Source organism: Halomonas salsilacus, assembly GCF_051216275.1.
Classification (GTDB): Bacteria; Pseudomonadota; Gammaproteobacteria; order Pseudomonadales; family Halomonadaceae; genus Halomonas.
Genome location: NZ_JBPKAQ010000001.1, coordinates 1 through 92,053 on the forward strand (window position 1 = coordinate 1; position 92,053 = coordinate 92,053).

The window sequence follows — 92,053 nt, forward strand, 5'->3', positions numbered from 1 at the left end:
AAGCGATTGGCCTGCCGGCGCCTACCGCATCGCGCTTGTAGTGCCAATTTTGAAAAGGCGTTTCCAGGTTAATCAGTAGCTTACGCTTCTATCTGTCGAACTCGGGGGCCATCTGTTCCATGCCTCGTCTCGGCAATTGGCGCTGAGCGAGTATGCCGAGGAGCAGAGTCTACCTCTGGCGGCGCTTCTGGCCTGGGAGCAGCGCCTGGTGGTGCAGGATGTACCGGTGCCACCGCGTCATCGGCCGCCACGCTTTGTCGCCGTGGAGGTCGTCCGATGATCCGGCCGGATACCGGACTGCGGGTCTATCTGTGCCGCGAACCGGTCGACATGCGCAAGCAGATCGACGGGTTGGCTCTGCTGGTCCAGGAGGCCATGGAGCTCAACCCCTTCGAGGAGGCGGTGTTCGTGTTCGGCAACCGCCAACGCGACAAGGTGAAGCTGCTGTTCTGGGAGCGCAATGGCTTCGTGGTCTGGTACAAACGCCTGGAACGGGAGCGATTCAAGTGGCCCGACCGCCTGGAAGCCGACACCGTCACCCTCTCGGGTCAGGAGTTGAACTGGCTCCTCGATGGCTATGATCTTAGCGCCATGCGGCCACACAAGACGCTGAATTTTCAGTCAATTGGGTGAGTTTTTGCTGCCACAATGGGCGCTGTTTGGTAAAATGACGGCATGGTTTCCCCAGCCCCCTTATCCCCAGACACGGTCTCCCAGCTGCAGCGCCAAGTACGCTCTCAGCAGGAGGAGATTGCGCGTCTTCATCATCTGATGGAGAAGAAAGAAGCTGAGTGGGAAGCCACCAAGGCCGCGCTGTTCGAGAAGTTCCGCCTGGCCATCGAACGTCAGTTCGGCCCCTCCACCGAGAAGTACCGCATCGAGCAGGGCGACCTGCTCATCAACGAGGCCGAAGTGGCTGTCGACGAGGAGGAGGCCGACGATGATGTGGACGCGACGACCGAGCCCCGTCAGCCGGCCAAGCGCCGTAGCCGTGGAGGACGGGTTGTCCTGCCGCCCGAACTCCCCCGTGTCGAGGTCTTCCACGAGCTTCCCGAGGACGCCCGTCACTGCCACGAGGACGGTGCCAAGCTCAAGGTCATCGGCAAGGACGTCAGCGAGGAGCTGCATGTCGTGCCGGCGCGTGTCGAGGTGATCCGCCATGTGCGCTACAAGTACGGCTGCCCAGCTTGCGAAGAGGGCGTGCAGATCGCCCCGGCGCCGGCCAAGCTGCTACCAGAGCAACGCCAGTCCGACGCTGCTCGCCTATGTGGCCACCGCCAAGTACCAGGATGCCTTGCCGCTCTACCGGCAAAGCCAGATCTTTGCTCGGCACGGTGCCGAGATCCCGCGCAACACCCTGGCACGTTGGATGGTTCAGGTCGGTGAGCGGCTAATGCCGCTGGTTAAGGTCCTGCGTGAGCACCTGCTGCAGAGCCCACTGATCCACATGGATGAGACCACGCTGCAGGTCAACACCGAAGCCGACCGGCCAGCGAGCGCCACGTCCTACATGTGGCTGCAGCGCGGTGGCCCACCGGGCCAACAGGTCGTGCTGTTCGACTATGACGCCAGCCGAGCCGGTCGGGTGCCCGTGCGCCTGCTGGGCGACTATGCCGGTCGCCTGGTCACCGATGGCTACGAAGGCTATGCCGAGGTGGTGCGGCAGAACGGCATCACCCATGCCGGCTGCTGGGCGCATGCGCGGCGCAGGTTCGTTGAGGCCCAGAAGGTGCAACCCAAGGGCAAGACCGGCAAGGCCGACTGGGCGCTCAACCAGATCCGCAAGCTCTACGCCGTGGAGAAGCAGTCCAAGGCACTGGAACCCGGGGCGCGCCAGGCGTTGCGCGAGCAAAAGAGCCGCCCGCTGATCACCCAGCTACGCACCTGGCTCGACAAGTCGTTGACACAGGTGCTGCCGAAGAGCGTGCTGGGCAAGGCCCTGCACTATCTGAACGGACAGTGGCAACGCCTGACCCGCTTCCTCGATGATGGGTTGATCCCGCTGGATAACAACCCGGCAGAGAACGCCATCCGCCCCTTCGTGGTCGGCCGCAAGAACTGGCTGTTCAGCCACACACCGAGCGGTGCCCAGGCCAGCGCGTCAATCTACAGCCTGATCGAGACGGCCAAGGCCAACGGCCTCTCACCCTACAACTACCTGCAGTTCGTGTTCGAGACACTGCCCACGCTCGGCGAGGATGACGATCTCGACACCTTGCTGCCCTGGCGCTGGAAAGACACTCTACCGGCCTGACTCAGGCTGGAACCTGGGGTTTGTGGACCGTTTACTCGGCGCGGGCGAGTGCCGGGGCGTCGTTGATGCCTTCGCCCACCATGCCGACCACTTCGCCGGCCTTCTGCAGGCGCTCGGGCTAATCGGGGTCAGACTTCCATTTTTCACTCAGCCTGAAGCGGTACAACCACCCAGCGGGGCAGCGATGCCGGCCGCAGGCGTTGTCAATTCTCCTCCCTTGACTCCCATTATGGGAGGTGCTAGTTTCTGTCGCAAAGGGAGAATCCAGTGAGAGTCATCGCCAAGCGCACATTGAGAGAGTTCTGGGAGCGGGGATTCGACGATGCCGAAACGCCGCTGACAGAGTGGTACAACATGTTGTCGAAATCGATATGGCAAACTCCTCAAGAGCTCAAGGCTGACATACGAACTGCCAGCATACTCAAGGGCGGGCGAGTCGACTTCAATATCGGCGGTAACAAGTACCAAGTCATCGTGGCGATTCGGTACAGCCAGCATATCGCTTGGGTGCGCTTCGTGGGCACCCATGCGCAGTACGACATAGTAGATGCGGAGACAATCTAATGAATATTCAACCCATCCATAACGATGCGGACCTCGACCGGGCCTTTTCCCGCATTGAAGAGCTGTGGACCGTTGAAGACGGAACCCAGCAGGCCGATGAGCTCGAAGTGCTTTCTATCCTGGTCGAGAAGTACGAGGATGAGCATTATCCTGTTGGCCCATCTGATCCTGTCGAAGCGATCAAATTTCGCATGGAGCAGCAGGGGCTCACTCAGCGAGATCTTGAACCTTTCATTGGTTCAAGTGGCCGAGTGTCCGAGGTGCTGAATCGTAAGCGTAAACTCAGTCTACGAATGATCAAGCGCCTACATGATGGTCTGAAAATCCCGTATGAGAGCTTGCTGGCAGGCTAGGACTCATCGGGGACAGACCCTCATTTCCCTGGCCCTGGTTACCCACCTATCCTGAAAAGTCACCAGCGGCCGGCATCTCTGCCGGCCGCTGGCGCTTTGGCCCTATGACGTCAGGCGGCCCGCTACTGAGTTTTCGCCATCCAGAACCACCAAACGATCAGCCCGATAACGGCGAACCCCGCCAGGTTGACGATCCAGCTCATGAGGTCACCTCCTTCTGGCCTTGCTCTGGAGGGCCTTTTTCGTTGTGGGGCTTGAACAGGCGCAGGCGGTTGGCGTTGCTCACCACCGTGATGGAGGAGAGCGACATGGCCGCGCCGGCGATCATCGGTGAGAGCAGCATGCCGGTGAAGGGGTAGAGCACCCCCGCGGCGATGGGAATGCAGAGGACGTTGTAGCCGAAGGCGCCCACCAGGTTCTGCTTGATGTTGGAAAGCGTCGCCCGGCTGATCTCGATGGCCGAGGCCACGCCGTGGAGCGAACCGCGCATCAGGGTGATGCCGGCGCTCTCGATGGCCACGTCGGTACCCTGGCCGATGGCGAAGCCCACGTCGGCGCGGGCGAGTGCCGGGGCGTCGTTGATGCCGTCGCCCACCATGCCGACGACTTCGCCGGCCTGCTGCAGGCGCTCGATCTCGGCGTGCTTGTCCTCGGGCAGCAGGCCTGCCCGGAACTCGTCGATGCCCACCTCCCGGGCGATGGCGGCGGCGGTGTGCTTGTTGTCGCCGGTCAGCATCACCACCTTGAGGCCGTCGGCCTGCAGGCGCTTGATCGCGGCAATGGTGTCGTGGCGCAGCGGGTCGCTGATGCCGAACAGCGCAGCGAGCCTGCCGTCCACCGCCAGGTAGACCACGGTGCGCGCCTGGGCCTCTAGTTCGCCGGCCTTCTCCTTGCCGGCGGCCAGGTCGACGCCGGCCTCTTCCAGCAGGCGGGCGTTGCCCAGCAGCAGCGGCCTGCCGTCGGGGGTCTCGGCCTTCACGCCGCCGCCGGTCACGCTCTCGAAGCTTCGGATCTCGGCGGGCTCGGCGCTGGTCTTCTCGGTCTGTTCTTGAGAGTAGGCCATCAGCGCCGCGGCCAGCGGATGCTCGGAGCCGCGCTCCAGGACGGCGACCAGGCCCAATACTTCCTGCTTGTCGCTGCCATCTCCTTCACTGCCGTGCACTTCGCCTTCAAGCCCTTCGATAGAAAAAACGTGGGCCTCGGTGACGCTGGGCTTGCCCTCGGTGAGGGTGCCGGTCTTGTCCACCACCAGGGTGGTGAGCTTGCTGGCGATCTGCAGCGCCTCGCCGCTGCGCACCAGCACGCCGTGCTCGGCGGCCTTGCCGACCCCGATCATGGTGGAGATCGGCGTGGCCAGGCCCAGCGCGCAGGGGCAGGCGATGATCAGCACCGTGGTGGCGGTCACCAGCATGTGGATTACCCGCGGCTCGGCGCCGACGTTGAACCAGACAAGCGCGGTGAGCACGGCGATGATCATCACCGTGGGCACGAAGATGCTGGAGACCTTGTCGGCCAGCTCGCCGATGGGCGGGCGGGAGTTCTGGGCGGTGGCCACCTGTTCGGTGATGCGGCCAAGCTTGGTGTCGGCGCCGACGCGGGTGGCACGATAGACCAGCGAGCCCTTGCCATTGACGGTGCCGGCGCTGACCTCATCACCCGTGGCCTTGGTCACCGGCAGCGGCTCGCCGGTGAGCATGGATTCGTCGATATGGCTCTGGCCCTCGGTTACCTCGCCGTCTACCGGCAAGCGCTCGCCGGGGCGCACGCGGATACGGTCTCCCTCGCGCACCTCGTCGATGTCGAGCTCTCGCTCCTCACCGTCGCGGATCACCCGGGCGGTGCGGCTCTGCAGGTCGAGCAGGCGCTTGAGGGCCTCGCTGGTGCGGCCCCGGGCGCGCAGCTCCAGGGCGTTGCCCAGCAGCACCAGGCCGATGACCATCGCCGAGGCCTCGAAGTAGATGCCATGGGCCACGGCGGGCAGCCAGGGGGCGAAGGCCACCACCGCCATGGAGTAGACCCAGGCGGTGCCGGTGCCCATGGCAATCAGGGTGTCCATGTTGGCCTGGTGGTGCTTGAGGTTCTTCCAGGCATTGATGAAGAAGTGGCGGCCGGGGCCGGCCAGGACGGCGAGCGTCAGCAGGCCGATCACCAGCCAGAACACGCGGCCCATGCCCACCAGGTGGGGGTGATAGACGAACATGCTGGCCATCAGCGGCACGGCGAGCGCCAGCGACAGGACGCTGCCCCGCAGGCGGTGGCGGTAGATCTCGGCGTCCTTTCTGGCGCGGGCATCCTCGGCCTGGCGCAGGTCGAGGATCGGCTCTGCCTCATAGCCTGCGGCTTCCACCGCGCGGATCAGCTCGGCCTCGTTGGTGTTGCCGCGCACCTGAGCAGTGTGGGTACCGAAGTTGACCTCCGCGCTGACCACCCCTGGCGTGCGCGCCAGCGCCTGCTGCACGCTCTTCACGCAGCTGGCGCAGGTCATGCCGCTGATGGAGAGCCGCCGGGTGGTGGCGCGCTCGTCACCGGGAGCCTGCGGGGCCGGCGCGGGCGTTGCCTCCGTCGCGGGCTCCGGCTCGGCAGCGCTGCTCTCCTTCTCGATCTCCTCCTCAATCTCCTTCTCGATCTCTTCCTCGCTTGCCGCTTCCTCGAGGTCGCCCGGCGGATAGCCCGCCTCCTGCAGGGCCTGGTCCAGCGCCGCATCGTCCAGCACGGAGGTAACGTCCAGGCGCTTCTCGGCGGGGGTGCCAATCACCTCGGCGTCCGGGTCCAGCGCCTGGATTGCCTCGCGCATGCGCTTCACACAGCCCTGGCAGTTCATGCCGGGCACGCTACGTTCGAGTGGAAGGCGTGCGTTCATGGGCTCTCCTCGGTGGATGTGGCGCCGGCGGGCGCACGGTGGCAGTCGTCGCCGCACTCCGGGTTGCGCGCTTTGTTGCGCTCATGATTGCGCGCTGTGTCGCGCAGGGGCTCGGGGAAGCTTTCGATCAGGCGGCAGAGGCTGTGGCCGTCCGGGGTGCCGTCTGGCATCTCGGCCCAGGCGTCCAGGGCCTGCTCCATGCGGGTGGCCAGCGCCTGCAGCTCTTCGATGCGGGCGTGAATCTCCGGCAGCCGGCTCGCGAGCAGGTCGCGGACCATGGGGCACGGGGAGTCGCCGTGGTCGGCGTGGGTGAGAATGTCGCGGATCTCGGCCACCCCGAACCCCAGGGTGCGGGCGCGCTGGATGAAGCGCAGGCGTTCCAGGTCGCCCCGCTTGAAGAGCTGGTAACCGTTGTCGGGGTGGCGCTCCGGCTCCAGCAGCCCCTCGCGGACATAGTGGCGCACGGTCTCGGCGGTGACGCCGGCGGCCCTGGCCAGTTCACTTACCTTCATGTCGGTGCCTCGCAGGTTTCTGTCTCGCAGTGGTTGCGAATGACTCCAGTGTAAAACCCATGTGTTACCCAAAGGTCAAGGCGGACGAGGGGGTGGGCCATGCTGTTTCGGTACAGGACGGGCGTGCATCGCAACCCACTGAAAATACAGTCTATCAAGTATCTATACGACCAAAGAATAAGTGTTTACAGCATTAAAACGAACGTTTGCCCTTGAATCTGGCAGGTGGTTGCGAGAAAAGGGGAGCACGCGTCTGCTTCCGCTGCGGGGACACCCCAGCGACAGCGTGACAACATAACCGCAAGGGATGTGACCACATGAAGAACAAGTTCAATCGCCTTTCCCTGGCAGTGGCCATCGCCGCTGCCGCCTTCGCCAGCCAGGCCCATGCGGGCGGCTACCAGATCAACGAGCAGAGCGTCAGCGGCCAGGGCTACGGACACGCCGGGCGTAGCTCCAACGTCAACGACGCCACCATCGTGTTCGGCAATCCGGCCGGCATGTCGTTCCTGGAACGCGCCCAGGTGACGGCAGGCGGGACCTATCTGAACGTCAATACTGATATCAAGAACGTTGACTACGAAACATTTGCCAATACACCGGCAGGCCCCGCTCCTGGGGCGCTTGGACCCGCAACTCCGGGAACCAATGATGGCGATATGGTGCCGGGAACCCTGATTCCCTTTGCCTTCTACGCTCACCCGGTGAATGAACGCCTGGCCTTCGGTTTCGGCGTCTATGCGCCCTTTGGTTCCAAGACTGACTACGAAGATACCTTCGAAGGCCGTTACTTTGGCAACTATACCGAGCTGACAGTGATAAGCGCTCAGCCCACCGTCTCCTATCGCTTCAATGATCAATGGTCGGTTGGTGCAGGTATCACGTATAACCGTGTTGAGGGTGAGTTGCGCCGACAACTGCCGACGGACCCGAGCTTCAACCCTGCCGGCGATATCGATTCGCGGGTAGAGGGTGACGACGACGGCTGGGGCTACAACGTGGGCATTATCTATCAGCCGATTCCTGAGACGACGCTAGGCCTGACCTACCGTTCCAAGGTGGATTACACGCTGACCGGTGACTTCCGTGCCTACGATCCCGCAGGGAATGTGGTGCGCGCCGATGACGCCAATCTGGATTTGAGCACACCGGAAACCGTCAACTTTTCCATCACTCAGCAGATGACCGACCGCCTGAAGCTGATGGGTGGTGCTTCCTGGGCACGCTGGAGTCGCTTCGACCAGATTCTGGTGACGGGTAGTCAGGGGGATACCATCACCCAGGAAATCCAGGATTACTCCAATGCCTGGGCCTACTCGCTGGGTGGCGAGTATCAGCTGAACTCTCAGCTGGCGCTTCGTGCCGGCATCGCGCTGGATTTCACGCCGACGAACGACGAGCGTCGCAGTGTTCGCATTCCGTCGGATGACCGTCGCATCTTCTCCGTCGGTGCCGGCTGGAGCCCGACGGAAGATCTGACCTTGGACTTGGCCTACTCCTATCTCACCGAGCGGGGTACCAGCATCAGTCAGTCCCGCGATGACTCGCTTGGAGGCGTTGGCGGTACTAACTACTCTGCCGACTACAAGAACGAGGCCCACGGCTTCGGCGCTCAGCTGACCTACCGCTTCTAAGCGGCAGCCAGCCAAGTGCACGCAGGGAACCCGGCCTCGGCCGGGTTCCCTGCGTCTGGGCGGGTGCACGGGTGCAACCCCGGCGGATGCGGCGTGGCGCCAGGTTCGCTACAATGCTCATCCTTTAGCACATGACCTTAAGCACAACACCTTTAGCGCAAGCCCTATTCGTGCCGCTGGGGCGCTGGCTCGATGCCTGCGCTGCGGCGTTCGCTTTTCCACCGCAGATTCAGGCGAGTGAGCCATGTTGGAAACCAATCCGATTCACAACCTCATCAAGGACCTGTCTGAGCGGACAGACGTCCTGAGGGGGTATCTTTGACTATGCCGAGAAGAAAGACCGGCTAGAGGAAGTCACCCGCGAGCTCGAGGATGCGGGCATCTGGAACGATCCGGATTATGCCCAGAAGCTCGGCAAGGAGCGCGCCACGCTGGAAACCATCGTCCAGACCATCGACGAGCTGGACCAGGGCCTGGCGGATAGCCGCGACCTGCTGGAGCTGGCCGAGATGGAGGAGGATGAGGCCACCGTCGAGGAGGTCCAGAAGGAGCTTGATGGCATGCAGGCCAGCCTCGAGAAGCTCGAGTTCCGGCGCATGTTCTCCGGCGAGATGGACCCCAATAACGCCTATATGGACATCCAGTCGGGCTCCGGCGGCACCGAGGCTCAGGACTGGGCCAATATGGTGCTGCGCATGTACCTGCGCTGGGCCGAGCACCACGGCTTCAAGGCCGAGATCATCGAGCTCTCCGCCGGCGAGGTGGCGGGCATCAAGTCGGCCACGCTTCATATCCAGGGCGACTACGCCTTCGGTTGGCTGCGCACCGAGACCGGCGTGCATCGCCTGGTGCGCAAGAGCCCGTTCGATTCCGGCGGCCGCCGCCACACCTCCTTCTGTTCGGTGTTCCTGTCACCGGAGATCGATGACAGCTTCGAGGTCGAGATCAACCCGGCAGACCTGCGCACGGATACCTACCGCTCCAGCGGCGCCGGCGGTCAGCACGTCAACACCACCGATTCGGCGGTGCGCATCACCCACGAGCCCACCGGTATCGTGGTGGCCTGCCAGAACCAACGCAGCCAGCACGCCAACCGCGACTTCGCCATGAAGCAGCTCAAGGCCAAGCTGTGGGAGCTGGAGATGGACAAGCGCAACGCCGCCAAGCAGGAGGCGGAGGACTCCAAGTCCGATATCGGCTGGGGCAGCCAGATCCGCTCCTATGTGCTGGACGACCAGCGCATCAAGGACCTGCGCACCGGCGTGCAATCCAGCAACTGTGACAAGGTGCTGGATGGTGATCTGGACCAGTTTATCGTCGCCAGCCTCAAGCAAGGATTGTAACGAAATGGCCAACGAAAGCTCCTCAGCGGATAGCCCTTCACAGAACAGCCCTTCACAGAGCAGCCCTTCACCGAACAGCCCGCAGAACGACGAGAATCGCCTGATCGCCGAGCGCCGCGCGAAGCTGGCTGCGCGCCGCGAGCGGGCCGCCGAGCGCGGCGAGAGCGCCTTCCCCAACGATTTCCGTCGCGACAGCCACGCCGCCGAGCTGATCGAAGAACTGGGCGACAAGGAGAAGGATGAACTGGAAGCGCTGAACCGCCAGGCCGGCGTGGCGGGACGCATCATGCGCAAGCGCGGGCCCTTCGTCGTCATCCAGGACGTCAGCGGCCAGATCCAGCTCTACGTCGACAAGAAGGGGCTGCCGGCGGACGCGCTCGAGGAGATCAAGGGCTGGGACCTCGGCGACATCGTCGCGGGGCGCGGCCCGGTGCACAAGTCCGGCAAGGGCGATCTCTACGTGATGATGGTGGAGGCCCAACTGCTCACCAAGAGCCTGCGCCCGCTGCCCGACAAGTTCCATGGCCTCACCGATCTCGAGGCGCGCTACCGCCAGCGCTACGTGGACCTGATCATGAACCCGGACTCTCGCCAGGTGTTCGAGACCCGCGCGGCGGTGATCAGCGCCATGCGTCGCTTCTTCGAGGCCCGCGGCTACATGGAGGTCGAGACCCCCATGCTGCAGCAGATCCCCGGTGGGGCCACCGCGCGGCCCTTCGTCACCCACCACAACGCGCTGGACCAGGACATGTACCTGCGCATCGCGCCGGAGCTCTACCTCAAGCGCCTGGTGGTGGGGGGCTTCGAGAAGGTCTTCGAGATCAACCGCAACTTCCGCAACGAAGGGCTCTCCACTCGGCACAACCCCGAGTTCACCATGATCGAGTTCTACCAGGCCTACGCGGACTACCACGACCTGATGGACCTCACCGAGGAGATGCTGCGCAGCCTCACCCGGGAGGTGCTGGGCACCACCACGGTGGTCAACAGCGTGCGCAACAGCGCGGGCGAGGAGTTGGAGCGCTACGAGTACGACTTCGGCAGCCCGCTGAAGCGGATTACCGTGTTCGATTCGATTCTCGACTACAACCCGGATATCCACGCCGAGGCGCTGGCCGACGAGTCCGCCGCGCGCCAGATCGCCGAGCGCCTGGATATCGACGTCAGGGATGGCTGGGGCCTGGGCAAGATCCAGATCGAGATCTTCGAGAAGACCGTGGAGCACCGCCTGAAGCAGCCCACCTTCATCACCGAGTACCCCACCGAGGTGAGCCCGCTGGCGCGGCGCAAGGACGCCAACCCGTTCGTGACCGAGCGTTTCGAGTTCTTCGTCGGCGGCCGTGAGATCGCCAATGGCTTCTCGGAGCTCAACGACGCCGAGGACCAGGCCGAGCGCTTCCGCGAGCAGGTGGCGGAGAAGGAGGCCGGCGACGACGAGGCGATGTACTTCGATGCCGACTACGTGCGCGCCCTGGAGGTCGGCCTGCCGCCCACCGCCGGCGAGGGCATCGGCATCGACCGCCTGGTGATGCTGCTGACCGATAGCGCCTCGATCCGCGATGTATTGCTCTTCCCCGCCATGCGACCCGAGGTGGAGTGAAGGGCGGGAAGTGTTGGTAACCCGGGCGGTCAGCACCCATAATGGTCATCGTTTCGACGTCGAGGAGACCCCCCATGAAACTGCTCAATCGCTCTGCCCTGAGCGTCCGCCCTACCCAGCATTTCGTGGACTGGATCAATGCCCTTGAACCGACCATGGGCGATGACGATATCGCTCTGGATGACGTCGAGCGTGAAAGCACGGTCTACCTGATCCCGGAGATGGACACCCCTGAGGCCCTGGAGGGCTTCGTGCGCGAGCGCTACCTCGAGATCCTCGAGACCGAGCTGCGCGCCTGGGAGGAGGACGAGCGCCAGTGGCCGGAGGCTATCGACTGGGCGTTGTTCCAGCGCTTCCTGCAGGTGGAGCACAGCTACCTGGCCATCGACCTCGACGACGAGGCGGCCCTGGAAATCTCCGAGGTCGACGACTCGCTGCTGACGGATTTCGGCCAGGACTAGTCTCCAAGCCCAAGCCCGCCCGACAGGCTGGCAAGAGGAAACCGGCTTAGGCCGGTTTCTTCGTGAAGGGAGCATGGACACAGGATGAGTCAACTCTTCGAGACCCGCCCCGACGACGACGGCCTGCCGGGCCCCGAGCGGCGCCTGGCCGTGCTGGCGCTGATCCTCGGCACCCTGATGGCGGTGGTGGATACCACCATGATCAACATCGCGCTGCCCTCCATCGCGGCGGGGCTCGAGGTGTCCGCCTCCCGGGCGGTGTGGGTCACCAACCTGTTCCAGATCAGCTGTGCCGCCTTCCTGCTGGTGTTCGCCGCGCTCAGCGAACTGGTCAGTCGCCGCCGGATCTACGTGGCCGGGGTGGGCATCTTCACCCTGGCCTCCCTGGGCAGTGCGCTCTCCACCAGCCTGGAGTCGCTGCTGGTGTTCCGCGCCCTGCAGGGGCTGGGGGCCGCGGCGACGCTCTCCATCGGGCCCTCGCTCTACCGCTCCATCTTCCCCTCGCGTCTGCTGGGCTCAGCGCTGGGGCTCTCGGCCATGGTGGTGGCCGGCGGCTATGCGGCAGGGCCGGCTATCGGCGGGGTGCTGCTCTCGGTGGCCGACTGGCCCTGGCTGTTTGCCCTGCACCTGCCGCTGGGGGCGGTGGCGGTGGTGCTGGCCTGGAAGGCCCTGCCGCGGGAGGCAGGCCGGCGCGGCGGCTTCGACCTGGCCGGGGCGCTGCTCTCGGTGGCCATGCTGTGCGGCTTCTTCGTGGCCATGGACGGCGTCGGTCACGGCATGCCGGCGGGGCGGGTGGCGGCCTGGCTTTTCCTCAGCATTGCGGCGGCGCTGCTCTTCCTGCGCCGCCAGCGGCGGGCCAGCCATCCGCTGATGCCGCTGGCGATCTTCCGTGAGCCGCGCTTCAGCCTGGCGCTGGTGGCCCAGGGCACCGCCTTCGTGGGACAGGGGCTGGCCTTCGTGGCGCTCTCCTTCCTGTTCCAGAGCGACATGGGCTTCACGCCCCTGGAGACCGCCTGGCTGTTCACTCCCTGGCCGTTGGCGATCATGCTCGTGGGCCCCCGCGCCGGCCGTCTGGCCGATCGCGTGAACCCCAGCCTGCTCTCCAGTGCCGGGCTCGGCCTGCTGCTGGTGGGCCTGGCGCTGCTGGCTCGGCTCGATGCCGAGGCGGGGGTGGTCGACGTGCTGTGGCGGATGCTGCTGTGCGGGGTCGGCTTCGGGCTCTTCCAGCCGCCCAACAACCGCGAGCTGATGAGTACCGTGCCCCGGGAGCGCAGCGCCAACGCCTCCGGCATCATGAGTACCTCGCGCACGGTGGGGCAGTCGCTGGGGGTGGCCCTGGTCGGCGCCTTCCTGGCCACCGGCATGCCCGTGCAGGCGACGCTGTGGCTCGGGGCGCTGGCTACCCTGCTGGCGCTGGGCGCGAGCCTGGCCCGGGTGCCCTTGGCCGGCGCCGCCCAGCGAGAACAGCGCCTCTCCAAAGAGGCAACCCGTGGCGAGGGGCGCCGGGGGTGAGGGCGCCGCATCGTTACCGCTCGTTAGAGCGAGTACAATGGGGCCTTCCTTTCACCCACGTTTCACCCACGTTTCATCAACTTTCATCAGTTCGGGGAAGCCTCCATGAGCATTCAGGCCACCATCGAAGAGAAGCTGCAGGCCCTCGCGCCCGTCTTTCTGGCGGTGGAGAACGAGAGCCACCGACACAACGTTCCGGCTAATTCCGAGACCCACTTCAAGGTGACCCTCGTCTCCGAGCGCCTCGAGGGGCTGATGCCGGTCAAGCGCCATCAGCAGGTCTACGCCCTGCTGGCCGATGAGCTGGCCGGTCCGGTCCACGCCCTGGCGCTGCACCTCTACACGCCTGCCGAATGGCAGGCGAGCGGGCAGAGCCGCCCCGACTCCCCCGACTGCCGAGGCGGCAGTAAGCCGTGACCACCGAGCCGCAGCGGCTCCAGTACCTGGAGGCCATGGGCCTGACGGCCTGGGTGGCGCGCTATGCGCTGCCCAACGCCCGCCCGACCCCGGCCTGCGAGTGGGAGCTGCCCGAGGCAGCGCCCGCCGAGGCCCCGGGAGAGCGCCTGCACGCGCTGCTGGATGAGGCTCGAGAGGCGCCCGCGGCGCGCCCCGCCGAGCCGAAACCGTCGCGGGCGGCGCGCGCTCCGAGGCCCGGCATGGCGCGGGCGCTGCTCGAGGAGCCCCCGGCGCAGCAGGCGCCGGCGCCTATCGAATCGGCTGCCGCCGAGCCGCGAGCCCCTCAGGAGCCGCTGCGCTTCGCCTTCCAGGCGGCCTGCCTGGAGGGCCGCTGGCTGCTGCTGCTGGCCGGTGAGCATCCTCCTGGGCGCACCGAGCTCCAGCTGCTGGCCAACCTGCTGCGTGCCGCCGGGATCGCCGCGCCGCTGCCGGTCTTCCAGCCGTTCCTGTGGCCCATGGAAGAGGGGCTGACGGCGCATGAGCCCCTAGAGGAGGCTCGCGAGGGGCTGCAGGCCTTCATCGCCGGCGCCCGCCGGCGCGGCTGGTCGCCCGAGCGGCTGCTGCTGTTCGGCGAGGACGAGGCCCTCGAACAGGTGCTGTCGCTGCAAGCCGAGCGGTGTCCGCTGCTGGAACTGCCTGCCTGGCAGGGGCCAGCGTTGAACGAGATGGCTGCCAGCGCCGAGGCCAAGCGGGGACTGCTGCCCCGGCTCCTGGCCTGGGGCGAGGCGTGGCGAGACTCCTCCGAGCCGCCGCCGGATGAGCGCTAGGTCGACATCTGAAAAAAAGTTGTGGCTGGTGCGCCTGACCGCGGCCGACCTAGCGCCGATGGTGGCGCTGGAGGCCGCCCACGGGTGGCCGATGGGCGGCTCCGAGGTTCAGCTGGCGGCCACCCTGGCAGACGCCTCCGTCGCGGTATTCGGCCTGATGGCCAGTGAGACCCTGGCGGGCTATGCGGTGGTGGTCCGGCTGCCCTTCGAGGCGGAGCTGCAGGCGATCCTGGTGGACGAGACCCACCGCGGCCAGGGCCTCGCCCGGCGGCTGCTCGCCGCGGTGGCCGACCAGGCCTGCGACTGGGGCAGCGAACGGCTGCTGCTGGAGGTGCGGGCGGGCAATACGCCGGCCATCGCCTTGTATCGAGCCGCTGGGTTCCGGGAGGACGGCCTTCGCCGGGGCTACTACCCGCCGCGGCCTTCTGATGACCAAACGCCGGAAACGACACCGCCCCGGCCTACCGGGGCGGTGGGCAGCGCCGCCCGGGAGGATGCGCTGCTGATGTCGCTGTCGCTGAACGCGCAGCAGTGAAGCCGCGTTTTGTCAGGCGGTCTCGGTAGACTCGATTTCCTCCAGCTTGCTCAGCACGCCGGTCAGGCGGCGCTCCCACTCCTCGTGCTCCTGCTTCAGGCGGGTGTTTTCCTCGCGCAGCTCCTCGGCTTCCATCTTCAGCAGTTCCAGGGCCTCGACGGCACTGGTGACCTTCTGCTCGAGGCGGGTGAAGAGTTCATTGCTCATGCTGTTCTCCTGATGTCCTTCCGGGATGGCCCTTCGATATGGTCCTTTTGGAACGGTCCTTCGTGAACAGTCCTCGAGGCCGAGCCGGCGCCCCGGGGCGGGGCGAGGTTGCTTGATCGATAAGTGAATGGGCAGCAGCGTAACGCCGAGCCCCGGCCTCAGCAAGCGTCGTCGTGCGGCGACGTGTCACGCCGGTAGAGTCGGCCGTGGCTGTCGCCGGCGCGCACCTCGCGGTGTAGCCGCCAGGTCGCCGGTACCGCTGGCGCCAGGCCCGCTTCGCACTCCAGGTAGATGAAGGCGGCCTCCTCCAGCCAGCCCGCCTCCAGGGCCGCACCGCAGGGCTCGGCGAGCCCCTGGCGGAAGGGCGGGTCGAGGAAGACCAGTGAGCAGGGCGTCGGCGGGCCGGCCAGGAAGGCCGCGGCGTCGGCGGTGACGACCCGGCCACGCTCGGTGGTGCCCAGGGTCGCCAGATTCTCCACGAGCTGGCCGGCCACCCGGGCGTCGCGCTCCACGAAGGTGGCTTCGCGGGCGCCGCGGGAGAGCGCCTCCAGGCCGAGCGCCCCGGTGCCGGCGAACAGGTCCAGCACCCGGGCGCCGGGCAGGGCGGCGGTGAGCCAGTTGAACAGGGTCTCGCGGACCCGGTCCGGCGTGGGGCGCAGGCCGGGGCTGTCGAGCACCGGCAGCAGCCGGCGGCGGTAGTCGCCGCCGATGATCCGCAGCCGCCCGGCGCCCCGGCGGCCACCGGCACTCCTGCCACCATGAGGGCGGCCAACGGCGGACTTTCCCGTGCGGGAGGGGGGAGGGCGTCGAGTCATGACGGGCATTGTAACGGGCGGCTTATCCACAGTCATGGTGGGCGGTGGTAGGATGTGGCGATTCGTTCACCCGCGAGGCTGATTCTGTCCATGTTCGGTTTTTTCAAGCGCAAGAAGCAGCAGCAGGAACACGAGGCGACCCGCGACGAGCAGGAGCGCCAGGAAGAGGCCGTCGAGGCGTCCGAGGAGGGCGAGGGCGCGGACGAGACCCGCGTCCGCTCCGAGCCCGAGGGTGTCGAGCCCGCCGAGCCGCCCATTAAGGAAGCGCTCGAGAAGCGCGCCGAGATCGAGGCGGCGCCAGCGCCGGAACCGGAGCGTCAGCCGGAGCCCGAGCCCGAGGCCCTCGCCGTGGCGACAGAGGCGCCCGAGCTCGAGCCCGAGGCCCTCGCCGTGGCGACAGAGGCGCCCGTGGCTCAGCCCGAGCCCGAGCCCGCTCGCGCCGCGCTGCAGGAGAAGCCCGTCGCCGGCGAGAAGAAGGGCTGGTTCTCGCGCATCAAGGCCGGCCTCGGCAAGACCCGCGCCAACCTCACCGATGGCCTGGCGGATCTGTTCCTCGGCAAGAAGCAGATCGACGACGACCTGATGGAGGACCTCGAGACCCAGCTGCTGCTGGCGGACGTGGGCATCGAGGCCACCACCGAAATCATCGACCGGCTCACCGTGCGCGTCTCCCGCAAGGAGCTCCAGGACAGCGAGGCGCTCTATCGCGCCCTGCAGGAGGAGCTGTCGGCCATGCTGGAGCCGGTCAGCCAGCCGCTGGTCCTGCCGCCCAAGGGCACGGGCCCCTTCGTGATCCTGGTGGTGGGCGTCAACGGCGCGGGCAAGACCACCACCATCGGCAAGCTCACCCAGCGCTTCCAGCGCGAGGGGCGCAGCGTGATGCTGGCCGCCGGCGACACCTTCCGGGCCGCGGCGGTGGAGCAGCTCAAGGTGTGGGGCGAGCGCAACAAGGTGCCGGTGATCGCCCAGCACACCGGCGCCGACAGCGCCTCGGTGATCTTCGACGCCGTGGCCGCCGCCAAGGCGCGCGGCGTCGACGTGCTGATCGCCGACACCGCGGGTCGCCTGCACAACAAGTCCCACCTGATGGAGGAGCTCAAGAAGGTCCACCGGGTGATGGGCAAGGTGGATGCCAGCGCCCCCCATGAGGTGATGCTGGTGCTCGACGCCGGCACCGGCCAGAACGCCCTGGCCCAGGCCAGCACCTTCAACGAGGCGGTGCCGATCACCGGGGTGACCCTCACCAAGCTGGACGGCACCGCCAAGGGCGGCATCATCTTCGCCCTGGCCAAGCAGATGAGCACGCCGATCCGCTTCATCGGCGTCGGCGAGTCCCTGGATGACCTGCGGCCCTTCGTGGCCCGCGAGTTCGTCGACGCCCTGTTCGACCGCGACGGCAACGACGACGCGGCATGATCGTCTTCGAGCACGTGGGCAAGCGCTACGGCGGGCGCTTCGAGGCGCTCGCCAACCTCGACTTCCGCGTGCGCCGCGGCGAGATGGTGTTCCTGACGGGCCACTCCGGCGCCGGCAAGAGCTCCTTGCTGCGCCTGGTCATGCGCCTGGAGCGCCCCTCCCGCGGGCGCATCCTGGTGGCCGGCCATGACATCGATCGGCTCCACGCCAGCCAGGTGCCTTTCTACCGTCGCCAGATCGGCGTGGTCTTTCAGGACCACCAGCTGCTCCATGACCGCTCGATCTTCCACAACGTGGCGCTGCCCCTGGAGATCCAGGGGGTTGAGCCCCGCGAGTCGGCGCGCCGGGTGAGGGCGGCGCTTGACAAGGTGGGGCTGCTGCACCGCGAGCGCGCGCTGCCCATCGAGCTCTCCGGCGGGGAGCAGCAGCGCGTGGGCATCGCCCGGGCGGTGGTCAACAAGCCGCCGCTGCTGCTGGCCGACGAGCCCACTGGCAACCTCGACCCCCAGCTCTCCGCCGACATCATGACGCTGTTCGAGGACTTCAACCGCATCGGCACCACGGTGGTGATCGCCAGCCACGACCTGGCGCTGATCGCTCGTCTGCGCCACCGCATCCTGCGCCTGCGCGACGGCCGGCTGGTGGCCGACCAGGAGGCCGCATGAGCCGCCGTCCCGCCCCGCCGCCGCCCCGCGGTGCCCGCACCCACCGAACCCGCTCGTCGAGCCGGGCGCGCGGCTGGCTGCGCCACCACCGGGCCATGGCACTGGACAGCGCCTGGCGGCTATTGCGCACCCCCATCGGCAGCCTGGTGACCATGCTGGCCATCGCTATCGCCCTGGTGCTGCCGGCGGCGCTGTGGCTGACCCTGGATGGCGCCAGACTGCTGGATGCCGAACTCACCGAGAGCGCCACCCTGACCGCCTATCTGGAGCACCACGTGGACGAGGCCCAGGCCGAGCGCATCGAGGAGGCGCTGGCCGCCCATGAGGGCGTCGGCCGCACCCGGCTGATCACCGCCACCGAGGGCATGGCGGAGTTCCAGCAGGCGCTGGGGCTGGCCGACGCCCTGGGGCGCCTGGAGGCGAATCCGCTGCCGGCCAGCGTGGTGGTCACCCCTGCCGACCCCTCGCCGGTGGCGGTGCGGGCCCTGGCCGGTGAACTCGAGGCGATGACGGGGGTCGAGGAGGTGCGCCTGGACCTGGCCTGGATCGAACGGCTGCGCCACCTGGCGGAACTGGGGCGTCGCGTCGCCCTGGCGCTGGCGGTGCTGTTCGGCGGCGGGGTGCTGCTGGTGGTGGGCAACACCATCCGCCTTGCGGTGGAGAACCGCCGCAAGGAGATCGAGGTGGTGACCCTGATCGGCGCCACCCACGCCTTCGTGCGTCGCCCCTTCCTCTACAGCGGGGCCTGGTACGGGCTGGGCGGTGGCCTGCTGGCCTGGGGGCTTTTGACGCTGGGCAGCGAGTGGCTGGCGGCCCCGGTCGCGGCCCTGGCGGCCAGCTACGGCGCCAGCTTCAGCCTGCCGCGGCTGGGGGTGGACGGTTCTGCTATGCTGGTGGGCTGTAGTATACTGCTGGGCTGGCTGGGGGCCTGGATCGCGGTGAGCCGCCACCTCGCCGAGGTGAAGCCGCGTTAGCGGCACGAGGCCCGCGATTCGTCCCCGGAGCGCCTGGAATCCACGCCTTGTGGCAGGGTTTCACGGAACATATTCCGGTGATTGGCGTCGAATATAGATGAACCCCAATGAACTCTTGGGCTGACAAGGAGACATCCTGCACATGAGCACCAGTCTTCTTCCGGTGGGCCAACTCTCCCCGGGACATGACCTCAATGGATACCTCAAGGCGGTAAGCAGCATTCCGATGCTGACCGCCGACGAAGAGCGTGACCTCGCCTATCGCCTGTATGACGAGGGCGATCTGGAGGCGGCTCGCCGCCTGGTCGTGTCGCACCTGCGCTTCGTCGTGCATATCGCCCGCAGCTACTCCGGCTACGGCCTGCCCCAGGCAGACCTGATCCAGGAGGGCAACGTCGGCCTGATGAAGGCGGTCAAGCGCTTCGATCCCAATCAGGGCGTGCGACTGGTCTCCTTTGCGGTGCACTGGATCAAGGCCGAGATTCACGAGTTCGTGCTGCGCAATTGGCGCATCGTGAAGATCGCCACCACCAAGGCCCAGCGCAAGCTGTTCTTCAACCTGCGCGGCGCCAAGAAGCGCCTGGCCTGGCTGAGCGGCGATGAGGTCGACGCCATCGCCAAGGATCTCGACGTGAAGCCCGAGGTGGTTCGCGAGATGGAGGGGCGTCTCTCCTCCCACGACGCCGGCTTCGATGCCGCCCCGGGCGAGGATGACGAGAGCAGCTGGCAGGCGCCGGTGCACTATCTCGATGACGCTTCCGCCGATCCCGCCACTCGCCTCGAGGATAGCGACTGGGAAGACGATTCCACCCGTCGCCTGCAGCTGGCCCTGACCGCCCTGGACGAGCGCTCCCGGGACATCCTGCAGCGCCGCTGGCTGCTCGACGAGAAGGCCACCCTGCACGAACTGGCCGATGTCTACGGCGTCTCCGCCGAGCGGATCCGCCAGATCGAGAAGAATGCCATGAAGAAGCTTCGCGAGCAGATTGGTGATGCTATGGTCGCTTGATCTTGGGCGTTACGCTGGATGAGCGGTGCTGGCAGTCAAGTCCGACATGTAGTGACAAGGAGCAAGCGACAAGGTAACCCCTTGGCTTGCTCCTTTTGTTTCCAGATATCCTGACCTTTGTTTGGCCCTTGGCCCTTGGCCCTTGGCCCTGCTTACGCTGGCTGCGGGCTCTCCTTGAGCAACTGGGCGGAGATCAGTGCCCACTGCGCCTCCCAGTGCTCGGTGGGGCGGCGCTTGAAGTCGCTGCGCACGTACTGGCTGATGCGCCCCTCGGCGGCGGCCAACAGCAGATTGGCGGCCGCCGAGGCGGGCAGGGTGAGGCGCCGCCCCTCGCGAAGCTCCGCCTCGCGAAGCACCTGCTTGAGTTGGGTCTCGAGCCGCTCGAAGAGCTGGTGAATTCGCACCCGCAGGCGCGCCGTCTCGCCGGTGAGTACGCCACCGTCGAGTAGCCGGGAGAGCCCGGGGTTCTTCTCGGCGAAGGCCAGCAGCAGGGTGAGCAGCGCCCCGCAGCGGGGCAGCGCCTCGGGGCTCTCCTCGAGGATGCGGGTGATACGCGCGAACAGCGTCTCCTCGATGAACTCGATGAGCCCCTCGAACATGCGAGCCTTGCTGGGGAAGTGGCGGTAGAGGGCGGCCTCGGAGACACCGACCTGCTTCGCCAGGGCGGCCACGGTGATGCGCTTGCCGCTGTCCTCCTCCAGCATCAGCGCGAGCGCCTGCAGGATCTGCTCGCGGCGGCTGGGCGTGGGGGTTGCCTGCGTCATGGTGTTGTCAGCTTTCGTCGGTGATCAGGGTGCCAACGCCGGCGTTGGTGAAGATCTCCAGCAGGATAGCATGGGGCACCCGGCCGTCGATGATATGCGCGCTCTTCACCCCGCCCTTGACCGCCTCCAGGGCGCAGCGGATCTTCGGCAGCATGCCGCCGTGGATGGTGCCGTCGGCAATCAGTTCGTCCACCTGGGCGGTGGAGAGCCCGGTGAGCACCTCGCCCTCGGCGTTCATCAGGCCGGCCACGTTGGTCAGCAGCATCAGCTTCTCGGCGCCCAGCGCCTCGGCGACCTTGCCGGCGACGAGATCGGCGTTGATGTTGTAGCTGTGGCCCTCGGCGTCGACCCCGATGGGGGCGATGACCGGGATGAAGTCGCGCTCGGCAAGCATCTCGATCAGGTCGGTGGAGATATGCTCCACCTCGCCCACGTGGCCGATGTCGATGATCTCGGGGACGGTCATCTCCGGGGTCTGGTGCTGCACCTTGAGCTGGCGGGCGCGGATCTGGCTGCCGTCCTTGCCGGTCAGACCGATGGCCTTGCCGCCGCTCTGATTGATCAGGTTGACGATGCCCTTGTTGACCAGGCCGCCGAGCACCATCTCCACCACGTCCATGGTCTCGGCGTCGGTGACCCGCATGCCGTTGACGAAGCGCGACTCGATGTTGAGCTTCTTCAGCAGGTCGCCGATCTGCGGCCCGCCGCCGTGGACCACCACCGGATTGATGCCCACTTCCTTCATCAGCACGATGTTGCGCGCGAAGGAGTCGATCAGGGTGTCCTCGGTCATGGCGTTGCCGCCATACTTCACCACCACGGTCTTGCCGGTGAAGCGCTGGATGTAGGGCAGCGCTTCGGAGAGCACCTCCACCACCAGGCGCGGGTCGCGGGTCTGTTCGGTCATTGCGGGTTCCCTTCTCTTGGTTCCCTTACTTGCCTGGAGCCGCCGCTTACGCGGCGGCGGGTCATCGATGCCGTGGGCTCAGAGCGCCACGTCCAGCTCGGGGGCCACCTTGCTCAGGGCGGCGGCGAACTGCGCCCGGATGCGCTCGAGGGCCGCCTCGGTCTTGCCCTCGAAGCGCAGCACCAGCACCGGGGTGGTGTTGGAGGCGCGGCACAGGCCCCAGCCGTCCGGGTAGTCGACGCGGATGCCGTCCAGGGTGGTCTTCACGCCTTCGTCGCCAAAGTCGCCTTCGCGGGCGAGCCGCGCCACCAGGTCAAACTTGGTCTCGTCGGTGACGGTGATGTTGATCTCCGGCGTGCCCAGATCCTGAGGGTAGCGGTCGAAGAAGGCGTCGGCGTCCAGCGCCTGGCGGGAGAGGATCTCCAGCAGGCGGGCAGCGCCGTAGAGGCCGTCGTCGAAGCCGTACCAGCGCTCCTTGAAGAAGATGTGTCCGCTCATCTCGCCGGCCAGCAGGGCGCCGGTCTCCTTCATGCGCGCCTTGATCAGCGAGTGGCCGGTGCGCCACATCTCGGGCTCGCCGCCGGCCTCATCGATCACCCGCGCGAGGTTGCCGGTGCACTTGACGTCGAAGATCACCTTCGCCCCCGGGTTGCGCTCGAGCATGTCCTCGGCGAAGGCCATCATCAGGTGGTCGGGGTAGATCAGCCGGCCGGAGGGGGTGATCACGCCCAGGCGGTCGCCGTCACCATCGAAGGCCAGGCCGATATCGGCGCCGGTCTCCTTGACGGTGCGAATCAGGTCCACCAGATTCTCGGGCTTGCCCGGGTCCGGATGGTGGTTGGGGAAGGTGCCGTCGATCTCGGCAAACAGCGGGATCGTCTCGGCACCGAGCTTTTCGATCAGCTGCGGGCCCAGCTCGCCGGCCACGCCGTTGCCGCAGTCCACCACCGCCTTGAGCGGGCGCGCCAGGCGCACATCGGAGAGGATGCGGGCCAGGTAGGCATTGCGCACGTCCACCTCGCGCACGCTGCCCTGGCCCTCGGCCAGATCCTGCTCGACGATGCGGGTATGCAGGGCGGTGATGGCATCGCCGGAGAGGGTCTCGCCGGAGAGCACGATCTTGAAGCCGTTGTAGTCCGGCGGGTTGTGGCTGCCGGTGACCATCACTCCGGAGGCGGTGCCATCGAGCACATGGGTGGCAAAGTACAGCACCGGGGTCGGCACCATGCCGATGTCGATGACGTCGCGGCCGGCGGCGTTCAGGCCGCGGGTGAGGGCCGCCTGAAGGCGGGGCCCGGAGAGGCGACCGTCGCGGGCCACCACCACGGTGGATTCGCCGCGGGCGGCGGCCTCGCTGCCGATGGCGCGGCCGATCTGCTCGACGGTCGACTCGGTGAGGGTGTCATCGACGATGCCGCGGATGTCGTAGGCGCGGAAGATGGAGGCGGGAACGGTCTGGGTCTCGGCTGTCATGGGTATCCTTGTCCTGTGAGTAGCGTGGGGAGGGCCGGGTGTCAGTGGCGACCGGAGCTGCCGAAGCCGTCGGTGCCACGCTGGCTTTGCTCGAAGTCGTCCACCACCTCGAGCTCGGCCTGCACCACGGGAACAAGCAGATACTGCGCCAGGCGCTCGAAGGGTTGAAGGGTGAAGTGGGTCTGGCCGCGGTTCCACACGGAGATCATCAGCTCGCCCTGGTAGTCGGAGTCGATCAAGCCGACCAGATTGCCGAGCACGATGCCGTGCTTGTGGCCGAGGCCGGAGCGGGGCAGGATCAGGCCGGCCAGCTCCGGGTCGGCGATATGGATGGCGAGTCCGGTGCGCACCAGTTCACACTCGCCGGGCGCCAGCGTCAGGGGCGCCTCGAGCAGGGCACGCAGGTCCATGCCGGCCGACCCGTTAGTGGCATAGCGGGGCATGTGGTCGCGCAGGCGCTCGTCGAGAAGCTTCACGGCCAGGCGGGGTCTGGCGAGGCCAGGTCGGGGAGTATCGGACATCGAGGGGCTTCCAGGGTCGAGAGTCGGGGTCAGGGATGTCGGCGATCCTGCAGGCAGGACAGGGCGCGGCGGATCACCGCCATGGCAAGCCGAGACTTGGGCTGGGGGGCGAGCATTTCCTGGTCGATGCCGTCGCCTTTCGGCAGCGCACCATCCTGCCCGGCCTCTCTGCGCCACAGCACCAGGGCCGCATTGTCGTCGGCGCCGAAGCCGAGACCGGGCCGCGAGACGTCATTGGCGACGATCATGTCGAGCCCCTTGCGGGTGAGCTTGTCGCGGGCATAGGCCTCGAGGTCGCGGGTCTCCGCGGCGAAGCCCACCACGAAGGGGCGGCCCGTCCCTGCGGCGCGTTCGGTGGCAACGGCGGCGATGATGTCGGGGTTCTTGACCAGCCGCAGGGTCAGCCCCTCCTCCCCCTCGACCTTCTTGATCTTGTGCTCGGCGGCGCGCTCGGCGCGGTAGTCGGCCACCGCGGCGCAGCCGATGAAGAGATCGCTGGCTGGCGCCAGTTGCATCGCGGCCTCATGCATCTCCAGCGCCGTCTCAACCTCGAGACGCTCCACGCCCTCGGGGCAGGGCAGGCTGACCGGGCCGCTGATCAGGCGTACTGTCGCCCCCAGTGCCGCCGCGGCCTCGGCCAGGGCGTAGCCCATCTTGCCGGAGCTGTGGTTGGAGAGGTAGCGCACCGGGTCCAGCGGCTCCTGGGTGGGGCCGGCGGTGATGGTCACGGTCAGGCCGGCGGCCTCTTGGGAGGCGGTCGCCGCCGGCGCGTCTTCGGGCGCTGTGAATCGCAGCGCATCAAGGATCGCCTCGGGCTCCAGCATGCGCCCCGGGCCAACGTCGCCGCAGGCCTGATCGCCGCTGGCGGGGCCCAGCAGCCGCCAGCCATCCTCGGCGAGCCGGGCGGCATTGCGCTGGGTTGCCGGATGGCGCCACATGGCCTGGTTCATGGCCGGGGCCATCACCTTCTTGGCGTCGCTGGCCAGGCACAGGGTGGTGAGCAGGTCGTCCGCCATGCCGGCGGCCAGGCGCGCCAGAAGGTCGGCGGTGGCCGGGGCGATCAGGATGGTGTCGGCCCAGCGGGCCAGCTCGATATGGCCCATGCCGGCCTCGGCCTCGGGGTCGAGCAGCGAGGTGCGCACCGGCTCGCCGGTCAGTGCCTGCAGGGTCAAGGGGGTGATAAAGGCTTGGGCGCCCTGGGTCATGACGACGCGCACCTCACAGCCCGCCTGCTTGAGCAGGCGGGCGAGCACGGCACTCTTGTAGGCGGCGATGCCGGCGCTGATGCCGAGCAGGACGCGATGGCCGGTTATCCGGGAGCCGGAAGGCGATGACATGGGCTTGTTCCAGGGTGCTGTTGTCAGCCACCTACCTTACCACCCGCGCCGAACCTTGCGTAGACGAGGGAGTGGCTACACTGAGGAGCAAAGGGCAGGGCAGGGAGGCAACGATGTCGATCAGGGACTGGCCGGAGGGGGAGCGCCCCCGGGAGAAGCTGCTGGCGCTGGGGTCGGAGACGCTGTCGGACGCCGAGCTGCTGGCGATCTTTCTGCGGGTGGGGGTGGCCGGCCGCTCGGCGGTGGACCTGGCCCGGGACTTGCTGCTGGAGTTCGGCGGCCTGCGTCAGCTGCTGGAGGCGGACCGCGAGCGTTTCTGCGCCGCCCGGGGCATGGGCAGCGCCAAGTATGTGCAGCTGCAGGCCACGCTGGAGCTGTCGCGGCGCCACCTGGCCAGCCAGCTGGCACGGGGCGAGGCGCTCACCTCGCCGACCCTGGTGCGCTCCTATCTCTCCAGCCAGCTTCGCCACCTGGGGCACGAGGAGTTCGCTGCCCTCTTCCTTGACAGCCAGCACCGGGTCATCCGCTACGAGTCGCTGTTTCGCGGCACCTTGGACAGCGCCTCGGTCTACCCTCGGGAGGTGGCCCGACGCGCCCTGGAGCTGGGCGCCGGGGCGGTGATCTTTGCCCATAACCACCCCTCCGGCATTGCCGAGCCCTCCGATGCCGACCGGCGCATTACCGACCGGCTGCGCGAGGCCCTCGGGCTCTTCGAGATCCGCGTGCTGGACCACTTCGTGGTGGGCGACGGCGAGGTGGTCTCCTTCGCCGAGCGGGGGTGGCTATAGCGCTGCTCTAACGGCTTCGCTATACTATGTGCCCGGCTGCGCTCGGTTCCCTGGAGTAAACGCCCGGGATTCAGGGTCGCCAGCATGCTCTGCGCCATCGGTTGGCCCCTTGCGCTTTGCCCCATGCGCCTCGTTGCGGCGCCACCTGATGCCCCTGCTGGATCTCCGTTCCGTGCTTGCCCGGCGTGGCGGTCTCTGGTATAAAGTGCAGCCTTTGAATTCCCTTGGGTCAAATTTCACGGGATCTCCCGGTTTGCCCGACAGGTTTTGAACACTCAGGGTTTGCGCCTCAGGCGTCGAACACCTAGCCCAGCGGTTGGAGGCTCCAATGTCAAAAGTATGTCAGGTTACCGGCAAGCGCCCGGTGACTGGTAACAACGTTTCACACTCCCAGCGCAAGACCCGCCGCCGGTTCCTGCCGAACCTGCACTCCCACCGTTTCTGGGTGGAGTCAGAGAACCGCTTCGTCAAGCTGCGCGTCTCTTCCAAGGGCATGCGCATCATCGACAAGAGGGGCATCGAAGCGGTGCTCAGCGACATCCGCAAGCGCGGCGACGCCGTCTAAGCGATAGCCAATCAGGGAGCAGCAGTCATGCGTGACAAGATCAAGTTGGTGTCCAGCGCCGGTACCGGCCACTTCTACACCACCGACAAGAACAAGCGGAACACTCCGGACAAGCTCGAATTCAAGAAGTTTGATCCGGTCGTCCGCAAGCACGTGATGTACAAGGAATCCAAGATCAAGTAAGCCCTGGTCTTCTTCCGCAGGTGTTCCAACCTGTCTGCTTGAACCCGGCTGAGTGATCAGCCGGGTTCAAGCGTTTACAGGCCCCCGCCCTCTGGAAGTGAGTCGAGCGAGCGCGCCGATGCCCGAACTGCCCGAAGTCGAGACCACCCGCCGTGGCATCGCCCCCCATGTGGAGGGGCGCGAGATCAGCGAGGTCATCGTGCGCCAGCCGCGCCTGAGGGTGCTGGTGCCGGCGGATCTGGACGAGCGGCTGGTGGGGGCGCGCATCGGCGAGCTCTCCCGCCGCGCCAAGTATCTGCTGGTGCCGCTTTCCGGCGGAGATGCCCTCGGTGGCACCCTGCTCTGGCACCTGGGCATGTCTGGCAGCCTGCGCATCGTCCGGCTCGGCGAACTGCCGAAGAAGCACGATCATGTGGACCTGGTGCTGGAGGGCGGCGCCATCCTGCGCTATCACGACCCGCGCCGCTTCGGCTTCGTCGACTGGCTGTCCGGCGGCACCGAGCAGGATCCTCGCCTGGCGCGCCTGGGGCCGGAGCCGCTATCGGAGGCCTTCGGCGGTGAGCGGCTGTTCACGCTCTCCCGCGGCCGCCGCGTGGCGGTGAAGCCCTTCCTGATGGACAACGCCGTGGTGGTGGGGGTGGGCAACATCTACGCCGCCGAGGCGCTGTTCATGGCCGGCATCGATCCGCGCCGCGCCGCCGGGCGCATCTCGCGTGAGCGCTTCGATCGCCTGGCCGCCGCCGCCAGGGAGGTGCTGGCCGCCGCCATCACCCAGGGCGGCACCACCCTGCGCGACTTCGTCGGCGGCACCGGCGAGCCCGGCTACTTCAAGCAGCGCCTCAACGTCTACGGCCGCCACGGCCAGCCCTGCCGGCGCTGTGGCGCCGAGCTGCGCCTTGTCACCCTCGGGCAGCGGGCCAGCGTCTACTGTCCCCACTGCCAGACCTGATTTTTCGAGAGATTCCCATGACCCTGTCCTCCCTGCGCCTGAAGAAGCACGCCGACCGCCGCCTCAAGGCCGGTCACCTGTGGCTCTACTCCAACGAGATCGATATCGACACCACCCCGCTCAAGGGCCTCGAGCTCGGCCAGCAGGTGGTGGTGGAGGCCGCCAACGGCAAGGCGCTGGGCGTGGCCTACGTCAATCCAAACTCGCTGATCTGCGCGCGGCTGGTCTCCCGCGAGCCGACCCAGGGGCTCGACCGCTCGCTGCTGGTGCATCGCCTCAACCAGGCCCTGGCCCTTCGCCAGCGCTTGTTCTCCGCCCCCTACTATCGGCTGGTGCACGGCGAGGGCGACCTGCTGCCCGGGCTGGTGATCGACCGTTTCGGCGACACCCTGGTGGTGCAGCTCAACACCGCCGGCATGCAGGCGGTGCTGCCCGAGCTGCTCGACGCCCTGGACAAGGTGCTCGCGCCGACCACGGTGGTGCTGCGCAACGACACCAGCGGCCGTCGCCAGGAGGGCCTCGAGCTCGGCGTCGAGGTGGTCAAGGGCGAGGTGAGTGAGCCGGTGCTGCTGGAGGAGAACGGCGTGCGCTTCACCGCCCCGGTGCTCGACGGCCAGAAGACCGGCTGGTTCTATGACCACCGCGTCAACCGCGCCTGGCTCAACCAGTTCGTGGCCGGCAAGCGGGTGCTGGACCTGTTCAGCTACGTGGGCGGCTGGGGCGTTCAGGCCGCGGCCAGCGGCGCCAGCGAGGTCCTCTGCGTGGACTCCTCCGCGGCGGCGCTTGCGCGCGTCGCCGAGAACGCCGCTCTCAACGGCCTGCACGAGCAGGTGTCGGTGGGCGAGGGCGACGCCTTCGAGGCACTGGCGGCCCTCAAGGCCGACGGCGAGGAGTTCGACGTGGTGATCCTCGACCCGCCGGCCTTCATCAAGAAGCGCAAGGACATCCCCAACGGCGAGCGCGCCTATGGCAAGCTCAACCGGGATGCGATCCGGCTGCTGGGCCGCGACGGCCTGCTGCTGTCGGCGTCGTGCTCCATGCACCTGGCGCCGGAGCGGCTGGTGGACGTGGTGCGGGGCGCGGTGCGCCACCAGGACCGCCACGGGCAGATCCTCTTCCAGGGCCATCAGGGACCGGACCATCCGGTGCACCCGGCGATCCCCGAGACCAGCTATCTCAAGGCCCTGGGCGTGCGCGTCTTCCGGGATTGACGTGAGCGTCAAGTCGGTGCGGGTCTTCGCCCACTCCAATGCGCTGCTGGTCAGCCATGTGCGCAACCTGCTGGAGGCGGCGGGCATCCCCACCCAGCTTCGCAACATGACCCTGGGCGGCGGCGCCGGCGAGTTGCCGCTGGGGGAGTGCGAGCCCGAGGTGTGGGTGAAGCCCCACAACCGCGAGCGCGCCGAGACCCTGATCCGTCAGGCCCTGGCCGGTGAGAGTGTGGCGCCGGCCTGGCGTTGCCCCGGCTGTGGCGAGCCTCAGGAGGGCGTCTTCGAGGCCTGCTGGCACTGCGGCTCAGGGCGCCCGTGAGAAGCCTTGGCAGGGGCCTCATCGATGGTTCGGCACGTCGGGGCCTGGCGTCCGACTCGCCCCGATCTTGCCGGCCAGGTCCACGGGTGTCGTGAGACGGTGAGGCTCGGTCGCCATGTGGGGGGCCGCGCGTTACCATAGTCGGCATTTCCGAACAGCAGAGTCCGCCTACCCCATGAGTGCAGCTTCCGAGAAGACCCGCGTTCTCACCGGCATCACCACCACCGGCACCCCCCACCTGGGCAACTATGTCGGCGCCATCAAGCCTGCCATCGAGGCGAGTCAGGACCCGAACGTGCAGTCCTACTATTTCCTGGCCGACCTGCATGCGCTGATCAAGTGCCAGGACCCGCGCCGGGTGCAGGAGTCGCGCCTGGAGATCGCCGCCACCTGGCTGGCGCTGGGGCTGGATACCGACAACGCCATTTTCTACCAGCAGTCCGACATTCCCGAGATTCCCGAGCTGACCTGGATGCTATCCTGCGTCTGCGCCAAGGGACTGATGAACCGGGCTCACGCCTACAAGGCCGCGGTGGCGGAGAACGAGGCCGCCGACAACCAGGACCCGGACAAGGGCATCACCATGGGCCTGTTCGGCTACCCAGTGCTGATGGCCGCCGACATCCTGATGTTCAATGCCAATCGGGTGCCGGTGGGTCGCGACCAGATCCAGCATATCGAGATGGCCCGGGATATTGCCGGGCGCTTCAACCACCTCTACAAGGGGGCGTACTTCACCCTGCCCGAGGCGGTGGTTGACGAGAAGGTTGAGGTGCTTGGCGGCCTGGACGGCCGCAAGATGTCCAAGAGCTACCACAACACCATCCCGCTGTTCGTCGCCGAGAAGAAGCTGCAGAAACTGGTGCGCAAGATCAAGACCAACTCCCTGGAGCCCGGCGAGCCCAAGGACCCGGACACCTGCACGCTGTTCCAGATCTACGCCGCCTTCGCCACGGTGGAGGAGGCCGCCGCCATGCGCGCCGAGTACGCCAACGGCATCGGCTGGGGCGAGGCCAAGAATCGGGTCTTCGAGTACGTAAACGAGCACCTTCGCGAACCGCGGGAGCGCTATCAGGCGCTGATGGAGGATCCGGGCCATATCGAAGCGGTGCTGAAGAAGGGCGCTGAGCGCGCCCGCGCCGAGGCGGCCCCCTTCATGGACCACCTGCGCCAGGCGGTGGGCCTGGGCCGCTTCGTCTGACCCCTGACCCCTGACGATAACGAGAGGGCACGCCATGAGTGAGCTCACCCTGACGCAACGTATCCAACTTTCCGTGCCCGTGGTGGCGGCAGGTGCCCTGCTGCTGGGGGCCCTGGCCGTGGGGGCAGTCTTCGGTGCGCGCCTCGGCGCGCTGATGGTGGTGGGCGGCCTGCTGGGCATGGTGCTCTACCATGCCGCCTTCGGGTTTACCGCCGCCTGGCGGGTGTTCATCACCGAGCGCCGCGGCCGCGGCCTGCGCGCCCAGATGGTGATGCTCGCCATCGCCGTGCTGCTGTTCTTTCCGGCCCTGGGCGCTGGCTCCCTGTTCGGCAGCCCGGTGTACGGCTATGTGGCACCGGTCGGCGTCTCGGTGGTTGTCGGTGCCTTCCTGTTCGGGATCGGCATGCAGCTTGGCGGTGGCTGTGCCTCCGGTACCCTGTTCACCGCCGGTGGCGGCAACGCCCGCATGCTGATTACCCTGCTGTTCTTCATCGTCGGCTCGGTGATCGGCACGGCCCACTTCGCCTGGTGGCAGAGCCTGCCCGCCTTCCAGCCGGTATCGCTGGTCAACGAATTCGGCGCCGGTGGCGGCATCGTGGTGAGCCTTCTGCTGTTTACCGCCATCGCCGCCTTCACCGTAATGATGGAGAAGCGCCGCCACGGCCAGCTCGAACAGGCACCACGGATCGATGTCGGCAACCGTCGTTGGCTCACCGGCCCCTGGCCGCTGCTGTTCGGTGCCGTGGCCCTGGCGTTGCTCAACTACGCCACCCTGGCCCTGGCCGGCCGCCCCTGGGGGATCACCGGCGCCTTCGCCCTGTGGGGCGCCAAGGGCTTCGAAGCGCTGGGCGGTGATGTCAGCCAGTGGGGCTACTGGCAGTCATCGTGGAATGCGGCCGCACTGGAAGCTTCCATCTGGCGCGACATCACTAGTGTGATGAACATCGGCATCCTGATCGGGGCGCTGCTGGCGGCCTCGCTGGCCGGCAAGTTCGCCCCCAGCTTCCGCATTCCGGCGAAATCGGTACTGGCGGCGGTGATCGGCGGCCTCATGCTCGGCTATGGGGCACGCCTGGCCTTCGGCTGCAATATCGGCGCCTACTTCAGCGGTATCGCCTCCGGCAGCCTTCACGGCTGGGTGTGGCTGGTGGCGGCCTTCGCCGGCAACATGCTCGGGGTGAAGTTGCGCCCCGTCTTCTTCGCGGGCGAGGCCGGCCGCCTGCCCACGACGAAGGGTGGCTGAACCGCGCCAGCGAAGGGTGATTTACGCGTGATTTCGCGCCACGGCCCCGGTCGGGGCGCGGTCGTATCGGGCGTGATAGAGTGTCGACAGGCGCCGCCAGAGCGCCAATGGCTCGTTCCAGTCACCGAATCGAGAGCAGAGATGACCACCGAAACCAAGCGTCCCCTCTATATTCCCTACGCCGGCCCTCCGCTGCTGGAGATGCCGCTGCTCAACAAGGGCAGCGCCTTCAGCCAGGAGGAGCGCATCGAATTCAACCTGATTGGCCTGCTGCCGCAGTGCGTGGAGTCCATCGAGGAGCAGGTGGAACGGGCCTACCGACAGTATCGCCAGTGCCAGAATGACCTGGACAAGCACATCTACCTGCGCGCCATCCAGGACGACAACGAGACCCTCTTCTTCCGCCTGGTCTCCGAGCACCTGGCGGAGATGCTGCCGATCATCTACACCCCCACGGTGGGCAAGGCGTGTCAGGAATTCTCCAACATCTATCGCAATCACCGCGGGCTCTTTATCGCCTACCCCGATCGCGATCGCATGGAAGACATCCTGCACAGCTCCACCAAGGACCGCGTCAAGGTGATCGTGGTCACCGACGGTGAGCGCATCCTCGGCTTGGGCGATCAGGGCATCGGCGGCATGGGCATCCCCATCGGCAAGCTGGCGCTCTATACCGCCTGTGGCGGCATCAGCCCCGCCTACACCCAGCCGATCATGCTCGACGTGGGCACTAACAACCCGGCGCTGCTCGACGACCCCATGTACATGGGCTGGCGCCACCCACGCATCTCCCAGGAGGAGTACGACGCCTTCGTCGATCAGTTCATCGACGCCGTCAAGCGCCGCTGGCCCAATGTGCTGCTCCAGTTCGAGGACTTCGCCCAGGCCAATGCCATGCCGCTGCTCGAGCGCTATCGCGATGAGCTGTGCTGCTTCAACGATGACGTCCAGGGCACCGCCTCGGTGGTGGTGGGCACACTGATGGCGGCCTGCGAGGCCCGCGACGAGGGCATCGGCCAACAGCGGGTCATGTTCGTGGGTGCCGGTTCCGCCGGCTGCGGCATCGCCGAGCAGGTGGTGGTGGCCATGCAGGCCGAGGGACTCGCCGAGAAGGAGGCCCGAGCGAGGGTGTTCATGATGGACCGAGAGGGGCTGGTCACCTCCAACCAGACCTGGCTGCGCGACTTCCAGTCCCGTCTGGCCCAGGCCCCGACGCTCACCGAGGGCTGGCAGGGGCAGGAGCTGGTGGAGACCATCCGCCGGGTCAGGCCCACGGTACTGATCGGTGTCTGCGGGCGGCCGGGCATCTTCACCGAGGAGGTGGTGCGCACCATGCACGCTGGCTGCGAGACGCCGGTGATCATGCCGCTCTCCAACCCAACCTCCCAGGCCGAGGCGCTACCCGAGGATGTGATCCGCTGGACCGAGGGGGCAGCCCTGGTGGCCACCGGTAGCCCCTTCCCGCCGGTGTCGTATGGTGGGCAGACCTACCCCATCGCCCAGTGCAACAACGCCTATATCTTTCCGGGCATCGGGCTGGGGGTGGTGGCGGCCGGGGCGAAACGGGTGACCGACGACATGCTGATGGCGGCCTCCCGGGCGCTGGCCCGGGAGGCACCCATCGTCAAGGAGGGGGAGGGCGCGCTGCTGCCGCCGCTGGCCAAGATCCGCGAGCTCTCCAAGGCCATTGCCTTCGACGTGGCCGCCCAGGCCCAGGGCGAAGGCATGGCGCTGAAGACCAACGGCACCAAGCTGCGTGCGGCCATCGAGCGCAGCTGCTGGACGCCGGAGTATCGCCTCTATCGCCGCCGCTCGTTCTGAGTCGATCCCTGCACGAGAAAGGCCCCGCCGGGTATCCGGCGGGGCCTTTGTGAGTTCCTACACCCAAGAGAAGCTCAAGGCTATTTCGAGGACAGGCCTGTTCGGGGGGGCTGTGAACCCATCCCTGGGCGCTACCCATGCCATCCCTGGCATAGTACCCCCTCTCCGACCTGTCCCCGATGCCTTTCGCAGTCAGACCGGTCCGATCATGCCGCGCCGATCATCTTGCGCAGCACATAGTGGAGGATGCCGCCGTGGCGGTAGTACTCCAGCTCGTTGGCGGTATCGATGCGGCACAGCGCTTCGACCTTCTTCTCACCCTTGTCGGACCTCACGGTGACGGTGACCTTTCCGCCGGGGGTGAGCTCGGCGAGCCCCGCGATGGAGATCGACTCGTCGCCGGTAAGGCCCAGAGTCTGGCGGCTCTCGCCCTCGGGGAACTGCAGCGGCACCACGCCCATGCCGATCAGGTTGGAGCGGTGGATGCGCTCATAGGATTCGGCCAGCACCGCGCGTACGCCGAGCAGGCGGGTACCCTTGGCGGCCCAGTCGCGGCTGGAGCCGGTGCCGTACTCCTTGCCGGCGATCACCACCAGCGGCGTAGCCTCTTCCTGATAGCGCATGGCGGCGTCATAGATCGCCATCTGCTCGCCCGAGGGCACGTGGCGTGTCTCGCCGCCGACCACGCCGTCGAGCATCTCGTTTCTGATGCGCACGTTGGCGAAGGTGCCGCGCATCATGATCTCGTGGTTGCCGCGGCGTGAGCCATAGGAGTTGAAGTCCACCGGCTTGACCCCGCGCTCCTGCAGGTAGCGTCCGGCGGGACTGTCCGGCTTGATGGCACCGGCCGGCGAGATATGGTCGGTGGTCACCGAGTCGCCGAGCAGGGCGAGTATCCGGGCATCCTCGACGTCCTCGATGGCGTCGGGCTCGCGACCCATGCCCTCGAAGAAAGGGGGGTGCTGGATATAGGTGGAGTCCCTCGACCACTGGTAGACCTTGCTCTGGGGCACCTCGATGGCCTGCCAGACGTCGTCTCCCTCGAACACTTCGGCGTACTCCTTGTGGAACATCCCGGTGTTGACCCTGGCTACCGCCTCGGCGATCTCCGCCTGGCTGGGCCAGATGTCCTTGAGGTAGACCGGCGCGCCGTCCTTGCCGGTGCCGATGGGGTCCTTCGTCAGGTCGCAGCGCACGTTGCCGGCCAGGGCGTAGGCCACCACCAGCGGGGGCGAGGCGAGCCAGTTGGTCTTGACCAGCGGATGCACGCGGCCCTCGAAGTTGCGGTTACCCGAGAGCACCGAGGCCACGGCGAGGTCGCCCGCTTCGATCGCCTTCTCGATCGCCTCCGGTAGCGGGCCGGAGTTGCCGATGCAGGTGGTGCAGCCGTAGCCCACCAGGTGGAACCCCAGGGCGTCGAGGTCCTCGTTGAAGCCGGCAGCGGCCAGGTAGTCGGTGACCACCTTGGAGCCGGGGGCGAGGGAGGTCTTCACCCAGGGCCGGGTATCGAGCCCCTTCTCGCGGGCCTTCCGCGCCACCAGGCCGGCGGCCATCATCACGCTGGGGTTGGAGGTGTTGGTGCAGGAGGTGATGGCGGCGATCACCACGTCGCCCGGGTCGAGCTTGAACCGCCTGCCGTCCAGGTCGATGTCCTGGCTGTCGTGGTGCTCGTAGCTCTCCTCGACGCCCACGGCAGTCTGGCCGCCCTCGGACATCAGCTTCCCCTTTTCCTCCGTGCGCTCGGGTGAGGAGGGTGCCTTGGCGTCATCCTCCATGACCTTCTCGAAGGCGGCCCGCATGTCGCCGAGGGCCACACGGTCCTGGGGACGCTTGGGGCCGGCGAGGCTGGCCACTACCTCGCCCATGTCCAGCGTCAGGGTGTCGCTGAAGACCGGCTCCGCGCCGGGTTCGCGCCACAGCCCCTGGGCCTTGCTGTAGGCCTCCACCAGGGCCACCTGGGCGTCGTCGCGACCGGTCAGCCGAAGGTAGTTGAGGGTCTCGTCGTCAACCGGGAAGAAGCCGCAGGTGGCGCCATACTCCGGGGCCATGTTGGCGATGGTGGCGCGGTCGGCCAGCGGCAGGTCATCGAGGCCGTCGCCGTAGAATTCGACGAACTTGCCCACCACGCCCTTCTTGCGCAGCATCTCGGTCACCGTCAGCACCAGGTCGGTGGCGGTGATGCCCTCCTTGAGCTTGCCGGTGAGTTTGAAGCCGATCACCTCGGGAATCAGCATCGAGACCGGCTGGCCGAGCATGGCGGCTTCGGCCTCGATGCCGCCCACGCCCCAGCCGAGCACGCCCAGGCCGTTGATCATGGTGGTGTGGGAGTCGGTGCCCACCAGGGTGTCGGGGTAGGCGAAGGTCTTACCCTCCTCCTCCCTGGTCCACACCGTCCTGCCCAGGTACTCCAGGTTGACCTGGTGGCAGATACCGGTGCCGGGCGGCACCACGCTGAAGTTGTCGAAGGCCTGCTGGCCCCAGCGCAGGAACTCGTAGCGCTCGTGGTTGCGCTCCATCTCGATGGCGACGTTGTCCCGGAACGCCGAGGCGTTACCGAAGTTGTCGACCATCACCGAGTGGTCGATCACCAGGTCCACCGGGGAGAGCGGGTTGATGCGCGCCGGGTCTTCGCCCAGCGCCTCGACGGCGGCGCGCATGGAGGCGAGATCCACCACGCCGGGTACGCCGGTGAAGTCCTGCATCAGCACCCGCGCCGGGCGGTAGCCGATCTCGCGGTCGGAGCGGGCCTCCTGCTGCCAGTCGACCAGCGCCTGCATGTCCTCGCGGGAGACGCTGTCGTCATCGGCGTAGCGCAGCTGATTCTCCAGCAGGATCTTCAGGGTCATGGGCAGCCGATCAATGCTGCCCAGTGCTTCGGCGGCCTTCGCCAGGCTGTGATAGTGAAAGGTGCGGCCGCCGGCCTCCAGCGTCTGCAGAATATCCTTGGGTGTCTCGGTGCTCATCTGTGCCTCCTCTGGCGGAGAGTGAACGAACCTTCCTGGTCGTCTATCTGACTTGGTCATGATAGGCGCCATTTTCAAGCGTTGCCCGGCGTGAATGAGGGAGTCGCCTTGAAAACCGATCGTGCTGGGTCCATATCAGCTGGGTTACCAGCGTGTTCAGAATGGCACGATGCCATGACCGCCGGGTGACCGGCACCAGGAGGCACCATGCATGAGGAACAACTGGCATCGAGTCGGGTGCACTGCCCCTACTGCGATGCCCCCTTCGACCTGCTGGTGGATGCCTCCGAGGGCAGCCATGTCACCTGGGAGGATTGCCATGTCTGCTGTGCGCCGATCCAGGTGAGGATCGAGGTGCCCTTCGGCGATGATCTCGACGCCGAGGCGGGCTTCAACCTGACGCTGGGGCGCGACGACGAGGTGCTCTAGGCGCCCGCCTTGGCTGCTACAATGGCGCCACTGACTGACCGAGATCACCCCTAGCCACGAGGTTACTCATGAGCGATGCGCGTCACGAACGCCTGATCATCCTGGGTTCGGGCCCGGCGGGCTATACCGCCGCGGTCTATGCGGCCCGCGCCAACCTGGAGCCGGTGCTGATCACCGGCATTCAGGCGGGCGGCCAGCTGACCACCACCACCGATGTGGATAACTGGCCGGGCGACGATGCCGGCGTGCAGGGCCCGGAGCTGATGGAGCGCATGAAGCGCCACGCCGAGCGATTCGATACCGAGGTGCTGTTCGACCATATCCATGAGGTGGAGCTGCGCGAGCGTCCCTTCACCCTCAAGGGCGACAGCGGTACCTACACCTGCGATGCGCTGATCATCGCCACCGGGGCCAGCGCCCGCTACCTGGGACTCCCCTCCGAGCAGCAGTTCATGGGCCAGGGGGTCTCGGCCTGCGCCACCTGCGATGGCTTCTTCTACCGCAACCAGGAAGTGGTGGTGGTGGGCGGCGGCAACACCGCCGTGGAGGAGGCGCTCTACCTGGCCAACATCGCCTCGAAGGTGACCCTGGTGCACCGCCGCGACAGCCTGCGCGCCGAGAAGATCCTCCAGGACAAGCTCTTCCAGAAGGCCGAGGAGGGCAAGGTGGTACTGGAGTGGCACCACACTCTGGACGAGGTGCTCGGGGACAACACCGGCGTGACCGGGGTGCGCATCCGGTCCACCGAAACCGGAGAGAGCAAGGAATTGACGGCGCCGGGCGTGTTCATCGCCATCGGCCACAGCCCCAACACCGGCATCTTCGAGGGCCAGTTGGAGATGAGCGGCGGTTACATCAAGGTGAAATCCGGCCTGGATGGCAACGCCACCACCACCAGCGTGTCTGGCGTGTTCGCCGCCGGCGATGTCATGGACCACGTCTACCGCCAGGCGATCACCTCCGCCGGCAGCGGCTGCATGGCTGCGCTGGACGCCGAGCGCTACCTGGACGAGCTGTAACTTTCACGAACCATGGCCCTCAATAATGCGGCGGCACCTCATCCGCGGGGCCGGGCGCCGTCGCATCGCCCTCCAGCAGTGCCCGCTGCTGGTCGCGCAGCTTCTCCTGCATCAGGTCGTTGATCCGCTCCAGTCGGGTGAGCCGCCGCTCCTGGGTGGCGACGGCCTCGTCCAGGGTGTCCAGCCATTGCTCCTGAAAGGCGATCCGGCTCTCCAGCGCCTCGAGGCGCTCGGCGAGGGCACCGGACGGCCGATGCGTGCTCATGCTAGAATCTTTTCGCTGCGTGTCATCGTTCATCGTGGCACCTCCCCGTGGTTGTCTATTACGTTCATCCAACAAGAGAGTCACTCGAGTCCATGAATCGAAAGGTCATGTTTCGTTGCAGCCTGGTCAGCCTGCTGCTGGCCGCCCCCGCGCCGCTGTTGATTGCCCTGTTCGTGCATCTCGCCGGCGGCGATCTCGCCGAGGCGCTGTTTGCCAGCCTCGAGATCGGCGGCATCGCCGTGGTCTACGTCGCCGCGGCCCTGGCGGTCTTCCTGATGTTGCTGATCGCCACCCTGGCGGTCAACGTACTCACCCCGCAACTGGTCAATCTGGCCGACGTCGAGAACGACGATCGTGAGATCGGCGAGGTGAAATGGTTCAACGTCAACAAGGGGTATGGCTTCATCACCCGCGACAGCGGGGAGGATGTCTTCGTCCACTTCCGCGCCATCCGCGGCCGCGGTCACCGCACCTTGGCCGAGGGCCAGAAAGTGCGCTACCACATCATCGAGAATGAGAGGGGGTTGCAGGCCGACGACGTCACTGTCATCACCTGAACACGGCCCGTACCACGACAGCGCCCCGCCATTGTGCGGGGCGCTGTCGTTTGAGCAAGGGGTTGTTGTACCAGCGGGGCCAGGCATCAGTGCCCCGAGTCCGGCCAGTCGATCTCGGCCTCGCTGCCGTCGGGCAGCACTCGCAGGAAGCGGTCCGGGTCGTCGCCGGGGTGCCAGCTGCCCAGCGAGCAGCGTACCTCGCAGCCCAGGCGGGTGGCGGCGGCGCGGGCGCAGGCGGCATCGTTCTCCCAGGGCGTGGCGGGGCTGTTGAACCACAGGCTGGCGAAGCCGTCGGCGGCCTTCTCCACCAGCAGGACCGGGACCTCCTCGCCGTCGTGATGGCCGCGGGTGCGCCACTGGCCCTTGCCGGCGGGCGCCAGGGGCTCGGCGTCGATGGCCGCCCCCAGCCACTCGCCGAGTGCCTCGAAGGGGGCCTTGGCCAGGTAGATCTCGATATCGGGGTAGCGCGGTTGACTGTCGGATGTCATGTCGGCCTCAGGGTCGGGCACTGCCGTTGATGAACAGGTGCTTCAGGATCGCCTCGTAGACACGGCTCAGCTCGTCCAGGTCGGCGGCACGGATGCGCTCGTTGACCTGGTGAATGGTGGCATTGAGCGGGCCCAGCTCCACCACCTGGCTGCCCAGGGTGGCGATGAACCGGCCATCTGATGTACCCCCCGAGGTGGAGAGCTCGGGCCGATGCCCCATCACCTCCTCCACGCCGAGCACGGCGGCCTCGACCAGCTCGCCCTCGGCGGTGAGGAAGGGCTCGCCGTTCAACGTCCAATCCAGCTGGTACTCGAGGCCGTGGGCGTCGAGGATCGCCGCGGTGCGGCTTCGCAGCTGCTCGTGGGTCACCTCGGTGGAGAAGCGGAAGTTGAACACTACCTCCACCTCGCCGGGGATGACGTTGGTGGCGCCGGTGCCGGAGCGGATGTTGGAGACCTGGAAGCTCGTGGCCGGGAAGAAGTCGTTGCCGGCGTCCCAGTGTTCACGGGTCAGGGCGTCCAGGGCCGGCATCGCCTGGTGGATGGGGTTGCGCGCCAGGTGCGGGTAGGCCACGTGGCCCTGAACGCCCCGGATGTGCAGCACCCCGCCCAGGGAGCCGCGCCGACCGTTCTTGATCACGTCGCCGAGCCGCGCGGTGGAGGAGGGTTCGCCGACGATGCAGTAGTCGAGCCGCTCATGGCGCTCGCGCAGGTGCTCGACCACGGCGCGGGTGCCATCCACCGCGGGCCCCTCCTCGTCGGAGGTGATCAGGAAGCCGATCTGGCCGTGGTGGTCCGGGTGGGCGGTCACGAAGCGCTCCACGGCGGTGACCATGGCCGCCAGGCTGCCCTTCATGTCGGCGGCGCCGCGCCCCCTGAGCATGCCCTCATCGTCGATGCAGGGCTCGAAGGGGGGGAAATCCCAGCGGGTAGGCGGGCCGCTGGGCACCACGTCGGTGTGGCCGGCGAAGGCCAGCAGCGGGCCGTGGTGGCCGCGCGTGGCCCAGACGTTATCCACGTCGCCGAAGGGCAGGCGCTCGATATGAAAACCGAGCGCGGCGAGGCGCTCGATCATCAGCGCCTGGCAGCCCAGGTCATCCGGGGTCACCGAGGGACGCCGCAGCAGCTCGAAGGCAAGCTGCAGGGTCGGGGAGAGACCGGACGGATCAGTTGTGGGCATGCAGCGCCTCGTTGAGCGCGATGGCGCTCTTGTTGGTCAGGCACTCGATGCGGCCGTTGCGGGAGTTGCGGCGCAGCAGTAGATCGTCCTGGCCGGCCAGCTCGCGGGCGGCCACGGTCCTGACCTCCTGGCCCTGGTCATCGAGCAGGGCGACCTTGGCGCCGGCGGTGAGGTAGAGGCCCGCCTCCACGGTGCAGCGGTCGCCCAGGGGGATGCCGATGCCGGCGTTGGCACCGATCAGACAGCCCTCGCCCACCTTGATGACGATGTTGCCGCCGCCGGAGAGGGTGCCCATGGTGGAGCAGCCACCCCCCAGGTCCGAGCCCTTGCCGACCATCACGCCGGCGGAGATGCGGCCCTCGATCATGCCGGGACCCTCGGTGCCGGCGTTGAAGTTGACGAAGCCCTCGTGCATCACCGTGGTGCCCTCGCCCAGGTAGGCGCCCAGACGCACCCGGGCGGTGTCGGCGATGCGCACGCCGCCCGGCACCACGTAGTCGGTCATCTTCGGGAACTTGTCGACGCAGTCCACCGAGAGGGTGCGGCCGGCGAGGCGCGCCTTGAGGCGGCGGGCGGGCAGCTCCTCGATGTCGATGGGGCCCTCGCTGGTCCAGGCCACGTTGCGCAGCAGGCCGAACATGCCGGTGAGGTCGAGGTCGTGGGGCTTCACCAGGCGGTGGGAAAGCAGGTGCAGCTTGAGGTAGACCTCGGGCGCCGACTCGGGCGCGGCGTCCTGAGCCAGGAACATGGCCACCAGCGGGCGTTGGCTTGCAGCCAGCGACTCGGCCAGATCGGCCTGGTCGGCGTGGCCGGCCTCGCGCAGGGCGGCCGCCAGCTCGGCACACTGCTCGGGCAGGAAGCTCACCGCGGCGCTGCCGGCGGGGGCGTCGAGCACCTTAGCGGCGGCTTCCACCAGGCTGGCCTCGGGGGCGAGCAGGGGGGCGGGATAGTAGATTTCCAGCCAGTCGCCCTGGGTGTTCTGGGTGCCGATGCCGAGTGCAAAGCTGTGCATGTCTGTGTCCTTGTGGAGGTGGCGGATCTGATGGCGGCCGGGCCGTCTGCAGGGCGTCCCGGCGATGTGTTCGGGGTGGCCTAGCCGGCCAGGGCGTCGTAGTCACCGTCGCGGTAGCCGACGAGGATCTCGTCGCCGGTGTCGAGCAGCGGACGCTTGAGCAGGGTGGGATGGGCGAGCATCAGCTCGCGGGCCATGTTGGCGTCCACCGCCTGCTTCTCCTCGTCGGGGAGGTTGCGCCAGGTGGTGCTGCGCTTGTTGAGAGCCTCCATGACCGGCACCCTCTCGAGGAGATGTTCCAGCAGGGCGGCGGAGAGGCCGTCCTCGCGCAGGTCGTGGAAATGGTAGGGAACGCCGGAGCCGTCCATCGCCTTGCGGGCGCGGCGGCAGGTGTCGCAGTTCTTGATGCCATACAAGGTGAACATCATAGCCTCCTCTCGATGAAGCGTCGCAGGCGGCGAGCCGCCTCCACGGTGGCCTCCACCTCGGCAACGAGCGCCAGGCGAATCCGCCCAGCGCCGGGGTTGGTGCCATAGGTACCGGGGCGCCCCATCCTGTCGTCGGCAGCGGGACGACCCATCCTGTCGTCGGCAGCGGGACGACCCATATAGGAACCGGGGAGCACACTGACGTGCTCCTCGGCGAAGAGCGCCCGGGTGAAGGCCTCGTCATCGCCGCCGGGCACCGCCGGCCATAGGTAGAAGCTCGCCTCGGGGGCGGGGAAGTCCATCACCGGGGCGAGGATCTCGGTTACCGCGGCGAATGTCTCTCGATAGGCGTCGCGGTTGGCGCGCACGTGGGCCTCGTCGTTCCAGGCGGTGATCGAGGCGTGCTGCACCGGCAGTGCCATGGCGCAGCCGTGGTAGGTGCGGTAGCGCTTGAAGGGGGCGACCAGCGCGGCGTCGCCGGCCACGAAGCCGGAGCGCAGTCCAGGCAGGTTGGAGCGCTTGGAGAGCGAATGGAACACCAGGCAGCGCCGGAAGTCGTGGCGGCCCAGCTGGGCACAGGCCTCCAGCAGCCCGGCCGGCGGGGCGGCCTCGTCCAGGTAGAGCTCCGAGTAGCACTCGTCCGAGGCGATGAGGAAATCGAACTCGTCGGCGAGCTCGATCAGCCTGTGGAACTCGGCCAGCGGCGTCACCGCGCCGGTGGGGTTGCCTGGGGAGCAGACAAAGACGATCTGCACCTGGCGCCAGGTCTCGGCGGGCACGGCGTCGAAGTCGGGCCGAAAGCCGCTCTCGGCGGTGCAGTCCAGGTAGAGCGGCTCGCCGCCGGCCAGCAGGGTGGCGCCCTCGTAGATCTGGTAGAAGGGATTGGGCATGGCCACCTTGGCGGGGCGGGTACGGTCCAGCGTCGCCTGGACGAAGGCGAAGATCGCCTCCCGGGTACCGTTCACCGGCAGCACCTGGGCCTCCGGGTCGAGGCCTTCGAGCCCGAAGCGTCGCGTCGCCCAGCCGCCGATCGCCGCGCGCAGTTCGGGAAGCCCGGCGGTGGCCGGGTAGCGGGCGAACTCGGCCTGGTGTTCCACCAGAGTCGCCAGCGCCGCTGGGAAGGGCGCGTGCTGGGGTTCGCCGATGGTGAGCGGCACGTGGGCCAGCCCCTCTGGGGGCATCACGCCGGCCTTGAGGGCGGCGAGCTTCTCGAAGGGGTAAGGCTTGAGGGCGTCGAGATCGGGGTTCATGGGTATCCAGGCGCGCCTCGCCGGCCGGGGCCTCGGGCGTCGTTGTGGTGAATCTTGGTCGTGCTCGGAAGGGGCTTGATTATAGGGAAGCCCGGAGAAGGCCTCAAACGCGGCTAGCCCGACACATCCAGCACCTCGACGAGTCGCTGGCGCAGCTGCGACTGGCGCTCCGGGTCGGTGAGGGGCCGCCCGGCCTTGTCGGTGATGAAGAAGACGTCCTCCACCTTCTCGCCCAGGGTCGCGATCTTGGCCGCGGAGAGGGCGATGTCCTGTTCCATGAAGATGCGCCCCACCCGGGCCAGCAGGCCGGGTCGATCGGGGGCGATCAGCTCCAGCAGGGTGCGTTCGTTGGCCGGATCCTGCTCGATGGTCACCTCGGTAGGCACCCGGAAGTGGCGCAGCTGGCGGGGGGTGTGGCGAGTGACGATCTCGGGGTAGTCGTCCGGGTCATCGAGCTCCTCCACCAGATGGGCGCGGAACTCCTCGATGCGCGCCGGGTCGCGAATCGCCTGACCATGGTCGTCGAGCACGATGAAGGTGTTGAGCGTCCAGTCGTTGCTGGAGGTGGCGATGCGGGCGTCGTGGATGGAGAGGCCGAGCTGGTCGAGTGCCGCGGCGGTGGCGGCGAAGAGGTCGTCCACCGAGCGGGTGTGGATGAAGACCTTGGTGCCCCCCTCGGCCATGCCGTCGGCCGGGGCGCTGATCAGGATCAGCGGCAGCTGGCTGCCGCCGTGGGCCAGGATGCCCTGGGTCTGCCAGGCGATCTCGCTGGGGGCGTATTGCAGGAAGTACTCCTCGCCCAGCGACTCCCACAGCTGCTCCACGTTGGCCATGTCGGCGCCTACCGCGGCGAGCAGCGACAGCGCCTCGCCGCGGGTCTCGTTGACCCAGTCGTCGCGCTCCAGCGGGTTCTCGAGGCCGCGGCGCAGGGCACGCTTGGTCTCGGCGTGGAGCTGGCGCAACAGCGAGGCGCGCCAGCCGTTCCACAGCGTCGGGTTGGTGGCGTTGATGTCGGCCACGGTGAGCACGTAGAGGTAGTCGAGGCGGGTTTCGTCGCCCACCAGGCGGGCGAAGTCGGCGATCACATCGGGGTCGGTGGTATCGCGCTTCTGGGCCACCATCGACATGGTCAGGTGGTGCTCCACCAGCCAGCTCACCAGGCGGGTGTCGCGGGTCGAGAGGCCGTGGCGCTCGGCGAAGACCTCGACGTCCCGGGCACCGAGTAGCGAGTGGTCGCCGCCGCGCCCCTTGCCGATATCATGATAGAGCCCGGCGATCCACAACAGCTCCAGCTTGGGCAGCTGATGGACGACATTGGCGGCCACCGGGAAGGTCTCGCGGGCCTCGGGCTTGCGAAAGCCGTGAATGAACTTCAGCAGCCGCAGGGTGTGGGCGTCGACCGTGTAGATGTGGAAGAGATCATGCTGCATCAGCCCCACGGCGCGGCCGAACTCCGGCAGGTACTTGCCCAGCACCCCGTAGCGGTTCATGCGGCGCAGCTGGCGCGCCACGTTGCCGCCGGAGCGCAGCAGCTCCATGAACAGGCTCTGGTGGCGCACATCGTCCCGGTAGAGGTCGTCGATCAGGTGGCGGTGGTCCCGGATCAGGCGGATGGTGTCGGCACGGACGCCCTCGATCTCCGGGTGCTCGGCCATCAGCAGGAAGAGCTCCAGCAGCGCCGCGGGACGGTCGCGGAAGACGTTGCGCGAGCGGGCCTGGATGTAGCCGCCGCGTATTTCGAAGCGGTCGTTGAGCCCGGTGGTCTCGAGTTCCTCCCCGGCGTGGAGGATCGCCTCGTCGAAGTGCTGCAGCAGCATGTCGTTGAGCCCGGCCAGGGCCGTCACGTGGCGGTAGTAGCGCTTCATGAACTGTTCGACGGCGAGGCGCTCCGGACTGTCGCGGTAACCGAACAGCTCGGCGATGGTGCGCTGGTGGTCGAACTGCAGGCGGTCCTCGGCGCGGCCAGTGAGCATGTGCAGGGCGTAGCGCACCTGCCACAGGAAGGCCTGGCCCTGGCTGAGGATGCGCAGTTCGGGGTCGTTCATGAAGCCGTTGGCGACCAGGTCCTCGTAGCGCTGGCTGCCGAAGTGACGCTTGGCCACCCACCCGATCATCTGGATGTCGCGCAGGCCCCCGGGGGAGCTCTTGATGTTGGGCTCGAGATGGTACTCGGAGTTGTTGAAGCGGTGGTGGCGGCTGATCTGCTCCTGCCACTTGGCCTCGAAGAAGCGGTCGGCGGGCCACAGCCGCGCGGGCGCGAGGCGCGCCTTCATGGCCCCGCGCAGGGACTCCGGGCCGGCAATGGTGCGGCTCTCCAGGAGGTTGGTGATCACCGTGACGTCGGCACCGGCCTCGCGTTCACAGTCGGCAAGGGACCTGACGCTGTGGCCGATCTCCAGGCCGATGTCCCACAGGAAGGTGATGAAGGCGGTCAGCGACTCCCGGTAGGGGGCATCGTCGTCGTGCTCGAGCAGCAGCAGCAGGTCGACGTCGGAGTGGGGGTGCAGCTCGCCTCGGCCGTAGCCGCCGACCGCCAGCAGGGCCACGCCGTCGTCGGGCCACTCATGCTGCTCCCAGGCTACCGCCAGCAGCCGGTCCAGGCACCAGGCGCGGCCGTGGATCAGGTCGCGGATGTCGGCGCCCTCCCGGAAGCGCTCGTCGAGGCGGTCCTGGATCTCGCGCAGCGCCGCCTTGAAGGGGGCGATGGGCGAGCGGCTGCCCTCCAGTTCGGCGCGGAAGGCCTCGGTGTCGAACAGGCTATCGTCGGGAGAGAAGCGGTAGTGGTGGAGCAGCATGGTGTCAGCGCTCGAGGAAGGCGAGGTCTTCGTCGTGGCGCGCGGTGAGCACCTCGACGCCGGTGTCGGTCACCAGCAGGGTGTGCTCCCACTGGGCGGAGAGGCTGCGGTCCTTGGTGATGGCGGTCCAGCCGTCGCGCAGTACCTTGGTGCGGGCGTCACCGACGTTGATCATCGGCTCGATGGTGAAGCACATGCCGGCGGCCAGCTCGATGTCTGCCCCGGGGGCGTAGCCGTCGTAGTGCAGCACCTGGGGCTCCTCGTGGAAGCCGGCGCCGATGCCGTGGCCGCAGAAGTCACGTACCACCGAGTAGCCGCTGGCCTCGGCGTGGCCCTGGATGGCACGGGCCAGCTCGGAGAGGCGCGCGCCCGGGCGCACCAGGGCGATGCTGCGGTAGAGGCACTCCTGGGTGACGCGACACAGCCGCTCGCCCTGGATGGTCTCGCCGATCACGAACATCACGCTGGAGTCGCCGTGGTAGCCATCGGCAGTCTTCACGGTGATGTCCAGGTTCATGATGTCGCCCTTCTTCAGCGACTTGTTGTCGTCGGGAATGCCGTGGCACACCACGTGGTTGATGGAGGTGCATACCGCCTTGGGGAAGCCGTGGTAGTTGAGCGGGGCGGGGGTGGAGCCGAGTTCGTCGACGATATAGGCGTGGCAGCGGCGGTCGATCTCGCCGGTGGTGATGCCGGCCTTGACGAAGGGGGTGATCATCTCCAGCACGCTGGCGGCCTGCCGGCCCGCCTCGCGCATCTTCTCGATCTCGTCGGGCGTCTTGATGGGTACGTTCATGGAATCTCGAGGGTGGGGGTGGGGTCGCTCGGGCAGCTTAAGCCGGGCGACTTCAACTTGCGGATGATCCATGGTATAAAGCTGCGCGCCTTCCTGCAATCGCCCGTCCTTACCGCCCACCCACGTCGAGGTTTCGCCGTGACGGCTGCGCGGAGTTCGGCAACAGGAGTGGCGTCAATCAATGCAACGCCTTGAATACACACACGCACCGGCACATGGTCCCGGGTGCTGCCGTGGTCATCACGCGATGATGCGGCGGTCGGATCCATGGGGTGCGTGGAGGCCTAACCCGATTTATCAGGAGTCATCCATGGCACACGTCAACATGCGTGACCTGCTCAAGGCAGGCGCTCACTTCGGTCACCAGACCAAATACTGGAACCCGAAGATGAGCAAGTTCATCTTCGGCGCCCGTAACAAGATCCACATCATCAACCTCGAGCATACCTTGCCGGCCCTGAACGAGGCCATCGAGGTGGTCGAGAAGATGGCCGCGTCCAACAACAAGGTCATGTTCGTCGGCACCAAACGCAGCGCCAGCAAGATCATCAAGGAAGAGGCCCGGCGCGCCGGTCAGCCCTACGTCAATCACCGCTGGCTGGGTGGCATGCTGACCAACTACAAGACCATCCGCCAGTCCATCAAGCGGCTGCGCGACCTCGAGACCATGCGCGAGGACGGCACCTTCGAGAAGTTGACCAAGAAGGAAGTCCTGATGGCGACCCGCGAGCAGGACAAGCTCGAGCGTTCCATCGGTGGTATCAAGGAGATGGGTGGCCTGCCCGACGCCCTGTTCGTGATCGACGTCGACCATGAGCGTATCGCCATCAACGAGGCGAACAAGCTGGGCATCCCGGTCATCGGCGTGGTGGATACCAACTCCGATCCGGACGGCGTCGATTACGTGATCCCGGGCAACGATGACTCCATCCGCGCCATCCAGATCTACGTCAAGGCCATCGCCGACGCCTGCGCCCGTGCGAAGGAAGGTCGTCCCGACGAGTTCGTCGAGGTTACCGACGAGGTCGTCCAGGAAAGGGACAGCGCCGCCGAGTGATGGCGGCCCGTCTGACCGGTAGCCGGCGCTTTGGCGGCCGGCCAGACGAGAAGGGGGCCGCGGCCCCCTTTCTTCCCAGCATTCGTCGGATCCGTCGCAGCGACGGGTCCGCTATCCGTTGACACACAGATTCAGAGGTGAACCCCATGGCAGCTATCAGCGCCTCCCAGGTCAAGGAACTGCGCGAGCGTACCGGGCTCGGCATGATGGAGTGCAAGAAGGCCCTCACCGAGGCCGGCGGTGACATCGAGGTCGCCATCGAGAACCTGCGCAAGAGCTCCGGTCTCAAGGCCGCCAAGAAGGCCGACCGCACCGCCGCCGAGGGCACCGTGGTGACCCGCGTCGCCGAAGACGGCAGCTACGGTGTGATGGTCGAGATCAACTCCGAGACCGACTTCGTCGCCCGCGATGACAACTTCAAGGCCTTTGCCAACAAGATCGTCGACGCCTTCTTCGCCGCCAAGAGCGAGGACGTGGCCGCGGTCATGGCCGGTGACCTGGAAACTGCCCGCGAGCAGCTGGTGCAGAAGATCGGCGAGAACATCGGCGTGCGCCGCAGCGTCGTCGTCGAGGCCGGCGAAGGAGGCCTGGTGGGCGAGTACGTCCACGGCGGCCGCATCGGCGTGCTGACCGTGCTGAAGGGTGGCAGCGCCGAGGTGGCCAAGGACGTCGCCATGCACGTCGCCGCCATCAGCCCGGCCGTGGCGCGTCCCGAGGACATGCCTCAGGAGCAACTGGACAAGGAGAAGGAGATCATCCTCGCCCAGCCCGACATGGCCGGCAAGCCCGAGCAGATCGCCGAGAAGATGGTCCAGGGTCGCCTGAAGAAATACCTGGCCGAGAACAGCCTGACCGAGCAGCCCTTCGTCAAGAACCCGGACCAGTCCGTGGCCGAGTTCGTCAAGGCGGCCGGTGGCGAGGTCCTCGGTTTCACCCGCTTCGAGGTGGGCGAGGGCATCGAGAAGGCCGAGGTCGACTTCGCCAAGGAAGTGATGGAACAGGCCAAGCGCAGCTGAGGTCAGACGTTCCCGAAGGATGATGGCGTGCGCGCGAGCGCACGCCTTCGCGTATCCGGCCGACGCACCGGCCACCCGACATGCCACCGCTGATGCCCAGGAGAGAGCCATGCCTACCACCGATCACGTCGAGACGCCGCCCAAGGCCCGCTCCGAGAAGTCGAAATACAAGCGAATCCTGCTCAAGCTCTCCGGCGAAGCGTTGACCGGCGATGCCGAGTTTGGCATCGACCCCAAGGTGCTGGATCGCCTGGCCCTGGAGATCGGCCAGCTCGTCGGGATCGGGGTGCAGGTCGGCATCGTGGTCGGTGGCGGCAACCTGTTCCGCGGTGCCGCCCTGCACGCGGCGGGCATGGACCGGGTCACCGGCGACCACATGGGCATGCTGGCCACGGTGATGAACGCCCTGGCCATGCGCGACGCCCTGGAGCGCTCCAATATCCGCTCCCGGGTGATGTCCGCCATCCCCATGAGCGGCGTGGTGGAGCACTACGATCGACGCACCGCCATCCGCTATCTCACCTCCGGGGATGTGGTACTGTTCTCCGCCGGTACCGGCAATCCCTTCTTCACCACCGACTCCGCGGCCTGCCTGCGCGGGATCGAGATCGACGCCGACGTGGTGGTCAAGGCCACCAAGGTGGACGGGGTCTACGACAAGGACCCGGTCAAGCATGCCGATGCGGTCAAGTACGATCAACTCAGCTATGACGATGCCCTGGACCAGAAGCTCGGCATCATGGATTTGACCGCCATCTGCCTGGTGCGTGACCATGACATGCCGGTCCGCGTCTTCAACATGAACAAGCCCGGCGCCCTGCTCAATCTGGTAGTGGGCGGCGAGGAAGGCACGCTGATAGACAGAGGTTGACATTGTGATCAATGACATCAAGAAGGATGCGGAAGCCCGCATGAAGAAGAGCGTTGAAGCTCTTCACGGAAACCTGAACAAGATCCGGACCGGGCGTGCCCACTCCAGCATCCTGGATTCGGTCACCGTGGACTACTACGGCAGCCAGGTACCCCTGAACCAGGTGGCCAACATCAACACCGAGGACGCTCGCACCCTCTCGGTGGTGCCTTGGGAGCAGAGCATGGTGCCCAAGGTCGAGAAGGCCATCATGACCTCCGATCTTGGCTTGAACCCCTCGACCGCCGGCAACAACATTCGCGTGCCGATGCCGATGCTCACCGAGGAGACCCGCAAGGGCTACATCAAGCAGGCGCGCGCTGAAGCCGAGCACGCCCGCGTGGCGGTGCGCAACGTGCGTCGCGATGCCAACGGCGATATCAAGTCGCTGCTCAAGGAGAAGGAGATCTCCGAAGACGAGCAGCACCAGGCCGAGGACGACATCCAGAAACTGACGGACAGGTACATCGCCGAGGTCGACAAGATGCTGGAGTTGAAGGAACACGATCTCATGCAGATCTGAGGAGCGCCGGGAGGCCGCCAGGAGGGCGGCCTTCCGTCTTGTGCACCCACTCCCCGATGCGAGACCCCATGACGTCACCGCTCACCCCAGATCCCCGCGCCACGGAGGGCACGCCTGCCACCCCGGGGGGCGCGCTGCCACGCCATGTGGCAATCATCATGGACGGCAACAACCGCTGGGCGCGGGCGCGAGGCCTCTCCGGCGTGCGTGGCCACCATGCCGGCGTGGAGGCGGTACGCGCCACCATCCGCCGGGCCGCCGAGCGCGGGATCGAGACCCTGACCCTGTTCGCCTTCTCCAGCGAGAACTGGAAGCGCCCCCGGGCCGAGGTGAGCGCCCTGATGGAGCTCTTCCTGCTGGCCCTCAAGCGTGAGGTCAGCAAGCTCCATGCCAATGGTATCCGGCTCTCGGTGATCGGCGATCTCTCGGGCTTCTCGGATTCAATCCAGAAGCATATCGTCCGGGCCGAGGAGAAGACCCGTGGCAACACCCGCCTGCACCTGGTGATTGCCGCCAACTACGGCGGGCACTGGGATCTGGCTCGGGCGGCGCGCCGCCTGGGTGAACGGGTCGCCACCGGTGAGCTCGACCCCGAGGCGATTGACGAGGCTGCCTTCGCCAACGAGCTCAGCCTGGCCGAGGTGCCGCCCGTGGACCTGTGCATCCGCACCAGCGGCGAGCAGCGCATCTCCAACTTCGTGCTCTGGGAGCTGGCCTACGCCGAGCTCCACTTCACGCCATGCCTGTGGCCAGACTTCGACGCTGCCGCCCTCGACCTGGCGCTGGACGACTTCCAGCGACGCCAGAGGCGTTTCGGCATGACCGACGAACAGATCGAGGCGCAACAAGGTGCTTAGACAGCGCATCATCACCGCGGCCTGGCTGGCGCCGCTGATGCTGGCCGGCCTGTTTGGCCTGCCCGGCGGTTTCTTCGCCCTGTTCACGGCGGCCATCGTGCTGCTGGCCGGCTGGGAATGGACCAACCTGGCGGGTATCCGCCAGCGCGACCACCGCCTGCTGCTGGTGGGCGTGCTGGCCATGGCCATGCTGGTGCTGTGGCTCAGCGGCGCGGCGCTGGCCGCCTGGCCGCTGTGGCTGGGCGTCATCGGCTGGCTGGCCAACCTCTACTGGGTGGTGCACTACCCCGAGCGGAGCGGGCAGTGGCAGTCGCCCACCCGGCGCCTGGCCATGGGGGTGTGGGTGCTGCTGCCCGCCTGGGTGGGGCTCAACGTGCTGCGCGACACCGGCGCGGTGTGGCTGCTCTTCGTGCTACTGCTGGTGTGGTGTGCCGACATCGGCGCCTACTTCGCCGGCCGCGCCTTCGGCCGTCGCAAGCTGGCGCCGAAGGTAAGCCCCGGCAAGAGCTGGGAGGGCGTGGCCGGCGGCCTGGCCGCCACCGCTGCGCTGGCCGTGGTCTTCGCCGCCTGGCAGGGGCTGGGACTCGGCGGCGGGCTGGCCCTGCTGCTGGCGACCCTGGTGGTGACCCTGGTCTCGGTGCTGGGAGACCTGCTCGAGAGCATGCTCAAGCGCTATCGCGGCATCAAGGACTCCAGCCAGCTGCTGCCGGGCCACGGCGGCGTGCTCGACCGTATCGACAGCCTCACCGCGGCGCTGCCGCTGTTCGCCCTGCTGCTGGGGGTACTCTAGGGTGGCGTCGACAGCGAACATCACTCAGCGCCGACAGGCGGTCACCGTGCTGGGGGCCACCGGCTCCATCGGCACCAGCACCCTGGACGTGATCGCCCGCCATCCTGAGCGTTACCGGCTCCATGCGCTGACCGCCCACCGCTCCCGGGAGCCCCTGCTGGCGCTCTGCCTTACCCATCGGCCCGCCGTGGCGGTGCTCGGCGATGAGCGCGATGCCGCCTGGCTGCGCGCGCGGCTGGTCGAGGCGGACGTGGCCACCGAGGTCGAAAGCGGCCCGGCGGCCCTGGTAGCGGTGGCCGAGGCCTGCGAGGTGGACGTGGTGATGTCGGCCATCGTCGGCGCCGCGGGGCTGCTGCCGACTCTGGCCGCGGTGCACGCCGGCAAGCGCGTGCTGCTGGCCAACAAGGAGGCCCTGGTGATGTCCGGGGCGCTCTTCATGGACGCGGTGGCGAAGAGCGGGGCGACCCTGTTGCCCATCGATTCCGAACATAATGCCATCTATCAGTGTCTACCCGTGGACCATCGCGGCGGGCTGCGCCACCACGGCGTGACCCAGTTGCTGCTGACCGCCTCCGGCGGGCCCTTCCGCGGTTGGTCGCCCGAGCGGCTTGCCGGAGTGACGCCCGACCAGGCCTGCGCCCATCCCAACTGGTCCATGGGGCGCAAGATCTCGGTGGACAGCGCCACACTGATGAACAAGGGGCTCGAGCTGATCGAGGCGTGCTGGCTCTTCGACGCCCGCCCCGACCAGGTGCAGGTAGTGGTGCATCCCCAGAGCGTGATCCACTCCATGGCGGCCTACAGCGACGGCTCGGTAATCGCCCAGCTGGGCAACCCCGACATGCGCACGCCCATCGCCTACGGGCTGGGCTGGCCCGAGCGCATCGATGCCGGCGTGGCGGCGCTGGACCTCTTCCAGGTGTCGCGGCTCGACTTCGAGGCGCCGGATGAGGTCGCTTTTCCCTGCCTGAGGCTGGCCCGCGAGGCGATGGCGTCGGGGGGGACGGCACCGGCGGTGCTCAATGCCGCGAACGAGGTGGCGGTAGAGGCCTTCCTCGATGGCCGACTGTCCTTTATCGGCATCGCCGAGTTGGTGGCGCGAGTGCAGAACGCCGAGCCGCTGCAGCCTGTCCGTGATCTCGAGTCCGTGCTTGAGGCCGATGCCAGGGCGCGCCGCGCCGCCGAGACCTGGCTGGCGGGCCGCTGAGCCGATGCCCATCCAATCCGATTCCCGTAGGAGAAAGTCTTGGGCCTGATCCAGAATATCCTGGCCGTCATCGTGGTGCTGGGCCTGCTGATTACCTTTCACGAGTTCGGCCACTTCTGGGTGGCCAGGCGCTGCGGTGTCCGGGTGCTGCGCTTCTCGGTGGGTTTCGGCAAGCCGATCTGGTCCCGCGTCGACCGCCACGGCACCGAGTTTGTGGTGGCCGCCATCCCGCTCGGCGGCTATGTGAAGATGCTCGACGAGCGTGAGGCCCCGGTACCGGAGGAGCAGCTCGATCAGGCCTTCAACCGCAAGACGGTGTGGCAGCGCATCGCCATCGTCGCCGCGGGCCCGCTGGCCAACTTCCTGCTCGCTATCGTCGCCTACTGGGCGCTGTTTGTGGCCGGCACCACGGCGGTGGCACCGGTGATCGGCAGCGTCGAGCCGGGGTCCCCCGCGGAGCGGGGCGGCCTCACGGCCGGCCAGGAGATCGTCGCCGTGCGTGGCGAGGCGGTGCGCGGCTGGGACGAGATCAACCTCAAGCTGGTGGCCGCCATCGGCGTGAGCGGCGAGCTTCGGGTGGACGCCCGCGCCGACGCCACCGCCGAGCCCCGCGAGTTCCGCCTGCCGGTGGAGAACTGGCTGGTGCGCCAGGATCCGCCCCAGCCGCTGCCGAGCCTCGGTGTGACCCCCTGGCGCCCGCCCTTCCCGGCGGTGCTCGGCCAGCTGATGCCCGGTGAGGCGGCCGACGCCGCCGGTTTGCAGGCCGGTGACGAGATCCTGACGGTGGACGGCACCCCGGTCGACGACTGGATGCACTTCGTCGATATCGTGCGTGCCAGCCCCGGGGAGGCGCTGACGCTGGAGGTGGCGCGTAACGGCGGGCGCCTGAGCCTCGCCATCACCCCCGGCCGCAACGAGTTGGAAGAGGGCGTGACCATCGGCTACATCGGCGCCGGGGTGGCCGCAGTGGAGTGGCCCGAGGAGTCCCTCCGCGAGATCCGCTACGGTCCTATAGCGGCGGTGGGTGAGGCGGTGTCACGCACCGGCGAGATGACCCTGCTGACCCTGGACGCCATTCGCAAGATGCTGGTGGGGCTGATCTCGCCCTCGAACCTCTCTGGGCCGATCACCATCGCCCAGATATCGGGCGACTCGGCCCGGGCAGGCCTGGAGAGCTTCGTCAGCTTCCTGGCCTACCTCTCCATAAGTCTCGGCGTGCTCAACCTGCTGCCGATCCCGGTGCTCGACGGCGGCCACCTGCTCTACTATTTCATGGAACTGGTGCGCGGGCGCCCGGTGTCCGAGCAGGCCCAGGCGATCGGGCTGCGCATCGGCCTGGCGCTGGTGGGCACCCTGATGCTGATGGCGATCTATTTCGATTTGATGCGGCTCTGGTAGGCCCCCCTCGCCTTGTCAGCGAGCCGCACAAATGTATATGGTGCCTGTCTGGACAGGTTTGGCAGATCAACGCGAGCGAATCTACCGCATGAGAATCAAGACCATCGGACTGGCGGCACTGCTGCTCGTCGGGGCCGGGACGGCCCAGGCCCAACCCTTCGAGGTTTCGGACATTCGTGTAGAAGGCCTGCAGCGAGTCTCCGCCGCCTCCGTCTTCAACGCCTTTCCTGTAAGCGCTCGCGACCGTGTCGATGACCGCGAACTGGCCGAAGCGACCCGCAGCCTGTTCGCCACCGGCATGTTCGAGGATATCCGCCTCGCCCGCGATGGCGACGTGCTGATCATCCAGGTAGTGGAGCGTCCCACCATCAGCCGCCTCACCATCACCGGCAACCGTCAGATCGGCGACGAGGAGCTGCGCCAGGGCCTGCGCCAGGCCGGACTGGCCGAGGGCGAGGTGCTGCAGCTCTCCACCCTGGAGGAGATCCAGCGCGAGCTGGAAGGGGTCTATCAGGGGCAGGGCCGCTACAGCGCCAGCATCGAGACCAGCGTGCGCGAGATCGACGAGGGCCGGGTGCAGGTCGACGTCGAGATCAACGAGGGCGCCGTGGCGCGCATTCGCCAGATCAACCTCGTCGGCAATCGCGCCTTCGACGATGACACCCTGCTCGACGTCTTCGAGCTCAACGACCGCCCCGGCCGACTCTTCGGCTGGTTTTCCCGGGACGAGTACTCCCGCGAGGCGCTGGCCGGCGATCTCGAGCGCCTGCGCTCCTTTTACCTGGACCGCGGCTACGTCAACTTCAACGTCGAATCGACTCAGGTCTCGATCAGCCCCGACAAGTCGCAGATCTTCATCACCGTTAATGTCGACGAGGGGCGTCAGTACCGCATCGGCGACGTGCGCTTCGTGGGCGACCTGCAGATCAGCGAGCGCGAGGCCCGGGACCTGCTCGAGGTGTCGCCCGGCCAGGTCTTCTCGCGCAGCGATGTGACCGCCTCCTCCGAGGCGCTGCGCGCACGCCTGGGGGCCGAGGGTTTCGCCTTCGCCAGCGTGGACGGCATCCCCGAAGTCTCCGCCGACGGCGATGCCGTCGACCTCGCCTTCCGGGTCGACGCCGGGCGCCGCGCCTATGTGCGCCGCATCGAGTTCATCGGCAATACCACCACCCAGGACGAGGTGCTGCGCCGCGAGATGATCCAGCTGGAGGGAGCGCCGGCCTCGACCCAGTCGATCACCCAGTCGCGCCAGCGCCTCGAGCGCCTCGGCTTCTTCCGCCAGGTGGATGTGGAGACGCGCCCGGTGGCCGGCGAGCCCGACAAGCTCGATGTCACCTACACCGTGGAGGAGCAGCCCTCGGGTTCTGTCTCCGCCAGCGTCGGCTTCTCCCAGAGCGCCGGGGTCATCTACGGCGTGGGCCTCTCCCAGACCAACTTCCTGGGGACCGGCAACCGGGTAAACGTCGGTGCCCAGCGCAGCGACACCTTTACCAGCGTCAACTTCGGCTTCACAGATCCCTACTGGACCCTCGACGGCATCTCCCGCGGCTATAACCTCTACTACCGCGAGACCGACTACGAGGATTCCGATATTTCCACCTACTCCACCGACGCCTACGGCGCAGGGATCAACTTCGGCTATCCGATCAACGAGATCACCCGTCTCAACTTCGGCGCCGCGGTGGAGGACCTGACGATCAAGACCTATCGTGATACCGCTCAGGAGATCACCCAGTACGTCGAGGACCAGGGCGAGGATTCCCAGGCCCTGAAGCTGACCGCCAGCTGGACCCGCAACAACCTCAACCGCGGCATCATGCCCACCGCCGGCAACTACCAGCGCCTGTCGCTGGAGACCGCGGTGCCCGGCAGCGACGCCGAGTACTACAAGGTGCGCGCCCAGGCCCGCCAGCTCTTCCCGCTCGATGACAACCACGACTGGGCACTGAAGTTCAGCGGCGAGGTGGGCTACGCCGACGTGGTCGGCAATGACCCCTATCCCTTCTACGAGAACTTCTACGCGGGCGGCCTCGGCTCGGTGCGTGGCTTCACCGCCAACACCCTGGGTCAGCGCACCACGCCGCCGGAAACCGGCGGGCGCGATCGCACCCTGGGGGGCAACGTGCTGATGCAGGGCAGTGCCGAGCTGCTCTTCCCGCTGCCCTTCATCGAGGATCGCCGCTCCCTGCAGACTTCGCTGTTCCTGGATGCGGGCAACACCTTCCTCACCGACTGCTACGCTACCGAGACCGGCACCTCGAACTGCAGCTCCGGGGTGGACCTGGGGGACCTGCGCTACAGCGTCGGCGTTGGGCTCTCCTGGCTGACGCCGGTGGGCCCGCTGACCTTCAGCGTCGCCGAGCCGATCAACGACGAGAGCGGCGACGACACCCAGTTCTTCCAGTTCTCCCTGGGCCAGACGTTCTGATCCCGCCAGCCCCACTGAATGTCGGGCCGCCCCGGGGCGGCCCGACAAGGAGTCCGACATGCGTAGATTGACCGCGGCACTGAGCCTCGTCCTGCTGGCCGCCCTGGCGCTGCCCGCCCAGGCCGCCGAGGTGGCCCTGCTGGACTGGCGCCGGGCGCTGATGCAGACCGATGCCGCCCAGCGTTCCATGAGCGAGCTGGAGGGCCGCATCGGCAGTCAGCAGCGCCAGGCGCAGTCCCTGGATCAGGAGCTCTCCCAGCTTCAGCAGCGTGCCAGCAGCCTCACCGACAGCGAACGCCAGGAGGCCAATCGCAAGGCCTCCGAACTCAACCGCCTTGTCGGCGAGATCATGCAGGCCCAGCAGGAGGCCGAGCAGCGCTTCCTGAGCAATGCGGAGTCGAGGCTCGAGCAGGCTGTGGAGCAGGTGATCGCTCGCCATGGCATCGAAGTCCTCGTGGAGCCCCAGGGGGTGCTGCACTCGAGTCAGGACCTGCCGGACCTGACCGGGGAAGTGACCCAGATCCTCAATACCCTGCTCTGAGCCGGCTGCTGCGGACGCTTGCCATGACCCGATCCGATACCCCGCTTTACTACACCCTCGGTGAACTGGCCAACCGCCTCGGCGCCCGGCTGGTCGGCGACGCCGACCGCCGGGTCAGCGGGCTGGCTACCCTCAAGGAGGCCGGCCCGGATCAGGTCGCCTTCCTGGCCAACCGCGCCTATCTCAAGGATCTGCCGGAAACGCGGGCGGCGGCGGTGCTGTTGCATCCGCAGCATGGCGAGACCTGCCCGGCCGCCCGGCTGGAGCTCGACAACCCCTACCTGGGCTATGCGGCGCTGTCGAGGCTCCTCGACCCCCTGGCGGGCCGCGAGCCCGCCGGCGTGCACCCCTCGGCGGTGGTGGACCCCAGCGTCACCCTGGGCGAGCGGGTCGAGGTGGGCGCCAACGCCGTGATCGAGGCGGGCGTGACCCTGGGCGACGACGTGATCGTGGGTCCTGGCTCGGTGGTCGGGGCGGATGCGGCGATCGGTGCGGGCTCGCGGCTCCATGCCAACGTCACCGTCTGCCATGGGGTAGTGGTGGGGCAACGCGCCATCCTGCACAGCGGCTGCGTGGTCGGCGGCGACGGTTTCGGTTTCGCCCACGACGGCGCGCGTTGGCACAAGATCGCTCAGCTCGGCGGGGTGGTGCTGGGCGATGACGTCGAGGTGGGCAGCTGCTCGAGCATCGACCGCGGCGCCCTGGGTGATACTTTGATCGGCAACGACGTCAAGATCGACAGCCAGGTGCAGATTGCCCACAACGTGCAGATCGGCGATCACTCTGCCCTGGCCGGCTGCGTGGGCATCGCCGGCTCCACGAAGGTGGGCCGGCACTGCATGCTGGGTGGCGGGGTGGGGCTCTCCGGCCACCTGGCCATCTGCGACGGCGTCCAGGTCACCGGCATGAGCCTGGTCACCAACTCGATCAAAGAGCCCGGGGTCTACTCGTCGGGCACCGGTGCCATGAAGAACGCCCAGTGGCGCAAGAATGCGGTACGCTTCAAGCAGCTCGACGACATCGCGAAGCGGCTCTCGCGTCTCGAGAAGGGGCGTGACGGTTGAGGGTGGCGCCCGGGACGTTATAATCCACCGCCCGCCCGACGGTCCTTGCCGCCGGCTTGCACCCGCCCGGAAGGCGGAGCTCCCGACACTTCAGAGGTTGTGACGATGGTAATGGACATCAACGAGATTCGAGACTACCTGCCCCACCGCTATCCGTTTCTGCTGGTGGACAGGGTCACGGAGATCACCCTCGGCGAATCCATCGTCGCCTACAAGAATGTCAGCATCAACGAGCCCTTCTTCAATGGCCACTTCCCTCACCATCCCATCATGCCCGGCGTGCTGGTGGTGGAGGCGCTGGCCCAGGCTTGCGGGATCCTCGGCTTCAAGACCGTCAACAAGCTACCCGCCGATGGTTATGTCTACTATCTGGTGGGTAGCGACAACGTGCGCTTCAAGCGCCCGGTGATGCCCGGTGACCGGCTCCATCTGCGCGCCGACGTGATTCGCGAGAAGCGCGGCATCTGGAAATTCGCCTGCAAGGCCACCGTCGACGGCGGACTGGCCTGCGAGGCCGAGATCATCTGTGCCGAGAGGAAGGTCGCTTGATTCATCCCACCGCCCTCGTCGACCCCGCCGCGCGCCTCGCCGATGACGTCGAGGTGGGTCCCTTCACGGTGATCGGCCCCGAGGTGGAGATCGGCCCCGGCAGCCGGGTCGGCCCTCACGTGGTCATCAAGGGACCCACGGTGCTGGGGGCCCGCACGCGGATCTTCCAGTTTGCCTCGGTGGGCGAGGACTGCCAGGACAAGAAGTACGCCGGTGAGCCGACCCGCCTGGTGATGGGCGACGACAACGTCGTCCGGGAGGGGGTGACCCTGCACCGCGGCACCGTCCAGGACCGCGGCGAGACCACCATCGGTTCGCGCAACCTCTTGATGGCCTACGTCCACGTGGGTCATGACTGCGTGATCGGCAACGACTGCATCCTGGCCAACCAGGTGACGCTCGCTGGCCATGTCAGGCTGGGCGATTTCGCCATCCTCGGCGGGCTCGCCGCGGTGCACCAGTTCTGTCACTTCGGCACCCATGCCATGGCCGGCGGTGGCTCCATCATCACCAAGGACACCCCCGCCTACGTGATGATCAACGGCAACCCGGCCCAGATCCACGGCCTCAACCTGGTGGGTCTCAAGCGTCGGGGCTTCTCCCGCGAGGCGCTCAAGGCGCTCAGTGAGGCCTATCGGCTGGTCTACCGTCAGGGGCTCACCGTGGAGCAGGCCCTGGGCGAGATCCGCAGCCGCTTTGCGCTTGCCGAGACCGAGGCCTTCGTCGCCTCCATCGAGGCCTCGACCCGCGGCATCATCCGCTAGTCATGGTCGCAGGCGAGCGACAGGCGGTGAGGCGGGTCTACCTTGTCGCCGGCGAGCTCTCCGGCGACATCCTCGGCGCCGGCCTGATGCGCGCTCTCAAGGCCCGCCACCCCGGCGTCGAGTTCCGCGGCATTGGCGGCCCGCGCATGATCGCGGCGGGCATCGACAGCCGCTTTCCTTTGGAAACCCTCTCGGTGATGGGCCTGGTGGAGGTGTTGAAGCACCTGCCGGGTCTCCTTCGTGTGCGCCGCACCCTGAAGGCCGATGCCCTTGCCTGGCAGCCGGGCATCATGGTCGGCATCGACGCTCCCGACTTCAACCTCGGCCTGGAGCGGCAGCTGCGCGAGGCCGGCCTGACCACCGCCCACTATGTCAGCCCCTCCGTGTGGGCCTGGCGTCAGGGCCGGGTCAAGGGCATCGCGAAGTCCGTCGACGCCATGCTCACCTTCCTGCCCTTCGAGGCGGCTTTCTACGCCCGCCACCGGGTGCCGGTGGCTTTCGTCGGCCACCCGCTCGCCGACGAGCTGCCGCTTCAGAACGATCGCCTTGCCGTTCGCGCCGGACTGGGCCTGCCGGCTGACGGCGAGGTGCTGGCGCTGCTGCCAGGTTCCCGGGCCAACGAGATCCGCTTCCTGGGCGAGACCTTTCTCGAGGCCGCCGAACGGTTGTGTGCCGGCCGGCCGGGCCTGCGGGTGGTGGTGCCGGCAGCCACGCCCGGGCGGCGCGCCGAACTGGAGTCGCTACTCGCCGAACACCCCGCGCTGTCAGAACGCCTGACCCTGCTCGACGGCCAGGCCCGGGAGGCCATGGTGGCCAGTGACGCTGTGCTGCTCGCCTCGGGCACCGCGGCGCTGGAGGCGATGCTCTGCCATCGCCCCATGCTGGTGGCCTACCGCATGGCACCGGCCACCCACTGGCTGGCCAGGCGACTGGTCAAGACAGAGTGGATCTCGCTGCCCAACCTGATCGCCCGGGAGAGCCTGGTGCCGGAGCTGATTCAGGACGAGGCGAGCCCCGAGGCGATCGCCACCCGGCTCGGCGAGATGCTCGACGACGCCCCGGGCCGCGCCGACCTGGAGGCGCGCTTCGCTGTGATGCACGAAGGCCTGCAGCGCGACGCCAGCCGCCGCGCCGCGGAGGCCATCGAGGCCCTGGTGGCGGGCTTGCCGCTGCCGGCGAGCGTGGCCCCGGAACGAGCCGACGAGAGCGCTGGCAAGAGGGCCGGCGAGGTCGCGCCGTGACGTCGGGCAGGAGACCCTCCAGCGAACTCCCGCCGCTGGTGGTGAACTACGCCGGCGAGCGCCTGGCCGGGGTCGACGAGGTGGGCCGTGGTCCCCTGGTGGGGGCGGTGGTCGCCGCGGCTGTGATCCTCGACCCGGCTCGACCCATCTCGGGGCTGGCCGACTCCAAGGCGCTGAGTGCAAAGCGCCGCGAAACGCTGGACATCGAGATCCGCGAACGGGCGCTGGCCCTCGCCGTGGCCGAGGCCAGCGCCGCCGAGGTGGACGAGCTCAATATCTTCCACGCCACCCATCTGGCCATGCGCCGCGCCATCGATGCCCTGGCCCCCGCCGCCGAGTACCTGCTGGTGGACGGCAATCGTCTGCCCGGGCATCATGTTCCCGGCCAGTCAGTGGTCAAGGGCGACGCTCGCCATCCGGCCATCGCCGCCGCCTCGATCCTCGCCAAGGTGGCCCGGGATGCCCAGATGGCCGCGCTCGACGCCCGCCATCCCGGCTATGGCTTCGCTCGGCACAAGGGCTACCCGACCCGCGAGCACCTGGCTGCCCTGGTGAGCCTGGGGCCGCTGCCCGAGCACCGCCGCTCCTTCGGCCCGGTCAGGCGCCAGCTGGCGCTGCTCTGATATTTCTCAACCCCCGAGCCCAACATGACCACGCCCTTCGTTCATCTTCGCGTCCATACCGAATACTCCCTGGTCGACGGCCTGGTGCGGCTCAAGCCACTGGTCAAGGCGGCCGCCGGGCAGGGTATGCCGGCGCTGGCGGTGACCGACGAGGCCAACCTGTTCGGCCTGGTCAAGTTCTACAAGGGTGCCCAGGGGGCCGGGCTCAAGCCGATCATCGGCGCCGACCTGTGGCTAACCAACCCCCATGATGAGGGGCACCCCTATCGGCTGACGCTGCTGGCCATGAACGACGTGGGCTATCGCAACCTCACCGAGCTGATCTCCCGAGGCTGGATGGAGGGGCAGCGCCTGGGACATGCCGAGCTGAAGCGCGACTGGGTGCTGGCCCAGAGCGAGGGGCTGATCGCTCTCTCCGGGGGGCGCGACGGCGAGATCGGCCGCCACCTGTTGAGCGACCACGGCGCCGAGGCGCGCGAGTTGCTCGAGGAGTGGACCGCCGCCTTTCCGGGGCGCTTCTACCTGGAGCTGGCGCGCACCCGCCGGCCCCGGGAGGAGGAGTGCGTGCACCTCTCGGTGGACCTGGCCGTGGCGACCGGCACCCCGGTGGTGGCCACCAACGACGTGCGCTTTCTCGACAAGGAGGACTACTGGGCCCACGAGACCCGGGTTGCCATCGGCGAGGGGCGGGCCCTGAACGACTCGCGCCGTGAGCGCAAGTACACCGAGGAGCAGTACCTCAAGAGCCCCGAGGAGATGGCCGAGCTGTTCGCCGACATCCCCGAGGCGCTGACCAACACCGTGATGATCGCCGCCCGCTGCAGTGTCGAGGTACGCCTCGGCGAGATCTTCCTGCCGGAGTTCGAGATCCCCCAGGGGATGACCCAGGACGAGTTCTTCCGCAAGGTCTCCCACGACGGGCTCACCGAACGCCTCGATTTCCTGTTCCCCGCCGAGCGCTACCCCCGCGACGGGGCCGAGTTCGCCGAGATCGACGCCCGCTATCGCAAGCGGCTCGATTTCGAGCTCGACATCATCATCCAGATGGGGTTTCCCGGCTACTTCCTGATCGTGATGGACTTCATCCAGTGGGCCAAGGACAACGACGTGCCGGTGGGGCCGGGACGCGGCTCCGGCGCCGGTTCCCTGGTGGCCTACGCCCAGAAGATCACCGACCTCGACCCCATCGGCTACGACCTGCTGTTCGAGCGCTTTCTCAACCCCGAGCGGGTCTCCATGCCCGACTTCGACGTCGACTTCTGCATGGAGAAGCGTGACCGGGTGATCGAGTACGTGGCCGACCGCTACGGCCGCAACGCCGTGTCGCAGATCGTCACCTTCGGCACCATGGCCGCCAAGGCGGTGGTGCGCGACGTGGCCCGCGCCCAGGGGCGCCCCTACTCGCTGGGGGACAAGCTCTCCAAGCTGATCCCCTTCGAGGTGGGCATGACCCTCGGCAAGGCCATCGAGGCGGAGTCGGCCCTTCGGGAATTTGTCGAGAACGACGAAGAGGCCGCCGAGATCTGGGAGATGGCGCTCAAGCTCGAGGGCATTACCCGCGGCACCGGCAAGCACGCCGGCGGCGTGGTGATCGCCCCCACCAAGCTCACCGACTTCTCGCCGCTGTTGTGCGACGAGGATGGTTCGGGGCTGGTGGTGCAGTTCGACAAGAACGACATCGAGGAGGCCGGGCTGGTCAAGTTCGACTTCCTCGGTCTGCGCACCCTGACCATCATCGACTGGGCGCTGGCAATGGTCGACAAGGTGCGCGCCGTTGAGGGCCAGGGGCCGCTTGCGATCGACAGCATCCCGCTGGATGACGCCCGCACCTTCGAGATGCTCAAGCGCGCAGAGACCACGGCGGTGTTCCAGCTCGAATCCCGCGGCATGAAGGAGCTGATCAAGCGCCTGCTGCCCGACTCCCTGGACGACATGATCGCCCTCGTCGCCCTGTTCCGCCCCGGCCCGCTGCAGTCGGGCATGGTGGACGACTTCATCAACCGCAAGCACGGCCGGGCCGAGATCTCCTACCCCCACCCGGACTACCAACACGAGCTGCTCAAGCCGGTGCTAGAGCCCACCTACGGCATCATTCTCTACCAGGAGCAGGTGATGCAGATCGCCCAGGTAATGGCGGGCTACAGCCTGGGCCAGGCCGATATGCTGCGCCGCGCCATGGGAAAGAAGAAGCCCGAGGAGATGGCCAAGCAGCGCGCGGGCTTCATGGAGGGCTGTGCGGCCAACGGCATCGACAAGGACCTGGCGGGCAACATCTTCGACCTGGTTGAGAAGTTCGCTGGCTACGGCTTCAACAAGTCCCACTCGGCAGCCTATGCACTGGTCTCCTACCAGACCGCCTGGCTGAAGGCGCACTATCCCGGCCCCTTCATGGCGGCGGTGATCTCCACCGAGATGGACAACCTCGACAAGGTGGTGCCGCTGATCGAGGAGTGCCGCCACCTCAAGCTCACCGTGACCCCGCCGGACGTCAACCTCGGCGAGTACAAGTTCACCGTGGATACCGAGGGGCGGGTGGTCTATGGCCTGGGGGCGATCCGCGGCGTGGGCGAGGGGCCCATCGGCGCCATTGTCGAGGCCCGCGAGGCGGATGGCCCCTTCAGGGATCTCTTCGATTTCTGCCGCCGCGTCGACCCGAAGCGCATGAACAAGCGCACCCTGGAGGCGCTGATCCGCTCCGGGGCGCTGGATAACCTCGGCCCCAACCGCGCCGTGCTGGCGGCGTCCCTGGACGACGCCCTCAAGGCCGCGGCCCAGACCCAGACCAACCATAACCTGGGCATGATCGACATGTTCGGCGAGGCTTTCGTCGACGAGGAGGCCGAGGGAGGCGACGTCTACGCCGAGTATTGCCGGGTACGAGAATGGAGCGACAAGGAGCGCCTGGCCGGCGAGAAGGAGACCCTGGGGCTCTACCTGACGGGTCACCCCATCGACGAGTACGAGAAGGAGCTCGAGCGCTTCGTCTCTACCCGTATCAGCGACCTCAAGCCGTCCCGGGAGCCCCAACGGGTGGCGGGCCTGGTGGTGGGGGTGCGCACCATGAAGTCGAAACGCGGCGACACCATGGCCTTCCTGACCCTGGACGACCGCACCGGGCGCATCGAGGCGTCGCTGTTCGGCGAGCTTTATGAGCAGCTGCGCGGCCAGATCGAGGCGGACCAGGTGCTGATCGTCGAGGGGGAGGTCTCCTCCGACGACTACTCCGGTGGCCTGCGCCTGCGCGGCAAGGAGGTCACTCCCATGGTGGCCGCGCGCACCCGCTACGGCCAGGCGGTGGAACTCTCCCTGGACGGCGCGGCCATCAACGGCCGCCTGGTCGACTCCCTTCGGGCGAGCCTCGACCTGCACCGCGACGCCGACGGCCTGCCGGTGCGCCTGCGCTACCGCAACGCCGAGGCCACCGGCTGGCTGGAGCTCGATCCAGCCTGGAAGGTCTCGCCCACCGATGACCTGCTGATTCGCCTGCGCGAGGTGCAGGGCCAGGACGGCGTGCGGCTCAAATACCGCTGAGGCGTCACCTTGCGCCGCGCGTTGAGGGTGCGATAATGCCAACCACTTCATTTTTCGCGCCGCGCCTGGCCATGTGGGCAGGGCGGTGAAACACGACAAGGCAGCCGGCCAATGAACCCCAACTATCTTGACTTCGAACAGCCCATTGCCGAGCTCCAGGCCAAGATAGAGGAGCTTCGCCTGGTCGGCAATGACAGCCAGGTCAACCTTAGCGACGAGATCGAGCGCCTCCAGGAGAAGAGCCGCCGGCTCACCGAGTCCATCTTCAAGGACCTGACTCCCTGGCAGGTCTCCCAGCTCTCTCGCCACCCCCAGCGGCCCTACACCCTGGACTACCTGGAGCACGTCTTCACCGACTTCGACGAGATCCACGGCGACCGCCAGTTCGCCGATGACGCCGCCATCGTCGGTGGCGTGGCACGCCTCGATGATCGCCCGGTGATGGTGATCGGTCACCAGAAGGGCCGCGATGTGAAGGAGAAGGTGCGCCGAAACTTCGGCATGCCGCGCCCCGAGGGCTACCGCAAGGCGTGCCGCCTGATGGAGATGGCCGAACGCTTCAGGATGCCGGTGCTGACCTTTATCGACACGCCGGGGGCCTACCCCGGCATCGACGCCGAGGAGCGCGGCCAGTCCGAGGCCATCGCCCACAACCTGGCCGTCATGTCGCGGCTGCGCACGCCGATCATCGCCACCGTGGTGGGCGAGGGCGGCTCCGGCGGGGCGTTGGCCATCGGCGTCTGCGACGAGCTGGCGATGCTGCAGTACTCCACCTATTCGGTGATCTCCCCCGAGGGCTGCGCCTCCATCCTCTGGCGCAGCGCCGAGAAGGCCTCCGACGCTGCCCAGGCCATGGGCGTGACCGCCGAGCGCCTCCGGGAGCTCGGCTTCGTCGATACCCTTATCCCCGAGCCGCTGGGCGGCGCCCACCGGCAGCCGGTCACTGCCGCCGAGCGGGTCAGGGACGCGCTGCTGGCGAGCCTGGATCGCCTCGACGCCATGGACACCGACGCCCTGCTGGCGCGCCGGTACAAGCGGCTGATGAGCTACGGGGCGCCGGCCTGAGACGCCATGTCCCTGCCGTCATTGATCGATAGCGCCCTGGCACAGACCCCGCCGGGGCGTTGCGTATGGGTGGCCCTCTCCGGCGGCCTTGATTCCGCGCTGCTGCTGACACTGGTCGCCGAGGCATGTCGCCGCCATCCCCGTCCGCTGCGGGCCTTGCACGTGCACCATGGCCTGCAGGCTGCCGCCGACGACTTCGAGGTCCACTGCCGCCGGCTCTGCTCGCGGCAGGGCGTGCCGCTCTTCGTCGAGCGGGCCGAGGTCGACCTCACCACGGGACGGGGCCTGGAGGGGGCGGCCCGGGAGGCACGCCATGCCGCCTTCGCCCGTCGTGTCGCCCCCGGCGACACCCTGTGGCTGGCCCAGCACCGCGACGACCAGGCCGAGACCTTTCTGCTCGCCGCGCTGCGCGGCAGCGGCGTGCGTGGGCTCGCCGCCATGCCGCCGGCGCGTGCCTGGCGGGGCAGGGCGCTGGTGCGACCGCTGCTGGTGGTCTCCAGGGCCGAGCTCGAGGCCGAGGCGGCTCGGCTGGGGTTGGCCTGGGTGGAGGACCCCTCCAACGCCGATGAGCGCCTCGATCGCAACTATCTGCGTCACACCGTCTTGCCGGGGCTGACGGCGCGCTGGCCCCACGCCGCCGCGGCGCTGTCACGCAGCGCCGTCCTGGCCGGGGAAGCCGAGGGGCTGCTCGGCGAGTTGGCCGAGCTCGATCTCGAGCGCCTGGGCGGCGAGGCGGCGCGGCTGCCGACAGCTGAGCTGGCGGCGCTCTCGGGTGACCGCCAGCGGCTGCTGGTGCGCCACGCCTGCGCCCGCCTGGATCTGCCGACCCCGCCGGCGGCGCGCCTGGCGACGCTTCTGGATCAGCTGTCCTCGCGGAGGGATGCCGAAGCGCGGGTGGTCTGGGCGGGCGCCGAGGCGCGGGTCTGGCGCGGATGGCTCTACCTGCTGGCGCCGTTACCCTCCCTGCCGGAGGGCTGGGAAATGCGCTGGCGCGGTGATGGGCCGCTGAGGACCCCGCTGGGGGGCTGTGACGTGCGGCTGCGGCCGAATGGGCCGGGGGTAGCCGCAGTGCTGCGCCTGTGCCCGCGTCGCGGCGGCGAAAGACTCGCTCTGGCGGGTCGCGGCTCACGGGATCTCAAGCGGCGGCTTCAGGAGTTGGAGATGCCGCCCTGGGAGCGCCAGCGAGTGGTGGTGGTGTGGCAAGGCGAGACAGTGGTAGCGGTACTCGATCCCGTGGGCGAGCGCTGGCTGGTGGTGGCGCCGGGATGGCGGAGCGAAGCGCCATAGAGGCCCGGGCTCTGGGCTGTCTGACCAGCGCTCAGGGCTGAGACACCAGTGCCAGGGGGAAGCCGGCGGTCTGCTGGTAGGTGCACTCCTGCTCCAGGTCGGTGAGCAGCAGCATGGGGTCCTCGCCGACGGCGAGCCACAGCCGCAGCGCCTCGCCGTCGGCCTCCAGGCGCGGTGCACCGGCCGGTTGCTCGGGCCGGCTGTGGTTGAGCAGCACCGCCAGGCGCAGCAGTCTGGCCAGTCGGGCGTGGGAGTGCTGCACGGAGGCGGGCAGTGCCTGCCACTCCCGGGTCGGGAACTTGCGGCGGTGGGCGCGCACCAGGAAGGCCAGCAGGCGCTGCTCCGGGCGCGAGAAGCCGGCCAGGTCGGAGTACTCCAGCAGGTAGGCGCCGTGGCGATGGAACTGGCTGTGGGAGATCGCCAGGCCGATCTCGTGCAGGCGGCTGGCCCAGCCGAGGAAGCGGGCCTGGTCGTCGTCCAGGTCCCAGGCGTCGCGCACCTGGTCAAATAGGGCGGCAGCGCTGGTGGCCACATTGGCGGCCTGGCGCTCATCCACCCCGTAGCGGCGTTCGAGCAGCTCGAGGCTCGTGAGTCGCGAGTCCTCGGGGCTGTTGCGCCCCGCCATATCGTAGAGCACCCCCTCTCGCAGGGCGCCGTCGGCGTAACGCATCTGCTCCAGGCCAAAGGCCTCGAAGATGGCGCCGAGCACGGCGATGCCGGCGGGGAAGACCCGCGCTCGGTCGGGCTTGAGTCCCTCCAGGCTGACCCTGTCGAGGCGCTTGCACTTGATCAGCCGCTCGCGCAGGGCGGCCAGCCCCTCCCGGGTGATGACGCCCTCGGTGGCGTCCCCGGCGGCATGGATCACCGCGGCGGCCGCCTTGATGGTGCCGCTGGAGCCGACCGGATCCTCCCAGCCCAGCTCGTGGTACTGGCGACGGATATTGGCCAGTTCCGAGAGCGCGGCGAGCTCGGCCCTGCGCATGCGCTTGTCGGTGATCTCCCCGTTGTCGAAGAAACGCCGGGTGAAGGTCACGCAGCCCATGCGCAGACTCTCCAGCGCCTGGGGCTCGAAGCGTTCGCCGATGATCAACTCGGTGGAGCCGCCGCCGATATCGACGATCAGCCGGCGCCCCTCCTCGGCCAGGGCGTGGGCCGCCCCGAGATAGATCAGGCGCGCTTCCTCGCGTCCGGCGATGATCTCGATGGGACAGCCCAGCAGCGCCTCGGCGCGCTCGATCAGCGCCTGGCTGTTGGCCGCATCCCGCAGGGCATTGGTACCCACCACCCTGAGCTGCCCCGGGGCGATGTCCTCCACGAAGGGAGCGAAGCGAGCCAGGCAGTCCAGGGCGCGCTGCATGGTGTCCTCGTCGAGCAGGCCCTCGTCGTCGAGGCCGGCGGCCAGCTGCACTTTCTCTCCCTGCCGTTCCACCACCTGCAGACGCTCGTCCTGGTAGTTGGCGACCAGCAGATGGAAGCTGTTGGAGCCCAGGTCGATGGCGGCGAGGCGTCGGGTGGGGGGCAGAGCCGGCTCCACTGGCGAGGTCATGGTGAGTCCTTGACGTTGTCTGTGGGAGAAAGGTTGCGGTGCGCCCCCCGCCCTGTCAATCGCCGTGGGGCTTGCGTTCCCCAGGGGGCTTGTCTAGTATCGAGGCGTTCGCCTGTTTCGAATGCTTTCCGACCGTCCTGCGGCGATCCCGTCTCGGTCAATCCCAAGTCGTCAGTCAGCCCACAATGCCCAGCGATACCCGGCCAAGCCGTAGCCGCTGGTCAGGCGAAAACGAATCTGCTCCCTCGACTCCCTTATCGGCCGGCTACCCCCTGCGGTTGCCTTCCCCATGGCCATCTGGATACACGATGACGAGTGATACCTCTCAGGGCTCTGAACGCACCTCACGCGGCGCTATCGTCTCGCCTCCCGCCACACGCGGCGCACCGACGCCCGGCTTCCACGAGCAATCTCTGATCACACCGATGAATCTTACCGACCTCAAGCAAAAGTCCGTGCCGGATCTCCTGGAGATCGCCCGCGAGATGGGCATCGATAACCTGGCGCGCTCCCGCAAGCAGGACATCATCTTCGCCATTCTCAAGAAGCATGCCAAGAGCGGTGAGCCGATCTATGGCGACGGCGTGTTGGAGATCCTGCAGGACGGGTTCGGCTTCCTGCGCAGTGCCGACAGCTCCTATCTGGCCGGGCCCGACGACATCTACGTCTCGCCGTCCCAGATTCGGCGCTTCAACCTGCGCAAGGGCGACTCCATCTCCGGCAAGATCCGGCCGCCCAAGGAGGGCGAGCGCTACTTCGCGCTATTGAAGGTCAATGACATCAACTTCGACCGGCCGGAAAACGCCAAGCACAAGATCCTGTTCGAGAACCTCACGCCTCTGTTCCCCGATGAGCGCCTGCGCATGGAGATCGGCAACGGTTCCACCGAGGACATCACGGCGCGGATCATCGATCTGGTATCGCCCATCGGCAAGGGGCAGCGTGGCCTGCTTGTCTCGCCGCCCAAGGCGGGCAAGACGCTGATGCTGCAGAACATCGCCACTTCGATTACTCGCAACGATCCGGACTGCCATCTGATCGTGCTGCTTATCGACGAGCGCCCGGAGGAGGTGACCGAGATGTCGCGCACGGTGCGCGGCGAGGTGGTGGCCTCAACCTTCGACGAGCCGCCGGCGCGTCACGTGCAGGTGGCCGAGATGGTGATCGAGAAGGCCAAGCGCCTGGTCGAGCACAAGAAGGACGTGGTGATCCTGCTCGACTCCATCACCCGCCTGGCGCGTGCGTACAACACCGTGGTGCCGAGTTCCGGCAAGGTGCTGACCGGCGGCGTGGACGCCCATGCCCTGGAGAAGCCCAAGCGCTTCTTCGGCGCGGCGCGCAACATCGAGGAGGGCGGCAGCCTGACCATCATCGCCACGGCACTGGTGGACACCGGTTCCAAGATGGACGAGGTGATCTTCGAGGAGTTCAAGGGCACCGGCAACATGGAAGCGCACCTGGACCGCAAGCTGGCCGAGCGCCGCGTCTACCCGGCGATGAATATCCGCCGTTCCGGTACTCGCCGCGAGGACCTACTCGCCTCCGAGGACGAGATGCAGCGCATGTGGATTCTGCGCAAGCTGCTCAACCCCATGGATGATACCGCGGCCACCGAGTTCCTGATCGACCGCCTCAAGGATACCAAGACCAACCTCGAATTCTTCGAGGCGATGAAGCGGCGTTGATGTTTGTTTGAGGTGGCGGGATCGCTCGGGGCTTTTGCGTCGACAAGCCCCGAAGTGTCGGACCATCGGGGCGGCGCGGTGAAGACCACCCCTGTACACTACCGACGCCATCCCTGGCGGAGGACCTCCCCTTCGGCTTGTCCCCGGCACCCCTCGCTGCACATGCTCCGGTAGCTTTGGGGCCTGGCGCCGCTCACCTTGGGCGATTCACCAGACGTATCCAAGGGGCATGCTATGCTGCCACTTTCGTCGCACTGGAACCGGGAAATCCGAATGAAGTACAAGGACCTGCGAGACTTCATCAGCGCCCTGGAGGCCCGGGGCGAGCTCCAGCGCATCACCGCCGAGGTGGACCCCTACCTCGAGATCACCGAGATCTGCGACCGCACCCTGCGTGCCGGTGGTCCTGCGCTGCTGTTCGAGAACGTCAAGGGCCATGACATGCCGCTGCTCGGCAACCTCTTCGGCACGCCGAAGCGGGTCGCTATGGGCATGGGCCAGGAGAGCGTCGAAGCCCTGCGGGAGGTGGGCGAGCTGCTGGCCTTCCTCAAGGAGCCCGAGCCCCCCAAGGGCTTCCGCGACGCCTGGGACAAGCTGCCGATCTTCAAGCAGGTGGTGAGCATGGGGCCGAAGAGGGTTCGCTCGGCGCCGGTGCAGGAGAGGGTCTATGAGGCCGACGAGGTCGACCTCGACCGCCTGCCGATCCAGCACTGCTGGCCCGGCGACGCCGCGCCGCTGGTCACCTGGCCGCTGGTGATCACCAAAGGCCCCCACAAGGCGCGCCAGAACCTCGGCATCTACCGCCAGCAGAAGCTCTCCAGGAACCGGCTGATCATGCGCTGGCTCTCCCATCGCGGCGGTGCCCTGGACTTCCAGGAGTTCCAGAAGGCCCATCCCGGTGAGCCCTTCCCGGTGGCGGTGGCACTGGGCGCCGACCCGGCGACCATCCTCGGCGCGGTGACCCCGGTGCCCGATTCGCTCTCCGAGTACGCCTTCGCCGGGCTGCTGCGCGGCTCGCGCACCGAGCTGGTCAAGTGCGGCCACGCCGATCTCGAGGTGCCTGCCTCGGCGGAGATCATCCTGGAGGGCTTCATCTATCCTGATGACACGGCGCCCGAGGGCCCCTACGGCGACCACACCGGCTACTACAACGAGATCGACCACTTCCCGGTGTTCACGGTGACGCGCATGACCATGCGACGCGACGCCATCTACCACTCCACCTACACCGGCCGGCCGCCCGACGAGCCGGCGGTCCTGGGGCTGGCGCTGAACGAGGTGTTCGTGCCGATCCTGCGCCGCCAGTTCCCGGAGATCGTCGACTTCTACCTGCCGCCGGAGGGCTGCTCCTACCGCATGGCGGTGGTGACCATGAAGAAGCAGTATCCGGGCCATGCCAAGCGGGTGATGATGGGGGTGTGGAGCTTCCTGCGCCAGTTCATGTACACCAAGTTTGTGGTGGTGCTCGACGACGACGTCAGCGCCCGGGACTGGAAGGACGTGATCTGGGCCATCACCACGCGTATGGACCCGGCCCGGGACACCGTGCTGGTGGAGAACACCCCCATCGACTACCTGGACTTCGCCTCGCCGGTCTCCGGCCTCGGCTCCAAGATGGGCCTGGACGCTACCAGCAAGTGGCCCGGCGAGACCGACCGCGAGTGGGGAGTGCCCATCGTCATGGACGAAGCCGTCAAGGCACGCGTCAGCGAGCGCTGGAACGAGCTGGGCATCGAGCTCCCCGACACTACGACCCCCTGACAATCGCACGAGGCATTCATGACGCCAAGGACCCTGACCTGCCTGGTCGACGAGGTCGAGGACCTCACCCCGGACGTCTTCCGGGTACAGCTGGAGGGCCGCCCCGAGGCGGTGGCCCACGCCCCGGGCCAGTACCTGGAGCTGAGGCTCGACGACGAGACCTGGGTGCCCTTTTCCATCGCCAACGCCCACGGCGGCGACGGGGTGATCGAGCTGCATATCCAGCACTGGCCGGAGCGGGAGAATTCCGCGCGCATGCGCGAGCTGGTCCAGGTGGCCAGCCGGTTGACCCTGCGTATGCCCGGCGGCGACTGCGTGCTCGACCCGGACAGCCCCCGACCGCTGCTGCTGATCGCCGCCGGTACCGGCTTCTCCCAGATGAAGGCGATCGCCGAGGCGGCGCTTGAGGCAGATCCCGAGCGCGAGATCGACCTCTGGTGGGCGGCCCGCGAGCGGCGCCAGCTCTACCTGGAGAGCCTGCCCATGGAGTGGGCCAAGGCCTACCCCGGCGTTCGCTTTCACCCGGTGACCGAGCTGGCGCCGGAGGAGCCCTGGGCGGGGGAGGGCGTCATCGGTCATGGCGGGCGTATCGACCAGGCCCTGGCCGCGGGGATCGACGACGTCTCGGGCCAGGACGTCTACATTTCGGGCTCGCCCGGCATGGTCTACGCCTGCGTGGACGTGCTCGCCTCGCTGGGCCTCTCGCCTTCGCGGGTCTTCTCGGACGTCTTCGCCTATGCACCCCGGGATCCCATCGTGCCTACCGCGGGCAGCTTGGTGAAGGAAGCGCGCCAGTGAGCGCCTCGCCGATCCTGATCACCGGCGGTGCCCAGCGCCTCGGGCGCCACTGCGCCGAGCGCCTGGTCGACGACGGCCACCCGGTGTTCATCAGCTATCGCCGCGAGCGCCGCGAACTCGACGCCCTGCGGGCACGGGGCATCGTCACCCTGCCGGCCGATTTCTCCACCGAGGCGGGCATCCTCGACTTCCTCGCGCGACTCCGGGCCGAGACTCGGTCGCTGCGGGCCATCGTCCACAACGCCAGCGACTGGGCGCCGGATTCCACGGGCCCCGAGGCCGGCGCTACCTTCGAGCGGCTGTTCCGGGTCCACATGCTGGCCCCGTACCTGATCAACCTGCACGCCCGGGAGCTGCTCGAAGCGTGCAGCGAGCCCCAGCGGGACATCGTGCACATGACCGACTACGTGGTGCAGAAGGGCTCGAAAAAGCACGCCGCCTATGCCGCCAGCAAGGCGGGGCTGGAGAACCTCACGCTGTCGTTTGCCGCCATGTACGCGCCGGCGATCCAGGTCAATGCCATCGCGCCGGCGCTGATCATGCTTAACGAGGGCGACGACGAGGCTTATGCCGAGAAGGCCCGTGCCAAGTCGGCCATGGAGATGGTCCCGGGCCCCGGGGTGATCTACCAGAGCCTGCGCTACCTGCTCGACAACCGCTATGTGACAGGCGTCACCCTGCCGGTGGACGGCGGCCGACACCTTCGCTAGCGGGGCCTTGCCAGCCCTGCCGCGATGGGGCACGATGGACCCCATATCAGGAGATGACCATGACCGCATTTGCCATCGACACGCACCGCTGCCACGCCGCTTCTGCCGGCAGTGCTGAGCGTGCAGTCGACCCGGCTGCCTGCGGTCGGGGCTATTGGCATGGCCACTTTATGACCGGTGTGCCGGTGGCCATGTCTGACTAGAGAGTCCTGAGCAGCAGATGACATCGCCGGAGGCACGCCCCACCAGGGCCGCCTCCCGACAGAACCCCCGGAAGGCGTCCCGCCCCGGGGGTTCTGCGTTCCTTGGCAGTCAATGTCACCCGAACATCACGATGCATGACCGCTACCCGGAGTTGATGACCCATGAATGCCTCCTTCGCCACCGCCCTGTCCCAGGCCGACCCGAGCGCCGTCGCGCCGGGCGCCATTAGCCGGGCGCTGCCTACCGCCGGCGAGTTGCGCCGTGCCCTGCCCCTGGAGGCCGACCTGGCCCGGCAGGTCGAGGGCCAGCGCCAGGCCATCCGCGATATCCTCACCGGCCGCGATGACCGCCTGCTGGTGGTGGTCGGCCCCTGCTCCATCCACGACCCGGAAGCGGCCCTGGAGTACGCCGGGCGCCTGGCCGGGCTTGCCCCGAAGGTGGCGGATCGCCTGCTGCTGGTGATGCGGGTCTATGTCGAGAAGCCACGCACCACCGTGGGCTGGAAGGGGCTGGCCTACGACCCGGAGCTCGACGGCAGCGATGACATGGCTCGTGGCCTTGCGGCCTCCCGGCGGCTGATGCGCGAGGTCGCCGCCCTGGGTCTGCCGGTGGCCACCGAACTGCTGCAGCCGATGCTCGCCCCCTACCTTGAGGACCTGCTGGCCTGGGTGGCCATCGGGGCCCGCACGACGGAATCCCAGCTGCACCGCGAACTGGCCAGCGGCCTCGATGCCGTGGTCGGTTTCAAGAACGCCACCGGCGGTGATATCGGGGTGGCCCTGGACGCCATGCGCGCCGCGGCCCACCCCCACAGCCACTTCGGCCTCGACCCGGCAGGGCGCCCGGTGGTGCAGCAGACCGCTGGCAACGCCCACACCCATCTGGTGCTGCGCGGCGGCCACGGCGAGCCCAACTATCAGGCCAAGCACGTCCAGGCGGCGCGGCGCTCCCTGGAGGAGGCAGGGCTCACCCCGCGGCTGATGGTGGACTGCAGCCATGCCAACGCCCGCAAGGACCATCGCCGCCAGAGCGAGGTGCTGCTCGACGTGCTGGCCCAGCGCCTGGCGGGGGAGACCGCCCTGGCCGGGCTGATGGTCGAGAGTCACCTGCACGAGGGCAAGCAGGCGCTGGCGCCCGGCCGGCTGCGCCGCGGGGTATCGGTCACCGACGCCTGCATCGGCTGGGAGACCACCGAGCATCTGCTGCTCAGCGCGGCAGAGCGATTGCGCTAGCCCTGTACCCCGGGTGGCGCAGCCGGGATAATCATACCGATCCCGATTCGCCACCCAGGAGGCCCCATGTCATTCCGGTTCGAAGCGCACGACCCCGAGACCTACCGCCGCAAGGGCCGACTGATCAGCCTGGCCATGGCCGGTCAGCTGATCGTCTTCGGGCTGGTCTTCGCCCAGCTGCTGCAGCTGGCTTTCGGCGGTGGCTTCTGGCTCAACGCACTGGGGGTGCTGCTGGGCCTGATAGCCACCAGCCTGACCTTCGCGGTGCTGCGCGAACGCCCCTGGATGACCGAGATGCGCTATGTCTGGCAGCTCAAGCACCACCTGTCCCGCGTCAGCGCCTACCTGCCTGCGCTGCGCCGAGGCGTGGAGGAGGACAACGGCACGGCGCTGGCCATCCTCAGTTTCTACCATCAGGGCATGGCCCAGCTCGCCGAGCTCAACGGCCGCACCCTGGATGACGATGCCGAGCTGCTCACCGAGCGCCAGAAGGTGCGCCTCGCCCGCCAGGAGCGCGGCCTGCCCGAGCGGGTCGACGGTTTCGACCCCCAGGACCTGGCCGCCTTCAAGCGCTGATCCCTCCCGCCGCCCCTTATCCGCACGGCGCCTCTCGCTGCGGGTGTCACTCTCTGCGGATGGTTCAGGCCTTGGCGGCGTAGGCGTAGAGCAGCGTCTCCTGGGCGCTGATCGGTGCCGCGTCGCCTGGCTGCTGCTTGACGTAGCTGCCATCGGGCTGCAGTCGCCAGCTCTGGCAGTTGTCCACCAGGTAGGTCTCCAGGTCCTTGCGCACCCGCGCGGCGAGCTTCTTGTCGAGCAGCGGGAAGCAGGTCTCCACCCGGTGGAACATGTTGCGGCTCATGAAATCGGCGCTGGACGCCCACACCTCGGCCTTGCCGTTGTTCTGGAAGTAGAACACCCGGGTGTGCTCCAGGAAGCGGCCGATGATCGAACGCACCCGGATGGTCTCCGACACGCCGGGGATCCCGGGCCTCAAGCAGCACATGCCGCGGATGATCAGGTCGCACTCTACCCCGGCACGGGAGGCGCGGTAGAGCGCCTGGATCAGCTTGGGCTCGGTCAGCGAGTTGCACTTGATGATCAGGTGGGCGCGCCGGCCCCGGCGGGCATGCTCCGCCTCGCGATCGATCATCGCCACCATGCCCTCGTGGAGGGTGAAGGGCGCGTGCAGCAGGGTCTCGATATGCCGCGCGCGGCCCATGCCCGACAGCTGCTGGAACACTTGGTGGACGTCCTCGCAGAGCGCCTCGTCGGCGGTGAGCAGGCTGTAGTCGGTGTACAGCTTGGCCGTCTTCGAGTGGTAGTTGCCGGTGCCCAGGTGCACGTAGTAGCGCAGTCGCCCCTTCTCGCGGCGCACGATATGCATCATCTTGGCGTGGGTCTTGTAGGCCATTACCCCGTAGATGACGATGGCGCCGGCCTCCTGCAGACGCGAGGCCAGCACCAGGTTGTCCGCCTCGTCGAAGCGGGCGCGCAGTTCGATGACCACCGTCACCTCCTTGCCGCCACGGGCCGCCTCCACCAGCGAGTTGACGATGGGGGAGTCGGCGCCGGTGCGGTAGAGGGTCTGCTTGATGGCCAGCACCGAGGGGTCCCGGGCCGCCTCGGCGAGCAGTTCCTCCACCGGCGAGAAGGACTGGAAGGGGTGATGTAGCAGGATATCGCCGGTGGCGATGGCATCGAACAGGCTGCCGTCCTTCTTGAGGTTCTTGGGCAGCCCCGGGATGAAGGGGCGGTAGAAGAGCTCGGGACGCTCCAGGTCGCCCAGCAGGGCCATCATGCGGGTCAGGTTGACCGGCCCGTTGACCCGGTAGAGGTCGTCCTGCCCCAGGGCGAACTCCTTGAGCAGGAATGCCGCCAGCTCGTCCGGGCAGGTGTCGACTACCTCCAGGCGCACGCCGCTGCCGTAGCGGCGGGCCAGCAGCTCGCCGCGCAGCGCCGAGGCCAGGTCCGAGACCTCCTCCGGGTCCACGGTCATGTCGGCGTTGCGGGTCAGCCGGAACTGATAGCAGCCACGTACCCTCATGCCCGGGAAGAGCTCCTCGGCGTGGGCATGCATCATCGAGGAGAGGAAGACGGCCTCGCTGAAGCCCTCCTCGCACAGCTCGGCGGGCAGGGCGATCACCCGCGGCAGCGAGCGCGGTGCCGGCAGGATGGCCAGCCCACCCTCGCGGCCGAAGGCGTCCTTGCCCTCGAGCTGGACAATGAAGTTGAGGCTCTTGTTGACCAGTCGCGGGAAGGGGTGCGAGGGGTCCAGCCCGATGGGGCTGATGACCGGCATGATCTCCTCGTCGAAGTAGTCGCGCACCCAGGCCTGCTGGGCCTTGGTCCACTCGGTGCGTCGCCGGAAACGCAGCCCCCGCTCTTCCAGTGCCGGCAGCAGGGTCTCGTTAAGGATGCGGTACTGGCGCTCGATCTGCTCGTGGGCGATCCGCGAGATTTCGGCGAGAACCGAACTCGGCGAGCGCCCGTCGAAGCCGGTGCCTTCATCGCCCAGCGCCACCCGGTGCTTGAGGCCGGCCACCCGGATCTCGAAGAACTCGTCCAGGTTGGAGGAGAAGATCAGCAGGAACATCAGCCGGTTGAGCAGCGGGTGCGCCTCGTCCAAGGCCTGCTCCAGGACCCGGATATTGAACTGCAGATGGGAGAGCTCGCGGTTGAAGTAGAGGCTCGGGTCGTCCAGGTCCGCCTCCGGCAGCGCCTTGGGCTTGATGCCGGTGCGGGTCTGGTTGAGACGCGGCGCCGGCGCATCTGCCGTGGCCTCCTCGCCCGACGCGTCGACGGCGCGAAGTTCGGTCAGGGGCGTGGGGGATTCGGGACTACGGTCTTCCATGGGCAACTCTCTTCGGGTCCTGGAAGGGGCGCAGCCCCCTCCGTCACTGGGCGAGCAGGCGGGCCGCCCGCTTGGCAAAGTAGGTCAGCACGCCGTCGGCCCCGGCACGCTTGAAGCAGGTCAGGGATTCGAGGATCACGCTGTCAGCATCCAGCCAACCGTTCTCGAAGGCCGCCATGTGCATCGCATATTCACCGCTCACCTGATAGGCAAAGGTGGGCACCTTGAGCTCATCCTTCACCCGGCGCACCACGTCCAGATAGGGCATGCCGGGCTTGATCATCACCATGTCGGCGCCCTCGGCCAGGTCCAGGGCCACTTCGTGGAGGGCCTCGTCGCCGTTGGCGGGGTCCATCTGGTAGGTGCTCTTGTCGGCCTTTCCGAGGTTAGCGGAGGAGCCCACCGCGTCGCGGAAGGGGCCGTAGTAGCGCGAGGCGTACTTGGCGCTATAGGCCATGATGCGGGTGTTGACCAGCTGCTCCTGCTCCAGTACCCGGCGGATCTCGCCGATGCGCCCATCCATCATGTCGGAGGGGGCCACCACGTCGGCGCCGGCCTCGGCGTGGGAGAGCGCCTGCTTGAGCAGGGTCTCCACGGTGCGGTCGTTGAGCACATAGCCCTGTGCGTCGATGATGCCGTCCTGGCCGTGGCTGGTATAGGGGTCCAGTGCCACATCGGTGATGATGCCAAGTTCCGGCAGGGCCTCCTTGAGGGCCCGCACGCTGCGTTGCACCAGGCCCGAGGCGCTGTAGGCCTCCTCGGCCAGTTCGCTCTTCAGGGAGGCGTCGACCACCGGGAACAGCGCCAGGGCCGGGATGCCCAGCAGATGCGCCTCGCGGGCCTCCTCGATCAGCAGATCCAGCGACAGGCGCTCGACCCCCGGCATGGAGGGCACGGCCTCGCGCTGGTTCTTGCCCTCCAGCACGAACACCGGCCAGATCAGGTCGGCCGGTGTCAGGGTGGTCTCGCGCATCAGCCGACGTGAGAATTCGTCGCGGCGCATGCGGCGCAGGCGGGTCGAGGGAAACTGTCGGGTGGTCATGAAACTCAAGGCGATTCTCCAGCGTGGGTCGCCGGCCAGTGGGCATTGTGGCGACACGATATGACAGTTGGATGACGACGGGTCGTGGCTGATACCGAGTATATCAGCGTGCCGGTACGCCGAAAGTCTCGCCTTGTCGCACCCGTACGTTCGCTCTAGAGTGTGGGATTCGATTATCGGGCCCGCCCGTTGGCGGGTGACCCCTGCAAGGAGACAGGCATGAGCAAACAGGTGGCGGTGATTCTCTCGGGCTGCGGTGTCTTCGACGGTTCCGAGATCTACGAGACCACCCTGACCCTGCTGCGGCTCGACCAGCTGGGCATCGGCTATCGCTGCTTCGCCCCGGACATCGAGCAGCACCACGTGATCGACCATCGCAGCGGCGAGGTGGCCAAGGGCGAGACCCGCAACGTGCTGACCGAGTCGGCGCGCCTGGCGCGCGGCGAGATCTCGCCGCTCTCGGAGCTTGACGCAGACGACTTCGATGCGGTGATCCTGCCCGGCGGCTTCGGGGCGGCCAAGAACCTCTCCAGCTTCGCCGAGGCGGGCGCCGACATGAAGGTGCTCGACGAGCTCAGGGAGGCCATGGCCGGCTTCCAGAAGGCGCGCAAGCCGATCGGGCTGATGTGCATCGCCCCGGTGATGGTAACCAAGCTGCTGGGTCCAGGCATCGCCGTGACCATCGGCCACGACCCGGGCGTTTCCGGCGCCATCAGCGCCATGGGCGGCCTGCACCGCAGCTGCGCCGCGGGGGAGATCGTGGTGGATTTCGAGAACCGCGTGGTCACCACCCCGGCCTACATGCTGGCGACTCGCATCAGCGAGGCGGCCACCGGCATCTTCAAGCTGGTTGACCGCATCGATGAGCTGATGGATCGCTAAGCGCCAGGACATGATCCAACATAACACTTCCGCCGATGCGATCCGGCGGGGGTGTTTCGTCAGCGGAACGTACCGCGCTACTCCTCCGTCTCGCCCTGTGCCTCGTTGCGCTGCTTCTTGCGCTGCGCCAGGCGGCCAAACAGCAGGCCGACCTCATAGAGCAGATACATGGGTACCGCCAGCAGGCTCTGGGAGATCACGTCCGGGGGGGTGAGCAGCATGCCCACCACGAAGCAGCCAAGGATGATGTAGGGGCGTTTCTTCGACAGGCTCTCCACCGTGGTGGCCCCGGAGGCGATCAGCAGAAAGGTGGCGATGGGGATCTCGAAGGCCACCCCGAAGGCGAAGAACAGCTTGAGGACGAAGTTGAGATAGGCGTTGATGTCGGTCATTACCGCCACGTTCTCTGGCCCTGTCTGGGTGAAGAACTGGAACAGCAGCGGGAAGACCACGTAGTAGGCGAAGGCCGCCCCGGCGTAGAAGAGCATCACGCTGGAGGCGAGGATCGGCAGCGCCAGGGCCTTTTCGTTGTCATAGAGACCTGGGGCCACGAAGGCCCAGGCCTGGTGCAGCACGTAGGGAATGGCGATGAACACCGCCACCACCAGAGTCAGCTTGAAGGGCGCCAGGAAGGGCGAGGCAACCTCGGTGGCGATCATCTGCGACCCCTCCGGCAGCAGCGCCATCAGCGGCTGGGCGACGAAGGTGTAGATGTCGTTGGCGAACGCGTAGAGGCCCAGGAAGATCACCAGTATCGCCACCACGGCGCGCAGCAGCCTCGAGCGCAGCTCGATCAGGTGTTCTATCAGCGTGGCCTGGGGCGGTTCCGGGCTGTCACCGGTCTTGCTCATCGGGAGGAGGCATCCTTGTCGGCGGCGGAAGGCACGGGGCGTTCATCACGGCGATCGTCTCTTTCCGAGACATCGCTGCCCGGGTCGTCACGGCGGGCACGGGCCAGGGCGTCGTCAAGGCGCTGCTCGGGGCCAGGTGCCGATGGAGTGTCCTGGTCGCGTGGCCGGAGCTTGTCGGCGGGGCGGTTGGGCTCGGCGAGGCTCTCCACGTCGCGCTGGACCTGGCGCACGCTCTCATCGAGCTTCTTCTGCTGCTCGTTGAGCTTCTGGCGCAGTTCCTCCGCCTCCAGTTGGGCGCTGATCTCGCGCTGCATGCCGGAGACGGTGCGCTTGATCTTGCCGATCCAGAGCCCGGCGGTGCGCGCCGCCTTGGGCAGCCGCTCCGGGCCGAGCACCAGCAGGCCTACCACGCCGATGAACATGAGTTCGAGAAAGCCGATGTCAAACATGGCGGCTTATTTTCGCTCTTCCTGTTCCTTGGGCTTGGGCTCGGCCTGGACGTCGTAGGTGTTGGTCTCTTCCTTGTGGTCCACCCGCGCCTGGGCCTGTTCTTGCGTTTCCCCCTCGGCCTTCTCGGCCTTCTCCTCCTCGCTCATCGCCTTCTTGAAGCCCTTCACGGCGCCACCAAGGTCGGTGCCGACGTTGCGCAGCTTCTTGGTGCCGAAGACCAGGATGATGATGCCGAGTACGATCAGCAACTGCCAGATACTGATACCACCTAACATGAGTGCTTCCTCTGGATCGGGGGCCCCGGCCGGTCCGGGGGCCCTGTGAGTCTATTGCTGTCTGGCGGCCTTCTCGTCGTGGCCGGATACGCCGAAGCGGCGACCCAGCTCGTCGAGTACGGCGTGGTGATCGAGGTCGAGGTGCGACAGCATCACCAGGCTATGAAACCACAGGTCGGCGGTTTCGGCGATCAACGCCTTACGCTCTGCCTCTCCGCCGTGCTCGGCGTCCTTGGCGGCCAGCAGGGTCTCGGTGGCCTCCTCGCCGACCTTCTCGAGTATCTTGTTCAGACCCTTGTGATGCAAGGCGGCCACATAGGAATCCTGCGGATCCCCCTGGCGGCGTTGATCCAGAACAGCTTGCAGGCGGTCGAGAATATCGCTCATGAATGACGGTTCCTTTGCGGTGGGGCATGAAGGCGCCAGGGGATGAGTCGTGACGCGAGCTCGTGTCAGTACCAGGCCAGCAGGGCCAGGCCGATGACGGCGGCGGTCAGGGCCGGCCAGGGCTGGCCGGCGGCCCACTGTGCCAACGGCTGCCAGGCCAGCGCCAGGGCCACCAGCAGGAGCCCCAGACGCAGTCGCCGGCCGCGCCGACCCTCGCGGACCAGCTGGTGGCGGATGCCGCCGAGCGCCTCGCCCTGGCGGCGGCGCTGGCGTTTCTCCTGCTCCATCTGGGAGAGCGCCTGATGGGCCAGCACGGGCAACTCGGGCAGCTGGCGGGTCAGCTCGGGGGCCTGGCGCTTGAGGGACTCCCAGAAGCCCAGCGCACCGGCGCGTTCCTGCATCCACTGCTCGAGGAAGGGCTTGGCGGTCGTCCACAGGTCCAGGTCGGGGTAGAGCTGGCGCCCCAGCCCCTCGATGTTGAGCAGGGTCTTCTGCAACAGCACCAGCTGGGGCTGAACCTCCATGTCGAAGCGTCGGGCGGTCTGGAACAGCCCCAGCAGTACCTGGCCGAACGAGATGTCCTTGAGCGGCTTCTCCAGGATCGGCTCGCACACCGTGCGGATCGCCGCGGCGAACTCGTTGGCCCGGGTATGCTCGCCGACCCAGCCGGACTCGATGTGCAGCGCCGCCACCTCGTAGTAGTCCTGATGGAAGAAGGCCAGCAGGTTGCGCGCCAGGTAGTCCTGGTCCTCGCGGGTGAGGCTGCCGACGATGCCGCAGTCGATCGCGATGTACTGGGGGTCCCGGGGGTGCTCGCGGGCGACGAAGATGTTGCCCGGGTGCATGTCGGCGTGGAAGAAATTGTCGCGGAACACCTGGGTGAAGAAGATCTCCACGCCGCGCTCGGCGAGCCGCTTGAGGTCGGTCTCCTGGGCCTCGAGTGCCGCCATGTCGGCCACGGGGATGCCGTAGATGCGCTCCTGTACCATCATCCGCTGGCGGGTCAGCTCCCAGTGGATTGCCGGCACATAGAGCAGCGGCGAGTTCTTGAAGTTGCGCTTGAGCTGCGAGGTGTTGGCCGCCTCCTTGTGCAGGTCGAGCTCATCGAACAGCGTGGCCTCGTAGTCGCGCACCACCTCGACCGGGCGCAGGCGGCGCGCCTCGGGAACCAGGGCCAGCAGCTGGGCGAAGCGGTACATCAGCGCCATGTCCTGACGCATCACCCGGTCGATGCCGGGGCGGATGATCTTGACCACTACCTCCTCGCCAGTGTGCAGGCGCGCACCGTGAACCTGGGCGATGGAGGCCGAGGCCAGGGGCTCGGCGTCGAAGCGGGCGAAGGCCAGTGCCACGGTCATGCCGAGCTCGTCCTCCACCACTGCGCGGGCCTGGACGCCGGGGAAGGGCGGCACCTGGTCCTGCAAGCGCCTCATCTCGTCGGCGATGTCCCCGGGGAGCAGGTCGCGGCGGGTGGAGAGCACCTGGCCGAACTTGACGAAGATCGGCCCCAGGGATTCCAGCGCCAGGCGCAGCCGGGCCCCGCGAGAGCGCTTGCCGATAGGCACGAGGCGCAGCGGCGAGAGGCGCAGCAGGGTCCGCAGTATCCAGGGCAGTCGCTCCAGGGGAATCAGGGTGTCGAGCCGGAAGCGGGTGATCACCCAGAGGATGCGCAGCAGCCGCAGCAGCATCATGGCGTTTCTCGCCCGTCTTTGTGTACTGTCGGCTGTGCCGCCAGGCGGCGGTGCAGCCTGGCCAGGCGGGTCTCCAGGCGGTCGGCGGAGACCTCGAGCTCGGTGAGGTGGTCGCGCAGCACCTCCAGTTGGGGGCGGCCGGGCAGCAGGCGGGCCTCTTCCACCAGATACTCGGAGAGGTCGGCGCAGAACTCCTTGCGGGTGCGCAGCCCGAAGCGTCCCAGGCGGCGCAGTCCCTGGGCCAGGCTGTTGGCGGGCACATCGCCCAGCCAGCGGGCCAGCTCGCCCTCCCAGTCCAGGTCGAGGTCGAGCAGCAGGTCGCGGGTCTGCTCCAGCAACTGGGTGCGGCCACGCACCGCCAGCCGCCCCTGGAACATCAGCCGCTCGATGGAGGCGCCCCCGAGTAGTGCGCCGGCGGTCTCGGCGTCCAGCCCCATCACGGCATCGAAGACCTGGTCCTCAAGGCTTTCCGGACGCAGCAGGTCGAGGCCCTGGGGGTGGTAATGGATGGCCAGGGCCAGCTCGGGACTCCTCAGGCGCAGCAGCAGGCGCTGACCGGCGAGCCGAGCCAGGCGCGAGGGCGCCGCCGGGTCCCGGGCGAGCAGCGCGTTGAGGGTGCGTTCCAGGCCGGCCAGTAACAGCATTACAGCTTGATGCCGCGGTGCAGGGCCACGATGCCCCCGGTGAGGTTGCTGTACTCGACCCGCTCCAGGCCGGCCGCCTCCATCATCGCCTTGAGAGTCTCCTGGTCCGGGTGCATGCGGATCGATTCGGCCAGGTAGCGGTAGCTGTCGGCGTCATTGGCCACCACTTCGCCGATCTTCGGCAGCAGGCGGAAGGAGTACTCGTCGTAGGCCTTCGATAGTATCGCGCTGTCGGGCTTGGAGAACTCCAGCACCAGCAGGCGCCCGCCAGGCTTGAGCACCTGGGCCATTGAGCGCAGGGCGGCGTCCTTGTCAGTGACGTTGCGCAGGCCGAAGGCGATGGTGATGCAGTCGAAGGTGTTGTCGGGGAAGGGCAGACATTCGGCGTTGGCCTGGACGTACTCGATGTTGCCGCCGACGCCGCGATCGAGCAGCTTGTCTCGCCCGACCCGTAGCATGGATTCGTTGATGTCGGCTAGCACCACGCGGCCGCGAGGCCCCACCAGACGCGAGAACTTGAGTGTGAGATCACCGGTGCCGCCGGCGATATCGAGCACGCTGTGGCCCGGGCGCACCCCGGCGCGCTCGATGGTCAGTCGCTTCCACAGGCGGTGAATACCGAAGGACATCAGGTCGTTCATGACGTCATAGCGGGCAGCCACGGAGTGGAAGACCTTGGCCACGCGGGCGGCCTTCTCCTCGACGGGCACTTCCTGGAAGCCGAAGTGGGTAGTCTGCTGGTCCCTGGAGCTGGGGTTGGCGCTCATGCGATGGGGCTCCCGATTCGCTGCATGGGAGAGGCCGGTGCCTCGGATGGGCGCCATTGTAGCGTCCCGCGGCGGCGATTGTCTTGACGGCGGTTCAGAGCTGCTTGATTTCGATGCCCAGGGGCTCGCGGCTGGCGTCGGCGTCCTTCAGGCGCTGCAGGTAGTCCGCCCAGTTGGCCTCATGGTTCTGGATCAGCCACCACAGATAGTCCCAGCTGAAAAGGCCGCTGTCGTGGCCGTCGTCGAAGTGCAGTTTGAGGGCATAGCGGCCGGTCTGGGTAATGTCCTTGAGGCCGACGAACCTCTTCCCCACCTGCAGGGTGGCGGTATCGGGACCGTGGCCGCGTACCTCGGCGGAGGGGGAGAAGACCCGCAGGTACTCGACGGGGAGTCGATGGCGCTGGCCATCGGCATAGCCGAGCTCGAGCTCCTGGGCCTTGCGGTGGTAGTGCACTCGGGTCGGGATAGGGGCTGTCATGCGGGCTTGTGCCTCTGGCGTTGGGAGGTGCCGCGTGCCGTGCTCGCCATCCCTGGCGAGCGTCGTGCGCGGCTTCGCTTGCTCCAGCGATCACGGGTAGATATCGCTTCGCTACGGCACCCGGCTTCCCGGGAGTGTTGAGTGTATCGCTGTAGCTACAGGATATACCGCGACAGGTCCTCATCCTTGGCCAGCTCGCCGAGCTGGGAGTCCACGTAGGGGGCGTCGATGGTCAGCGGCGTGCCGATATCGCTGCCCCGGTAGGAGGCCTCCTCGAGCAGGCGCTCCAACACGGTGTGCAGGCGGCGCGCGCCGATGTTCTCGGTGCCCTCGTTGACCTGCCAGGCGATCTCGGCGATGCGCTCGATGCCGTCGTCGGTGAACTCGATCGCCAGGCCCTCGGTGGCCAGCAGCGCCTGGTACTGCTTGGTCAACGCAGCGGAGGGCTCGGTCAGGATGCGCTTGAAGTCATCGGGCGTCAGGGCGTTGAGTTCGACGCGGATCGGCAGGCGGCCCTGCAGTTCGGGAATCAGGTCCGAGGGGCGCGACAGGTGGAAGGCGCCGGAGGCGATGAACAGGATGTGGTCGGTCTTGACCATGCCGTACTTGGTGGAGACCGTGGAGCCCTCGATCAGCGGCAGCAGGTCGCGCTGGACGCCCTCGCGGGAGACCTCGCCGCCGCTGGACTGGCCACTGCCCTTGGTGACCTTGTCGATCTCGTCCAGGAAAACGATGCCGTGCTGCTCCACCGCCTCGATGGCACGGCTCTTGATCTCCGCCTCGTTGACCAGCTTGCCGGCCTCCTCGTCGCGCAGCAGGGCGAAGGCGTCTTTCACCGCGACCCGGCGGGTCTCGGTCTTCTGCTTGCCCATGCCGGAGAACAGGCTGGAGAGCTGCTGGGTCATCTCCTCCATGCCCGGCGGAGTCATGATGTCGACGTTGGGGCCCTGCTGGGTGAGCTCGATGTCGATCTCCTTGTCATCGAGCTGGCCCTCGCGCAGCTTCTTGCGGAAGACCTGGCGGGTCCCGCTTTCCTGGCGCGGCTCATCCTCCTGGCCGCGGGCTGGCGGCAGCAGGGCGTCGAGGATGCGATCCTCGGCGGCATCCTCGGCGCGGTGGCCCACCTCCTCCTTGGCCTGCTCGCGCACCAGCTTGATGGCGGCCTCGGTCAGGTCGCGGATGATCGAGTCGACGTCGCGGCCCACATAGCCCACCTCGGTGAACTTGGTGGCCTCCACCTTGATGAAGGGGGCGCGGGCCAGCTTGGCCAGGCGCCGGGCGATCTCGGTCTTGCCCACCCCGGTGGGGCCGATCATCAAGATGTTCTTGGGCGTCACCTCCTGGCGCAGGTCGGCGTCGAGCTGCATGCGGCGCCAGCGGTTGCGCAGGGCGATGGCGACGGCGCGCTTGGCGTCCTGCTGGCCGATGATGTACTGGTCCAGAGCGTGGACGATCTCGCGGGGGGTCATCTGGGTCATGGTGGCGGCCTTCAGAGCGTTTCGAGGGTGACGTTGTGGTTGGTGAACACGCAGATGTCGCCGGCGATCGCCAGCGACTTCTCGGTGATCTCCTTCGCCGACAGGTCGGTGTTCTCGAGCAGCGCCCGGGCCGCGGCCAGGGCGAAGTTGCCGCCGGAGCCGATGGCGATGATGCCGCGCTCGGGCTCCACCACGTCACCGTTGCCGGTGATGATCAGCGAGGCATCCTTGTTGGCCACGGCCAGCAGCGCCTCCAGGCGACGCAGAGCGCGGTCGGTACGCCAGTCCTTGGCCAGCTCCACGGCGGCCTTGACCAGGTTGCCCTGGTACTTCTCCAGCTGCGCCTCGAAGCGCTCGAAAAGGGTAAAGGCGTCGGCGGTGCCGCCGGCGAAGCCCGCCAGCACCTCGCCCCGGTAGAGGCGGCGTACCTTGCTGGCGTTGCCCTTCATCACGGTGTTGCCCAGGGATACCTGGCCGTCACCGGCCAGCGCCACCTGGTCACCGCGGCGCACGGATACGATCGTGGTCATGGAGGGGAATCTCCTTGGGGGAGCGGGTGGCTCCCGATGACTGTCGGCGCCGCAGGCGGCCCGGGCGCCGTGAATGAGCTTCCGGGGGAAATGCGGGCGCCGGGAGAAGATTTCAACCGTTGGGTGGGGTCAGTTCTGGAGGCGAATCAACAGCGGCTCGATACCCTGGGTGACCATCAGGTCCTGGGCGCGGTTGAGCTCGCGGTTGTCATCGTAGGGGCCGACCTGGACGCGATGCCAGGTCTGGCCGCCGGAGGCCTTGACCTCGCTGACCTGGGCCAGCAGGCCGAAGTCGCGCAGCCGGCGCTGAAGCTGCTGGGCGTCGCCGGGCTCGCGGAAGGAGGCAGCCTGCAACATGTAGCGGTGGCCGTTGCGGGCGGCGGGCTCGGCCGCAGGTTTCGGGGTGTTGTCGGCGGCCAGGTTGGCGGCGATCACTTGGGCGATGGGGTCGTCGCCGGCCTCGGCCGTCTCCTCGGCGGATGGCGGCGCCGGCGGGCGCGCCGTGGAGGCGGGCATCTCGCCGCGCGGGGCGATTACCTCGGACTCCGGCAGCAGGGTGTAGAACTCGAAGGTGGGCATGCGCGGCTCGCTGGGCGCTTCCGGTGCCGAGGGTTCGCTGCGAGTCTCAGGTGGGGCGCTGCGCGGCAGCACCGTGGCCAGGGGAGAGTCCTCCACCTGCCAGGGGGCCACGCCGTGCTGGTGTTGGGAGAGCAGGAACCCGGCCACTACACCGGCCAGGCCCCACACCCAGCCGGGCAGTCGCCATTCCCGGCGTGTCTTGTTGCCGGGCTGGCGGCGGCTGCTGGTGGCGCCACGCCGCTTCGGTGGCTGCTTGCGAGTCGCCATGGCTTACATCTCCTCGGGGGCGCTGACTCCCATCAGGTCCAGGCCGTTGCGTAATACCTGGCGGGTGGCCAGGCCCAAGGCCAGGCGAGCATTGCGCAGGGCGTCGTCCTCGACCATCACCTTCACCGCGTTGTAGCAGGTGTGGAAGTCGGCGGCCAGGTCCAGCAGGTACTGGCCGATCTGCTGGGGTTCGCGGGCGGCGGCGGCGTGCTCCACCACCTCGGGGTAGCGGGCCAGGCGGTTCATCAGCGCCTTCTCCTGGTTTTCCTCGAGCAGGCCCAGGCTCGCCAAGGCCTGGGCAGGGTCGAAGGGCAAGCCGTCGGCCTCGGCGCGGCGCATCACGCTGCAGACCCGAGCGTGGGCGTACTGGACGTAGTAGACCGGGTTGTCGTTGGACTGGGAGCGCGCCAGGTCGATGTCGAAGGTCAGCTGGGAGTCCGCGCGGCGAGCGGCCAGGAAGAAGCGCGTGGCGTCGCGGCCCACCTCATCGATCAGGTCGCGCACGGTGACGTAGCTGCCGGCGCGCTTGGAGAGCTTCACCTCCACCCCAGAGCGGGTCACCATCACCATCTGGTGCAGCACGTAGTCGGGCCAGCCCTGGGGAATGCCGATCTCCAGGGCCTGCAGGCCGGCGCGTACCCGGGTCACGGTGGAGTGGTGGTCGGCGCCCTGCTCGTTGACCACGCTGCCGAAGCCGCGCTGCCACTTGTCGAGATGGTAGGCCACGTCGGGCAGGAAGTAGGTGTACTGCCCGTCGGACTTGCGCATCACCCGGTCCTTGTCGTCGCCGAAGCCCGTGGTGCGCAGCCACAGGGCGCCATCCTGCTCATAGGTGTGGCCCCTCTCGATCAGGCGCTCGACGGCGGCCTCCACCTTGCCATCGCGGTAGAGCGAGGACTCCAGGAAGTAGACATCGAAGTGCACGCCGAAGGCCCTGAGGTCTAGGTCCTGCTCGCGGCGCAGGTAGGCCACCGCGAACTCCTGGATCGCCTCGAGATCGTCCGGGTCGCCCTTGCCGATGACGTGGCGGTCGTCGGCATGGACGGTCTCGCCGGCGAGATAGCCGTTGGCCACATCGATGATGTAGCCGCCGCGGTAGCCGTCGGCGGGCCAGCTCGCGTCCTCGGGGTCGAGTCCCTTGACGCGGGCCTGCACAGAAAGTGCCAGGTTGCTGATCTGGGCACCGGCGTCGTTGTAGTAGAACTCCCGGGTGACGTCGAAGCCGGTGGCCTCGAGCAGCCGGCAGAGGCAGTCACCGATGGCTGCGCCGCGACCGTGACCCACGTGCAGCGGCCCGGTGGGGTTGGCGGAGACGAACTCCACCTGCACCTTGGCCCCCTGGCCGGTCAGGCTGCGGCCGTAGGCGTCGCCTGAGTCGAGCACCTGGCGTACCACCTGGGCGGCGGCGTCGGTGGCGGCGAAGAAGTTGACGAAGCCGGGGCCGGCGATCTCCACCTGGCGGATGGCATCACTCTCGGGCAGGGCGGCGATCAGGGCCTCGGCCAGATCACGGGGCTTCCTGCCGGCGGGCTTGGCCAGCATCAGCGCGAGGTTGGTGGCGTAGTCGCCGTGGACCTTGTCTTTCGTCGGGTCGACCTTGATGGGCGGCGCGAGGTCGGCGGGCAGCACGCCCTGCTGCTTGAGGGTGTCGAGGGCGCCTTCGAGCAGCGAAACGATGATCTCTTTCATGGAGCGTCGATTGTCCTGTGGCGCCGGGCGGGGCGAGCGGCCGATGAACCGGCGATGACGAGGCGCTCACCCGCGGCGCGGGCATGGAAGCGGAGCCTTGATGGGCATGGCCGGCCATTATCGGCAATTGTGGTGCGGCTTTAAAGGGCGAGCGTCAGCTGAGGGTCTGGGGATCGATATCCAGCGACCAGCGCGTGCGTCGCGCCTCGGGGGTGGCCTCCAGCCAGCGGGTCAGCCAGGCGCAGGCCTGATGGAGGGCGCTGCGCTTGTCGGCGCCCAGCATTACCTGCAGGTGATAGCGCCCCTGGCGGCGCTCCATGGGGGCCGGCACCGGGCCCAGGCAGTCCACCGGAAGCGTGTGCTCGGCCAGCCAGCCGCGCAGGGCGCCGGCGGTGAGTCGCCCGAGCTCGCCGGCGGCCTCCTCCTTGGCGCTCTCCAGGCGCAGCAGCGCCAGGAAGCGGAAGGGGGGCAGGGCGGCGGCGCGGCGCTCCTCCAGCAGCTGCTCGGCGAGAGGCGCGTAGCCCCGCTCGGCCAGCAGGCGCAGGTGCGGGTCGTCCGGGTGCAGGGTCTGCACCAGCACGCGCCCTGGGTGGGCGGCGCGGCCGGCGCGGCCGGCCACCTGGACCAACAGCTGGGCGCTCTGTTCCAGGGCGCGGAAGTCGCTGGCGTAGAGGCCCGCGTCGGCGTTGACGACCACTACCAGGGTGACGTGGGGCAGGTGGTGTCCCTTGGCCAGCATCTGGGTACCCACCAGCAGGCAGGGCTCGCCGCGGCGCACCTCGGCCAGCGCCTGCTCGAAGGCGTCGCGGCGCCGGGTGCTGTCGCGGTCGATGCGGTGCACCGGCACCGTCGGGAAGAGGCCGGCCAGGGTCTCCTCGGTGCGTTCGGTGCCGCTGCCAAGCGGACGTAGATCGATGCTGCCGCACGTTGGACAGCTCTCCGGCAGGGCACGACGGCGATCGCAGTGGTGGCAGGCCAGCAGCGGCGGCTGGCGATGCAGGGTCATGCGCGCGTCGCAGGCGTCGCATTCGGCCAGCCAGCCGCAGGCGTGGCAGGCCAGTGTCGGCGCGAAGCCGCGGCGGTTGATGAACACCAGCACCTGGCGGTCGGCGGCCAGGGTCTCGCGGATGGCCTCGATCACCGGCGGGATCAGCCCGCCCTGGCGGGGCCGCCCGCGCAGGTCGATCAGTTCCAGCTTGGCGGGGGCATGGCGGGTGGCGCGGCGGGTCAACGGCAGGTGTCGCCACTCGCCGCTGCGCGCCTTGGCCAGGCTCTCCAGCGAGGGCGTGGCACTGCCCAGCAGCAGCGGGATGGCGTGGTGGTGGGCGCGGGCCACGGCCAGGTCGCGGGCGTGGTAGCGCAGGCCATCCTGCTGCTTGTAGGAGCCATCGTGCTCCTCGTCGACGATGATCACCCCAGGGCGCGCCAGCGGGGTGAAGATCGCCGAGCGGGTGCCGATCACGATGGGGGCGCGACCGCTGGCGGCGGCCTCCCAGGCGTCCAGGCGCTCATGGTCGGTGAGCCCGGAGTGCAGCGCCACCACCGGCACCTGGAAGCGCCTGCGGAAGCGCGACAGGGTCTGGGGGGTCAGGCCGATCTCGGGGACCAGTACCACCGCCTGGCGGCCGCGGCCCACCACCGCCTCGATCAGTTGCAGGTAGATCTCGGTCTTGCCGCTGCCGGTGACCCCCTCCAGCAAGCAGGGGTGATAGGTGTCCAGCCGCTCGTGGAGCACCGAGAGGGCCGCGGCCTGCTCGCGATTGAGGGGCAGGGCGGGGTCGGCCAGCAGGTGGTCGACGTCCGGCCGGGGGCAGGCGGTGAGGGCCTCCTCGCGGGCGACCACCAGCCCCTTGGCGGCCAGGGCCTTGAGCTGCTCGCGGGAAAACGACTGGGCCAGGATCACCTGGGTGGCCAGGCCGTGGGGGTGCTGGGCGAGCATCACCAGCAGTTCTGCCTGGCGCGGGGCCCGGGCCAGGACCTTGGCAGGGGCGTGGGGGGGGGGGG

86 protein-coding genes and 2 pseudogenes are annotated in these 92,053 nt (G+C 67.6%); 54 read left to right on the plus strand and 34 right to left on the minus strand.

Going from position 1 to position 92,053, the window contains the following annotated elements; translation table 11 throughout:
- The first annotated feature begins 276 nt into the window (after window positions 1-276).
- From tnpB to ACR80S_RS00020, 4 genes and pseudogenes are all read left to right on the plus strand, one after another.
- Complete coding sequence (gene tnpB / locus ACR80S_RS00005; protein ID WP_435402219.1) at window positions 277-633, plus strand: IS66 family insertion sequence element accessory protein TnpB; 357 nt, start codon at window positions 277-279, stop codon at window positions 631-633.
- Between the two features lie 42 nt (window positions 634-675).
- Window positions 676-2,254: pseudogene (tnpC, locus tag ACR80S_RS00010) on the plus strand (IS66 family transposase).
- A 267-nt stretch (window positions 2,255-2,521) separates the two neighbouring features.
- Entirely contained in the window at window positions 2,522-2,818 is a 297-nt protein-coding gene (locus ACR80S_RS00015) for a type II toxin-antitoxin system HigB family toxin (RefSeq protein WP_435402220.1), read from the plus strand.
- Entirely contained in the window at window positions 2,818-3,171 is a 354-nt protein-coding gene (locus ACR80S_RS00020; protein WP_435402221.1) for a helix-turn-helix domain-containing protein, read from the plus strand. The genes ACR80S_RS00015 and ACR80S_RS00020 overlap by 1 nt, the downstream gene beginning before the upstream one ends.
- A 199-nt stretch (window positions 3,172-3,370) precedes the next feature.
- On the opposite strand, the gene ACR80S_RS00025 is transcribed toward ACR80S_RS00020, so the two are convergent.
- On the minus strand, window positions 3,371-6,031 hold the full coding sequence (locus ACR80S_RS00025) for a heavy metal translocating P-type ATPase (protein WP_435402222.1): 2,661 nt from the start codon (window positions 6,029-6,031) through the stop codon (window positions 3,371-3,373).
- A gap of 110 nt (window positions 6,032-6,141) precedes the next feature.
- Window positions 6,142-6,543: pseudogene (locus ACR80S_RS00030) on the minus strand (MerR family transcriptional regulator); the annotation flags it as partial.
- A gap of 317 nt (window positions 6,544-6,860) precedes the next feature.
- Between ACR80S_RS00030 and ACR80S_RS00035 the strand changes: the two are divergent.
- The 8 genes from ACR80S_RS00035 (at window position 6,861) to ACR80S_RS00070 (ending at window position 14,851) form a co-directional block, all read left to right on the plus strand.
- Window positions 6,861-8,177, plus strand: a complete 1,317-nt coding sequence (locus ACR80S_RS00035) for an OmpP1/FadL family transporter (protein WP_435402223.1) — start codon at window positions 6,861-6,863, stop codon at window positions 8,175-8,177.
- A 244-nt stretch (window positions 8,178-8,421) separates the two neighbouring features.
- Window positions 8,422-9,520, plus strand: a protein-coding gene (gene prfB, locus ACR80S_RS00040) for a peptide chain release factor 2 (RefSeq protein ID WP_435402224.1) whose coding sequence is annotated in 2 segments (ribosomal slippage) — window positions 8,422-8,496 and window positions 8,498-9,520 — 1,098 coding nt in all. Because the reading frame shifts where the segments join, the coding sequence is not laid out codon by codon here.
- Window positions 9,521-9,524: 4 nt separating this feature from the next.
- Window positions 9,525-11,120 (plus strand): lysine--tRNA ligase, encoded by a 1,596-nt coding sequence (lysS, locus tag ACR80S_RS00045; protein WP_435402225.1) that lies wholly within the window; start codon window positions 9,525-9,527, stop codon window positions 11,118-11,120.
- Between the two features lie 74 nt (window positions 11,121-11,194).
- Window positions 11,195-11,581, plus strand: coding sequence for a hypothetical protein (locus tag ACR80S_RS00050; RefSeq protein ID WP_435401202.1), 387 nt, complete (start codon window positions 11,195-11,197; stop codon window positions 11,579-11,581).
- Between the two features lie 84 nt (window positions 11,582-11,665).
- Window positions 11,666-13,093 (plus strand): MFS transporter, encoded by a 1,428-nt coding sequence (locus ACR80S_RS00055; protein WP_435401203.1) that lies wholly within the window; start codon window positions 11,666-11,668, stop codon window positions 13,091-13,093.
- Between the two features lie 105 nt (window positions 13,094-13,198).
- On the plus strand, window positions 13,199-13,510 hold the full coding sequence (locus ACR80S_RS00060; protein WP_435401204.1) for a BolA family protein: 312 nt from the start codon (window positions 13,199-13,201) through the stop codon (window positions 13,508-13,510).
- Window positions 13,507-14,316, plus strand: a complete 810-nt coding sequence (locus ACR80S_RS00065) for a hypothetical protein (RefSeq protein ID WP_435402226.1) — start codon at window positions 13,507-13,509, stop codon at window positions 14,314-14,316. The genes ACR80S_RS00060 and ACR80S_RS00065 overlap by 4 nt, the downstream gene beginning before the upstream one ends.
- 28 nt (window positions 14,317-14,344) lie before the next feature.
- Window positions 14,345-14,851 (plus strand): GNAT family N-acetyltransferase, encoded by a 507-nt coding sequence (locus tag ACR80S_RS00070; protein WP_435402227.1) that lies wholly within the window; start codon window positions 14,345-14,347, stop codon window positions 14,849-14,851.
- Window positions 14,852-14,863: 12 nt separating this feature from the next.
- Here ACR80S_RS00070 and ACR80S_RS00075 read toward each other — a convergent pair whose 3' ends face one another.
- Together ACR80S_RS00075 and rsmD are read right to left on the minus strand one after the other, a co-directional pair.
- Window positions 14,864-15,058 carry a cell division protein ZapB gene (locus tag ACR80S_RS00075; protein ID WP_435401207.1) on the minus strand — a complete coding sequence of 65 codons (195 nt, stop codon included), beginning with the start codon at window positions 15,056-15,058 and terminating at the stop codon, window positions 14,864-14,866.
- Between the two features lie 158 nt (window positions 15,059-15,216).
- Complete coding sequence (gene rsmD, locus ACR80S_RS00080) at window positions 15,217-15,873, minus strand: 16S rRNA (guanine(966)-N(2))-methyltransferase RsmD (protein ID WP_435401208.1); 657 nt, start codon at window positions 15,871-15,873, stop codon at window positions 15,217-15,219.
- A gap of 90 nt (window positions 15,874-15,963) precedes the next feature.
- Here rsmD and ftsY point away from each other — a divergent pair, with 90 nt between their 5' ends.
- The 4 genes from ftsY to rpoH all read left to right on the plus strand — a co-directional run bounded on the left by ftsY (window position 15,964) and on the right by rpoH (window position 19,937).
- Window positions 15,964-17,289 carry a signal recognition particle-docking protein FtsY gene (gene ftsY, locus ACR80S_RS00085; protein WP_435401209.1) on the plus strand — a complete coding sequence of 442 codons (1,326 nt, stop codon included), beginning with the start codon at window positions 15,964-15,966 and terminating at the stop codon, window positions 17,287-17,289.
- Window positions 17,286-17,954, plus strand: coding sequence for a cell division ATP-binding protein FtsE (gene ftsE / locus ACR80S_RS00090; protein WP_435402228.1), 669 nt, complete (start codon window positions 17,286-17,288; stop codon window positions 17,952-17,954). The genes ftsY and ftsE overlap by 4 nt, the downstream gene beginning before the upstream one ends.
- Complete coding sequence (gene ftsX / locus ACR80S_RS00095; RefSeq protein ID WP_435402229.1) at window positions 17,951-18,928, plus strand: permease-like cell division protein FtsX; 978 nt, start codon at window positions 17,951-17,953, stop codon at window positions 18,926-18,928. Before ftsE ends, ftsX begins: the two co-directional genes overlap by 4 nt.
- A 142-nt stretch (window positions 18,929-19,070) precedes the next feature.
- Complete coding sequence (rpoH, locus tag ACR80S_RS00100; protein WP_435402230.1) at window positions 19,071-19,937, plus strand: RNA polymerase sigma factor RpoH; 867 nt, start codon at window positions 19,071-19,073, stop codon at window positions 19,935-19,937.
- 152 nt (window positions 19,938-20,089) lie between these two features.
- On the opposite strand, the gene slmA is transcribed toward rpoH, so the two are convergent.
- The 5 genes from slmA to coaBC all read right to left on the minus strand — a co-directional run bounded on the left by slmA (window position 20,090) and on the right by coaBC (window position 24,939).
- Window positions 20,090-20,701 carry a nucleoid occlusion factor SlmA gene (gene slmA, locus ACR80S_RS00105; protein WP_435401213.1) on the minus strand — a complete coding sequence of 204 codons (612 nt, stop codon included), beginning with the start codon at window positions 20,699-20,701 and terminating at the stop codon, window positions 20,090-20,092.
- Between the two features lie 7 nt (window positions 20,702-20,708).
- Window positions 20,709-21,608, minus strand: a complete 900-nt coding sequence (gene argB, locus ACR80S_RS00110) for an acetylglutamate kinase (RefSeq protein ID WP_435402231.1) — start codon at window positions 21,606-21,608, stop codon at window positions 20,709-20,711.
- A gap of 78 nt (window positions 21,609-21,686) precedes the next feature.
- Window positions 21,687-23,081 carry a phosphomannomutase/phosphoglucomutase gene (locus ACR80S_RS00115; protein ID WP_435402232.1) on the minus strand — a complete coding sequence of 465 codons (1,395 nt, stop codon included), beginning with the start codon at window positions 23,079-23,081 and terminating at the stop codon, window positions 21,687-21,689.
- Window positions 23,082-23,122: 41 nt separating this feature from the next.
- On the minus strand, window positions 23,123-23,602 hold the full coding sequence (gene dut, locus ACR80S_RS00120; protein WP_435401216.1) for a dUTP diphosphatase: 480 nt from the start codon (window positions 23,600-23,602) through the stop codon (window positions 23,123-23,125).
- 29 nt (window positions 23,603-23,631) lie between these two features.
- On the minus strand, window positions 23,632-24,939 hold the full coding sequence (gene coaBC / locus ACR80S_RS00125; protein ID WP_435402233.1) for a bifunctional phosphopantothenoylcysteine decarboxylase/phosphopantothenate--cysteine ligase CoaBC: 1,308 nt from the start codon (window positions 24,937-24,939) through the stop codon (window positions 23,632-23,634).
- A 113-nt stretch (window positions 24,940-25,052) separates the two neighbouring features.
- On the opposite strand from coaBC, the gene radC reads away from it, so the two are divergent.
- From radC to ACR80S_RS00170, 9 genes are all read left to right on the plus strand, one after another.
- A complete protein-coding gene (gene radC / locus ACR80S_RS00130; protein ID WP_435401218.1) occupies window positions 25,053-25,727 on the plus strand; it encodes a RadC family protein in 675 nt (224 codons plus the stop codon).
- Window positions 25,728-26,055: 328 nt separating this feature from the next.
- A complete protein-coding gene (gene rpmB / locus ACR80S_RS00135; RefSeq protein WP_435401219.1) occupies window positions 26,056-26,292 on the plus strand; it encodes a 50S ribosomal protein L28 in 237 nt (78 codons plus the stop codon).
- 27 nt (window positions 26,293-26,319) lie between these two features.
- On the plus strand, window positions 26,320-26,475 hold the full coding sequence (gene rpmG, locus ACR80S_RS00140; protein WP_290909083.1) for a 50S ribosomal protein L33: 156 nt from the start codon (window positions 26,320-26,322) through the stop codon (window positions 26,473-26,475).
- A gap of 118 nt (window positions 26,476-26,593) precedes the next feature.
- Entirely contained in the window at window positions 26,594-27,424 is an 831-nt protein-coding gene (gene mutM / locus ACR80S_RS00145; protein ID WP_435402234.1) for a bifunctional DNA-formamidopyrimidine glycosylase/DNA-(apurinic or apyrimidinic site) lyase, read from the plus strand.
- A 17-nt stretch (window positions 27,425-27,441) separates the two neighbouring features.
- On the plus strand, window positions 27,442-28,635 hold the full coding sequence (locus ACR80S_RS00150; RefSeq protein WP_435402235.1) for a class I SAM-dependent rRNA methyltransferase: 1,194 nt from the start codon (window positions 27,442-27,444) through the stop codon (window positions 28,633-28,635).
- Between the two features lies 1 nt (window position 28,636).
- Window positions 28,637-28,954: a putative signal transducing protein gene (locus ACR80S_RS00155; RefSeq protein ID WP_435401222.1), complete on the plus strand. Its 318-nt coding sequence runs from the start codon at window positions 28,637-28,639 to the stop codon at window positions 28,952-28,954.
- Between the two features lie 175 nt (window positions 28,955-29,129).
- Window positions 29,130-30,155: a tryptophan--tRNA ligase gene (locus tag ACR80S_RS00160; protein ID WP_435402236.1), complete on the plus strand. Its 1,026-nt coding sequence runs from the start codon at window positions 29,130-29,132 to the stop codon at window positions 30,153-30,155.
- A 34-nt stretch (window positions 30,156-30,189) separates the two neighbouring features.
- Entirely contained in the window at window positions 30,190-31,398 is a 1,209-nt protein-coding gene (locus ACR80S_RS00165; RefSeq protein ID WP_435402237.1) for a YeeE/YedE family protein, read from the plus strand.
- 141 nt (window positions 31,399-31,539) lie between these two features.
- Window positions 31,540-33,219, plus strand: coding sequence for an NAD-dependent malic enzyme (locus ACR80S_RS00170; protein WP_435401225.1), 1,680 nt, complete (start codon window positions 31,540-31,542; stop codon window positions 33,217-33,219).
- A 206-nt stretch (window positions 33,220-33,425) separates the two neighbouring features.
- Here ACR80S_RS00170 and acnA read toward each other — a convergent pair whose 3' ends face one another.
- Window positions 33,426-36,182 (minus strand): aconitate hydratase AcnA, encoded by a 2,757-nt coding sequence (acnA, locus tag ACR80S_RS00175; RefSeq protein WP_435402238.1) that lies wholly within the window; start codon window positions 36,180-36,182, stop codon window positions 33,426-33,428.
- A gap of 207 nt (window positions 36,183-36,389) precedes the next feature.
- Here acnA and ACR80S_RS00180 point away from each other — a divergent pair, with 207 nt between their 5' ends.
- On the plus strand, window positions 36,390-36,611 hold the full coding sequence (locus ACR80S_RS00180) for a zinc ribbon domain-containing protein (RefSeq protein ID WP_435401227.1): 222 nt from the start codon (window positions 36,390-36,392) through the stop codon (window positions 36,609-36,611).
- 68 nt (window positions 36,612-36,679) lie between these two features.
- Window positions 36,680-37,630, plus strand: a complete 951-nt coding sequence (gene trxB / locus ACR80S_RS00185) for a thioredoxin-disulfide reductase (protein ID WP_435401228.1) — start codon at window positions 36,680-36,682, stop codon at window positions 37,628-37,630.
- 19 nt (window positions 37,631-37,649) lie between these two features.
- Here the strand turns inward: trxB and ACR80S_RS00190 are convergent, their stop codons facing one another.
- Window positions 37,650-37,895 (minus strand): SlyX family protein, encoded by a 246-nt coding sequence (locus tag ACR80S_RS00190; protein WP_435402239.1) that lies wholly within the window; start codon window positions 37,893-37,895, stop codon window positions 37,650-37,652.
- A 92-nt stretch (window positions 37,896-37,987) separates the two neighbouring features.
- Here ACR80S_RS00190 and ACR80S_RS00195 point away from each other — a divergent pair, with 92 nt between their 5' ends.
- Window positions 37,988-38,452: a cold-shock protein gene (locus ACR80S_RS00195; RefSeq protein ID WP_435401230.1), complete on the plus strand. Its 465-nt coding sequence runs from the start codon at window positions 37,988-37,990 to the stop codon at window positions 38,450-38,452.
- 86 nt (window positions 38,453-38,538) lie between these two features.
- Here ACR80S_RS00195 and ACR80S_RS00200 read toward each other — a convergent pair whose 3' ends face one another.
- The 7 genes from ACR80S_RS00200 to map all read right to left on the minus strand — a co-directional run bounded on the left by ACR80S_RS00200 (window position 38,539) and on the right by map (window position 46,401).
- Window positions 38,539-38,940, minus strand: coding sequence for a hypothetical protein (locus ACR80S_RS00200; protein ID WP_435402240.1), 402 nt, complete (start codon window positions 38,938-38,940; stop codon window positions 38,539-38,541).
- Between the two features lie 7 nt (window positions 38,941-38,947).
- The gene (gene dapE / locus ACR80S_RS00205) at window positions 38,948-40,120 is read right to left on the minus strand and encodes a succinyl-diaminopimelate desuccinylase (RefSeq protein ID WP_435402241.1); all 1,173 of its coding nucleotides are present in this window, start codon (window positions 40,118-40,120) and stop codon (window positions 38,948-38,950) included.
- Entirely contained in the window at window positions 40,107-41,132 is a 1,026-nt protein-coding gene (gene dapD, locus ACR80S_RS00210; RefSeq protein ID WP_435401233.1) for a 2,3,4,5-tetrahydropyridine-2,6-dicarboxylate N-succinyltransferase, read from the minus strand. Before dapD ends, dapE begins: the two co-directional genes overlap by 14 nt.
- An 80-nt stretch (window positions 41,133-41,212) precedes the next feature.
- Window positions 41,213-41,557, minus strand: a complete 345-nt coding sequence (locus tag ACR80S_RS00215) for an arsenate reductase (RefSeq protein WP_435401234.1) — start codon at window positions 41,555-41,557, stop codon at window positions 41,213-41,215.
- Window positions 41,557-42,810: a succinyldiaminopimelate transaminase gene (dapC, locus tag ACR80S_RS00220; RefSeq protein ID WP_435401235.1), complete on the minus strand. Its 1,254-nt coding sequence runs from the start codon at window positions 42,808-42,810 to the stop codon at window positions 41,557-41,559. Before dapC ends, ACR80S_RS00215 begins: the two co-directional genes overlap by 1 nt.
- A gap of 113 nt (window positions 42,811-42,923) precedes the next feature.
- On the minus strand, window positions 42,924-45,605 hold the full coding sequence (locus tag ACR80S_RS00225; protein ID WP_435402242.1) for a [protein-PII] uridylyltransferase: 2,682 nt from the start codon (window positions 45,603-45,605) through the stop codon (window positions 42,924-42,926).
- 4 nt (window positions 45,606-45,609) lie between these two features.
- Complete coding sequence (gene map, locus ACR80S_RS00230) at window positions 45,610-46,401, minus strand: type I methionyl aminopeptidase (RefSeq protein ID WP_435401237.1); 792 nt, start codon at window positions 46,399-46,401, stop codon at window positions 45,610-45,612.
- Window positions 46,402-46,711: 310 nt separating this feature from the next.
- Between map and rpsB the strand changes: the two genes are divergently transcribed.
- From rpsB to tilS, 18 genes are all read left to right on the plus strand, one after another.
- Window positions 46,712-47,458: a 30S ribosomal protein S2 gene (gene rpsB, locus ACR80S_RS00235; RefSeq protein WP_435402243.1), complete on the plus strand. Its 747-nt coding sequence runs from the start codon at window positions 46,712-46,714 to the stop codon at window positions 47,456-47,458.
- Between the two features lie 146 nt (window positions 47,459-47,604).
- Entirely contained in the window at window positions 47,605-48,474 is an 870-nt protein-coding gene (gene tsf, locus ACR80S_RS00240; protein WP_435401239.1) for a translation elongation factor Ts, read from the plus strand.
- Window positions 48,475-48,583: 109 nt separating this feature from the next.
- Window positions 48,584-49,345, plus strand: a complete 762-nt coding sequence (gene pyrH, locus ACR80S_RS00245; protein WP_290784176.1) for a UMP kinase — start codon at window positions 48,584-48,586, stop codon at window positions 49,343-49,345.
- Window positions 49,346-49,349: 4 nt separating this feature from the next.
- The gene (gene frr / locus ACR80S_RS00250; RefSeq protein WP_435401240.1) at window positions 49,350-49,907 is read left to right on the plus strand and encodes a ribosome recycling factor; all 558 of its coding nucleotides are present in this window, start codon (window positions 49,350-49,352) and stop codon (window positions 49,905-49,907) included.
- 68 nt (window positions 49,908-49,975) lie between these two features.
- The gene (gene uppS / locus ACR80S_RS00255; RefSeq protein ID WP_435401241.1) at window positions 49,976-50,764 is read left to right on the plus strand and encodes a polyprenyl diphosphate synthase; all 789 of its coding nucleotides are present in this window, start codon (window positions 49,976-49,978) and stop codon (window positions 50,762-50,764) included.
- Window positions 50,757-51,554, plus strand: coding sequence for a phosphatidate cytidylyltransferase (locus ACR80S_RS00260; protein ID WP_435401242.1), 798 nt, complete (start codon window positions 50,757-50,759; stop codon window positions 51,552-51,554). The genes uppS and ACR80S_RS00260 overlap by 8 nt, the downstream gene beginning before the upstream one ends.
- Before the next feature lies 1 nt (window position 51,555).
- Window positions 51,556-52,761, plus strand: a complete 1,206-nt coding sequence (ispC, locus tag ACR80S_RS00265) for a 1-deoxy-D-xylulose-5-phosphate reductoisomerase (RefSeq protein ID WP_435401243.1) — start codon at window positions 51,556-51,558, stop codon at window positions 52,759-52,761.
- 39 nt (window positions 52,762-52,800) lie between these two features.
- Window positions 52,801-54,159: an RIP metalloprotease RseP gene (rseP, locus tag ACR80S_RS00270; RefSeq protein ID WP_435402244.1), complete on the plus strand. Its 1,359-nt coding sequence runs from the start codon at window positions 52,801-52,803 to the stop codon at window positions 54,157-54,159.
- Window positions 54,160-54,247: 88 nt separating this feature from the next.
- A complete protein-coding gene (bamA, locus tag ACR80S_RS00275; protein ID WP_435402245.1) occupies window positions 54,248-56,587 on the plus strand; it encodes an outer membrane protein assembly factor BamA in 2,340 nt (779 codons plus the stop codon).
- A 58-nt stretch (window positions 56,588-56,645) separates the two neighbouring features.
- Window positions 56,646-57,128: an OmpH/Skp family outer membrane protein gene (locus ACR80S_RS00280; RefSeq protein WP_435402246.1), complete on the plus strand. Its 483-nt coding sequence runs from the start codon at window positions 56,646-56,648 to the stop codon at window positions 57,126-57,128.
- A 23-nt stretch (window positions 57,129-57,151) separates the two neighbouring features.
- Window positions 57,152-58,192, plus strand: coding sequence for a UDP-3-O-(3-hydroxymyristoyl)glucosamine N-acyltransferase (gene lpxD, locus ACR80S_RS00285; protein WP_435401247.1), 1,041 nt, complete (start codon window positions 57,152-57,154; stop codon window positions 58,190-58,192).
- 105 nt (window positions 58,193-58,297) lie between these two features.
- On the plus strand, window positions 58,298-58,741 hold the full coding sequence (gene fabZ, locus ACR80S_RS00290) for a 3-hydroxyacyl-ACP dehydratase FabZ (protein ID WP_435401248.1): 444 nt from the start codon (window positions 58,298-58,300) through the stop codon (window positions 58,739-58,741).
- Window positions 58,738-59,505 (plus strand): acyl-ACP--UDP-N-acetylglucosamine O-acyltransferase, encoded by a 768-nt coding sequence (gene lpxA / locus ACR80S_RS00295; RefSeq protein WP_435402247.1) that lies wholly within the window; start codon window positions 58,738-58,740, stop codon window positions 59,503-59,505. Before fabZ ends, lpxA begins: the two co-directional genes overlap by 4 nt.
- A 2-nt stretch (window positions 59,506-59,507) precedes the next feature.
- Entirely contained in the window at window positions 59,508-60,746 is a 1,239-nt protein-coding gene (gene lpxB / locus ACR80S_RS00300) for a lipid-A-disaccharide synthase (RefSeq protein ID WP_435402248.1), read from the plus strand.
- Window positions 60,743-61,369, plus strand: a complete 627-nt coding sequence (gene rnhB / locus ACR80S_RS00305; protein WP_435401251.1) for a ribonuclease HII — start codon at window positions 60,743-60,745, stop codon at window positions 61,367-61,369. Before lpxB ends, rnhB begins: the two co-directional genes overlap by 4 nt.
- Window positions 61,370-61,393: 24 nt before the next feature.
- Window positions 61,394-64,900 carry a DNA polymerase III subunit alpha gene (dnaE, locus tag ACR80S_RS00310; protein ID WP_435402249.1) on the plus strand — a complete coding sequence of 1,169 codons (3,507 nt, stop codon included), beginning with the start codon at window positions 61,394-61,396 and terminating at the stop codon, window positions 64,898-64,900.
- 111 nt (window positions 64,901-65,011) lie between these two features.
- The gene (gene accA, locus ACR80S_RS00315; protein WP_435401253.1) at window positions 65,012-65,965 is read left to right on the plus strand and encodes an acetyl-CoA carboxylase carboxyl transferase subunit alpha; all 954 of its coding nucleotides are present in this window, start codon (window positions 65,012-65,014) and stop codon (window positions 65,963-65,965) included.
- Between the two features lie 6 nt (window positions 65,966-65,971).
- Window positions 65,972-67,252 (plus strand): tRNA lysidine(34) synthetase TilS, encoded by a 1,281-nt coding sequence (gene tilS / locus ACR80S_RS00320; RefSeq protein WP_435401254.1) that lies wholly within the window; start codon window positions 65,972-65,974, stop codon window positions 67,250-67,252.
- Window positions 67,253-67,283: 31 nt separating this feature from the next.
- Here tilS and ppx read toward each other — a convergent pair whose 3' ends face one another.
- Complete coding sequence (ppx, locus tag ACR80S_RS00325) at window positions 67,284-68,798, minus strand: exopolyphosphatase (protein ID WP_435401255.1); 1,515 nt, start codon at window positions 68,796-68,798, stop codon at window positions 67,284-67,286.
- A 425-nt stretch (window positions 68,799-69,223) separates the two neighbouring features.
- Here ppx and rho point away from each other — a divergent pair, with 425 nt between their 5' ends.
- The 7 genes from rho to ACR80S_RS00360 all read left to right on the plus strand — a co-directional run bounded on the left by rho (window position 69,224) and on the right by ACR80S_RS00360 (window position 75,764).
- On the plus strand, window positions 69,224-70,483 hold the full coding sequence (gene rho / locus ACR80S_RS00330) for a transcription termination factor Rho (protein WP_435401332.1): 1,260 nt from the start codon (window positions 69,224-69,226) through the stop codon (window positions 70,481-70,483).
- A 273-nt stretch (window positions 70,484-70,756) separates the two neighbouring features.
- On the plus strand, window positions 70,757-72,244 hold the full coding sequence (gene ubiD / locus ACR80S_RS00335) for a 4-hydroxy-3-polyprenylbenzoate decarboxylase (protein ID WP_435402250.1): 1,488 nt from the start codon (window positions 70,757-70,759) through the stop codon (window positions 72,242-72,244).
- Between the two features lie 18 nt (window positions 72,245-72,262).
- Complete coding sequence (locus ACR80S_RS00340) at window positions 72,263-73,042, plus strand: NAD(P)H-flavin reductase (protein ID WP_435402251.1); 780 nt, start codon at window positions 72,263-72,265, stop codon at window positions 73,040-73,042.
- Window positions 73,039-73,752 carry a dihydromonapterin reductase gene (gene folM, locus ACR80S_RS00345; RefSeq protein WP_435401258.1) on the plus strand — a complete coding sequence of 238 codons (714 nt, stop codon included), beginning with the start codon at window positions 73,039-73,041 and terminating at the stop codon, window positions 73,750-73,752. The genes ACR80S_RS00340 and folM overlap by 4 nt, the downstream gene beginning before the upstream one ends.
- Before the next feature lie 59 nt (window positions 73,753-73,811).
- Entirely contained in the window at window positions 73,812-73,955 is a 144-nt protein-coding gene (locus ACR80S_RS00350; RefSeq protein WP_435401259.1) for a hypothetical protein, read from the plus strand.
- Window positions 73,956-74,117: 162 nt separating this feature from the next.
- Window positions 74,118-75,188: a 3-deoxy-7-phosphoheptulonate synthase gene (locus ACR80S_RS00355; protein ID WP_435402252.1), complete on the plus strand. Its 1,071-nt coding sequence runs from the start codon at window positions 74,118-74,120 to the stop codon at window positions 75,186-75,188.
- Window positions 75,189-75,254: 66 nt separating this feature from the next.
- Window positions 75,255-75,764 (plus strand): DUF3087 family protein, encoded by a 510-nt coding sequence (locus ACR80S_RS00360; RefSeq protein WP_435401261.1) that lies wholly within the window; start codon window positions 75,255-75,257, stop codon window positions 75,762-75,764.
- 64 nt (window positions 75,765-75,828) lie between these two features.
- Here ACR80S_RS00360 and ppk1 read toward each other — a convergent pair whose 3' ends face one another.
- Both ppk1 and hemB read right to left on the minus strand, forming a co-directional pair.
- Window positions 75,829-78,039 carry a polyphosphate kinase 1 gene (ppk1, locus tag ACR80S_RS00365; protein WP_435401262.1) on the minus strand — a complete coding sequence of 737 codons (2,211 nt, stop codon included), beginning with the start codon at window positions 78,037-78,039 and terminating at the stop codon, window positions 75,829-75,831.
- A gap of 43 nt (window positions 78,040-78,082) precedes the next feature.
- Entirely contained in the window at window positions 78,083-79,081 is a 999-nt protein-coding gene (gene hemB / locus ACR80S_RS00370; RefSeq protein WP_435401333.1) for a porphobilinogen synthase, read from the minus strand.
- A gap of 219 nt (window positions 79,082-79,300) precedes the next feature.
- Here hemB and elbB point away from each other — a divergent pair, with 219 nt between their 5' ends.
- A complete protein-coding gene (gene elbB, locus ACR80S_RS00375; protein ID WP_435402253.1) occupies window positions 79,301-79,963 on the plus strand; it encodes an isoprenoid biosynthesis glyoxalase ElbB in 663 nt (220 codons plus the stop codon).
- Window positions 79,964-80,040: 77 nt separating this feature from the next.
- Here elbB and tatC read toward each other — a convergent pair whose 3' ends face one another.
- The 13 genes from tatC to ACR80S_RS00440 all read right to left on the minus strand — a co-directional run.
- Window positions 80,041-80,814: a twin-arginine translocase subunit TatC gene (gene tatC, locus ACR80S_RS00380; RefSeq protein WP_435401264.1), complete on the minus strand. Its 774-nt coding sequence runs from the start codon at window positions 80,812-80,814 to the stop codon at window positions 80,041-80,043.
- Window positions 80,811-81,263 (minus strand): Sec-independent protein translocase protein TatB, encoded by a 453-nt coding sequence (gene tatB / locus ACR80S_RS00385; protein WP_435402254.1) that lies wholly within the window; start codon window positions 81,261-81,263, stop codon window positions 80,811-80,813. Before tatB ends, tatC begins: the two co-directional genes overlap by 4 nt.
- 6 nt (window positions 81,264-81,269) lie before the next feature.
- Complete coding sequence (gene tatA / locus ACR80S_RS00390) at window positions 81,270-81,539, minus strand: Sec-independent protein translocase subunit TatA (protein WP_435402255.1); 270 nt, start codon at window positions 81,537-81,539, stop codon at window positions 81,270-81,272.
- A gap of 51 nt (window positions 81,540-81,590) precedes the next feature.
- Complete coding sequence (locus ACR80S_RS00395; RefSeq protein ID WP_435402256.1) at window positions 81,591-81,926, minus strand: phosphoribosyl-ATP diphosphatase; 336 nt, start codon at window positions 81,924-81,926, stop codon at window positions 81,591-81,593.
- Window positions 81,927-81,991: 65 nt separating this feature from the next.
- A complete protein-coding gene (ubiB, locus tag ACR80S_RS00400; protein WP_435402560.1) occupies window positions 81,992-83,614 on the minus strand; it encodes a ubiquinone biosynthesis regulatory protein kinase UbiB in 1,623 nt (540 codons plus the stop codon).
- Window positions 83,614-84,261 (minus strand): ubiquinone biosynthesis accessory factor UbiJ, encoded by a 648-nt coding sequence (locus ACR80S_RS00405; RefSeq protein ID WP_435402257.1) that lies wholly within the window; start codon window positions 84,259-84,261, stop codon window positions 83,614-83,616. Before ACR80S_RS00405 ends, ubiB begins: the two co-directional genes overlap by 1 nt.
- Window positions 84,261-85,028 (minus strand): bifunctional demethylmenaquinone methyltransferase/2-methoxy-6-polyprenyl-1,4-benzoquinol methylase UbiE, encoded by a 768-nt coding sequence (gene ubiE, locus ACR80S_RS00410; RefSeq protein WP_435402258.1) that lies wholly within the window; start codon window positions 85,026-85,028, stop codon window positions 84,261-84,263. The genes ACR80S_RS00405 and ubiE overlap by 1 nt, the downstream gene beginning before the upstream one ends.
- A gap of 94 nt (window positions 85,029-85,122) precedes the next feature.
- Complete coding sequence (locus ACR80S_RS00415) at window positions 85,123-85,506, minus strand: gamma-butyrobetaine hydroxylase family protein (RefSeq protein ID WP_435402259.1); 384 nt, start codon at window positions 85,504-85,506, stop codon at window positions 85,123-85,125.
- A 155-nt stretch (window positions 85,507-85,661) separates the two neighbouring features.
- Window positions 85,662-86,984, minus strand: a complete 1,323-nt coding sequence (hslU, locus tag ACR80S_RS00420) for an ATP-dependent protease ATPase subunit HslU (RefSeq protein ID WP_435401270.1) — start codon at window positions 86,982-86,984, stop codon at window positions 85,662-85,664.
- A gap of 11 nt (window positions 86,985-86,995) precedes the next feature.
- Window positions 86,996-87,514, minus strand: coding sequence for an ATP-dependent protease subunit HslV (gene hslV / locus ACR80S_RS00425; protein WP_416138135.1), 519 nt, complete (start codon window positions 87,512-87,514; stop codon window positions 86,996-86,998).
- A gap of 129 nt (window positions 87,515-87,643) precedes the next feature.
- Window positions 87,644-88,360 carry an SPOR domain-containing protein gene (locus ACR80S_RS00430; protein WP_435401271.1) on the minus strand — a complete coding sequence of 239 codons (717 nt, stop codon included), beginning with the start codon at window positions 88,358-88,360 and terminating at the stop codon, window positions 87,644-87,646.
- A 3-nt stretch (window positions 88,361-88,363) separates the two neighbouring features.
- Complete coding sequence (gene argS, locus ACR80S_RS00435) at window positions 88,364-90,049, minus strand: arginine--tRNA ligase (protein WP_435401272.1); 1,686 nt, start codon at window positions 90,047-90,049, stop codon at window positions 88,364-88,366.
- A gap of 154 nt (window positions 90,050-90,203) precedes the next feature.
- Window positions 90,204-92,053, minus strand: a 1,850-nt coding sequence (locus ACR80S_RS00440) for a primosomal protein N' (RefSeq protein WP_435402260.1), incomplete at its 5' end; no start/stop codon positions are given.

Excerpts from the sequence above, each read along its gene's own strand:
- ACR80S_RS00200 (WP_435402240.1), bottom strand. The coding sequence starts at position 38,940 with ATGACATCCGACAGTCAACCGCGCTACCCCGATATCGAGATCTACCTG.
- rpsB (WP_435402243.1), top strand. The coding sequence starts at position 46,712 with ATGGCACACGTCAACATGCGTGACCTGCTCAAGGCAGGCGCTCACTTC.
- coaBC (WP_435402233.1), bottom strand. The coding sequence starts at position 24,939 with ATGTCATCGCCTTCCGGCTCCCGGATAACCGGCCATCGCGTCCTGCTC.
- hslV (WP_416138135.1), bottom strand. The coding sequence starts at position 87,514 with ATGACCACGATCGTATCCGTGCGCCGCGGTGACCAGGTGGCGCTGGCC.
- ACR80S_RS00360 (WP_435401261.1), top strand. The coding sequence starts at position 75,255 with ATGTCATTCCGGTTCGAAGCGCACGACCCCGAGACCTACCGCCGCAAG.
- ACR80S_RS00160 (WP_435402236.1), top strand. The coding sequence starts at position 29,130 with ATGAGTGCAGCTTCCGAGAAGACCCGCGTTCTCACCGGCATCACCACC.
- ACR80S_RS00340 (WP_435402251.1), top strand. The coding sequence starts at position 72,263 with ATGACGCCAAGGACCCTGACCTGCCTGGTCGACGAGGTCGAGGACCTC.
- hslU (WP_435401270.1), bottom strand. The coding sequence starts at position 86,984 with ATGACCCAGATGACCCCCCGCGAGATCGTCCACGCTCTGGACCAGTAC.
- ACR80S_RS00075 (WP_435401207.1), bottom strand. The coding sequence starts at position 15,058 with ATGAGCAATGAACTCTTCACCCGCCTCGAGCAGAAGGTCACCAGTGCC.
- ACR80S_RS00050 (WP_435401202.1), top strand. The coding sequence starts at position 11,195 with ATGAAACTGCTCAATCGCTCTGCCCTGAGCGTCCGCCCTACCCAGCAT.
- ACR80S_RS00395 (WP_435402256.1), bottom strand. The coding sequence starts at position 81,926 with ATGAGCGATATTCTCGACCGCCTGCAAGCTGTTCTGGATCAACGCCGC.
- ACR80S_RS00170 (WP_435401225.1), top strand. The coding sequence starts at position 31,540 with ATGACCACCGAAACCAAGCGTCCCCTCTATATTCCCTACGCCGGCCCT.
- ACR80S_RS00350 (WP_435401259.1), top strand. The coding sequence starts at position 73,812 with ATGACCGCATTTGCCATCGACACGCACCGCTGCCACGCCGCTTCTGCC.
- ACR80S_RS00190 (WP_435402239.1), bottom strand. The coding sequence starts at position 37,895 with ATGAGCACGCATCGGCCGTCCGGTGCCCTCGCCGAGCGCCTCGAGGCG.
- ftsE (WP_435402228.1), top strand. The coding sequence starts at position 17,286 with ATGATCGTCTTCGAGCACGTGGGCAAGCGCTACGGCGGGCGCTTCGAG.
- lpxD (WP_435401247.1), top strand. The coding sequence starts at position 57,152 with ATGACCCGATCCGATACCCCGCTTTACTACACCCTCGGTGAACTGGCC.
- pyrH (WP_290784176.1), top strand. The coding sequence starts at position 48,584 with ATGCCTACCACCGATCACGTCGAGACGCCGCCCAAGGCCCGCTCCGAG.
- map (WP_435401237.1), bottom strand. The coding sequence starts at position 46,401 with ATGAACGTACCCATCAAGACGCCCGACGAGATCGAGAAGATGCGCGAG.
- ppk1 (WP_435401262.1), bottom strand. The coding sequence starts at position 78,039 with ATGGAAGACCGTAGTCCCGAATCCCCCACGCCCCTGACCGAACTTCGC.
- radC (WP_435401218.1), top strand. The coding sequence starts at position 25,053 with ATGTCGATCAGGGACTGGCCGGAGGGGGAGCGCCCCCGGGAGAAGCTG.
- ACR80S_RS00025 (WP_435402222.1), bottom strand. The coding sequence starts at position 6,031 with ATGAACGCACGCCTTCCACTCGAACGTAGCGTGCCCGGCATGAACTGC.
- hemB (WP_435401333.1), bottom strand. The coding sequence starts at position 79,081 with ATGACCACCCGACAGTTTCCCTCGACCCGCCTGCGCCGCATGCGCCGC.
- ACR80S_RS00415 (WP_435402259.1), bottom strand. The coding sequence starts at position 85,506 with ATGACAGCCCCTATCCCGACCCGAGTGCACTACCACCGCAAGGCCCAG.
- tnpB (WP_435402219.1), top strand. The coding sequence starts at position 277 with ATGATCCGGCCGGATACCGGACTGCGGGTCTATCTGTGCCGCGAACCG.
- ACR80S_RS00355 (WP_435402252.1), top strand. The coding sequence starts at position 74,118 with ATGAATGCCTCCTTCGCCACCGCCCTGTCCCAGGCCGACCCGAGCGCC.
- ACR80S_RS00180 (WP_435401227.1), top strand. The coding sequence starts at position 36,390 with ATGCATGAGGAACAACTGGCATCGAGTCGGGTGCACTGCCCCTACTGC.
- dut (WP_435401216.1), bottom strand. The coding sequence starts at position 23,602 with ATGTCCGATACTCCCCGACCTGGCCTCGCCAGACCCCGCCTGGCCGTG.
- tsf (WP_435401239.1), top strand. The coding sequence starts at position 47,605 with ATGGCAGCTATCAGCGCCTCCCAGGTCAAGGAACTGCGCGAGCGTACC.
- rho (WP_435401332.1), top strand. The coding sequence starts at position 69,224 with ATGAATCTTACCGACCTCAAGCAAAAGTCCGTGCCGGATCTCCTGGAG.
- tilS (WP_435401254.1), top strand. The coding sequence starts at position 65,972 with ATGTCCCTGCCGTCATTGATCGATAGCGCCCTGGCACAGACCCCGCCG.
- tatC (WP_435401264.1), bottom strand. The coding sequence starts at position 80,814 with ATGAGCAAGACCGGTGACAGCCCGGAACCGCCCCAGGCCACGCTGATA.
- rpmG (WP_290909083.1), top strand. The coding sequence starts at position 26,320 with ATGCGTGACAAGATCAAGTTGGTGTCCAGCGCCGGTACCGGCCACTTC.
- slmA (WP_435401213.1), bottom strand. The coding sequence starts at position 20,701 with ATGACGCAGGCAACCCCCACGCCCAGCCGCCGCGAGCAGATCCTGCAG.
- ACR80S_RS00225 (WP_435402242.1), bottom strand. The coding sequence starts at position 45,605 with ATGCTGCTCCACCACTACCGCTTCTCTCCCGACGATAGCCTGTTCGAC.
- ACR80S_RS00060 (WP_435401204.1), top strand. The coding sequence starts at position 13,199 with ATGAGCATTCAGGCCACCATCGAAGAGAAGCTGCAGGCCCTCGCGCCC.
- argS (WP_435401272.1), bottom strand. The coding sequence starts at position 90,049 with ATGAAAGAGATCATCGTTTCGCTGCTCGAAGGCGCCCTCGACACCCTC.
- elbB (WP_435402253.1), top strand. The coding sequence starts at position 79,301 with ATGAGCAAACAGGTGGCGGTGATTCTCTCGGGCTGCGGTGTCTTCGAC.
- ACR80S_RS00195 (WP_435401230.1), top strand. The coding sequence starts at position 37,988 with ATGAATCGAAAGGTCATGTTTCGTTGCAGCCTGGTCAGCCTGCTGCTG.
- mutM (WP_435402234.1), top strand. The coding sequence starts at position 26,594 with ATGCCCGAACTGCCCGAAGTCGAGACCACCCGCCGTGGCATCGCCCCC.
- dapD (WP_435401233.1), bottom strand. The coding sequence starts at position 41,132 with ATGCACAGCTTTGCACTCGGCATCGGCACCCAGAACACCCAGGGCGAC.
- fabZ (WP_435401248.1), top strand. The coding sequence starts at position 58,298 with ATGGTAATGGACATCAACGAGATTCGAGACTACCTGCCCCACCGCTAT.
- rsmD (WP_435401208.1), bottom strand. The coding sequence starts at position 15,873 with ATGACTCGACGCCCTCCCCCCTCCCGCACGGGAAAGTCCGCCGTTGGC.
- ubiE (WP_435402258.1), bottom strand. The coding sequence starts at position 85,028 with ATGAGCGCCAACCCCAGCTCCAGGGACCAGCAGACTACCCACTTCGGC.
- ubiD (WP_435402250.1), top strand. The coding sequence starts at position 70,757 with ATGAAGTACAAGGACCTGCGAGACTTCATCAGCGCCCTGGAGGCCCGG.
- ACR80S_RS00280 (WP_435402246.1), top strand. The coding sequence starts at position 56,646 with ATGCGTAGATTGACCGCGGCACTGAGCCTCGTCCTGCTGGCCGCCCTG.
- ACR80S_RS00035 (WP_435402223.1), top strand. The coding sequence starts at position 6,861 with ATGAAGAACAAGTTCAATCGCCTTTCCCTGGCAGTGGCCATCGCCGCT.
- ftsX (WP_435402229.1), top strand. The coding sequence starts at position 17,951 with ATGAGCCGCCGTCCCGCCCCGCCGCCGCCCCGCGGTGCCCGCACCCAC.
- ACR80S_RS00430 (WP_435401271.1), bottom strand. The coding sequence starts at position 88,360 with ATGGCGACTCGCAAGCAGCCACCGAAGCGGCGTGGCGCCACCAGCAGC.
- bamA (WP_435402245.1), top strand. The coding sequence starts at position 54,248 with ATGAGAATCAAGACCATCGGACTGGCGGCACTGCTGCTCGTCGGGGCC.
- dapE (WP_435402241.1), bottom strand. The coding sequence starts at position 40,120 with ATGCCCACAACTGATCCGTCCGGTCTCTCCCCGACCCTGCAGCTTGCC.
- ACR80S_RS00165 (WP_435402237.1), top strand. The coding sequence starts at position 30,190 with ATGAGTGAGCTCACCCTGACGCAACGTATCCAACTTTCCGTGCCCGTG.
- dapC (WP_435401235.1), bottom strand. The coding sequence starts at position 42,810 with ATGAACCCCGATCTCGACGCCCTCAAGCCTTACCCCTTCGAGAAGCTC.
- tatB (WP_435402254.1), bottom strand. The coding sequence starts at position 81,263 with ATGTTTGACATCGGCTTTCTCGAACTCATGTTCATCGGCGTGGTAGGC.
- uppS (WP_435401241.1), top strand. The coding sequence starts at position 49,976 with ATGACGTCACCGCTCACCCCAGATCCCCGCGCCACGGAGGGCACGCCT.
- lysS (WP_435402225.1), top strand. The coding sequence starts at position 9,525 with ATGGCCAACGAAAGCTCCTCAGCGGATAGCCCTTCACAGAACAGCCCT.
- tatA (WP_435402255.1), bottom strand. The coding sequence starts at position 81,539 with ATGTTAGGTGGTATCAGTATCTGGCAGTTGCTGATCGTACTCGGCATC.
- ACR80S_RS00150 (WP_435402235.1), top strand. The coding sequence starts at position 27,442 with ATGACCCTGTCCTCCCTGCGCCTGAAGAAGCACGCCGACCGCCGCCTC.
- rpmB (WP_435401219.1), top strand. The coding sequence starts at position 26,056 with ATGTCAAAAGTATGTCAGGTTACCGGCAAGCGCCCGGTGACTGGTAAC.
- acnA (WP_435402238.1), bottom strand. The coding sequence starts at position 36,182 with ATGAGCACCGAGACACCCAAGGATATTCTGCAGACGCTGGAGGCCGGC.
- argB (WP_435402231.1), bottom strand. The coding sequence starts at position 21,608 with ATGACCGAACAGACCCGCGACCCGCGCCTGGTGGTGGAGGTGCTCTCC.
- ubiB (WP_435402560.1), bottom strand. The coding sequence starts at position 83,614 with ATGCTGCTGCGGCTGCTGCGCATCCTCTGGGTGATCACCCGCTTCCGG.
- ACR80S_RS00115 (WP_435402232.1), bottom strand. The coding sequence starts at position 23,081 with ATGACAGCCGAGACCCAGACCGTTCCCGCCTCCATCTTCCGCGCCTAC.
- lpxB (WP_435402248.1), top strand. The coding sequence starts at position 59,508 with ATGGTCGCAGGCGAGCGACAGGCGGTGAGGCGGGTCTACCTTGTCGCC.
- ACR80S_RS00215 (WP_435401234.1), bottom strand. The coding sequence starts at position 41,557 with ATGTTCACCTTGTATGGCATCAAGAACTGCGACACCTGCCGCCGCGCC.
- accA (WP_435401253.1), top strand. The coding sequence starts at position 65,012 with ATGAACCCCAACTATCTTGACTTCGAACAGCCCATTGCCGAGCTCCAG.
- dnaE (WP_435402249.1), top strand. The coding sequence starts at position 61,394 with ATGACCACGCCCTTCGTTCATCTTCGCGTCCATACCGAATACTCCCTG.
- ACR80S_RS00020 (WP_435402221.1), top strand. The coding sequence starts at position 2,818 with ATGAATATTCAACCCATCCATAACGATGCGGACCTCGACCGGGCCTTT.
- ACR80S_RS00405 (WP_435402257.1), bottom strand. The coding sequence starts at position 84,261 with ATGCTGTTACTGGCCGGCCTGGAACGCACCCTCAACGCGCTGCTCGCC.
- ftsY (WP_435401209.1), top strand. The coding sequence starts at position 15,964 with ATGTTCGGTTTTTTCAAGCGCAAGAAGCAGCAGCAGGAACACGAGGCG.
- rpoH (WP_435402230.1), top strand. The coding sequence starts at position 19,071 with ATGAGCACCAGTCTTCTTCCGGTGGGCCAACTCTCCCCGGGACATGAC.
- ACR80S_RS00055 (WP_435401203.1), top strand. The coding sequence starts at position 11,666 with ATGAGTCAACTCTTCGAGACCCGCCCCGACGACGACGGCCTGCCGGGC.
- ppx (WP_435401255.1), bottom strand. The coding sequence starts at position 68,798 with ATGACCTCGCCAGTGGAGCCGGCTCTGCCCCCCACCCGACGCCTCGCC.
- trxB (WP_435401228.1), top strand. The coding sequence starts at position 36,680 with ATGAGCGATGCGCGTCACGAACGCCTGATCATCCTGGGTTCGGGCCCG.